The organism is Shewanella sp. S23-S33, assembly GCF_043359565.1.
Classification (GTDB): Bacteria; Pseudomonadota; Gammaproteobacteria; order Enterobacterales; family Shewanellaceae; genus Shewanella; species Shewanella oncorhynchi.
Map to the genome: position 1 here is coordinate 1 of NZ_JBHFFD010000024.1, position 115,343 is coordinate 115,343.

The window sequence follows — 115,343 nt, forward strand, 5'->3', positions numbered from 1 at the left end:
CCCGCTGATGCGAGGTTTTTAAATCGAGTTTAGACGTTACTCGGCATCTTCTGCCGATCTGTCCATGTTCTCTGTATTCTCAAGCCACAGGGCATTGATAATCCCAAAAGAACAGGCCAACAAAACCCCTAATATCCACGTAAAATACCACATAGCAGATGCTCCTTAATGCCTAATAGAGTGAGGCTTTGTTATCTTCAATATGCTTACGGCCGATACGGCCAAACATCTTGTAGTAAGTCCAGACAGTGTAGCTCAACACTATAGGTACGAAAATCGCTGCAGCAGCAGTCATAACACCTAAGGTCATTTTACTGGCTGTTGCATCCCACATAGTCAAACTGACGTTAGGGTTAAGTGATGATGGCATGACGAATGGGAACATTGCTGCACCGCAAGTCAAAATCACCATAGCCACTGTGAGTGAGCTGAATAGGAACGCAAAACCTGAACGGTTAAAGCGGCTAACCAAAATCACTAGCAGAGGCAATGCCACACCTAAGATAGGGAACAGCATAGTGATGGGGTATTTGTCATAGTTGGCAAGCCAAGCACCCGCTTCAATTGCGACGGTTTTCATGGCTGGGTTAGAAACTGCATTATGGTCCAGTACTGAAGTCACTACATAACCATCGATACCATTGGCTAACCACACACCCGCAGCAGCAAACAACACTGCCACTAACAGTGCGAAGAATTGCGTGGCTTTCGCAGCACGAACACGCAGCTCACTGTCAGTCTTCATTTGTAACCAAGAAGCGCCTTGCATCATAAACATGCTCACGCTCACAAGACCTGCCAGCAAACCGAAAGGATTCAACAGGCCGAACAGACCACCGTGATAAGTCGCACGTAGGAACTCGTCGAATTCAAAAGGCACACCTTGCAACAAGTTACCAAAGGCCACGCCTATGATTAGCGGAGGTACAAAACCACCGGCAAACAAGGCCCAGTCCCACGACTTACGCCATTTTGGATTTTCGATTTTAGAACGATAATCGAATCCGACTGGACGCATGTAGAGGGCAAACAGCACTAACATCATGGCGACATAGAAGCCAGAGAAAGACACTGCATACACCATAGGCCAAGCGGCAAATAACGCACCGCCTGCTGTGATTAACCACACTTGGTTGCCGTCCCAATGGGGAGCAATAGTGTTAACCATGATACGGCGCTCAGTATCGTCTTTGCCTATAATTGGCAGTAACGCACCGACACCCATGTCAAAACCATCAGTAACCGCAAATCCGATGAACAGTACGCCGATCAGAGCCCACCAGATAACTCTTAATATTTCATAATCAAACATAATGAAATCCTCTGCTTAGGCTTCTAGGTTCTCGAAATGATAACGACCAGTTTTCAAACTGCTCGGACCAATGCGGGCAAACTTAAACATCAAGAACATCTCAATCACCAGCAGTACAGTGTAGAACAAGGTGATAGAAAGGATACTGAACCATAAGTCGCCAGTCGTTAAGCTTGACGCAGACATAAAGGTCGGTAGTACCTCAGAAATCGTCCAAGGTTGACGACCATACTCAGCCACAAACCAACCACACTCAATCGCGATCCAAGGCAATGGCAAGCTATAAAGTGCAGCTTTAAGTACCCATTTTTTCTCGGCAATTTGATGACGTGTGCTTTGCCAGAATGCCGCAGCAAATACGAACAACATGATAAAGCCTAGACCTACCATCACACGGAAGCTCCAGAAAATCGGTGCTACGTTCGGGATAGAATCTTTAGCTGCTGCTTTAATTTGCTCTTCAGTCGCATCAACCACTTTGTCTGTGTAGCGTTTTAGTAAGAAACCGTAGCCTAAGTCGACTTTCGCTTCTTCAAAAGCAGCACGTAATTCAGGCGTTTCTTCACCCGCACGCAGTTTCACTAGCATGGCATAGGCTTTCATACCGTTACGGATACGCACTTCATGCTCAGCAATCAAGTCATGAATACCAGTCACTTCTTCATCCAACGAGCGTGTTGCCACTATACCCATCGCATAAGGAATTTTGACTGCAAAATCTGTTTTCATGGTTTCTTGATTCGGAAAACCGACAGCAGTAAAGGCCGCTGGAGCAGGCTCTGTATGCCACTCAGCTTCAATCGCTGCTAACTTAACGCGCTGTGCTTCACCCACTTTATAGCCAGATTCGTCACCTAACACGATAACCGACAGAATCGCCGCCATACCAAAGCTAGCTGCAATCGCGAATGAGCGACGAGCAAAAGGTAAGTCACGTTTCTTGAGGATGTAATAAGCACTGATCGCCAGTACAAACATGGCACCCGCCACATAACCCGAAGCGACGGTGTGAACAAACTTAACCTGCGCGACAGGGTTAAACACAACCTCAGCGAAGCTGGTCATTTCCATACGCATGGTTTCGTAGTTGAACACTGAACCCACAGGGTTTTGCATCCAACCGTTTGCCACTAGGATCCACAATGCCGACATGTTAGAACCAAAGGCCACTAACCAAGTCACGACTAAATGCTGACGCTTAGTGAAACGATCCCAACCGAAGAAGAACATACCCACGAAGGTAGATTCAAGGAAGAAGGCCATTAAACCTTCAATAGCCAGAGGCGCACCAAAGATGTCCCCTACGTAATGCGAATAGTAAGACCAGTTAGTACCAAACTGGAATTCCATTGCCAAACCTGTGGTAACCCCCAAGGCAAAGTTAATACCAAATAACTTACCCCAGAACTTAGTCATATCTTTATAAATTTGTTTATCTGTCATCACATACAGTGATTCCATGATAGCCAGCAAAAATGCCAACCCCAAAGTCAAGGGAACAAATAGGAAGTGATACATGGCTGTCAGCGCAAACTGCAACCGCGATAGCTCAACAACCTCTTCAACAATCATCGGTGACTCCTTACTTGGTGCGTCCAATTGCTATGACAAAACCCGCGTCAATCACAGCAAGTGCCTTTGTAGGATAGTGAGTTTTCATTTTGTGTTTATATCTGCGACAACAGTATAAACCGTTAAATTTAATCTTTTGCATTAGTTCGAAGCAGCAAGGGCTAAAAAGTACCAATATCTGTTGCATATTGAGACGCGAGTCACACTATCACAAGTAACTGAGACCGACACCCTACCACTCACTCAATCAAATGATTTCATCGATATAAATATCAGATAGTTAAGATATTTATTCATTTTCATTTGTGGCTATTTTATACCACCTCGCTTTGATGCAAATCAATCAAACTCAGGGGTTTAGGTGGGTTTTGCGGTGAGGCACACACTTCCCCACCAGAGAGGATTGACAATCGACAAAAACAAGAGTAGTGAGCAGCCATTAATTAATATAAAGTCATACTTTTACCAACTAGGCAGTAAAAAATAGCTCTAATCATCAAAAAACCAATAAATAAATAATGTTGCAACAAATTAACTAAAAAATATTGTCACAAATTTAAGTGAGCCATAATTTAAAACCTTTAAAATCAAATATAAATAAATATAAATATAAAAAATCACAATCGAACAGGCTAAAATGCATTAGTTTTAATAATGAATATTTGTATTTTTTCTCGTTTGAGAAGCTAACCTAAGTTGTTTAATATATGTCCTGTGTTAAGGAGACAATTTGGTAGAACTGGTGTCGTAGCCCAGCCAAGACCAACTTCGCGCACATAGGTACTAACTTTTGGTGTGGAGATATCGATATGACTAAATTATTTGAACGTCTGGTTAACAGCTACAAGCGTGTTTTTGTTGAACTTTATACAGCTAATGAGCTGAAATAATCCCCAGAATTACTCGTGAAATTGATTGCATTTATGTGAAGTTTTGTTAGCGCAAAACGGGCCCCCATCTCCCTGAGATTGGGGGCTTTTTCTATATTAAGACCCTAGCATCCCCCAACAACTCCAGAACCCCATAAAACACCACGCCCCGTATCAAATGCGCAACATACCTATTAATAGGTATTTACCGATTAAAGTGGCTATTTTGCCACTTTAGTCCATTAGATTATTTGCAATAAGCGTTAATAATTTGAAATACAATCACTTCCATAAAATGCATTTTATATATAAAAAAAGGAGCGAAATTATCGCTCCTTTTTTACGCTTTCATTAACCTGCTTTTACCACTCAACAAAGGCAAAAGCCGTTGACTTTAAACGCTTAACCTAAGGTCACTCGTGCATTACGGAACATACGCATCCAAGGGCTATCTTCACCCCAAGCATCTGGATGCCAAGAGTTCGCCACAGTTCTGAACACACGTTCGGGGTGCGGCATCATCAAGGTTACGCGGCCATCTGTGGTACAAATCCCAGTCAAGCCATTTGGCGAGCCGTTCGGGTTTTGTGGATACTGAGTCGCGATATCACCTTTACCATTGACAAAACGCAGCGCAATAGTGCCTGACGCTTCGGCAATCGCCAGCGCTTCAGGGCTAGCAAACTCAGCCAAACCTTCACCGTGTGATACGGCGATTGGCATACGTGAACCGGCCATACCTTGGAAGAATAACGACGGGCTCTGTTGCACTTCAACTAAGCTGAAACGTGCTTCGAAACGCTCTGAGCGGTTACGCACAAAACGTGGCCAGTGCTCGCTACCTGGGATAATTTCTTTCAGGTTAGACAGCATTTGACAACCGTTACACACGCCAAGGGAGAAACTTGAGTCACGTTCAAAGAAACGAGAAAACTCATCGCGCGCGCGCTCATTAAACAGAATCGACTTAGCCCAACCTTCACCGGCGCCTAATACGTCACCGTAGGAGAAGCCACCACAGGCCACTAGGCCTTGGAACTCCTCTAGGCTGATACGGCCAGATAAAATGTCCGACATGTGTACGTCGCGGCTTTCAAATCCAGCACGATCAAAAGCAGCGGCCATTTCTACGTGGGAGTTAACGCCCTGCTCACGCAAAATCGCCATCTTAGGCGCAGCGCCCTTAAGAATATAAGGCGCGGCAACATCAGTGCTTGGATCAAAACTTAAGTTAACGGTTAAGCCTAAATCGGTTTCGTCTTGCTTAAGTTTGAACTCTTCAAGCGCGCAGGCTGGGTTATCACGCAGAGCTTGCATACGATACGTGGTTTCTGACCACACAGTACGCAGCGCTACACGGGTATCACTGAAGATTTCACGCGCGCCATCTTTAATGGTGATGCGTTGATCGTCGGCTAGAGTTCCGATCACATGGCAAGGCACGCCAGCGATAGCGAACTGAGCGGCAATTTTCGCAGCATTGTCACGGCTCACTTGCAGCACAGCGCCGAGCTCCTCATTAAAGAGTCGTTCTAAATCAGTGCCCTGCAAGTCTTCTACATCTATGTCTAAACCTGTATTACCGGCAAAAGCCATTTCCACTAAGGTAGTGAATAAACCACCGTCGCTACGGTCGTGGTAAGCGATAACCGACCTCTTAGCCACCAGATTTTGCATGGTTTCGAAGAAACCGCGCAGCAGTGCAGCATCGTCAAGATCCGGCGCAATATCACCCAGCTCACCAAACACTTGGGCTAAACAAGAACCGCCTAAACGATTTTTGCCCGCACCTAAATCCACTAACAGTAAAGACGTTTCGCCTTTATCGGTGCGTAGCTCTGGCGTCACTGTATTGCGAATATCTTGCACCACACCAAAGGCGGTGATAACCAATGACATAGGCGACGTCACGGTTTTATCCGCGCCATCTTGCTGCCATGCGGTCTTCATCGACATAGAGTCTTTACCGACCGGAATGGTCAGGCTCAGCTCTGGACACAGTTCTTCACCTACGGCTTTCACCGCTTCATAAAGACCCGCATCTTCACCTGGGTGACCCGCGGCAGACATCCAGTTGGCAGAAAGCTTAATACGCTTAAATGAACCGATATCGGCACCAGCGATGTTCATGATTGACTCAGCCACAGCCATACGGGCAGAGGCGCCAAAGTCTAGTAGCGCTAGCGGTGTACGTTCACCCAGTGACATAGCTTCACCGGCGTAGGTATCAAAGCTTGCCGCAGTCACAGCGCAATCGGCCACAGGCACTTGCCATGGACCCACCATTTGGTCACGGTTCACTAAACCTGTAACTGTGCGGTCGCCAATAGTGATAAGGAAGGTTTTATCTGCGACTGTAGGCAAGCTCAGTACGCGTTTAACCGCTTCTTTAACTTCAATATTATCTTGCGCTAGCGCTGGCGATACGGCTTTGGCCGATATCACATCGCGACTCATCTTAGGTGCTTTGCCTAATAAGACTTCGAGCGGTAAATCGATAGGATTATTGTCGAAATGGCTATCGCTAAGCGTCAGGTGTTTCTCCGCTATCGCTTCACCCACCACCGCAAAAGGTGCGCGCTCACGCTCACAGATAGCAGTAAATAGCGCGAGGTTTTCAGGAGCAACTGACATCACATAACGCTCTTGTGATTCGTTACACCAGATTTCCAGCGGGCTCATGCCAGGCTCATCCGAAGGCACATTACGCAGATTAAATAAACCGCCGCGCTCGCCGTCATTCACGAGTTCAGGGAAAGCATTCGACAAACCGCCAGCGCCCACATCGTGGATAAATTGGATAGGGTTTTTATCGCCAAGCTGCCAACAGCGGTCAATCACTTCCTGACAACGACGTTCCATTTCTGGGTTTTCACGTTGCACAGAAGCAAAATCTAAGTCTTCACTCGATTGACCCGATGCCATAGACGAAGCAGCGCCGCCGCCCAGACCTATGTTCATCGCAGGGCCACCGAGCACAATCAGCTTAGCGCCAACGGTGATTTCGCCCTTTTGTACGTGTTCTTCACGAATGTTACCTAAACCACCGGCTAACATAATTGGCTTGTGGTAACCACGGACTTCAACACCGTTGTGGCTGCTGACTTCCTGCTCATAGGTACGGAAATAACCGACCAGTGCCGGACGACCAAACTCGTTGTTAAATGCCGCGCCGCCCAGTGGGCCTTCGGTCATGATGTCCAGCGCGCTCACGATACGTTCTGGCTTGCCGTAGTGACCTTCCCATGGTTGAACAAAACCCGGGATTTTTAAATTGGATACACTAAAGCCTGTTAAACCCGCTTTAGGTTTAGAACCACGACCCGTCGCGCCTTCATCACGAATTTCACCACCTGAACCGGTTGCAGCGCCAGGATAGGGGCTGATGGCGGTTGGATGGTTGTGGGTTTCCACTTTCATCAGGATGTGCATTGGTTCAGTGTGGTAGTTGTATACCCCATCAGGATCGGGGAAGAAACGACCCGCAACCGAACCTTCCATCACAGCAGCGTTATCTTTGTAGGCAGATAACACGTGATCAGGCGTGGTTTCAAAGGTGTTCTTGATCATCTTGAACAGTGACTTAGGCTGAACTTCACCGTCAATGGTCCAATCTGCATTAAAAATTTTATGACGACAATGCTCAGAGTTCGCCTGAGCAAACATCATCAATTCGATGTCATGGGGATTGCGGCCTAAACGGACGAAGTTCTCGACTAAATAGTCGATTTCATCTTCGGCTAAGGCTAGCCCCAATTCAGTGTTGGCCACTTCAAGTGCACGGCGACCTTCGGCAAGAATATTGACGCTCTTAAACGGCGCAGGCTCAGTGCGTTTGAACAGCACATCGGCTTTAGCAAAATCATCAAGGATAATTTCAACCATACGATCGTGCAGCAACGCATTTAAGGCTTGTTGCTGAGGCGCTGTCAGTGCATCTGACTCGACATAATACGCAACGCCTCGCTCCAAACGCTTCACTTTACCAAGGCCACAATTGTGCGCGATGTCAGTGGCTTTTGAAGACCAAGGAGAAATAGTACCGGGGCGAGGAGTGACAAACAGGAGTGAACCTTGGGGGATATGAGCTTCTATCGCAGGTCCATAGGTGAGAATTTTTTCAAGTTGCAGGCGTTCATTTGTGTCGAGCAACTCGCTCAAATCCGCTAAATGGACATACTCAGCATAGATTTGGCGTACCGGAAGCGCCGCGTTTTCGCAGGCCTCCATCAGCTTTTGCACCCTAAACGTCGAGAGTGCAGGGGCTCCGCGGATGATCTCCATCACGTCTATTCACCTTATTATTTATTATTGCAGGGGTCAGAGGTGGCGCTATTATAAGGAAATGTCTGTCACAAATCACCTGCGACCTTACGCAAAACAGTGTTTCCTGTGATATAAAAAGCCCAGTATTGTGTCTGCTGTACTTTCCCCCTGAATGATTTTTTTTCGAAATCGCAGACAAACGGATATAATCCCACCAATGTCAGCCAGTTCACCACTAATGCCCCACTGTTAACTCGCTATCTATAATATTGATTTTATTTACTATAAGTACATTTAATGACTCGATTTCTGTTCGCTCTTATCTTAGGTTTCCTACTGACTGCCTGTCAGCAGGTGACCGTGGACGAAACAGAATTCGTGCCAAAAAAATTAACTGAGCTAAGAGTCGGTACACTTTACGGCCCACAGATTTATATGACCTCGGGCCAAGGTGATAGCGGTTTCGATTACGATATGGCGGTATTGTTTGCCGAATACTTAAATGTGCCCTTAAAAATGGTGCCCTACACAAACCGTATCGAGTTGTACGAAGCCCTCAAAAAGAATGAAATCGATATTATTGCTGCAGGCATGACAGAAACGCCCACAAGGCGAGAACAGTTCCGCTTAGGTCCACCGCTATACCGGGTGAATCAAGTGTTGGTGTATCGCGAAGGCATGCCAACCCCAAAAGACATCAGCGACTTAAAAGGCAAGATCACCGTTATCGCCGACTCTTCCTTCGTCGAGACCTTGACCCAGTTGCAAAAGCATTATCCAACGCTGGTGTGGGATCAAATTACCGACAAAGACAGTGAAGAGTTGTTGGCTATGATTGCCAACAAAGAAATTGACTACACTATCGCCGACTCCAGCAGCGTACAGATCAACCGTCGCTACCTGCCCGACTTGCGCTCAGGCCCTGTGCTGGAAGAAAAACTCGACGTGATCTGGCTGTTACCTCCCACTCACAGTGATGAACTTATGAGTAAATTGCTGGCCTTTTGGCACCAAGAGAAGCTTGCCGGTACGCTGGATCATCTCAACGAGAAATACTTTGGTCATGTAAAACGCTTCGATTATATCGATACTCGCGCATTTATCCGTGCCATTGAGACAGTATTGCCGCGTTATCGACAATTATTTGAAACCCATGCAGGCAATTTAGATTGGCGTAAACTGGCAGCAACCAGCTATCAAGAATCACATTGGAATCCTAATGCCCGCTCGGCCACAGGAGTGCGTGGCATGATGATGTTGACTCAGCCAACCGCCAAAGAGATTGGGATCACCAACCGACTCGATGCCGAAGAAAGTATTCGCGGCGGCGCGGCGTATTTGAACGATATGATCAATCGCCTGCCAGAATCGATCCCCGAGAGTCAACGCATGTGGTTTGCGCTGGCCTCTTACAACATAGGATATGCCCATATTGAAGATGCACGTAAGCTTGCGGAATCGATGGAGTTAAATCCCAATGCTTGGCGAGATTTAAAAAAGGTACTACCGCTACTGCAAAAGCGTAAATATTATCAAAAAACACGTTATGGTTACGCCCGAGGCAGTGAAGCCGTTCATTACGTCGACAGCATCCGTCGCTACTATGACACGCTAGTCTGGGTGGATAATCAGTCGAAACAACCTGACCCTGATGAAGACTCGAGCGATCTTACTGCGGAAGAACCCGTAATTCCTGCGGGAACGTTAAGCCCTGATCAACCTAAATAGCTTAACTCGTTAGCGCTCAGGTGCATGGGCCAAACGACAATCCAACAACTCACTTCTTATATATCAAGTACAGAGTTTTACGTAACAAGAACACCAACATAAAAACTCAAGATGTACGTAGATGTCTTCAACAAGGTCAGATACTAAGCAACAGGCAAGCTGAATTAAGGTTTATCAACCTAACTCAAATTTGCGATGAAAAACATCGCTTAGTTCAGCTTATCTGACCAGTGCTATTGCTGCACTCCTGTGCAACTGCTACTGTCTTGGGTTATGACCTAAGATAAATCTCTGTAGGGCATCGATAATAACAATTAATGGGGTCAATATGAGAAGAAAAACCATCAACAATACCGTTGCGCGTCGTCGTACTTTGCTAAAAATTCGTCATCGCCGTATTTTAAATCGTCAAAAACTCTTCTTTACTTTTATTCAGTCTCAGGATTAATCCTGTCACGTTAATCGTCACTTATCCAATAGCTTGCTGCGCCTTTTGAGCCTGTTTCAGGGCTTTTTTCTCTTCCCTGCGACGTTTAAAAAAACGACTCAATTGCGCGCTACAAGCATCGGCCAGCACCCCAGATGTGACTTCAACTTGGTGATTAAACGCCGGATGCTGCAATAAATTAACCACAGTACCCGCTGCACCCGTTTTTTCATCCAGTGCGCCAAATACCACACGAGCAATTCTGCTATGCACCATAGCGCCCGCACACATAGCGCAAGGTTCAAGCGTGACATATAAAGTCGCATCCAAAAGACGATAGTTTTCGACCAAACGCCCCGCTTCCCGCAAACATAAAATTTCCGCATGGGCGCTAGGATCGTGTTGGCTAATGGATAAATTGTAACCCATCGCAATCTGCTGACCGTCTTTGACCAATACCGCACCCACAGGCACTTCGCCCTCGGCCTCGGCTTTCTCGGCCATCTCCATCGCGACTTGCATCCAATGTTCGTCTAACTTCATTTGGTCCACTAGGCTGTCACTCATCTGTAAAAATACGGCAATTATACCTATAACCAATAAAAAAGGCGCACTTGGCGCATTTAGCCTAGAAGACTTATCACTCTTAAACTATTTCCACTAAAGTATAAAACTAGTAGAAATACCTTTAAAAAAAATCAGTTACAAAAAATCTGGTGTGGTAAGTAACATCTAGAGGAATTACTATGTTGAGAAGAATGCGCACTATAGATATCCCTTTCAATTAAGCTATTCCCATTATCAGTAATTTAATTTTAAAAAGAATAGCATTGTTAATAGGGACAACGCTCCATCCAAATTAAACGAGAAAACACATGAGCGAATCTCTTTGTCGATACTCAAAAAGCCTTGAAATAATCAAAACTGGGATTTTATCACTAAAGGCAGCAGGCGCCGATGGATTTGAAGGTCTCCTTCGCATTGTGTTGACGAATTTGACAGGCATTCCATTTCGTCTTGCTGCAAGTGGGCTACAGGGTGGCGTGGACGGAGATGCTGCTCTCCCCCTCGACTCAATTTGTTTCGAAGCCAAGCGATACTCTGGTGATATTCATAGAAATGACGTCTTGACGAAAATAGCGGATTTAGCTCGCAAACAAAGTGCCGCAGATCGTTTGTGGATTCTTGGTGCGACAACAGAGGTAAGTTCACAGATTGCAAGGGATATCCAGGAAGATGGTGACCGATATGCTATTTCTACGTTTATATTGGATTGGACCTCCGTCCCACTCCCGCTTTTAGCTATAGCCGTGGTTGCAGGTGGCGATACTGCCATCGATTTCATCGTCAAAAATTACTCAGAGAAAACGAACCTAACAAAGGTAACTGATGGTGACCTTAAGGCGTCATTCCGAGATATCTTGCATCATCCAGAATTCGAAAATCTCCTTCAAAAGCTCAAGTTGAACCTCAATGTTTCGAAGCTGGCGTTAAAACGAGCGATTGAGTTGAACCGTGAATGGCGAGTTGAAACATTTTGCAACACGCGCTTAGCACAGCAGCGTTTAGGGCAAGGGCTAGCAGTATTAAAAGATAAATCCTTCCCGTCAATGCGCAATGAACTGCGAGATCAAATTGCAAGTGAAACTCAAGCGGGCAAAGAAGTCATACTATTGGGTGATGAAGGCCACGGAAAGTCATGGCTTTCAGCGCAATTGTGTTCTGAGGCTAAAGGCTTGGCGCTATTCGTCAGCGCAGAGCAACTTGAGGGAACATCGTTAGAAGAACTTGATGACTTCCTCATTGATATTTTGATTAAACAAACCAACGAAGTGGCTACTGAAGCACTTAAGAGTCGATGGAGACATCGCCTTCAGGCATGGAAACTTGCACCACCACAAGCTCAGATTTTGGTCGTTATTGATGGTTTAAACCAACGTCAAGACCTCCGCTGGGACAAGCTGATTAACGGTATACAATCCCGACTATCCCAAATTGGAGGTAGGCTAATTGTGACTGTCAGGCCTCACTTTTGGCGGAAAATAATAGCAAGGGGAATAGCATTTACCCCCACAGTCATTGAAGTTCCTGAATGGTCACCAATAGAGCGCGATACGCTGCTTACATACCATGGTATATCCCTTGATTGGCTCGACCAACAAACACTGAAAACACTCCAAAACCCAAGGTTACTCAGCATTGCCATTGCGACACTTCCTCATAAGGAGGCAATGGCTTGGAAAGGGTTGACAACCGATAGGCTGCTAATGGAGCACCTTCGCGCGTCACAGCTTGAAAACTACGAAGACGAAACCTTCACGGACTTGACCAACCGCCTCAGTACACACGCAACAGAGGTGTTAAAGCGAGTGCAGGCATCTATAAACGAACCGCCTCAGAACTTTAAGGCAGATTCCAGCGCTGTCATTGAGACACGTTTCTTCCGAACACTCCCGGGGCCTGGTGATCAGTACGAACTGCGTGAAGAGGGTTTGACTCTCGCACTCGGCTTCACGCTTGTCGACCAACTTTGGCGAACGCTTTTGGCAGAACAGGATTTAGCCACTCGGATATGCCAACTTGTCGAGCCGATACAGGCCATGGACCGAACAGCTGATGTGCTCTTTGCATCTTTATTGATCTGCGTGCTCGACGACATACGGTTCGATACTAAAATCTTTTCTGGTCTACTGAATGAGTTTGCCAATCTCCAAAATGTGGATGACCGTCGCTTTGAGGAGTTCGTTGGAATTGTAGTGCATCAGCCACAAGCGCTTTTTGATATATTAAAGATTCTGTGTCTCGAAAAAGGGCGGAGGATAAATCAAGACTGGTTCATCCACGCCGCGTTTGAAGTCACGCAATCTGAAAAAGGATGGCAAGCGGCTGAAGCCGCAATACATCAGTGGCTTCACTGCTATAACAAGGATCCCGTTGAACAGACTAATCGTTACCACAGGCGAAATGACTCAGAGTACGAAAAACAGCTTGAGAGAAAGAAATCTGAAATCGAAGATACCTTGTCTTCTCTATCTTCTTTTGAAAAGCAACTACTAACGCAGATGACCGAGGTATCAAGCGAGCCTGACGAATTGTTTACGATGGCACTTCGGCTACTGGCGGGCCGCTCCCTCGTTGACTTCGCTGATAGTTTTGTTGCAATGGGCTTAGCGTTTTCATTGAGTAAAGATATGTCTTTTGTACGAAAAGCATTTCAGCAACTTACTACATTTAATCGGGTGGAGCGCGCCGCAACCAGATATTCCTTCCTCAGAGCGATTGAGCCACTATGCACCAATACTACTTCGAAAGGGGCTCAGTGGACGATTGTACGAATGCTTAATTCGAGCGGTGAAGAAGTTGACGCGACAGAGGCCGATGCGATTGCTGAAGAGCTACGAAAGGGGTGGTATAACTTTGAACCGCCATCACCCGACAAATGGCGTCAGGTTAAAGTGGCAAATCCTGACGCTACTCGACCAACAGATATAGAGCAAGGGATCCAACAATTCACAGCTCTTGCTCCCGATATGATGTTGCAGACAATGATGGGGCAAAGCAGCGAAGACCACAGCTTCATACAATTTCTGCCAATTGCATGCCGATTTGAACCCGCAGTCGCTATTGAAAAAACTCAAAGTCTCCTTGCTGGGTTGTTGACAAGAACAGGACTTCCTCTGCGCCAACTCATTCTGAACAGTGAAGATTACATTCCATTGGTCCCCCCTGACTTAGCGAAGAACTTGCTCAATAGAATGGTGGAAAGCGATGCCTTTGAGACACTGCCAGAAAATGATCAAGCGATTTGTAAGATGTTTGCGTTTTACTATGCCGCCGCACAAATTTCAGCAGATGAACAGCTCAAATACATGACAGGCAAAATCTTCGGGTCAAACTATTTACTAAAAGTCATCCCAAGCCTTAAACGACAACCAACAGAAGCAATCGTCGCAGCACTTCAAAAATCACTAGAAAGTAACGATAAAGATGCTGCGTATGGAGCTCTTTCGGCTGCGCTATATGGAAACACGCAGATAAATAGTGAACTTGAAGAGCTTATATTAAAGTGTTTTCTTTATGATTCTTCTATGCTTCGCTCAGTTATCTATCAATTAGCGGTGCTCAATGATTTGGAGCGTGTTCGACAGATGCATACGGTAGATAGATGGAACGCAACTTCAGTTGACGAAAAAACTGATGAAGAGTGGTTCGGCTCTATGCTATTGGTCGAGGCGTGCTTTCAAAACGAATTATCAGTTGAAGAGCTTCTAAATCGGATCAGCCATAAGACTTGGTTCGCATCAGCCAATAGATTAGGAACAGCATTTGCTAAACCAATGGTAGATTGCTTTGTACAACGACTTCGTTGCGGGATTACAGCCACCTGTAAGATACAACTTCCACTTGCAGACTTTGAACTCTCGAGAACTGAACCTGATCCATATGCCTTCATATCTATCGAAGATACAGCTCGAGAAGATAGACGCTTCCCTAAGCAAAAGAGCTTAAGGGAAATTCTAGATAACGATGATTATTTCGACGAAAAGCAAAACAGACTCAATGCAGTAACGGAGGCTTTTTTCGCAAAACTGAAAGGCACTGATGCAGAACTCTTAGTTAAAGAAATTACTATAGACAATCTCCGACGCCTAGTTTTTCAAGTGCCTTCGCTGCTCGATGAACTGCTCAACATTTTAGAGCAGACAGGCACTGCTAAATTCGTTTGGCTCAAGAACTTGGCCTTTGCCGTGGCGAACCTGCTTTCCTCGAAATATCCAGAAAAAGCTGTGACATTGCTAAACCGAGCAGCAACGTCACAAGGTTTCGTAACACTAGCGTTGGGAGACAAACTAACCCTTGAGCATCAAGCTATTTGGGGAAGCGAAGCGTCTGAACCAATAGAAAAATTGTGGTATCAAAGACTTTTAGGTGCTGAAAATGATGCAGTTCTTGCGCGAGAAATACTCGCAGCAGAGCGTTTTGGTGCGGCTGACTTTATCACATCATTGATTCGACAATTTGCTTCCAGCGAAGATAGTTTGGATCAAGCATACGCCATAACGATTGCAGGATACTCGGCCCAGTCTGATAAACACGTTGGCATTATTGATAAACACATCAATGGTAAAGGTATATGTGCACAAGCAGCTAAACATGCATTTACAGAGTATGAAAATGCTCTATGGACACAAAAATGGGTTCAAAATATGTGGGACGCACCAACACAAGAAGAATTCTGGCTAAATCTAATTATTGCCAAAACCTGCATGGATGCACGCATTAGTAGGCAACCTCCGACAAATTGTAAGTGGTCACATTATGCCCCAATGTTTAACAATGCAAGGGAGGATGCAATCAAAGAAAGAGAGAAGGAACGAAAGAAGAGGCTTATTGGACAGGAAAAGCCTGATCCAATCTTTGTTACTTCTGTTGGATAAATACTCTAAGTGATTTTTCAGGCCTCAATAACTGCAGCGCACATAAACAAGAACCCCGCCTTTTGGCGGGGTTCCATCATCAAATCGGTGAGCCGTAATTAACTTATTCCCATTCGATAGTCGCTGGCGGCTTGCCAGAGATATCGTAAACCACACGGGAAATGCCATCGACTTCGTTAATGATACGGTTTGATACGCGACCTAAGAAATCATAGGGCAGATGTGCCCAATGGGCTGTCATAAAATCGATTGTTTCCACGGCGCGCAGTGATACAACCCAGTCATATTTACGGCCATCGCCCATAACACCGACTGAGCGTACAGGTAAGAACACAGTAAAGGCTTGGCTGACTTTATTGTATAAGTCGGCTTTATGCAGTTCTTCAATGAAGATAGCATCGGCGCGGCGCAGCAAGTCACAGTATTCTTTTTTCACTTCACCTAATACGCGTACACCAAGACCTGGTCCTGGGAACGGGTGACGATAAAGCATGTTGTATGGCAGGCCTAACTCAAGACCAATTTTACGCACTTCATCTTTGAACAGTTCACGCAGAGGCTCGACTAAACCAAGCGCCATATCGGCTGGCAAACCGCCAACGTTATGGTGAGATTTAATCACATGGGCTTTGCCTGTGGCACTACCGGCAGATTCAATCACGTCTGGATAAATCGTGCCTTGCGCTAACCATTTGGCATTGGCGCATTTTTTCGATTCTTCATCGAAAATTTCCACGAATACGCGGCCGATGATCTTACGCTTAGCTTCTGGATCGGCTTCGCCTTTCATCGCATCGAGGAAACGGTTTTCCGCATCAACATGGATGATATTCAGGCCGAAATGATCGCCAAACATTTCCATCACTTGCTCGGCTTCATTCAAACGCAATAAACCGTTATCAACGAATACGCAGGTCAGTTTTTTACCGATAGCACGGTGTAGCAGCATAGCCACAACCGAAGAATCAACACCGCCCGATAATCCTAAAATCACTTCATCATCACCGATTTGCTTCTTCAAGCGCTCAATCGCATCTTCGATGATAGAGGAAGGTTTCCAGTTCGCCGCACAGCCACAAATGTCTAAGGCAAAGTGCGATAACATGCGCATGCCTTGGCGAGTGTGGGTCACTTCTGGGTGGAACTGTACGCCGAAGAATTGCTTCTCTTCGTTTGCCATAGCGGCAAATGGACAAGTGTCCGTTTTAGCGACCGCCACAAACCCTTCAGGAATAGCCGACACTTTATCACCGTGGCTCATCCATACGTCGAGTAAGGGTTTGCCGTCACTGCTAACCGCATCTTCAATGCCTTTGAATAGCAATGAATCTGTCAGCATTTCAATTTGAGCGTAGCCGAATTCACCTTCGCCCACACCTTGGATCACTTTACCGCCCAACTGCTCAGACATAGTCTGCATGCCGTAACAAATGCCCAGTACCGGCACACCTGCGGTAAAGACGTATTCAGGCGCACGCGGCGAGTTTTCAGCCGTGACACTTTCTGGTCCGCCCGCAAGAATAATGCCGTTCGGGGCAAATTCGCGGATTTGGGCTTCGGTGACATCCCAAGCCCATAATTCACAGTAAACGCCGATTTCACGGATACGACGGGCAATCAGTTGAGTGTACTGGGATCCAAAATCGAGGATCAGTATCTTGTGCTCATGAATATCGCTCATGGGTAACCTTTATCTCATCTATTGTTTTAACATTGCTCAAAGCAGCGATTGCCAGCTTTAAGTATTGGATCATACGTTTTACAAAGAGGCGGCTTACGCCGCCCCTCTTATCAAACGATTAAGAACCTGAACGGTAGTTCGGCGCTTCTTTCGTGATAGTCACATCGTGAACGTGGGACTCGCCCATGCCCGCTGAAGTCACTTTCACAAATTGGGCTTTTTCATTCAGTTCTAGAATGGTGGCACAACCGGTTAAGCCCATGCATGAACGAAGGCCGCCCATATGTTGATGGATGATTTCCTTCAACTTGCCTTTGTAAGGCACGCGCGCCTCTACACCTTCGGGGACTAACTTGTCTGCAGCATTGTCCGATTGAAAATAGCGGTCAGAAGAACCTTGAGACATAGCGCCTAATGAACCCATACCACGGTAGGATTTATACGCACGGCCTTGATATAACTCAGTTTCGCCCGGTGCTTCCTCAGTTCCCGCAAACATTGAACCCGCCATGATGCAAGATGCACCCGCGGCTAATGCTTTGGCTAAATCGCCAGAGAAACGAATGCCGCCATCGGCAATCACAGGAATACCTAGGCTCTTCATGGCTGCGGCGGCATCGGATACCGCAGTAATTTGTGGTACGCCAACACCTGTCACGATACGAGTCGTACAGATAGAACCAGGGCCAATACCCACTTTAACTGCGTTAACACCCGCTTCGACTAAGGCTAATGCACCTTCAGCCGTGGCAACGTTACCACCGATAATTTGCAAATCAGGATGTTTAGCGCGAGTTTCACGAATGCGTTGTAAAACACCTTCGGAATGACCGTGGGAAGAATCGATAAGTAAGACGTCAACACCGGCTTTAACCAGAGCGTCAACACGCTCTTCATTACCAGCGCCCGCACCTACGGCGGCACCAACACGTAAACGGCCTAACTCATCTTTACAGGCATTCGGTTTACGTTCGGCTTTTTCGAAGTCTTTAACTGTGATGAGGCCTTTCAGCTTATAGTTATCATCAACCACAAGAACTTTTTCGATACGATGTGAGTGCATCAATTTTTGCACTTCATCTAATTTAGTGCCTTCGGCAACAGTGACTAAACGCGCTTTAGGCGTCATCACTTCTTCTACCGTTTTGCTCCAATCTGTCACGAAACGTACGTCACGACCAGTGATGATACCGACCAGCTCGTTGGCTTCGTTGACCACGGGATAACCCGCAAAACCATTCTTCAGTGTTAACACTTTCAGATCGGCTAAGGTCGTTGATGGGGTCACAGTCACAGGTTGTTGAACCACGCCCGCTTCGTAAATTTTTACTTTACGAACTTCTTCGGCTTGTTTTTCAATGCTCATGTTTTTATGAATAAAGCCTAAGCCGCCTTCCTGCGCCATCGCGATCGCAAGACGAGCTTCGGTAACTGTGTCCATAGCGGCAGACACAAGTGGGATATTCAATTCAATGGTATTGGTCAGGCGAGTTTTTAGAATGGCGGTATTTGGGAGTACAGTCGAATGCGCAGGAACAAGCAACACATCGTCAAAAGTAAGCGCTTCTTTAATTAAACGTAGCATATGCAACATCTCCCCAGTTGAGTAGGATTTAGAGGTGAAATATTGCGGCGGGATTATACCTTGCATATCGCCACTGGTAAATGGAAAATAGTAAATATCCCCATTTTATTGAGTTATTCGATGCAAGGCACCAAAAACAACATTTATACTGTCTCGCGGCTCAATGGTGAAGTCAGACAAATTCTCGAGGGACAACTGGGTAAAATTTGGCTTAATGGCGAAATATCCAACTTTTCCTCCCCCAGCTCAGGTCATTGGTATCTCACCTTAAAAGATCACTCTTCGCAGATCCGTTGCGCCATGTTTAAAGGCCGTAACCAAACGGTCAGCTTTAAGCCCATCAATGGTCAGCAAGTGCTGGTCAAAGGCGCGATCAGCGTGTATGAACCCAGAGGCGACTATCAATTATTAATTGAGTCCATGTTACCCGCAGGAGATGGATTACTCGCCCAGCAGTTCGATGCACTCAAGATGAAGCTCGCCGCCGAAGGCTTATTTGCCGCCGACACCAAAAGATTGCTACCCAAAAATATTCAACGCATTGGCGTTATTACGTCACCTACGGGTGCGGCGATCCGTGATGTATTACATGTATTGGCAAGGCGCGATCCTTCGATTGAAGTCATTATCTATCCGACTCAAGTTCAGGGCGAAACCGCAGCGCAGAGTATTTGTCAGGCAATCAATATCGCCAACCAACGTTTAGAAGTCGATGTATTACTGCTCACCCGTGGCGGCGGTTCGCTTGAGGATTTGTGGTGTTTCAACAGCGAAGCCCTCGCCCATACGATTTATAACAGCGCCCTGCCCATTGTCAGCGCCGTCGGCCACGAAGTTGATACGACTATCAGTGATTATGTTGCTGATATCCGCGCCCCAACACCCTCTGCAGGCGCGGAGCTATTATCACAAGACAGTGATAATAAGGCGCAAAAACTCGCCACAGCCTTATCGCGCCTGCAACAAAGCGCGAAACATTATCAGCTTAAACAAGAAAGACGACTTAGTTTGCTAGAGCACAGACTGCAACGCCAAGACCCTAAACGGACTTTGCAGCAGTTCGAACAAAGATTCGATGAGATGCAATTACGACTAGAGTCCGCGCTGTCGAATCGCTTGCATCTGCTCAGCCGCCGTCAGCAGTTGCTCGCAAGCCGCCTTGAACAGCAATCTCCCAAGCATAAACTCGCCATTGAGGGTAACCGCTTAAGTTATCTTGCGAGCCGCTTACAGGATGCATTGCAGGACAAACTCAGCCAAAGTGAGCAACGGATAAAGTACGCGGCCCATCAACTCGAAACCGTCAGCCCGCTTGCCACGTTAAGCCGTGGTTACAGCATTACCACTGACATCCACCATCAAGTGGTCGACTTTGCCGATAAACTGGCCATAGGTGATAGTTTGCAGACCCGCTTGCGCCATGGACAAGTGATATCAACCGTCACTCAAATAAAACCGCTCGAATAAATCTACATGACGCTGAAATAGTCTTAAAACACAAAAGGAACCCTAAGGTTCCTTTTGTTTCAAATGTGTCTGGTAAAAAACACTATTTGGTTTTTCTGTCTTTGATATGGCTTTGTGCGCGCTTGCGACGGCGCTCTTGGCTCATAGTTAACTTCTCAGTCTTGTTTTCAAATGGGTTATCACCCTCTTGGAAACGCAGCTGGATTGGCGTACCCACCACTTTCAACGAACGACGGAAGTAGTTCATCATGTAGCGTTTGTACGAGTCAGGCAGTCTACTCGCTTGGTTACCGTGAATAACCACGATTGGCGGATTGTAACCACCGGCGTGAGCGTATTTAAGCTTCACACGGCGACCATTCACTAATGGCGGCTGGTGATCGTCCTGCGACATTTGCATAATACGAGTCAACATAGAAGTGCTGACGCGGCGTGTAGCACTGTCGTAAGCTTCTTCAATCGATTCAAATAAATGGCCAACACCAGTACCGTGCAGCGCCGAAATAAAGTGAATGCGGGCAAAGTCGATAAAACCAAGACGACGGTCAAGCTCGCTCTTCACGCGATCTTTAATGCCTTGGTCGATACCATCCCACTTGTTGACGGCAATAACCAAAGCGCGACCCGCATTGAGTGCGAAACCTAACAGACCTAAATCTTGCTCGGCAATACCTTCACGGGCATCGATGATAAGCAAAACCACGTTAGCATCTTCAACCGCTTTCAAGGTCTTGATCACTGAAAATTTCTCAATGACTTGATGTACTTTACTGCGGCGACGAACACCCGCAGTATCGATAATCACGTACTCGCGACCTTCGCGTTCCATTGGAATGTAAATACTGTCACGGGTCGTACCTGGTTCATCAAATACCACGACACGCTCTTCACCTAGAATACGGTTAGTCAGGGTTGACTTACCGACGTTAGGTTTACCTATGATCGCCAGCTTGATAGGCAAATCTTGCAGACGCTTTTGCTCAGCTTCGGCTTCTTCTTCGGTATATTCACGCTCTTCAGTAACTTCGTCTTCACCTTGACGCACAATGCCCATCGCTTCGGCATAAGGAGTCAGCGCGTATTCGATCATATTGGTCACGCCGCGTCCTTGGGACGCCGCCATTTGGTAAACTTCACCAAGACCTAAAGACCAAAACTCGGCACAAGCTGAATCGGCATCAATACCGTCAACTTTGTTAGCAACCACAAAGGTGGTTTTTTCACGGCTACGTAAGTGCTGTGCAATCGACAGATCCGCAGCGGTTAAACCCGCACGCGCATCGGTCATAAATAAAACGACATCGGCCTCTTCAATGGCAGCAAGGGATTGCTCAGCCATTTTCGTCTCGATCCCTTCTTCAGTGCCATCGATACCGCCGGTATCGACCACAATGAACTCATAGCCGGATAAGAATGCTCGACCATATTTACGGTCACGTGTTAGGCCAGGAAAGTCAGCAACCAGCGCATCACGCGTGCGCGTAAGACGATTAAATAGGGTGGATTTACCGACGTTCGGCCGACCAACAAGGGCCACTACAGGGATCATGATTTTGCCTCTAAAAAACTTTTCAATAAAAAGCCCCCGGAACACACTTCCAGGGGCTCAGCAAGGATAACACTTTTAACTATGGAAGTGTTACAACAGCCAACTTTCCGCTGCGACCTTGAACATAGATTTTATCATCCACCACTAACGGCTGGCTGTATAATCCTGAGCTGTCCACTTGGACACGACCCACAATCGTCCCTGTACTGCGATCGATGAAGTGCAAATAACCTTCGAAATCACCCACAACTAAATAGTCTTTATACACAGCCGGAGATGTCAGAGTGCGGTTAGCTAACTCAGAATTACTCCACAGTTCCAAACCGTTACGTTTATCAACTGAGTAGATACGGCTGTGATCGTCAACTAAGTACAAGCTTAGGCCCGCTGATGCTAACTCGTTAAAGCTAGAATACTTACGTGTCCACACAACTCGACCCGTGCGCAGTTCCATCGACACTAAGTTACCGTTGTAGCTCACCGCATATAAATTGTCGCCAAGGATCAAGGGGGTCATATCCACGTCGGCCATACGCGTAAACTCGTTACCGCCAGTTGGATTGTAAATCGCCTGTTCCCACGCAGCTTGACCATTGTTTTTAATCACAACAGCCACTTTGCCATCGGCGGTACCTATGAAGAAACCACCCGCTTCGTAAGCTGCAGAACCTGTACCGCGCAGGGTCAGATTCGGCAATTGCATTTCATACACCCACAGCTTGGCGCCAGTATCAACGTTAAACGCTTCGAGTGAACCAGAGCTGGTACTGACCACCACGACGTCATCGGCCACAGTGGGAGCAGACAGTAATTCACCGCCAGCAACGACATGCCATAACACTTGACCATCTTCAGCGTTCAATGCAGCAAGCAGCCCACTTTCGCCACCTAAAAAGACTTTATTACGCGCAGCAGTCACACCAGCAGCAATACGCGCACCTTTATTTTTCGCTAAAGCGTTATCACGAAACTCTTCGCTGAAATCTTTAGTCCAAACGCGCTCGCCAGTGGCCTCATCGAAGGCAACCACTTCACCATAACGGTCGGCGGCAAAAATTTTTCCATAACTAACGGCGGGGGCGAGGCGAGAATAATAATCTCCAACACCATTGCCGACAGAGGTGCTCCAACTCACTTCAGGAAACACTGTCGCCTGAATGGCAGTTAACTCACTTACCGGTTCTTCTTCGACATCGCTCGACGAACAGGCGGATAACATGGCCAGACTTAATCCAGCGGCTAGCAGGTTTTTGCACCAAGACTTCATCAAGGGATCCCTTATGCCTGATTTAGGCTATCAAGTTTGATTTTAAGCGCAGGGCTTGTCACCACACCACCATTGTCCATGGCAGCTTGATAAGCTGTTTTTGCCTTCTCAACTTCACCTTGACGTACTAAGAAATCACCTTTCAACTCATCGCGCTGAGCGAAGAAAGCTTTATCTGTTACTTGATCTAAGGTCGCTAGAGCTGCATCAATTTGACCTTGCTCTGCTTGTACTCGTGCTAAACGCAAAGTCGCAATCACATCTAAACCAGCACCAGGTTTAGCCGCAATCACCTTGTTCAAGGCATCAATCGCTTTTGGATAATCCTTCGCTTCTACCGCAGTTTTGGCCACGATCAGTTCTAACAAGGCTTGATAGCCCTTTTGATCGTGATTTTTAGAAAACTCGGCGACACCCGCAAGCATTGCGGCTTCATCGGCAGATTTAGTGGTCAAATTTTGGAACGCTTTTGAAGCTTCTTCCGCTTGCGCCACTTTAACGTCAGAATAATAATTCCACGCATATAGGCCGCCTAAACCCACTACGGCACCGATTAAAATTGAATTTCCGTAATCTTTCCAGAACTGCTTGATAGCATCAACTTGTTGTTCTTCTGTGCTATAAATTTCCACGCGCACGTCCCCTTTATTTGATCAGTTCAGCCAAAAATGCGCCTAAGGCACTTCGAGCTACCCGTTGTTGTTCGATGTCATTGCGTAAATGTTTAACCGTAACCATACCTTCGGCAAGTTCATCTTCACCTATCAGTAGTGCCACACTCGCACCGCTTTTGTCGGCACGCTTCATTTGTTTCTTCACGTTACCGCCGCCACAGTGACTCATCACTTTAAGGTTTGGCAGTGCGTTACGTAATTCCTGCGCGACCTTGATGGCTTCAACCAGACAGCTATCACCCATGGTCGTGACATACACATCCACTTCTGGCGGAATATCTTTGGTCAGCTCTAAGGTTTCAAGCAGCAAGACAATGCGCTCTAAGCCCATAGCAAAACCGACCGCTGGAGTATCTTTACCACCTAACTGGGCGACTAAACCATCGTAGCGACCACCCGCAAGTACAGTACCTTGTGAGCCTAAACTAGATGTAACCCATTCAAATACAGTGCGATTATAGTAATCTAAACCACGTACTAGACGCGGATTAATGGTGTATTTGATACCCACAGCATCAAGTAGTTCACGCAATTGTGAAAAATGTGTCTTCGATTCTTCACCGAGAAAATCCATTAACTCAGGTGCATCAACCAATATGGCTTGGACATTTTGATCTTTTGAATCCAATACTCGCAGTGGATTGCTGTACATGCGACGCTTACTGTCTTCATCGAGCTCATCTTTATGCTGCTCTAAAAACGCTATCAAGGCATCACGATAAACAGCGCGCTCAGCAGGATCACCTAAGGTATTTAGCTGCAGCGAGACGTGCTCGCTAATCCCGAGTTTTTCCCACAGGCGTGCCGATAGCATCAAGACTTCAGCATCAATATCAGCCGAGCCAATGCCATACACTTCAACGCCAAATTGGTTAAATTGGCGATAGCGGCCTTTTTGTGGACGTTCGTGGCGGAACATAGGCCCCATATACCAAAGACGTTGCTCTTGGTTATATAGCAGACCGTTTTCGTTACCTGCACGCACTGTCGACGCGGTACCTTCAGGGCGTAGCGTTAAGCTGTCACCGTTATTATCTGCGAAGGTATACATTTCTTTTTCAACAATATCAGTCACTTCACCGATAGAGCGTTTAAAAAGATCGGTATTTTCCACTATTGGAGTGCGGATTTCGCTGTAACCGTAAGCACTGACGCTCGAACGTAGTACCGCTTCCACTTTTTGCCATAGAGGACTTTGAGTTGGCAGAATGTCATTCATTCCGCGAATCGCTTGGATCTGTTTTGCCACTGTATCGACTCGTCCGATTTCGCTAAATTAATAAAAATGTCACGCATTATAGGCTTTTGAGCGTAAAACGTAAAACGACCCCGTCGGTTTCGGGGCCTAGCTCAACATCATTAGGCGTAATCTATGCACAAATGCGGGTACATATTACTCAGTTGTGTCTTTGATTTGAATACGGTTCGCCATTTGACTGGCTTTTGCACGAATTTTCGCTTCGAGGGAATCGACAATGTTATCGTTGTCAAAACGTTCTTTTTGACGTTCACCCTCGTCGTAATATCCGCTCTTATTATGCCCACCGGTTAAGCCGATATGCGACACTAAGGCTTCACCAGGGCCGTTAACTACGCAGCCGATAATAGACACATCCATGGCGGTAGTCACGTCTTCGAGGCGACGCTCTAACTCATTGACTGTACTGATCACATCGAACTCTTGACGAGAACAAGATGGACAGGCAATGAAATTAATGCCACGGCTACGAATACGCAGTGACTTTAAAATGTCAAAACCGACTTTGATTTCTTCGACCGGATCAGCGGCCAAGGAAATACGTAGGGTATCACCTATGCCTTCGGCCAATAACATACCTAAGCCTACGGCCGATTTCACTGAACCCGCGCGCGCGCCACCGGCTTCGGTAATGCCTAAATGCAGGGGTTGACGAATTTGTTTTGCTAATAAACGGTAAGATTCGACCGCTAAAAATACATCGGAGGCTTTAACGCTGACCTTAAACTGGTCAAAATTCAATCTATCCAGAATATCCACATGACGCATAGCTGATTCAAGCAAGGCTTCAGGTGTGGGTTCTTTATACTTGTCCATTAGATCTTTTTCTAATGAACCACCATTCACACCAATACGGATAGGAATATTATGGTCACGGGCACATTCCACCACGCTACGAATACGCTCTTCATTGCCTATATTACCCGGATTGATTCGAAGGCAATCGACACCGTACTCGGCAACTTTTAAAGCAATGCGATAATCAAAATGAATGTCGGCCACTAAAGGAACATTGACCGCTTGCTTAATGAGTTTAAAGGCTTCAGCCGCATCCATAGTGGGTACAGAGATACGCACTATATCGGCACCGACTTTCTCTAAGGCACGAATTTGAGCGATTGTCGCTTCAACATCTGTAGTCTTAGTATTGGTCATTGACTGAACAGCAATCGGCGCCCCATCACCAATCGGTACATTACCCACATAAATGCGGGTGGAAGGACGTCTTTTTATGGGAGTTTCATTATACATGCTTAATACGCTCTATTTCGGTACGTGCTGCAGATCATTACGCGGTCGTTAGACTTTAGGCAAGGTTAAACGCGCGACTCGTCCCTTGGGGAAATCCGCTAGGCTAACAATTTGACCATCTAAGCTTAAGGTCGCTACATGGGGTGCACCTAAAATGACTTTAAACGGTGGCACACCGCTCACTTGCACTGTTGCGCCAGCGCCTTTAACACCATCGACTAACGCTTTACCTTTAGCATCAACAATGTTTATCCAGCAATCACCCGTCAACTGGACATCTATAATCGATTGTCCTGCAACAGCAACCAAAGTACTTGCTGTAGTGGCAGTGGTCGGTGATGTTGTGGTCGGTGAAGGCGTTGCACTAACAGGCTGTTGGACTACAGGAGCTGTCGTTTGCGGAACCGATGGCATTGTCGTAGTGGCTGCGATTGCTGAACCGCCATCTTCATTACTCGTATCAACGGTCTGAGGATAATTATTGTCCGTTGGTCCTGTGCTGACATCAATAGTGCTTGCATCAGTATCTTTAATTGGACCATCGATAGACATTGAGCCGTTTGCGGCAATCTCAGTCAAACGAGGACTGGCATCCGTTTCGGTCAATAACACATCACCTGGCAGCGTCTGATTCGCTGCTGCGACCTCTTCAGCCGTGGGTTGCGACACATCAATAGTGCTTAGCAAGGTGGTTTTTTGCATCCACCAGACGACTAACGAACCGAGTAACACTATGACGATAAAAATACTCAGCCAAGTTAAACGTGTATCGCGAGCTTGATATGTGGTTTTGCGTGAAAAACTTTGCATTGCAGGCTCAGTCACAACTGGCACTTGCTGCACAAGACAAGCTTCAATCAAAGCCGCATCGGCACTGACCATACGCGCGTAGTTTTTCACATAGCCACGTACATAAGTCGATGAGGCAATATTGGTAAAATTGTCAGCTTCAATATCTTCAATAATACGAGGACGTAGATGCAGCTTTACAGCGGCATCTTGAATACTAAGGCCCATTTTTTCGCGGGCGGCTTTTAATAAAGTACCAAGCGTGACATCTAGCGCGACTGATTGCGGTGCTACCGACTCAACTGGCGCATTGGTTTCATGATCTTTCATTGATGCAAATTAACTCTGTATTGCTTGGCCTGAGGTGATGCTGGGAATTTGGCAAGCAATAAAATACCAAATCTCTTCACAGCGGCATCATCATTCACTGCCTGCTCTATTTTGATCCCGAGCGCTAAACTTTCTGGAGTTTGCTCAGCCACTTGGTGATAGCGCGCTAATTGGTTTCGCGCCTGAATAAAATCACCTTGATCGACTTCTAACTCTGCCAACTCCAGTAATGACACCGAGCGTCTCGGGTCATACTTTAACGCTATCTGAAAATACTGTCGTGCCTTTTCTGCTTGTCCTGCTTCGCGACTACAAAGACCTAAGTTCTCATAGCTTGAGGCAGTGCGCGTATATTTGGGCATTTCAATTGCGGCCAAAAACATTTTTTCAGCTTTGTTGTATTGCTTTTGTTGGCACAAAAACACCCCGAAATTATTCATGGAATCGCCAGAGGCGTCCTTAGTACTAATGGCATTCATGTACGACTCTTCGGTACGCACTAAATCGCCCACGGTTTGATAGTAATAAGCCAGAGCGGTATGCACATCTTCGAGCTCTGGAGCATATTCTAATGCTTTATCAAGATTGTATTTGGCTTGTTCCGTGCTACCTCGATTTAAATAGGTTAAACCGAGCTGCATCCGCTCTCTTGCGGCGGCGACTTTGTCTAACTTTCGTTCCGAAACAGGAATATCTGTCCCAGTATAAGTACGCTCAGTGACGCATCCTGTCATCAATAATGACAGGCTTAAAATCAACGAAAACCTTGGCAATCCATGCTTCATGGGCAAGCCTATAAATCTGTGCAAACAAAGAGTTAATTCATTGTGACTGAAATCTGGTTTTCTTGCATGCGTTTTTTCGCTAAACGTTTCGTTCTGTCGCGAATATCGCCAGCTAACTGACCGCAAGCGGCATCAATGTCATCACCACGGGTTTTACGTACGATGACAGTAAAACCGTATTCCATAAGAACCTTAGAAAAACGGTCGATACGTGAATTAGATGAGCGGCCATAAGGCGAGCCTGGATACGGATTAAATGGGATCAGATTCACCTTACAAGGCGTATCTTTCATTAACTTAGCTAACTCATGGGCTTGGTCTGTGCTGTCGTTGATATGATCTAGCATCACATATTCAACCGTCACGCGGCCGCGGTTAGCATTTGATTTAGCAATATAGCGACGAATACCCGCTAAAAACTCATCCAGCGGATACTTTTTATTGATCGGGACCAGAATGTCACGCAACTCATCATTGGGTGCATGAATACTGACAGCAAGTGCCACATCGATGGCATCGCCCAGTTTATCTAACGCTGGCACTACGCCTGATGTTGATAAAGTCACGCGGCGCTTTGATAAACTAAAACCAAAATCATCGAGCATGATGTCCATCGCAGGGATCACATTGGCTAAATTGAGTAATGGCTCACCCATGCCCATCATCACGACGTTAGTGATCGGACGCTCGCCCGTGTCTTTTGCAAATCCTAAAAAGTGCGACACGCGCCAGATTTGGCCGACGATTTCAGAAACCGTTAAGTTACGGTTAAAACCTTGCTGACCCGTCGAGCAGAAAGTACATTCCAGCGCACAGCCAACCTGTGAAGATACACACAAGGTCGCACGATCATCCTCAGGAATATAAACCGTTTCCACTTCTTGGCCTTGGCCAACATTAATTGCAAATTTTATCGTACCATCGGTCGATTTTTGGAAACTCGAAATTTCTGGTGCAACGATCTCGCAGCGGGCCGCCAACTTTTGACGTAACACTTTGTTGATGTTGGTCATCTCTTCGAAGTCACTGACACCGAAATGATATAGCCATTTCATGAGCTGATCGGCACGAAAGGGTTTTTCACCCATTTCCGCAAATAATGCGCGCATCGCCTTACGATCAAGGTCTAATAAATTGATCTTCTTTTCACTCATATAGCTAACCTCAACACCAAAAACCGGATCCTGCAACAGGGCGGCGAATTATACAGACGCAAATAAATTTTAGCCAGTAACTCAATTCACCTATGATAGAATCTCCAAGGGCTAATATTGGCCTAAAATACGGAGTTGTAATTCCACCTATATGTTAACCCTCATCATTATAGTGCTTGTCGCTGTTGCTGTTTCTTTTCTGTGCAGTGTGTTCGAAGCTGTTCTGTTATCGGTTACCCCAAGTTATATCGCATCACTCGAACAAACTGACAGTGCCGCAGCCGCGCGCTTGCGTAGATTGAAAGAGAATGTCGAAGCCCCTTTGGTGTCAATCCTTACCCTAAATACTATCGCTCATACCGTCGGTGCCGCCGTTGCAGGTGCGCAAGCGGCTAAAGTATTTGGTGACGATATGTTAGGTGTTTTCTCGGGCGTATTAACATTTATTATCCTGTTTTTCTCAGAAATCATTCCTAAATCATTGGGTGCAAACCATTGGCGTCGCCTCGCACCAAGTGTTTCTGTTGCCGTGCTGTGGATGAAGCGTACCACTAAACCGCTGATCTGGATGTCACAGCAAGTCACTCGCCTAATGGGCAAAGGTGATGAAGGCCACTACATACGCCAAGAAATGAGTGCTATGGCCAAAATTGGCCATGAATCCGGTGAGCTTGATGAGCAAGAGTCAAAAATTTTGACACAAATGCTGAAGGTGCGAGATATGCCCGTCACGGCGATCATGACTCCACGTACTGTGATGTTTTCTTTGCCCATAGATCTCACCCAAAATGAGTTTGTGCGCCAATACCGCGACAAGCCTTTTACTCGAATTCCAGTTTACGACCAAGATCATGATGATGTGATTGGTTACATTACCCGCACCGATGTATTGCTAGCAGAGCGTTACACGCCAGAAGCACCGATTGGTGAACTTAAACGGAGTTTATTTGTGGTGCCTGAAACCGCAAAAATTCTGCCACTTTTTGAGCGTATGATTAAACGTAACACCCAAATTGCGATGGTGGTCGACGAGTACGGCAGTAGCCAAGGTATCGTAACTCAAGAAGATATCATCGAATCTATGTTAGGATTAGAGATTGTCGATCTAAACGACCCCGCGACCGATATGCAGCAATTGGCACGTAAACTTTGGACTAAGCGCATGAAGCAAAAAGGTATTCGCCTATCCGATGACGGTGATTTTGAAGCCGCATCCGATGATGATGAAGCCAAATCCGGCTGAAGGCTAACCAAGTTTAGTGCTTGTTAATATAAAGGGAGCCTAGCTCCCTTTATTCTTTTAGAATGCGGATGACTCAGAACCCTCTGAAACTCGCATTTTCAGGTTGCTTGGGTATATACTCACCCGCCGTAATAGAGGTAAGTTATGACACAGAGCTACACACTCTCACTCGCGCACATTAATGACACCCATTCGAATTTTGAACCCTGCCGCGTCCAATTTAGCCTTAACATAGGCCAACATAAGCTAGATGTGACCAGCCATAGCGGTGGTTATGCCCGCATCGGCCATCACATCACAAAAGCGCGTCACACCGCTGCACAAACCAATACTCCTTTTATTTTCCTGCATGGTGGTGACAGCTTCCAGGGCACGCTGTATTTCAGCCATTTTAAAGGTAAGGCCAACGCCCACTTACTCAATCTGTTGGCACCTGATGCTATGGTCATTGGCAACCACGATATCGATGAAGGTAACGCCAGACTTGCCGAGTTTGCCAAGCAAATTGATTTCCCATTGCTTGCGGGCAATATGGATTTAAGCCAAGAGGATCTAAACAAACCCGGTTGTCTGCGGGGTTTGCCTAATATCTTGGATTATGATCATGAGCAAAAACACGCGAAATACCTGCTTAAGCCCTTCCACGATAAGACATTAGCCATTGTCGGTATTACCTTAGATCAGATGAAAGAGATCGCTCGTCCCGATCCCGACACACATTTTGTCGATGCTATCGCCACTACCGCGCGCACGGTTGAGCACCTTAAAAATCAAGGTATTAAGCATATTATCGTGCTCAGCCACTTAGGCTTAGATCAGGATAAACGCCTCGCGGCCGAAGTCGATGGTATTAGCCTTATCGTCGGCGGTCACACGCATACACTACAGGGGGATTTTCGCGCCTTAGGTTTGAGCAACCTGCCCTACGGTGAAGTTATTAATAACACGCCCATAGTGCATGCGGGTAAATATGCCGAAGTCGTCGGCTTGGCCGAGGTAGTATTTGACGCTGAAGGTAAAATGCTGAGCTTAACAGGCGGCAACTACTTCATGCTAGATCAACACTTTATCTTAAGTGCTAACACAGCTGTGGATAATCAAGATTACCAAGCTGTGCGCCAGCAGCTTAATCAGCATCCGAATATCTTTTGGGATGATGCCGATGCCGATATCGATGGCGTGATCCGAGATATCTACAAACCCGCTATCGCAGAGATGGAAAACAAAGTGTTAGCACTGGTGCCGAAGAACTTAGTCCATACCCGCTTACCCTCTAAAGCCCTGCCCCACGGCAGTGAAATAGCACCTTGGGTGAGTCGCAGCATGTTCCAAGAAGCCAAACTGGTCGACCCTAGAGTGAACTTTGCTCTGCATAATGCCGGCGGTGTGCGCCAATCGGTGGCCCAAGGACAATTGACACTAGCCGATGTGATGGGGCAATTACTCCCCTTCGAATTACCATTAGTTAAGTATGAAATTCAAGGTCAATTCCTCTATCAAGCGCTCGAATCGGCGATTAACGCGGCGACCAACAACAGCGTCCGTGGCACAGGCGCGGGCAGCTTCCCTTACACCTACGGCCTACGGTATTACTACGATGGGCGACGCCCACTGGGTGAGCGTTTATTTAGATTGGAGATGATGCAGCAGGACAGCCAATCACTATGGTATCCCGTTGAACCTGAGTCACTTTACGTAGGAGTTTCAACATCTTATACCGCCGCTGGTAAAGAAGGTTATTCTCCATTGCTGCAAGCCCGCTGGCAGGAATCGATGGAGTCACTGACTTTGCCACAGGCCTTTATTCGATTCTTAAATCGCTCACCGAATCTGTCTGATTTATTGTCACAGCATGTGCATTACACCAGCCACAGCCAACGTATAGGTTAGGCGCTATGCCCCTCATGGCGAAAATATTAATGCTGTGAGGAACAAAGTGAGTGGCTACTTACAAAGCGCTAAACAAACCTGAGCTTAAAATTGCCAATCACATTGCGGTAAACGCGCAGTAAACCAATCCTGCGCCTTGCCTTCAGCATATTTACGCCATGCCATAAACACAGCTTGCGTTGGGCGCGGCATTTCCACATGACAAGCCACTAGGCTTCCCGCCGCCAACGCATCTAAGATCAAGTGCTTTGGAATGTAACCCACACCTAATCCCAATTGCTGCGCCTTAATTTTGGTCTGCATGTTCGGCACACGGATCACTTGGCGACTATCAAATAAACCACTTGATCGCTGTGCTAGGGCGGTCGAACTGTCTGCCACCACAATAGAAGGAAATTGCAACAATGCCTCGGTCGGAATTGGGCCAGCATGTTGCGCCAATGGATGCGAAGGATTTAAAGCAAATACAAACTCCAACTCCCCAATTTCAACCACGTGATATTGGCCTTTGGGCAACTCCCCTGTTACGCCGATAGCGATATCGGCACGGCCAGAATAGAGCGCATCCCAGCCGCCACCTAAGGACTCTTCGCTGATATTCACAGTCACTTGCTTACCCAGCTCAGTAAACTCACCAATCAACTGCAGCAGGGGTAAATCCGGCACCACTGTATCTATAGCTAGGGTCAATGAAGACTCCCAGCCTGTCTCGAGTTGACGCACCGCCTCTTCGAGCCTTGATGTTGCCGCAAGGATTTCTCGGCCTTGGCGCAGCACAAGTTGACCGACTAAGGTCAGCTCGGCGCGCTGGCCCTTACGTTCAAATAATTTTGTGCCTAAATCGCTTTCCAGTTTCTGCACTGTGTAGGTCAGTGCCGACGGCACCCGAAACAAAGACTCGGCAGCAGCGGAAAAACTGCCTTTCTTATCAATAGCATCGAGCACGATTAATCCATCGAGACTAATAGATGGCAACATAAAAACCTCATATTCAAATTATTTGAAGTAGACATTGAAAATGTTCCGATTTTCTTTGCCAAAGGTCAAGTCTACACTGCTTAGCAATGGAGAGGTTCTGCGGAACTCACTGCCGAAATCGGATGTAGATACTGAGTAAAGTTAAGTTAGAACAGATTAAAAAACTGAGTTAAGACTGATTGAACAACACACTTAAACACTTGTTAAATAATTTGAAATAAGGAATACCCCATGAAAGCACTCATAGCAAAAACACTCAAATCAGCCCCGAGTCTTGCCCCACTGGCACTGCGTATTCCTATCGGGATCATCTTAATCGCCCATGGTTCACAAAAACTGTTTGGCTGGTTCGGTGGTTACGGCTTAGAAGGCACTGGACAATGGATGGCATCGATTGGTTTGACGCCAGGTTACTTAATGGCATTGATGGCAGGTTCAAGTGAATTCTTCGGCGGCCTGTTCCTGTTGCTCGGCCTGCTGACTCGCCCAACGGCCCTCGTCTTGTCATTCACTATGGTTGTGGCGATTTTCTCGGTACATATAGGCAACGGTCTGTTCCTTGCCAATAACGGTTACGAATTTGGTCTCGCCCTATTAGCAGCCACAGTCTCATTGACGGTATCTGGTGCTGGCAAATTCGCTGTAGATAACCTATTCGCTAACCGCATCAAATAAAGGGGAAAGCAAGATGATCACATTAAGAAAAGCACAAGATCGCGGTCAAGCAGACTTAGGCTGGCTAAAGAGTCAACATACCTTCTCTTTCTCTAGCTATTATGACCCAGAGCACATGGGGATATCATCCCTAAGAGTCATCAACGATGACAGAGTGGCACCCGGCGCAGGTTTTGATACCCATGGTCATAAAGACATGGAGATCATCAGTTACGTGATATCCGGCACTATCGCTCACAAGGATAGCTTCGGCAATATCAAAACCTTACCCGCAGGAGAGTTTCAATTGATGTCCGCAGGTAAAGGCATTTACCACAGCGAGTTTAATGCCTCTAAAACTGAGCCGCTGCACTTTTTACAGATTTGGATCCGCCCAGATACTTTAGGCATAGATGCGGGTTATCAGCAAAAGGCATTCGAGCAAAGCTCACCACTGACGCCTGTAGTGACACCAAACGGTGAAAATGGCACGCTCAAAGTGCAACAAGATGCGACCCTATATCGTTTAGTGTTGAGTGAGGGCGAAAAAGTAACGATGAGTAGGAACGCCGCTCAAGCAAATCGTCATCTGTATGTTCAATTGATTGAAGGTACGTTGGATATCAATGGCACAACACTCACGGCTGGGGACGGCGCACATCTGACACAACTCGCAAGTGTCGACTTTACTGCAACAGGCGGCCCAGTTACCGCATTAGTGTTCGATTTATCGCCTAATGCGTAATACAAGCGATTAAATAATTCAGCTTCACTAGTTATTGGTTATTGGTTATTAGTTATTAGTTATTAGTTATTAGTTATTAGTTATTAGCAAACTACCAAGCAAACAATTGAGTAAGTGATTAGATGCCAGCTTGATAAGCACTCACCGAGAAGCACTGCCACAAGTCATCTTTGGCAGTGTTTTTTATTGGCGCTTCTATGGCGATGTGATAAAGCCGTGCTAACGGCCTCGTTTAGCTACCAGAACAGCCCTTGATAAGCTGAGTTAGAGGGCGAGCGTCATGCTGAAGTTAACCAACACTTGAGCTTGGCCCTGTGCTTTATCCGTCGCATTCAAAAAACGCTTATGTTCATTACGACGAATACTGCGAAATCCCTGTTTCTCAAAAAAAGGCCGCGCGAGATAGGATGCTTCAACCGTTAATCGTTTCAGCGCTAAGATTTTAACTTCTTCAAACAACGCAAAATACAAAGAGGTAGCCACCCCAGAACGGGCATATTCTGGATGAACAAACAAACATTCCACTTCAGCAGCGGCTTCAACATCGCTGTCGGTGCCTATCTTAAGATTGATAAAACCCACCAGCATATTATCGGTTTCGGCAACCCAAATAGTGGTTCCCTGTAAGCGTTCAAGCCAATAACTCTCGCTGCGGGTCTCACCTTCGATATAAGCCCATGCTGAGCGCTCGGCGAAGGAGTAAAACTCACCAGAACCTTGCATTACACTCGCCTCAAAGATTGCCGCCAGCTGCGAGACATCCGATGGCGTAAATAGTCGAATCTTCATTCTCAGCCCTCCATCTTGAATCATTAATTGACTTAGATTAACCGAATCCTAATTTAAGCTAAACAGTGCTGATTTAGTTAAATAGTGTCACTAAACGGCGTTAAGCTAATGTTTTACTGTGGAATACCTTACATCACTTTCTAGCTGAAACCATAGTAAACGCACGTTAAATATTCTTTCCTATATTCTTTTCCATATAGAAACCTGGGATCACTTGCCCAAGTTTTTGCTGATAACTGCGCTGTATTTGAATAAATCCCATCCGAGTAAACAACCCTTTAGAGAGATAAGATGCGTCCAAGCTCAAGCGCACATAGCCTTGTGCCTTAGCCCAAGCTTCTAAAACAAGATAAGCGCGCTCACCTAATCCCTTACCTTGATAATCTGGATGTATATATAAGCTATCTAAGTAACCTTGACGGGGGAAATGGGTTTCGACATTGATAAAACCGCAACAAACTGAAGAAGCAGTCGCTTCATCTATGGCTAAAACCACCCACGCCTTCGAGCGACGTAACCGTAAATCCCAATGTTTAGCCGATCTTGGCGCCGCAGACCAAGCCATAAGCTGCGCCTGCGCATAACGAACATGGGTAATGCTGTGCACGCAAAGGTGAAATAACTCACTCACTTCACGTGCATAACATGACTGATAAGGCTGGATCTCGAACTGTTCAAACGCTATCACTTGAGTGATCCCCTGCTGAGTAATAACGGCTAGAAAAATAGCCGCTATTTTGCCGCCTTTGTCCCCATCGAGATAGTCACAAACTCAGATTTAGCGGCATTGAACGCTAAAAACAAAAACGGCCTCGAAAGTATCGAAGCCGTTGAATTACAGAGGCGCTCAGGTTAGCGCACTCGATACTGCTAACTATTTCTTATCGATTTGGCCAACAAATAACAGTTTATCAAAGGTGCGGTTCAAGGTTTTGCTGGTGAATTCGTTCATCCACATTTGCTCAACCACAGCCACTTTATCACCTTTGCTCACTTCAGTTTGAGGACCCGCGGCCCAAAAAGTGGTATCAGCTTCTTTAATCTGTACGTAGGTGTAACCACCACCGTTCATAGTATCAACAACAGTACCTTCGTGGGTGACACCCTGAGCCCAAGCACTTGACATGCCTAACGCTAAAGTCGCTACTGCCGCTAATTTTACCCATTTTGCCATCATGCCTGCGTTCCTTTTGTTTTGCTAATATGCTGCATTAAAGCACGCTAAAAACAATAAATCGCTAATCTCTATCACGAAATACAACACTTATCGCAAAAGCAGTATTTTTCTTACAAAGAAGGGAACTCATTTCAACAGAGGTTTTAGCATGCCTTCTAAGCCATTAAGTTTGATTTCGTACATTAGGGCTAATTGCTCACCAAGTTTCCCTTGAGGAAAACCTTGCTTATGGAACCACACCAGATAAGGTTCGGGTAATTCGAGCAACTTACGTCCAGCGTACTTACCAAAGGGCATTTTTTGATTAACAGCATCAATAAGGAGTTGCTGATCCATAGGTTGTTATCTCATACAGAACGTCACGATAATCCTACGGATGCTACAACATAAGCGAACGAATGTCGCCGTTAACTACGCAAAAGTAACTATATACCCAAGGGCAAAAATACGCGCTAGCTAACACCTAAAAGGCATTCTCACACGAATATTAAGCGATAATTTTTAACAGATTAGGCCCTAAGTTAGCGCTGGGAGTATACTGAAAACCATATTCACTACATAAGCGCTCATGCTCACCATGGGCGGTCATACTGACACAAGTTCCCGCACTCGCATGGTCATCAACAAAGGCCATCACCCGCTCAAGTATTATCTTTGCTAGCCCGTAGGATTGGTATTCGGGTAAGACAATAAAATCTTCAATCATCAAATGCCCGGGCTTGTTGCCATAAACACACGCCGTTGCCAATAGATTAGACTTAGCGGCCCCAGCGCCTGCATGTTCCAATTCAGTCTTGTCACTTAATCGAATAGAGACCCAGAACAATGCCTGTACATCCGCAAGTTCAACGCCAATAGAAGGGAGGCCAACTGTGGCCCGCAGATTAAGTAGTTCATGAAATAACGGTGCAGTTTCAACGAGTTCAAACTTAATAGGCATAATAGTTTTGATATCCATTTGGCATCCCTTCTCCATGGTTGAAATTTCAAGCGATTTAGACGTCAGTCTATAGAGATGATAAAGCCAGCATTTGGCAGTTTGATGACAAGTGCCTCACCAAACAAGACCACTTTCGACTGAGAAGCTGATAATTTACTCAGATCAGCCAATAACATTTAGAAATATAAAATTAACATTTGTACCAAGAAAGAAATAAAAAACTACACCCTAAGTCCTATGCACAGTTACCGATCACCACAAACAACCCTTTTAACTGACGGATAACAGATAAAACAATGTAAAACCAATAAGATAAAAAACATTTTTATAAATCCCTCTTCTCATCTTTTTTGTCAAATTAACGGCATATGACCAGATACTGACAGAAAAACGCCTACGACAATTTAATTTAAAAGCGTCAAAAATCAGCCAATTGACCGAGATTAACATTAGGTTTACATTCGATTTCGGACATCAATGCGGATAGCTCCAAACTCATCAACTCGCTGCACAAGGGTCATCAAAAGAATTAAGGAATGCGTCATGATAGTCTTAATCGGTGGAGAAAAAGGCGGCAGCGGTAAAAGTTGCTTGGCCCAAAATATAGCTGTATTTCTAACCACAGAATGTAGCGCCTCGGTCATTATGGTGGACTGCGATCCCCAGCGCACTACCTCTGATTGGATCCATGCAAGAAACAACAATCCGCAACTTGCCAGCATCAATTGCGTGCAGCTTTACGGTAAGATCCGTAATGACTTACTCAGTCTTGAGCAACACTATGATGTAGTCATAGTCGACTGCGGTGGGCAAGATAACCTAGCGCTACGAGCAACCATGTCTGTCGCCTCTTACATTTTAATGCCCTTAAGACCTAAGCGCCGCGATTTAAAAACCGTATGTCATATGGACGATATCGTCGCGACGTGTAAGATGATTAATCCCAAGTTACGGGCTTCTTTTGTGATCACCCAATGTCCAAGTCTACCCAATCAAGCTAACCGAATTTTGGAGGCCAAAGAAGTCTGTAAAACCTATGATATCCATGTCCTTGACGCGATAACTTACTGTCGCAATGTTTATGATGACAGTGAAGAATCAGGATTATCGGTAATTGAAATCGAGCCCACAGGAAAAGCAGCCGAAGAAATTCGCACTATCGCCTGCGAACTATTCCAAGTCGATTGTGCTGCCAGCTTAGCCAATCTCCTACATCCCGCGATACACGCTCAGGGGGTGAGTCAAATGCATCATCATTTGACCAATCAAACTCAATCCACTCACACGACCACTCAACGAAGGGGGCAAAATGGGACTCAGCGATCTCAAGAAAAACGCTATGTCATCTAGCAGCTTACAGCACTCGCTTTCGTTAGATGAGTTTATTGAGGCGGCAAACTTGTACGCAATGGGACAAAGTCTGAATAAGATAAAAAGCAATCTAGATCATAAAGCAGATGCAACTGTCACAAAAAACACAGGCTCACAGGCAAATCACATCACAACTGACATGGCCCAGAGCCATTCCAATATGTTGAGCTTACACAAACAAAGCCTAGAAACAGACGTATTATTCCCGGCAAAAGTAGAAACTAAAACACACTATCGCAAAGCAACATTTTCCCTCAGTGAAGCGGCTATAACCCATCTTGCTACACTGGCAGAAGAAAGCACTATATCCAAATCAAAGCTGCTCCGACTCTTGATTGAACAACACTTCGACCTACCTATTGCCTTGAGGCAATTACGAGAACAACAACGCCAAAACCGTTAACGATTCACACTACTCCCACCCTTTTCCGGTAACTTAGCTAAGATCGAGTTACCGGCTTTTTGCTCAAAAAGTAAAAAAACACAATAAAAACCATCATAAAATCGCGGCATAAGTTCTGATCCCACCTATCCTTAAATATACATAATGCTGAATTAATGATATTAACTCAGAGTCAATACGTAACATTAAGGTATTATTTTTGTTAAACCGGATCAGATTTATTTTTCTTTGTTTAACCGCAGCGATAATGATGCCTTGTTACGCAGAATTTTCATTGGCACAAATCCCGCCGCTAACAAACAAAACCCCCATCACTTTGGTCGCTGAAAAAGGATTTTGGACTGACTATTTAACCCAAGAAATGTTACCTAAATTCACCGCAAAAACCGGCGTAAAAGTGCAAGTGGTCAGTACTGAATTAGAGGATATGTTTAACTTACAGACCCAGAATTTACTTCAAGGTTCAGGCAAATACGATTTACTCACAATGGAAGCGGGCTGGGCTAAAGAATGGGCTGCCAATGGTTATACAGTGCCCTTAATTGAACTCGCTAAACTTTACGATCCCGATGGCGAAAAGGCCATGGAGAAATACCTAGAACCCTATTACCCATCGCTACTTAACATCTTGTCCTATCAAGGTGAAATCCATGCTATTCCCTATAACAATTATGTTATGGGGAATCATTATCGAGCAGATCTCTTTGATAATAAAACTGAAAAAGCTCACTTTCTGCGTCAGTTTGGCTATCCACTCGCACCAGCAAAAACCTTAACAGAGTTACGAGATCAAGCTCAGTTCTTCACTCGTAAAGCAGGCACTACATTGGCGGATAAAATACTGACTCATGACTTTTACGGTCTAGCGCTAATGTCGGGTGATAAGCCACATATTAACGATGAATTCTCTAGCATGATTTGGAGCTTAGGTGGCACTTGGATGCAGCCCGTCTATAACAGCCAGAAACAGATCTCCCATTTTGAAGTGCCTACCATCAACCATGAAGCCATTGAAGCGGCCAAGCAATATCGCGAATTAATGCCCTATGCCGTTCCCGCTAACGAGCAGTTTGCTTTCAATGAAGCAGCTAATGCTATTGCGACAGGTCAAGCGGCAATGTGGCCTTTTGCCTACAATAATCTGTGGTATAAATCCTTTAAAGTTGAACAGAACATTCTCGGCGCGCGTCTAGCCGTAAGCCAAGTGCCTGGCGGTTATCCCTACAATGGCGCTTATGCCTTTGCCGTTAGCTACGACAGCAAAAACCCTCAAGCAGCCTATTGGCTGCTCAAATATATGGGCACCTATGAGGCACAACATGCCTATGCTATGGGTGGTGGTAATCCTTGTCGTATGGATGTAGTAACAGCCCCAGAATTTAAAGATGAATCTTTAAGAGGCATAGCTGGCGCATTTGAGGCAAGCCACATAGCCAATATGTTTTGGTCTACTAAGGTCTTATCCTTTGGGCATTTCACCAGTACTGCCATGGGACAAATTTACCCTGAACTCAGCCACGCCTGTTTTAGCGCAAGCCGCAGACCCGCTAACAGTGAAGATATTTTCATTAAATTAAGTGCAGAGATAAAACACCTCCAAAATACCTATGGAGAGGTACCTGCTATTGACAAAGAAAATAATGCCAAGCACTAAACCACTGAAAAGTTTGAAACAAAAAATAACCTCAGCCTTCTATATCATAGTGGGCATGGCGCTATTAAATGGTGTTGTCGCCATATTACTGTCACAGCAACTCAAATCAGAAATTGAACACTTAGTCGGGGTAGATGTGGTAAAAGTCACCACTGCGCTGCAACTGGCAAAAAACAGTGAAAAACTACAAATCATTACTGCACGCTTGAATAACTATTATGATGAAAAACAAAGAACTAGCCTGTTAGGTGAACTTTCTACACAATGGGAATTACTTATCAATGACTCACGACTACTGGCCTCAATAGAAACTTCTACTGTCAATAAGCAAGAATTAAATCACGCCTTAGATACTCAACTGTATTACTTACAACAACTGCCATTACTCAACACGTTAACCGATACTGCCTTACAAGCCAATTCACAGGCAGCCAATATTCAAGCCAACTTAACGTCAATGGCGTCGGGATTTAGCGATGAAATGCAAACCCAATTTCAGCATATTAATACGGACTCTGAACGTCAGCTTAAGCTGAGAAACGTTGACCAGATTGCTTTAAATATCAATACCAATCAGCAGCTATCTTTATTTAGTCATCTAGGAGAACACTTATTTACCCAGTTAACTCAAGTGAATATCATCGACAATCTAGTTGAACTAAACCAAACCCAAAGAGATGCTATGCGACTGCTGTTAAGCATGGAGGCTATGCTTGATAGTATCGGTGGCGATAAAAACTTATATTTTAATTTGTTATCACAAATAAAACAGACCATGGTCGGTGAAGACAACCTCTTTGAACTTTCTCGCAAAGCGATTAGAAGCACTCATATCGCCAATGCGCATTTAGAATACCAAGCAGATGCCGCACAAATCGTTGCGACCTATACGCAGGATCTCGTTAACCAAGTTGAAAATGAAATTCAGCAAACAGGCCGCGAACTTAAAAACGATAGCACCGCATTTATCGTATTAATTTTCTGCAGTGGCATCTTATATTGCTTCTTCATCTGGCTCACCAGTTGGCACTTTATCACTAAGGGAATCATCAAGCCTGTCATGGCGACTCGAGATGCAATGAATGCCATTGCCAATGAAAAACTCGACGCCAGAATGCCTGTCACTGATAACTTAGAGCTCCAGCAAATGGTGAGCTCCTTAGAGACATTAAAAAGCTACGCAGCTCAGGTTAAAGGCATGGCCGAAACCGACGGATTAACTGGCTGCTATAATCGCCGCTATTTAGATTTACAACTCCAAAAAGAATTAGAGTATGCAAGGGACCACAACATGCCCCTAGGTATAATTCTGTTTGATATTGATAATTTTAAACAATTTAACGACAGGTATGGTCATGTCGCAGGCGATCAATGTCTTAAGAAAATCGTTAATGCCACCAAATCGATCTTGAAACAACCCACTTACATGCTTGCCCGCTATGGCGGAGAGGAGTTCATGATAGTACTACCATCGAGCAATCTCGAGGAGGCATATCATTTTGCTGAAGTATTACGCAATAAAATCATCAGTTTAAAAATACCACATGAAGACTCCCCCCATGACGGCATACTGACCATCAGCGCTGGTATTACTTGCTGGGAGCGATCACAACCTATGGATACGAATAGCTTAATTAATCAAGCTGATGAAGCTCTCTATCACGCCAAACTAACAGGTCGCAATCGTACAGAGACACGACTAAACCAACCAGTTCGCTATTCCTAACCATAAAATGCGGCGACTGTTCAGTTTCTTTTTTCACCAGAGGATTGAGTTACACTGACTTCACCCCCATTAGTTAATACTAAGTTAATCAGGATAAAATCAGGGAAGTATGCTCGCTATTGTTATCACGCTTATCCTAGGAATTGGCGCAATTACCTGGCTACTGTCGAGTCGTTGGCGCAAGACCTTACATCGTCGACGAGTCACGATGAAACCTTTTCCAAAAGAATGGCGCAGCATTCTCAAAAAAAGACTGCCTTACTTCCATGCTCTACCCGCAGATCTACAACTGCAACTCAAACGGCATATCCAAATTTTCATCGATGAAAAAGTCTTTATCGGCTGCGATAATTTTGAGATCACGGATGAAGTAAGAGTCACAATCGCGGCCCAAGCCTGTCTACTGCTACTCAATCGTAAAACCGACTTTTACCCCAAACTGAAACAGATTTTGGTCTATCCCGATGCCTTTATCGTCAATAATCAACATAAAGACACTAGCGGTATCGTGTGGGAACAACGCAATGTGCTGGCAGGGGAATCATGGGAATACGGTAAAGTTGTGCTCTCATGGAGAAATACTCTAGACGGCGCTGCCGATCCCCATGATGGTAATAATGTCGTAATTCATGAGTTTGCCCATCAGCTCGATCAAGAAGATGGCCAAGCCAATGGCGCACCCATTCTGCAGCATTTTGCCGACTACAGCACTTGGTCTGAAGTGCTAAGTAGAGAATTTACCCAATTACAACACAGTGCAAATTTTGGCACGCCCTCATTATTTAATTATTATGGTGCGACTAATCCCGCTGAGTTTTTTGCCGTCATCACCGAAGTCTTTTTTGAGAAACCAGAGGATTTTTACCAACAACACCCAGACTTGTATAGAGAACTGAGCCGCTTTTATCAACTCGATCCGATAAACTGGCATTAACCCATAAAAGTAGAGGCACGCAAAATGCTCAAAGACACTCATGCATTCTCAGTTAAAGGTTCCAATATTCATCGCGCTACCTTGGGGTTACTGCTCAGCGCGTTAATGCTTGGCGGCCTTAATGTAAGCGTACAGGCACAGGACTCGCTAACACAAAGCACTCAAACGACTTCGAATCCTGATCAACAAGCGGCGGCTCACGTATTAGATTTACTCAACCAATATTCAAGCGATGCCAATTGGGATAAATACTTTGCCCTGTACCGAAAAGACGGCATTTTTATTGGCACGGATGCGAGTGAGCGCTGGGGAATGGCGGAATTTGAACGTTACTCCCGCCCCACAAAAGGTTGGCGCTATGATTTAACTGAGCGTCATTTAATCCAACACGGCAATGTCATATTGTTTGACGAGTTATTAAATAGTCCAGCCTATGGCGTCAGTCGAGGAACAGGCACTTTAATCAAAACCAATGGCAACTGGGAAATAGCGCAATACCATTTAAGCTTTCCCATTCCTAATGAGGTAGCCAATCAAATAACTGCCGAGATTAAAGCCGTAAACAAACAATAGCGCAGCACTCCCCAAAATACGGTTTGAAAGAGTGCAATTTCGAAAGAATACAGCTTGAAATTAAATTATTAAAAAAAACAATTTATTAAGTTATACCACTATCTCAGAGACACAGTAAAACACACATTAGCTAATTGGGAGAAGTGGATGAAACTTTGAAAATCCACGTCTTCAAATGCCCTTTCCGAAGGGCCCCTATCCGCGTAATAAAACCCGATCACTTTACTATCGACTAATAATGGCGCCAATAAAAAGCCTTGACGTGACACATGTCGCGCTTGTAATTCTTTACACTGCTCTTGCCATTTCTTAGAGCTAGGATCATCTACCCAAAGCGGTAACTTATGCTCCATCGCTTGGTAAAATAATCCCCGCCTATCGCTCAAATCGATAATAAACTCTTGCTTAATTGCATCTGCATCACGACCTAATATCACTCTAGGTTGAAGTTGTTTACGGCTTGGCGACAATAACAGCACGCCGCACCGATCAACGCCAACGCCCTCAAGCATACCTTCGAGAACCGTTTGCATGATTTGGTTAAAATCGGCTTTATTAATGGCGAAGCCTGTTAATTCTCGTAGCTTAGCTAACTGAATATTCAAGTTAACTTGATAGACAGGCATATCTAACGGAATGGGAAGTGGAACAGGTTTAACTGTGACCATACGCTTAGGATCTGGTAGATAGTCTAGCAACACCTTAGCACCATATACTTCAGCTAACTTATGGGTCGCATTTGCACAGCGTTGCATCCGCACCATAAACTCATTTTCTTCTAGTCCAGTAAAACTCGCCGCTTGCGTGATACGTTTCCCTAATTCCTGCTTATCAAGATTAGGTTGAGATAAAATATCGCAGAGCTTATCCGCAATAAAAATAGACCGAATTTCAGGTCTTTGGTCTTCAGGATTATTAACTGCATGGACCAACAGTTCTCCCAATCCCCAATTGCGGGCAATACTTTGAGTTAATAGTGAAAAAGAAGTGCCGAGGGCTTCGCGGGTTATACTTCGTTCCTCTGCTGGCGTTGCACATTCACGTAGTTTTAGATCTAACTCTTCGGTGAACTCACCACCAATACTCCAAAAAGCGCTCTCACCTATGTGATACAGTAAAGAGGCTATAAAAGCTTCTTCCTGCATTTCTTCGTCATAATGGCTCAACATCATCCGTGCAATCATGGCGGCTTGAAATGCTTTAGCCATCAACTTTATTAATCTTTGATATACGTTAGGTGCCAAATTTTTACTCTCTAACAAGCTTGAGAGTAACTTGGCTGTGATACAGATATTTCGCACCGCATCGAAACCAAGCACTATAGCCGCTCGGCTGACAGTGGAGATTTGGCTACTACCTTTATGGTAAATAGCGCTATTAGCAACTCGAAGAATACGAGAGGTTAAGGCGTTATCGTGCATCACGCTACGCCCGAGTAATGCGAGAGAGGAAACGTCATCCTTGGCGAGCTTTTCTAGCGATTTAACAGTCGAACACAGTGCTGGCATTTCCAATTCACTGATCCGATTTGTCCAATAATCGACCCCTTTATTAGTATTGTTATTAGGTTTCAACCTAAAGTTACCTTAGCGATATAATCTTGTTGTTTTTAGTATAGATAAACACAAACATTTCGCCTGTTGTCTAAAGCTTGTTTTAGAAAATCATTCATTAATTGCTTAATAATTCAACATTAAGCAATATCTGCCTATAAAAATGCCCAAGACAAAGCTCGGGCATTTCAGTAAAACCGGAAATCAATCCACACTTAGGCTTTGAGGTACTGCTTAACAACACGCAACACTTTATCTATGTCCTGACGGCTGACATCTTTATGAGTCACAAGCCGAAGCGTACGCCCTGGGCTTATCAGGATGCCTTCCGCTCGACAGTGTTTAGCCAATAAGTTCGCATCAATATGGGGTGCTAATGTAGCAAATAACATATTAGTTTGTACTGCGGCTAAATTGACCTCGAACTCACTGAATTCTGCCAACTGCCGAGCTAAGTACGCTGCATTGTCATGATCTTCACTCAGCCGTTGTACTTGATCAGTTAAAGCAAGCTTACCCGCAGCGGCAAGTATCCCAGCTTGACGCATGCCACCACCAAGCATTTTACGCCAACGAATGGCTTTCTTAATCAAGCGTTCATCACCTAAGAGTAATGAGCCGACTGGCGCACATAATCCTTTGGATAAACAAATCGACACTGAATCAAAGTGCGCCGTGATATCACTTATTGCAATATTCTGCGCAACCGCAGCATTGGCAACTCGCGCACCATCTAAATGAATTTTTAATCCGCGATTAAAGGCTAATGCCTGCGCGTCCGCCAAATAGCTTTGCGGGAGAACCTTACCGCCAATCGTATTCTCTAAACTAAGCAAACGAGTACGAGCAAAATGGATATCATCAGGCTTAATTGCGGCTTCAATGTCAGCTAATGCAATTGTGCCATCTAATTGATTCATTAAAGGTTGAGGTTGAATGCTGCCTAGGACAGCGGCGCCGCCGCCCTCGAACTTATAATTGTGAGCCTGCTGACCGCACAGGTACTCATCTCCACGATCACAATGGGCCATCAAAGCCAATAAATTTGCTTGAGTACCCGAACAGGTAAATAATGCACTTTCAAAGCCAAACATCTCCGCAGCCATATCCTGCAAACTATTTATCGTAGGGTCATCACCGTAAACATCATCACCCACTTCGGCTCTGGACATGGCTAACCGCATGGCTGCTGTTGGCTGGGTAACAGTATCACTGCGTAAATCTATCATCTTGTCCTCAACTTAAAGTTTGGTTGGCGCATAATGGGCTCAAGACTCTAGCGCTAAAGGCTTATTTTGTATAGTTTATCGTCATACTTGTCGACAAATTTACCGATGTAGAACCTCGCATATACTTGAAGCAAGTATCGACATACTGACATCTACTAATAAAAACATAAATATACTCAAGATCTTGCCGATATCTATCTGTCGATGTATGGACGCTTGTACGCGTTTAGCTTGGCGAAAAGAGTCTTACTCGTTAGAATGCCACACTAAGATGGTCATGCTACAACAATGCGATCGCTTTAGTAATTTTGACTAATACTTATCGTTCAATAGGTGATTTGTAGTGAAAAACTCCCAATCTCGATGGATTCAGCTAGCGCTTTTGCTATTAAGTTTAAGCCTAACATCACAGGTATTTGCTTGGTCTGACACTGACCGAGATGGAGTGCCAGATATCAAAGATGCCTGTCCTAACACAGAGCCAAATACACCTGTTATGGCTAATGGTTGTGTGGAAGAAGCCGCTGTGGAAATGACTGCATCACCAGTTTGCGATATGAGTCATTCAAATGCTGAGTTAAACACAGATTGTCATAATATTTCTGCAGCTATGGTGTATTTTGAATTTGCCATTGCCGAGGTTGACTTTTCTCAATGGAAAACTTTAGCCTTAGTAAAAGCATTCTTAGAAACAAATGATGCTGAATTAACCTTAGTAGGCCACACAGATATCGTTGGTACACCAGAGTTTAATTATCAACTATCACTTCAACGGGCTCAAAATGTAAAACGTATTTTGGTTGAAGATTATGGCTTTAATCCAAATCGCTTTACCGTAATAGGTAAAGGTATATCTGAACCTGTAGCGGACAACCGTTCTAGCGAAGGGCGCAGTTTAAATCGGCGAGTAGAATTTATCGTCAATAATAAATAGTTTTTGTTAGCGTATATTTAGGGAGTTATTCAATGGAAAACCTCGAAGGTTTATTAAAGCAAGCACCAGATCTGATTGTGACTTATGGCTTAAAAACATTATTCGCCATTATCATCTTCTTTGTTGGTAAATACTTTGCAGGCGTAGCGCAGAAGCTTGTTCGTAAATTACTTAACAGCCGTAAAGTTGATCCGACAGTCGTTTCATTTGTCGCAAACCTCGCTTGGGCAGTGGTATTTGTTTTCGCGGTTATTGCTACGTTAGGCCAAATTGGCGTACAAACCGCATCACTGGTAGCCGTTATCGGTGCTGCAGGTTTAGCAATAGGCTTAGCGCTACAAGGTTCTCTGTCTAATTTTGCATCGGGTGTATTAATGGTGTTATTCCGCCCTTGCCGCGTAGGTGACTATATTGAAGCTGCAGGTATCGCCGGCACTGTTGATGAAATAACCATATTCTCAACCAAGCTTCGCACTCCTGATAATAAAGTTATCGTAGCGCCAAACTCATCTATCATGAATGGCACTATCACTAACTACTCAGCGATGGATAGTCGCCGTATCGATTTAGTGATTGGTGTATCTTATTCCGCTGATATCGCACTCACTAAAAAAGTATTGACCGATATTTTAGATAACAACCAGTATGTGTTAAAAGATCCAGCATATACAGTTGGACTTTCTGAATTGGCTAGCTCTTCAATCAATTTCGTGGTTCGTCCTTGGGTAAAAACATCTGATTATTGGACTGCACGTTTCCAACTGCTTGAGCAAATAAAAAATGCATTAGACGCTGCAGATATCGGTATTCCATTCCCACAAATGGATATCCATGTCAAAGAATTACCGCTAAGCAAATAACAATTAATGGATAAAAAAGGTCGGTAATTACCGACCTTTTTTTATGGTTCTACGCATCATTTTAGCGTACCTTAATGGACAGATATTAGCGAAGGCACAGATATTCATGTGTGAGGAAATCCAATGCAAAAATATGTTTCATTTTTAGCCGCAAGCTGTATTTATAGCCTAGTACTGATGAGTCCCAATACACTCGCCAGTGAGAAAACACAGGTTTTAATGGGTGAAAAAACAGTCACCTTAGAAGGGAAAAGACCAAAATTGTCGCAAATGGCGCCGGGGTTTAAAGTCGTTGATGAGCATTTCACGCCAGTGATGCTAAGTGATTTTAAGGGTAAAACTGTACTGATAAGTGCCGTGCCAAGCCTAGATACAGGTGTTTGCGCACTGCAGACGAAGCGCTTCAACAGCGAAGTTGGCCATTTTTCCGATGACGTCATCATGCTAACGATCAGTACCGATTTACCCTTCGCACAAAAGCGTTTCTGTAAAGTGGAAAACGTAGATAAAATCAAAGTGCTATCAGATAGCGTGTGGCGTGATTTTGGTGAAAAGTATGGTTTGTTAATTCAAGATTATGGCTTGCTGGCTAGAGCCATTTTCATCATAGATGCAGAAGGTAAGCTCCAATACCAAGAGTTAGTACCAAACATCACAGAGCATCCTAACTATGATGCTGCCCTTGAAGCCTTGAAAACCCTTCAAGCCCAGCAGTAATTCACCGCTAAAAAACAGGGCAGCCTTAGCTGCCCTTTTGTTTAACGGTTCTATTTCTACGATTTGGTTTTACGATTTAATGTGTATGCTGATCGCCACTGGATTGGTAGTCAAAGGTTGGCATAGACCAATGATATCGCAGCGCCAACATCCGTAAGCTAAAACCAACGCTTAAACAAATAACCAGATTAATCCATTCCGTTAACTGATAGGCTTTTAAGACGATATACAAGCCTGCCGTCAGTAGTGAAATCACCGCATAGAGTTCTTTCTTAAAAATCAAAGGCACTTGGTTACACAGAATATCGCGGATAACGCCACCAAAGACACCTGTGACCAATCCCATGACTACGGCAATTGTTGGGCTAAATCCCAGCATTAACGTCTTTTGTGCGCCCACAATGGAGAATACGGCTAAGCCTAAAGCATCAATAGCCAAAAATAACTTAGACAGATAACGCATCACAGGGGCGATAGCGACAGTGAGCAAAGAAGCGAATGCAATCGCAATAAGGTAATGCACATGCTCAACCCAAATTAAGGGGTAATTTCCGAGCATCATATCCCTTAGTGTGCCGCCACCAATTGCCGTTGCGCAGCCAATGATCACCACACCAAACAAATCCATCTGCTTGCGGCCAGCCGCCAGAGCGCCCGTCATCGCCTCGGCAATAATCCCAATCAGCCAAAGTAATCCAATAATCTGCGTCTCATGCATCTTTGCTACTACCAACAACTCAAAGAATTGATTCTGCCTGATAACCTCTCAGTTCTATAATGATTTTATTTTGAATTCATCATTAGAAAAATTAATTCATCATCCTATTAATAATCTGATGCAGATTCCTATAATTTTATTAAGTTATAGGATAAATATTATACAAAATAGTCAGTTATAAAAATGTTACCTTCACATTGTCATCTATGAAAATAGAATTTTTAATAAGTATTAATAACGTAAATCCAATCAGATGATAAATAACTGCAGATCATCTAATCGAATGGGCAAAACGCATAAAAATCAGCCACAAAAAAGCGGCCCTCAGGCCGCTTAATTTTTATTCAAACTGAGTCAGGACTACTTAGTGTCAGGCTTAGGGGGATAATTTGCCATCACACTGCCCACAGCTTGATTGATGATCTGTACTCTTTCTTCTGGGGTATTTTTGTCGCGAATGGTATCGGCAACAGAACCACGCCAGATCAGTTTAGTGGTTTTATTATCAACCAAATCAATAATCAGGGTGCCGACTTCATATTCTCTTACTGTGGTTTGGGTCTGCATATTGCCGCCCCAACCCCATCCTGGACCATAGTATGGGTTGTAGCCAAAATTACTATTGAAGGTATCAACATTAATCTTCTTATCAACTTTGGTCAGATAATTAACAAGTACATCAGCATCTTTTGCATCAACTAATGTCATCCCCTTACTCGCTAACTGGCTATTCACCGCTTCTCTGACCCGTTGATCCATCAAGCCATCTAGATGATATCCGGCAGAATCCGTTTTCTGAGCAACCCAAGCATAGGTTTTATATTGGGTAAAATTTGCGCTAGGGTCAAAATCCCAACCAGACTTCATCGAACTACAGGCACTGAGTGCCAACACAGCTAATGCTACAAAAATATTTTTCATCTTAATTTCCTCAGATGTTCGACCCGAACAAAGACAAGTATCAGAGATATGAATTTAGCTTACAGAGCAATAGCCTAATCTACAACTCAATTGATTAAAAAGCAGCATCTCATTCAGCTTGACTTCAGCAAAGTCAAAGATGATAATGATTATCAATTGAGATTTAGGGGAGGTATTGAAATGTACTGGTTTATTAGCGCATTTATGGTTGCATCTGCCATTTTTTTCCTTGCACCAGAAAAAATTTCTCTCGAAGCGAATAACGCCAAAATAAAACGTCACTTGCCTACCAGTTTACTGATATTACCCCTCCTAGTCCTTGGCTGGTTGGTTATTGATACCATTGCTAATGGCACTAACTATGCCACAGTCGCCGCATTTGGTTTTGTAACTACCGCCTGCTTAATTGCGTTACCTAAGCTGCATAAATTTATTATGCCCAGCGCCTTACTGACTGCAGTAGCGCTGATCGTCATGGTCTTTATGCGCATAAATTAAAACGGCTGATAACGCTCCCTTTTTCAAAAATATGCTTACTTCCCTGCAAAGAGTTAGCATTTTGTTCAGACCACTTAAGGATAATCCTCAAGTGGTCTTTTTTTACCTCCCAGAACCCCTGCAAATTTGATAAACTGAACGGGTATAAGTCATCTTTTAACACCAATGAATGAAATCTATGAAAGCAGATCCTAATGTATCCTTAGTGTACAGCACCGACAAAGGCCGTATAAATGCAGAGCCCGTCACTAAAGTGATTCCTGAATCCGACGGTATAGTCAGGATCCATAGAGACAGTAAGGGCCGCAAAGGCAAAGGCGTTTCGATTATCTCAGGCCTAGGTCTCGATGAAGCAGCGTTAAAAGCAATGGCACAAGCCCTTAAGAAACAATGTGGTTGTGGTGGTACGGTTAAAGATTTCACTATTGAGGTCCAAACGGACAACCGTGAGCAATTAAAGCTATTACTTGAGAAACAAAACTACAAAGTTAAATTAGCTGGCGGTTAATCTCGCCCGACTTAGCAATAATATAGCAGCAAGCTAGATCAACTTAGCCACATCAAACGGAGTAGTTTAATGGAGAGTTTGCAGAACCATTTCTTAATTGCCATGCCCTCACTACACGGCACGTTTTTTGAACGCTCAGTCATTTATATCTGTGAACATGATACCAAAGGCGCCATGGGACTGGTGATCAATAAACCGCTCGGTATCGAAGTTAATTCGCTATTAGAACAAATGGATTTGCCAGCAGAGCAAGTCTCCGCGGATTTAGTGCTCAATACCAATGTCATGATGGGCGGCCCCGTCTCCCAAGATCGCGGCTTTGTGCTGCATACCTCTCAGCCTTATTGGGCCAATAGCACAGATCTGGGTTGTGGTTTAATGCTAACCACTTCCCGTGATGTGTTAACCGCGATTGGAAGCAATAGATCGCCCGAGAAGTTCCTCGTCGCATTAGGTTATGCAGGGTGGAGTAAAGATCAGCTCGAACAAGAGCTTGCCGATAATTCTTGGCTCACTATTCCAGCAACGAATGCGCTCTTGTTTGACATTAAACACGAAAACCGTTGGCCACAGGCCAGCCGTGCTCTCGGATTTGATGCTTGGCAAGTTTCAGCTCAAGCGGGTCACGCTTAAGCCTATTTATTAATATAAGTCCGCACACTATGAATTCGAAAACCGTATTAGGCTTTGATTTTGGCACTAAAAGCATTGGTGTAGCTATAGGCCAAGAAATCACCGCCAGCGCCACACCATTATTGTCACTCAAAGCCGTCGATGGTATCCCAAATTGGGATCAGATAGGCGATTTAATCAAAGAGTGGCAACCCGACTTAGTCGTCGTTGGTCTGCCCTTAAACATGGATGGTACAGAGCAAGATATGACCCACAGGGCGCGTAAATTTGCTAATCGCATCAATGCTAAGTTCAAAGTCAAAATTGCCACTCAAGATGAGCGATTAACTACCACTGATGCTAAGGCAAGATTATTCGAATTGGGCGGGTTTAAGGCACTGACCAAAGGTCAAGTCGATGCGGTGTCTGCAGTCCTTATCATCGAAAGCTACTTCGAAAATAACTTCAGCAAGTAATGCCACAATAAATAAAACTACAAAAAAAAGAAAAGGATAAGTTGCCTTATCCTTTTAGTTTGATGTTTAACCCGATAAATTACCAGATCAAAAATGTGGCTTCACTAAGTTGGCCATCATAGTAATGTGTGCATCATCATCGTTTAGTGCAGCGATGTAACGGAACTTCTCACCACCCGCCTCGGCAAAGAGATGACCATTCTCACCAACAATTTCTTCCAGCGTTTCTAAACAATCGGCGCTAAAAGCTGGGCAGACGATAGCAATATCACGCACGCCTTGTTGCGGCAACGCTTTCAAAGTCGCATCGGTATAAGGTTGTAGCCATTTGGCTTTACCGAAACGCGATTGGAAAGTCATGACAAACTCATCTTTACCTAACCCAAGCTTTTCGGTGACAAGTCGAGTCGTTTTCATACAGAAGCAGTAATAAGGATCGCCTAAATGCAAATTACGCTCAGGCATACCATGGTAAGACAACACCAATTTTTGCGGTTTACCATGGGCTTCAAAATCAGCCGTGATCGAATTAGCTAACGCGTTAATAAAGTCAGCATTGTCATGATAAGTATTAATAAAATGCAGTGCTGGAATATAGCGCCACTTGGACAACTCAGCCGCAATCGCATCAAATGCAGAACCTGTGGTTGGCGCCGCATATTGGGGATACAGAGGTAACACCACGATTTTATCTATGCCATTTTGATGCATAGTCTGCAAGGTGCTAGCAACCGACGGATTACCGTAACGCATGGCTAAATGCACAGAAACATCATAGTTATCAGCTTTAAGTTTATCCGCTAACTTCGCCGTTTGACGCAAACTAATGTCCATCAACGGAGAACCTGCCGCTGTCCATACCTTCTGGTATAACGCCGCCGATTTTGCTGGGCGTACCCGCAAAATAATCCCGTGTAAAATAATCATCCATACTAATTTAGGAATTTCGACGACTCGGGGATCCGCTAAAAACTCTGCAAGATAACGTCTAACAGCAGATGCAGTGGGTTCATCTGGAGTACCTAAATTCAACAACAACACGCCTACTTTGCCGCGCTGCCCGTGTCCAACTTCTTTGGATAAGCCTGAAAATTTAGCCAAAACAGCCTCTTAATTAATAAATATTCGTAAGATTAAAGTACAGATTCTATCGCTTGCTTAAGCTCTTCACTATCTGGCTTCACTTTAGAATTGAACTGTTGCACAACCGCACCATCACCGCTGACAACATACTTATAAAAATTCCACTTAGGCGCACCAGTTTTTTCAGCTAAGTATTTGAAGACACTATTAGCGTCACTACCACGTACTGGCGATGTTGACAGCATAGTAAAGGTGACACCGTAATTGATGTAACACACCTTAGCCGTATCTTTCTCATCATTTTCTTCTTGGAAAAAATCATCCGATGGGAAACCAATGACCACTAAGCCTTTATCTTTGTAGTTTTCATGCAATGTTTCGAGCGCTTTAAACTGCGGGGTGTAACCACAGTTACTGGCCGTGTTAACAATCAACACTGGTTTTCCCTGAGTCAATTCACACAGATTAACCGTCTCTTCAGAATGTAATTTTCGTACTTCAAGGTTCAGATACTCGGGACAAGTGGCCGCCATAGCGCCAACACTCGTCAAGCTCGCTGTCATAGCGAATATCATAGGTAATTTTTTCATTGCTTTCTCCTTTACCAGTACATTACGTAAACGCACTAGGTAAAGATCATATTGAATTAAAAAATAAAAGCTATGGATAATGGCAACATAGCGATGAAGTAGAACCGATTGAGCTGAACGAAAATCTAATACACAAACAAAAAGCAGCCCATAAAGAGCTGCCTAACCCAGAACCGGACTATCACGCTAGTCCATGTCTAAGGTGACACCTTCCATAAAACCTGAGCCCGTGGATTCTTTATTCTGCAATTTAATCATCAAACGTAAATCGTTTGGTGAATCAGCATGGTGCAGCGCATCGGCGTAACTAATCTCGCCATCGACATAAAGTTTCAGCAAGGCCTGATCGAACGTCTGCATGCCCTGCTCGTTGGATTTTGCCATGGTTTCTTTGAGCAAATGCAGCTCGTTCTTCGCAATTAAACTCGCCACCCTTGGGGTGTTAATCAATACTTCAATCGCGGCGCGACGCCCTGTGCCATCGACTTTCGGTATCAATTGCTGCGCCACAATACCGCGTAAATTCAATGATAAATCGAACAATAACTGTTGATGCTTACTCTCAGGCACGAGATGCATAATCCGGTCTAACGCTTGGTTGGCGTTGTTGGCATGCAAGGTTGCCATACAAAGGTGACCCGTTTCTGCAAATGACAGCGCAAACTCCATCGTCTCTTGGGTACGAATTTCACCAATCAAGATCACATCGGGAGCTTGGCGAAGGGAGCTTTTTAGCGCCGCATCAAAAGACTCAGTATCTATACCCACTTCTCGCTGAGTGATTATGCTTTTTCTGTGGTCATGAACGAATTCAACCGGATCTTCAATAGTCAAAATATGCCCACGAGCATGACCATTGCGATAACCCACCAAGGCCGCCAAAGACGTTGACTTACCCGTTCCCGTTCCGCCTACCATAATGATGAGGCCACGTTTGCTCATCACCAGATCTTTTAGAATAGGCGGCAATTTTAAATCATCGACATCAGGGATTTTAGTCTCAATACGGCGCATCACGCAGCCAGGCGATTCACGCTGCCAAAAAGCGCTCACCCGAAAACGACCTAAATCCTTTGCCGCAAAAGCGAAGTTACACTCACGAGTGGAATGAAACTCTTGCTTCTGAGCCTCAGTCATTAACGACTCAACAAAATCCAGGGATTGTGCTGGTGTAAACGCACTTTCTGCCAAGGGACGCAATTCACCGTCAATCTTGGCACTCGGCGGAAAACCCGCAGTGATGAACAAGTCGGAGGCTTTGCGTTCCACTATCACTTTTAAAAACGGACGAACATCCATCATAAATCCTTAAAATGTCGCTTGTTTATTCGAACTTTTCGCCATTGCATCTTCACGAGTGATAAGACCGCGATTGACTAAGTTCTGTAAACATTGCTCTAAGGTCTGCATTCCATGGGCCATACCTGTTTGAATTGCCGAATACATCTGCGCCACTTTGTCTTCACGAATTAAGTTGCGAATAGCGGGCGTGCCCATCATGATTTCATGGGCGGCGACACGGCCTCCTCCCACCTTTTTAATCAGGGTTTGCGAAATAACCGCTTGCAGCGATTCAGACAACATAGTGCGCACCATGTCTTTTTCACCAGCAGGGAATACGTCGACCACACGGTCAATCGTTTTCGCGGCAGAAGTAGTATGCAAGGTACCAAACACTAAGTGGCCTGTTTCAGCGGCGGTCATAGCCAAACGGATGGTCTCAAGGTCACGCATCTCACCGACTAAAATCACGTCTGGGTCTTCACGCAGTGCGCTTCTAAGCGCCGCATTAAAGCTGTGGGTATGGCGGTGAACTTCACGTTGGTTAATCAAACATTGCTTATTTTGGTGAACGAATTCGATAGGATCTTCAATGGTTAAGATATGATCATGTCGATTTTCATTCACGTAATCCACCATAGCGGCAAGTGTGGTACTCTTACCCGACCCCGTAGGTCCAGTCACTAGCACCAACCCGCGAGGGAAACTGGCAATTTTTTTAAAAATTTCCGGCGCACCTAATTGCTCAAGTGACAAAATGTCACTTGGAATGGTACGAAACACAGCCGCTGCACCACGGGATTGATTGAATGCGTTAACACGAAAGCGTGCAAGATTAGGGACTTCGAACGAGAAATCGATTTCTAAATGTTCTTCGTAGTCCTTGCGCTGCTTATCATTCATTATGTCGTACACTAAACTGTGTACACCTTGATGATCGAGCGCGGGCAGGTTAATTTTTCTCACTTCACCGTCAACACGGATCATGGGAGATATCCCTGCAGAAAGGTGTAGATCCGAGGCTTTGTGTTTTACACTAAATGCCAATAACTCAGTGATTTCCATCGTTTGGGATATCCTTGCAACTAGATAATTACATCATGACAACAATAGCAGACAGACTCGCAATCGCCCAGCGCAGGATCACACAAGCAGCGCAAAAATGTGTCCGCCACCCCAGCAGTATTCGCTTACTTGCCGTCAGCAAGACTAAACCTATTGAAGACATTATAGCAGCCTACCAAGCGGGTCAGCGTTGCTTTGGCGAAAACTATGTCCAAGAAGGCGCTGAAAAAATTACTGCGCTCAAGGGGGATTACCCGGACATAGAGTGGCATTTTATCGGCCCACTCCAATCCAATAAAACCAGCATAGTAGCCCAGCATTTCGATTGGATGCATACCCTCTCACGCGACAAAATTGCCCTACGTCTCAATGAGCAACGTCCGGCCGAATTGGCGCCATTAAACGTCTGTATTCAAATTAATATCAGTGCTGAAGACACAAAATCTGGCATAGATGCGGCTCAAATGCTGCCACTGGCCGAACTGATAACTCAGCTACCTAACTTAGCACTGAGGGGCCTAATGGCAATTCCAACGGCAACCGCGGATACAGAGTTACAGCTTAAAGAGTTTTCCATGTTAAACAATCTATTTCAAGAACTTAAATCGCATTATCCCGCAGTAGATACGCTTTCAATGGGGATGAGTAATGACCTAGATACAGCGATTAGCTGCGGTTCAACTATGGTGCGTATTGGCAGTGCCATTTTTGGTGAGCGCAATTACGCTGCGTAAAATCCACTTTAGGCATTTAGTTAGAAGTCAGTTTAACCTTGTTTTTAGCTCTTTATACCCAAATACTGTATTTAAGAACACCGAACATTAACGATTTAAGAGCAATTAGCGAGAGTCGATAATCAGGCTCAGTCATTCAAATGACTAACCGTTTTATCATCTTAATTTAAGGTGAAGATGTTACAAGTCAACGGTTAACACACTGAAGAGAATCAAATGGATCAACAGAAAATCTGCTTTATCGGTGCCGGCAATATGACGCGCAGCATCATCAGTGGCTTAGTCAATAGCGGCTATCCAGCTCAACTCATCCAAGCGACTAATCCCAGCCAAGGTAAACTCGATGCACTAAAAGACGATTTTGGGATTTTGGTTTCTCAGGATAATTTGGCAGCGGCGCAAGCTGCCGATGTCATAGTACTTTCAGTAAAACCACAATTGATGCAACAAGTTTGTGAAGCATTACAGACAGTCGAGCTGTCGAATAAGTTAGTCATCACTATCGCTGCGGGCATTAAATCAAAGCGATATACCGACTATCTGGCACAAGACATCAAGCTTATCCGCGCCATGCCAAATACGCCGATGCAAATTAGTGTGGGTATGACTGGCCTCTATGCGCCTCAAAGCATTACTACCGAGCAGAAAGCCATTTGCGATCGTTTGATGTCAAGCGGCGGCGAAATAGTGTGGGTAAATGAAGAGTCAGATTTAGATCAAGTGATTGCATTATCGGGCAGTTCACCGGCTTATTTCTTTTTGCTAATGGAGTCTATGATAGATGCAGGCAAAGAAATGGGAATGGATGAAACAAAAGCCAGAAGTTTAGTGCAGCAAGCCGCGCTTGGCGCTGCTATGATGGCAAAGCAAAACCCACAACTGACCTTAGGTAATTTAAGGGAGAATGTTACTTCAAAGGGCGGCACCACCGCACAGGCGCTGGCGACATTTGAAGCTGCGGATATGCGCGGCTTAGTAAAAAAAGCCATGGAAAACTGTATTAATCGTGCAGAAGAAATGGCTAAAACATTTTGATCCACTAACACGTTTTTATATCGAACTTTAATAGGTAGAAATCTCGATGAATGCATTTACCTTTTTAATCACCACTCTATTCGATCTCTATTTGATGGTGGTGATTTTGCGGATTTGGTTACAACTGGCAAGGGCTGATTTTTACAATCCTTTTAGCCAATTTATTGTTAAAGCAACCCACCCGCTCATCGCACCAATGCGCCGTATTTTGCCTTCCTTAGGGCGATTTGATACCGCATCTTTCGTCCTCGCATTATTGGTTGTGATAGCCAAGCTGCTACTAATTAGCCTCATTGCGGGCGGTGGTATAGACATACTGTTATTTTTGCTGTTTGCCGTTGTATCTGTGGTCAAAAAAGCAGGGGTACTGCTGTTTTGGATGCTATTAATACGCGCAATCTTAAGCTGGTTTAACCAAGGCTATAATCCAATTGTAATGATCATGGTTCAGTTAACTGAACCCGTATTAGCACCAATACGTCGTATCATACCGCCAATTGGTGGTTTAGATTTATCCGTAATGCTGGTCATTATTGGTATGAATTTCCTCAATATGTTACTTGCTCAATATATCCCTTATTGGGCAGTGATCTAATGAGTGCAGTGACTTTGCAGCAAGGTGACTTGCTGCTCAATCTCTACATTCAGCCTAAGGCTAGCCGAGATCAAATTGTAGGATTGCACGGTGATGAGCTAAAAGTAGCCATCACCGCGCCGCCTATTGATGGCAAAGCGAATGCCCATTTAAGCAAGTACTTAGCAAAAGCTTTTAAAGTGCCAAAGAGCGATATTCACATAGTAAAAGGTGAACTTGGCCGACATAAACAAATCCGCATTATTGACCCTAAGATCATCCCAAGTGTCATTACTGAACTGATGGGGCAAGATAGTGAAAGGTAATTCATCTGAAAGATCAATCAGTTAAAGAATCGTACAACTGAAAACGAATTAATCCTTTGAAAGCGATTAATTTATTGAAAAAAATAGTCACAGCGGCCCTATAATCCAACATTCCCTAATATGAGGTATCCCATCATGTTCCGTAATCTTCTCGCTGTATTAGCCCTCACGGCTAGCCTTTGCGGTGTTGCAAATGCCGAGCAAAAAGAAACTGTCGGCAATTTTGATATTCATTACATGGCACTTGGCAGTACATTTTTAACGCCTAGCATAGCCAAATCCTATGGCATTAAGCGCAGTAGCTACACTGGCATCATCAATATTGCCGTATTAGATATTAGCGAAGCGAATAAGCCCGCAGTACCCGTTGAAATTACTGGAGTTGCTAATAATTTGTTAGATGCGCGAATCAATCTAACGTTTAAAGAGATCCGAGAAGGTGATGCGATTTATTACATTGCCGAAGTGCCCTACCGCGATGATCAGGAAATCAACTTCAATATCGCAATTAAATATGGCAATCAACTGAACACGAACTTACAGTTCAAGCAAAAATTCTACGTTGAATAAACCTATTTTATACCTTTGTTGGTGTTGCTTTCCTGTAGCGCCAACCCCTTTCCCTGTCCTTTACTATTGAGCTTGGGTATCATAGTGCCAACGCACGTCGCCCCATTTATGATAGGTATTCCATGCAACAAATCGTCCTCGCCAGCGGTAATAAAGGCAAACTCGCCGAATTCGATCAAATGCTCGCAAGCTACGGTGTCACTGTACTGCCGCAGAGCCAGTTTAATGTCAGCGAAGTAGCAGAAACAGGTACCACTTTTGTAGAGAATGCCATTATCAAAGCAAGGCATGCCGCCGAAATCACCGGACTTGCGGCCATTGCCGATGATTCGGGTTTAGAAGTGGATTTACTCCAAGGCGCTCCAGGCATTTATTCAGCACGTTACGCGGGCGAAAATGCCAAAGATCAAGACAACGTATTGAAACTACTTGAGACATTAAAAGACCAGCCAGCACCTCGCGGGGCAAGATTCCAATGCGTACTGGTATATATGCGCCATGCAAAAGACCCGACCCCGATTATTTGCCAAGCCTCATGGGAAGGCCAAATCGACTTTAGCCAACGCGGTGCCAATGGCCATGGTTACGATCCGATTTTTATCCCTGAAAATTATCAATGTAGCGCGGCAGAGCTGAGCAGCAACGAGAAAAATGCCTTAAGTCATCGTGGTAAAGCCCTAGTGCAACTTATCGCCGCCATGCAAGCCCAAGGCGTGTTAACTGGCGGGAATGCACAATAATGTCGTCAACTGCCGTGACTACTGCGATGAAGCTCGAACTGCCACCACTCAGTCTGTATATCCATATTCCCTGGTGCGTACAAAAGTGTCCTTACTGCGACTTTAACTCCCATGGTCAAAATGGTGAGCTGCCACAAGAAGCTTATGTTGCTGCGCTATTGGAAGACTTACGCCAAGACTTACATCTCGTCCAAGGGCGGCAGATCCATACCATCTTTATCGGTGGCGGCACGCCATCATTATTCGATGCTAAACAAATCAAACGCATCCTCGATGGTGCCAATGCGCTAATTCCCTTTAGTGACAATATCGAAATCACTATGGAAGCCAATCCTGGCACTTTAGAACACGATGACTTTAGTGCTTATCGTGCAGCGGGCGTCACTCGTTTATCTATTGGTGTGCAGAGCTTTTCTAAGGATAAACTCAACTTACTCGGACGTATTCACGATCAAAACGAAGCACAAGTCGCCGCCCAAAAAGCCAGTCAAGCGGGATACTTAAGTTTCAACCTCGATTTAATGCATGGATTACCGAACCAAAGTTTTACTGAAGCCATGGCTGATATCGACACGGCAGCGGCGCTTAACCCCCCACACCTATCTTGGTACCAGTTAACGATTGAGCCCAATACCCTATTCCACTCAAAACCGCCACAGCTGCCCGATGACGAAGCGCTCTGGCATATCTATGAGCAAGGTCAACAAAAGCTGGCCGCATTAGGGTATGAGCAATACGAAATATCCGCCTATGCAAAACCAGGTTACCAATGTAGGCACAATCTCAACTACTGGCAGTTTGGTGATTATCTAGGCATAGGCTGTGGCGCCCACGGCAAAGTGACGCTGCCAGAAGAAAACCGCATCATACGCACAGTAAAAATTAAACATCCCAAGGGATATCTGAGTGCCCACAACTACACCTTCGAATCGATTGAAGTTGCAGAGGAAGACCGCGCGCTCGAATATTTAATGAATCGCCTGCGTCTGATGACACCTATTCCTAAGCAAGAATTTGAACTGCGTACCGGACAACACAGAGACACATTGACCGAAGGAATGGAAAAGGCCAAACAACGCGGTTTACTCACAGAATCCGCTGAACATTGGCAATTAACCAGTAAAGGTCATATGTTTGTTAATGATTTACTGACACAATTTTGCTGAGTTAGCCGTTAAAACATCTATATAAATAATGTGTTAGTAACAAATAGTGCCGTTTAACACTATTACTGCTAACACATTTTCTAACACTAATATCCATACATTCTTGTTCCGCTTCTTTAGTATTGATGCAAATCAATCTAGGAAGCCTGATCATGCCAATAAAAACTAAAATCAGCTTAGTCGCACTGACCCTTTCAGCTCTACTGACCATTCCCGCGTATGCAGCATCAACTGCGCCAGCCTTACACAGTGCAAGCGAACCTGTGAATGCAGTAGCGCAAACCGAATCAGAAAAAGCCAATGCTCTGTTCGAAACCATCTTCATGGAAAACATCATGGCGAGCCCCATTTCGCAGACCTATATGGGGATCAAGCAAGACTATGATAAATGGGATGAACTGGGTGATGCCGCCGATGATAAAACCCTAGCGCGCACAAAAAAACAACTGGAGCGGGTCAATCAGATTGATGCGGCCAAGCTCGATCCACAAACAAACCTCAGCCTTACCTTACTAAAACAAAATCTGCAAAATGACATCGAAGATGACCAATGGCGCTATCATAATTATCCTGTAAATCAAATGTATGGCGGCCACTCTATGATCGCCTCCTTCTTGATTAACCAACATCAAATCACAGATGTCAGCGATGCTATGGCCTATATCAGCCGCTTGAATGGCGTTCCCAAACGCTTAAATCAACTACAGACAGTATTAGCCGTTCGCGCAGATAAAGGCATTATCGCGCCTAAGTTCGTATTCGCTTATGTGATTTCAGACAGCCAAAACATCATCAAAGGCGCGCCTTTTGATAAGGGCGACGACAGCGCGTTACTCGCAGATTTTCGCCGTAAAGTTAACGCATTAGCGATTAAAGAAACGGAAAAGCAAGCACTGCTTCAACAGGCTGAGCAAGCACTCGTTACTCAAGTCGAGCCCGCCTATAACAAACTCATCAGTTACGTAAAAACCTTAGCTGCCAAAGCTGATGACCGCGATGGTGCGTGGAAACTCCCTAACGGAGCCGCCTATTACAATAATGCCTTGGCCCGTACTACCACGACAAACATGAGCGCCGATCAAATCCATGACTTAGGACTTTCTGAGGTGGAGCGTATCCACAATGAAATGCGCGCCATTATGAAGAAGGTCAACTTTAAAGGCAATTTGCAGCAATTTTTTAGCTTTATGCGTGATGATCCCCAGTTCTACTACCCCAATACCGCCGAAGGCAAAGCCGCCTATTTAGCTGAGGCGACTAAGTTCATCGACAATATGAAGTCGCGCTTGGATGAAGTGTTCAAAGTAAAACCTAAGGCCTCCATGGTAGTGAAGCAGGTTGAAGCCTTTAGAGAAAAATCTGCTGGTAAAGCCTTCTATGAACAACCGGCACCGGATGGTTCGCGTCCAGGTAGCTACTATGCAAACCTATATGACATGAAAGCCATGCCAAAATACCAAATGGAGGCGCTGGCCTACCACGAAGGTATTCCGGGTCACCATATGCAGATAGCCATTTCCCAAGAGCTGCAAAATATTCCTAAGTTCCGTAAGTTTGGGGGCTATACCGCGTATATTGAGGGCTGGGGTTTATATAGCGAATCTTTCCCAAAAGAAATGGGACTCTACGCCGATCCCTATTCTGACTTTGGTCGCCTAGCAATGGAGTTGTGGCGTGCCTGTCGCTTAGTCGTTGATACTGGTATCCACGCTAAAAAGTGGACCCGCGAGCAAGGCATTGCCTATTACGTGGACAATACGCCAAATGCTAAATCAGATGCGGTGAAAATGGTTGAACGCCATATCGTTATGCCATCGCAAGCGACAGCTTATAAAGTAGGTATGATTAAACTACTAGAGCTAAGACATAAAGCAGAGCAACAGCTTGGCAGTCAATTTGATATCCGCGACTTCCATACGCTAGTACTTGCTAACGGCGCATTACCACTGGATGTACTAGAACAACAAGTCGATCTCTGGATAGCCAGTAAGAAGCAGGCCTAATGCCTTAATGCTGAGCCGTGAAGCATTGTTAACTTGCTTCACGACTAAAGCGACATAAGTGAAAGTCTTAAGCTGCGCCCAATAAAAAAGCCACTAGAAAGTGGCTTTTTTATTGGTACCATTATCCCGTTAGATAACAGAACCCTTCTCACTGTGGGTCACTATATTTGTTGCATTAATATATGCTTTAGCACTCGCCTTCACATCATTTAACACACAGTTGCGACTTTAGGGTACAGGGAGACAAAACTTGTGCTCAAGGCTACAAACCATCAATAAAAAAATTACCTCAGCGATAAGGCTGAGGTAAACCAAAAACTAGGATGATGGTTTAAAGAGCCAACATTGTTTTAGTTCTCAAACTTCTGTTGGCTGTGATCCAAAACTGCATTAACGCCGACCTGTATACAAAAATTGAAAGGGGTCATTTCCAATAAACGTATAGGACTCAGATCATTCCGAATCAACTGTTACCATTGTATTCAATTAAGAACAGAGTTCAAGGATGTTATAAAAAAGTGCTTTAGTAACCCCTAAAAAACCATCAACAAATGTACTCATCAACTCAATCTAAAGTATTGATTTTAAATGACCAGAAAAGTATCTGCCCAATTTAAAACCACATAAGACTGCTTTTGAGAACAATGTTTCCTATTTTACTGACGTTTACTGAATAATTCGACATAGGGAGCATCCCAATACGGTGGCGTTCCTATGTGATCTTTGATGAATTCGATAAAAGAACTGACCTTAGGTGCTAAGTGCTTACGACGGGGATAAACCGCCTGCAATGGCAGATGGTGGGTCAATTGCCAATCCTTCAGTAAAGGCACTAATGTCCCTTTAGCAATTTCATCTTCCATCAGATAACTCGCAAGATACACAACGCCAAGACCACTGATTGCAGCAGATTTTAATGCAGGCGCATTATCCACCCTGAAATTACCCGATACGCCAATTTCACAGTAGTCATCACCCTTCTTAAATTGCCACATGCTGTGCTCGTGCCACTCGCCTTGATAGACCAAACAGTTGTGGTCAACTAGCTGCTCAGGTCGAGTTGGCTCGCCATGTTGAGCAATATAGCCAGGCGAAGCAACTAACAGGAATTGGCACTTCATCAGAGGTCTAGCAACCATGCCAAGCGGTAATTGCTCAGACATAGTTAATAGTAAGTCTAAGCCTTCGCTCACGACATCCACTTTATGGTCCAGTAAGCTCACTTGTAGCTCAAGCTCAGGATGTTTTGCCATAAAAGATGGCAACGCAGGAATGATATGCATCACCCCAAAGGATTGGGAAATTCCAACCTTAAGCACGCCGCGGGTCGCATCATTTAAGTTATGCACGCTGGCTATCGCTTGTTCAGCGTCACGCAGCAGTTCTTCACCTTGCAGATACAGCAAATGCCCTGCTTCAGTCAGGCTTAAGCTGCGGGTGGTACGTTGAATTAATTGAACACCAAGTCTATGTTCAAGATCGGCGACTTGTGTACTGACCTTAGACTTAGAGATCCCAAGCCTTCTTGCGGCGGCACTAAAACTACCTGCTCTGGCCACATGAGTAAAAATCGCAATAGGTTCTAACAGTTCTAACATGGAAGTCGCCTTAAGCTGTTTACGACAATGATATTAACTTTCGGTGAATAGCAGTGGTTAGCGTAATCATCGCTTAAAAATAACCATAGCATTGATATCTCGCATCAAAATGACATAACGCAGAGATTTAGACCGAAAAAGTCCACTAAAGTAGGGGGTTATATCTGACTGATATGCCAGCTTTTAATTATATTTTAAGAGTATACCAAATATTCGTCTCTAGACTGTAACATTCCGAACTAAATCGCTGCAAGCCTAGCCTATTAAGCCACATCAACTTAGCCATAAGGGTTGTAGCCACGATTAAACCGTAGCCAATAAAAAAGCCCCTAGTCGATAAATTGACTAGGGGCGTAGCATTCAAGTTTGACTCATGCACAAGGAGATAGAAGTTATTGCAGTTAAAACTAAGGGCGATTCGCAAGAACTATTTACAAGAACTATTCACGCAGTTCCTTGGTTGAGTTTTGTGTCAACACATAAGGTGCTAGTTCTGGCACTTCTTGGCGCAATTGATTTTCAAGCACTAACAAATTTTCAAATCGGTCGCACAAACGGTCAGCCTTAGCTTCTAATCCCTTAGATTGGCTCTCAACTTGTTGCTCAATATCTTGGCCTAAATTGTCCATTTTTTTGGAGAAGGTATCCATCTTGGCTTCAAAATTCTCACCGCCACCAGACATGATTTGGCCACCTAGGTTCATCATAATTGCGCCAATTGAATTCTGGACAATTTGTTCCATTTCCAGCTCAAATTCATCGTTAAATGTACTTTGCATCGAGTCTTCAGTCGCCCCTAAATAGAAGCTATCACCATTCTTGTAAGCCACTGAGTCAACCCGTTTTTGAACGCCAGCCATCATTTCATCAAATTTTGCACCAGCGGCATCACCCATTAAAGGTGTTAAGGCCATACCAACAGCTTTGGAAGCAAGAGATACTGCCTCATTCACCAGTTCAATCACTTCTGGCACTTGAGTCGAAACTTCATCGGCATATTGAGTAACCAATTTTTTCTGCTTGTCGGTTAAGTTAACTTGCTTACCTTCCACGAATAACTTGTCAACTTCGATACGATACTTTTCTGTGCCCTTCTCGCTCATGACTAATTTTTTAGGCTCAACCATAACGTCATAATTTAAGGAAACTTCACAGCGTTCATCTATTTCTGGCTCTGTTTGTGCTTGCGCCAGCTGTACGCTAGATGCTCCTAAAATCACGCCAGATAATGCAAATCCAGTTAATAACTTATTTAATTTCATTTTTGTTCGTCCTTTAATCTGAATAATTCGATAAACCTAAACTACTGAATAGCTTTTAGCAGGAGACGTGCCAACTTTATAACAATATGATTATGTTGGATTTTGAAAGTTAGCACTAAAAGGTCATTAGCGAAATTCGCTAACATTTAGTCTGATAGTGCTAATAAAAAACGAGAGATAAGACTAGAAAATAGAACGACCGAGACGCTGACTTAGATGCTCAAGCATCGCAGTGCCCGCAAGTGAGTTGCCATTATTATCGAGTTCTGGCGACCATACACAAATCGACAGTTCTCCAGGGATCACGGCAATAATACCGCCGCCGACGCCACTTTTACCTGGCATACCAACACGATAAGCAAACTCACCCGCACCATCGTATAAGCCCGAGGTTGCCAACAGAGCGTTAAGTTGTCGAGTTTGCACTTGAGAGATAAGCTCAGACCCTGTGATACTTTTGCCGCGATTAGCCAAATACAACATGGCCTTAGACAAGTCAGCACAATTCATCTTCAAGGCGCAATAATGAAAATAGGTGCGCAGCACAGTATCAACATCGCCTTGAAAATTACCAAAGGACTTCATCAAATAAGCGATAGCCGCATTGCGCGCACTGTGCTGATATTCTGAATCTGCTACTTGTTTATCGAAACACACTTTATCGTTTTGGCTTAGTTGCCTGACTAACTCAAGCATTCTGTGTTTAGGAGCACCTAAACGACTCTGCAATAAGTCAGCAATCACTAACGCGCCAGCATTAATAAATGGGTTGCGCGGCTTGCCACGTTCTAACTCGACTTGAACTAAAGAGTTGAATGAATGGCCCGAAGGTTCTTTGCCAACTCGGCTCCAAATTTCGGCTTCTTCATATAAAGTTAACGCTAAGGTTAAGCTGAAAACTTTGGAGATACTTTGAATCGAAAACGGCTCAAGGTAATCACCCGCACCTAAAGTTTCACCGTCAACAGTCGTGACGGCAATGCCTAATTTGCCAGCATCAACGCTGGCCAGTGCGGGGATATAATTTGCAACCTTTCCTTGGCCGAGCAAGGGTCGAACTTTCTCGACCACTTCCTCAAGTAATGCCAACTCGGGCATTAACCCCACCAAATGTCGTACAGTTCGCTAACTTCAACCTGAGACACTTTTTGGGTCGCCCAGAATGCCTTAACTGCAGCAATATCTTCTTCGGTACATTTACCAATCGTTTGGGTGGCGATAATGCCTTCCCATTCGATGTGGCCGCCGCCATGGAAACCTAATTTACGGGTTTCGATCACTTCATCGATGAATTTATCTACAGTTGCATCGATATCGGCTTCAGATACTGATGCATCAAAAGTCCAAGCCATATCGAAACCTAACTCTTGGAATTCATCAACGCGCATTTTCTTACGTAAACGACGGCTACGATTAGTTGCCATAGTGATTTTCCCTTTTGTGTTTAAAATTAGCTAAAATTGAGTTCGTGATTAAGCGATACGCTCAAACATCAGATCCCATACACCGTGACCCAATCTATGGCCGCGGGCTTCAAACTTTGTCAATGGACGATGATCAGGACGCGGCACCACACTGCCGTCGGCCGACTGATTTTGATAACCCGGAGCAGCTTGCATCACCTCTAACATATGCTCGCTGTACTCTTCCCAGTCAGTGGCCATATGGAACACACCGCCAATTTTTAGCTTGCGACGAATCAGTTCGGCAAATTCAGCTTGCACGATGCGGCGTTTATGGTGACGTTTTTTATGCCAAGGATCTGGGAAGAACAATTGCACTCGGGCTAATGAACCGTCAGCAATCGCATGTTCTAATACTTCCATGGCATCGTGATGATACACACGTAAATTAGTCACACCAGCAATGGCGGCATCACTGAGGCAAGAGCCTACACCCGGTTTATGTACTTCAATACCAATGAAATTTTGCTCTGGTGCATCTTTAGCCATTTGTACTAAAGAGGCGCCCATGCCAAAGCCAATTTCCAGCACAGTATCAGCTTCACGACCAAAAACGTCGCTTAGTACCAATGGCACTGGGCTGTAATCTAAACCCATTGTTGGCCACTGGCTTTCAATAGCGTGTGCTTGGCCTTTGGTTAGGCGACCTTCTCTCAGGACAAAGCTTCTGATCTTGCGCAGATACTTGCCTTCTTCATTAAATTCAGCGGTAGTGACTTCGCTCATTTTTGCCTCGTCTAGTGGACAACACCATCATAAAAGAAGGGCATTATCCAAAGTTCAACATACAGTGCAAGCACTAATGGGGCGAAAGTATACCAAGATTATTTAAGAGTGCGAATTTAGCAGCGATTTTTAGCTTTAGATCCCTTGCCAACTTATCTTTGACGCTTGTCTAAGAAGATAACTGCCGCTACACTGCGCCGATGAAATCTACAGCCTCCTTCGCTACACGTATCGTCTCTTGGTACGACAATCACGGTCGTAAAACCCTCCCTTGGCAGCAAGATAAAACCCCATATCGCGTATGGGTTTCTGAAATTATGCTGCAACAAACTCAGGTTGCGACTGTTATTCCCTATTATCTTAAATTTATGGTGCGTTTCCCCGATGTGTTAGCACTTGCTAACGCGCCAGACGATGAGGTATTACATCATTGGACCGGTCTTGGCTATTACGCTAGGGCGCGTAATCTGCATAAAGCAGCCAAAATAATCCGCGATGATTATCAGGGATTATTTCCAACACATTTTGAACAAGTGCTCGCCCTACCCGGCATCGGCCGCTCGACGGCAGGCGCAGTATTGTCATTGTCACTTGGGCAACATCACCCCATTCTCGATGGCAACGTAAAACGTGTATTAGCAAGACATGGGGCAATCGCAGGTTGGCCAGGGCAAAAGACGGTTGAAGAGCAACTTTGGCAACTGACGGATGCCTTCACACCGCAGCAAGATATTCAGAAATATAATCAAGCCATGATGGATATCGGCGCCAGTATTTGCACTCGTAGCAAACCTAACTGTGCCGCTTGCCCTGTAGCGATTGATTGCAAAGCTCAGCTGATTGGCAGACAAACCGATTTCCCTGGCAAAAAGCCTAAAAAAACCATACCAACCAAAGCGGCGTGGATGTTAGTGATGATGCAAGACAACCAAGTCTTTCTAGCTAAACGTCCGCCAGCGGGAATTTGGGGCGGGCTCTGGTGTTTCCCTGAATTCGCTACCCAAGCCGCCCTTGAAACTCATCTTGAAGAGCAAGGGTTTGATGCGCAGCAACTCGAATGGTTAACTAGCTTTAGGCACACATTTAGCCACTTTCATTTAGATATTCAGCCCATGATGCTTAATCTAGATAAAGCCCTCGGCAATAAAGAGAGCGTGGGCGCTGTCATGGAACAAAACCAGTCTCTCTGGTATAACATAAGTCATCCTTCCAAAGTGGGACTCGCCGCCGCCACCGAGCGCGTGCTAGCCAATTTGGGATCACTCGTTCAATCCGCAGTCAGTAAGGAATAATCATGGCGCGTACAGTCAATTGCGTATATTTAAATAAAGAAGCCGACGGCCTAGACTTTCAACTGTATCCAGGTGATTTAGGTAAGCGCATTTTTGATAACATCAGCAAAGAAGCTTGGGGCCTATGGCAAAAAAAGCAAACCATGCTGATCAACGAGAAAAAACTCAACATGATGAATGTTGATGATCGTAAATTTCTTGAAGAACAAATGACCTCTTTCCTATTTGAAGGTAAAGAAGTAGAAATTGAAGGTTTTGTACCAGAAAAAGACCAAGATTAATTCTGGTCGTTAGTCGGCTCTAAGTATAAAGCTTACAAAAAAGCGCCTTTCGGCGCTTTTTGTTCATCTAAATGACAGAATAAAGAGTTACTTACGCACGCCTTCAACCACTAGATCTAATTCAACATGGCTAGATGCTGGACCTAAATCCATCTTGATACCGAAGTCTTTCATCGCAAAGGTAGTTGTGCCCGTAAAACCGGCACGGTAGCCACCCCAAGGATCCTGACCTTCACCCACAGCATGGGCCTTGATCGCTAATGGTTTAGTCACACCATTTAAAGTTAAGTTACCGTTAATCACTAAATCGCCATTTCCTTTATCTTCCACCGAAGTAGATGCAAAGGTCGCTTTAGCGAATTTGCCAGTATTAAGGAAATCTTCACCGCGAATATGTTTGTCACGCTCAGCATGGTTTGAATCGACACTTAATGTATTCACTGTGACATTCACTTTCATCGCAGTAGGTTTAGCCGCATCGTAGCTAAAATCGCCGCTAAAATCATTAAAACGCCCCACCACATAGCTATAACCTAAGTGATTCACTTTAAATGTAATAGAAGCGTGAGCGCCTTCATGATCAATCACATAGTCAGCAGCTGAAGCCGCCACAGGAGCCAATAGAGATACACCGATCAGTGCGCTTAACAGTTGCTTTTTCATTGTATTATCCTCGTTTAAATTTAATCATTCTAAGTAGGGTGGCGTCTTTATCGATAAAGTGATGTTTTAATGCGCCCACGGCGTGAATAACGACCAGCGCGATCAAGCTGTAAGCCGCATATTGGTGAATATCACCCGCGATATCAGCTTGGTTTTCAAACAAAAGTCCCAATCCTGGTAGTTCAAACCAATCAAACACCCAGATACCACGGCCATCTGCGGTTGAGATCAAAATGCCAGCAGTCATGATGACAAAGAGCAAGATATAAATAATAAAATGCGCCAAATGTGCGGCCGTCTTTTCCCACGGTTTATGACTCGCCTCAGGTGCTGGCTTGGGATTAACTAAGCGCCATACCAAACGAAATATTGTCGCAGCCAATAACAGAATCCCAATACTTTTATGTAGATGCGGCGCAGTCTTGTACCAAGTACTGTAGTAGGTTAACTCCACCATCCACACACCGACTGCAAATAACCCAATCACGACGAACGCACTCAACCAATGGGTCACAATGGCGGTAATTCCATAAGCAAACTGACTATTTCGAAACATACTGCGACTCCGTACTCGCGTTTTCTTCATGCCATCCATGAAATAATATTCATTATCATAAATCTAAATTTAAAAACTAAAATCAGTAAAAATCGCTTATATCTTTCTAAATTTTAGAAAGTAAGCCAAAAATCATGATCTGTGAGCACAAAGCTATAGTAAACATCAGTATCCCTCTGACTTGAAAAATACAGCCAACGAATGAAATTGAGCTGAATTCGCAAAATAAGAGATAAAAAACACCCAAGATGTGCATTAAACAGCCGAACGAGTGATTTATCCGGAAAAAGCACTTGCAGAGGTCAAACACCCTAGCTAATATAGCCGCACTTCGAACGATACGGCTTAGCCAACGAGTTCAAAGTAGTTAACTAACGCTTAGTTTAGTTGCCCGAATAGCTCAGTCGGTAGAGCAGAGGATTGAAAATCCTCGTGTCCCTGGTTCGATTCCGGGTTCGGGCACCATTATTCTGTAGTAAAAATTAGCAGTAAAGATTTAAGCCGGCATAGCTCAGTTGGTAGAGCAACTGACTTGTAATCAGTAGGTCCCGAGTTCGACTCTTGGTGCCGGCACCATATAAAACAATGAAACCACTCAATGAGTGGTTTTTTTGTATCTGAAATTTGAATAATAACTAATAAAGTCTGTGGTCAATCGCAACTGACTTACTCTTGATAATATCAGTAGGTCCCGAGTTCGACTCTTGGTGCCGCCGGCACTATATAAAACAATGAAGCCACTCGCTTACTCTTAGTTGCTCCGCTTCCATCAATCAAAGCTCAACAATACCCACTGCGCTCCACAGCTCCTTGCTTGCAACAAATGAGCTTAAACCTTAATTGTTCTCTCCAAAATAGAAGATAAATAAATGAGGAAGTTAGGATAAACAGCCAAAAGGAACACCTACTGGCGTTAAAGTGCTGAAACTTTCAGCGGTAAAATAAGGGTAAAACGAAAGAATCAAATAAATAAGCGCATTTTGTTTAATAGTTAATCAGTCACTTAAAAAGGGCTTGCACAGCTAAAGCGAGCACTATATTATACGCGCACTTCGAACGAACAAGGTCTTCACGACTTAGTTCAAAGTAGTTAACTAACGCTTAGTTTAGTTGCCCGAATAGCTCAGTCGGTAGAGCAGAGGATTGAAAATCCTCGTGTCCCTGGTTCGATTCCGGGTTCGGGCACCACTTTTAAGGTAATGAATTCGATTGGGTTTATTACTGTGCTTTACGCCGGCATAGCTCAGTTGGTAGAGCAACTGACTTGTAATCAGTAGGTCCCGAGTTCGACTCTTGGTGCCGGCACCATATAAACAATGAAGCCACTCAATGAGTGGCTTTTTTGTATCTGTTTTTTGTATCTGAAATTTGAAGTGTTCAGTACAAAGCGCAACTGACTTACTCTCGATAATTTCAGTAGGTCCCGAGTTCGACTCTTGGTGCCGGCACCATATAAACAACGAAGCCACTCAATGAGTGGCTTTTTTGTATCTGAAATTTGAATTGTTTCAAAGCAAAACATAACGGACTTCCCTCAATAATAACGATAGCGCCCTCAATACTGGCACAATAAACGTTCAAATCGAGCGTTAAGATAATTTATTGACTTCATGCAACAGACAATCACTTAATCCTTTACCCCTATAAATGATAGTTTTATATTCGCCACATAAAAAAGCCACTCATTATTGAGTGGCTTTGCGTTCTTATACAAACTATCTAGTTCCAAATGACTCAATCGTGCTTATTTGATGAGCTCGAGTGGCATAGGCCTATCACCTGCTTGAACTTGATGTTGAACATGGCGCCACCCTTGAGTGAGCTCACTTAGATGTGCTTTTCTCTCGGGGAAATGTGTAGCAAGTTTTTCGATAACATCAATTTGCTTCTTACACAATAATGACCAACGATCTGCATTTGATAAGTACATGGCGTTTTCCTTAACTGAGGGGTTACTTTTCCTTAGCCAGTTAAGTCTAGGCTGGAATCATTTTATTGCCAATTCAAAATTGCGCGTTAGCGCACTGTTAAAACAACTAACTCGGGAGTATCTTGGTTCTATAAACATAAGATAGGAGGCGTTATGACAGCCGATATTTTTAAACTCATTTTTGTCGCTATTGGTATATTTCTCGTTTACAAGCTGATATTTGGTGGCAAGAAAGGTCTGACTATTTTTGAAATGCATTTTAAAGATGGCCGTATGACTCAGCATAAGGGCAAGATCCCCGAACGATTCGAACGGGAATGCCGCCAAATCGCTAAAACCGAAAAACTGACTTGTACTGTTAGGGCTGAAAAATCAGGAGATGTACGCTTACACATTTCTGCCAACGTGAGTGACAATGTAAAGCAAAGGATTCGTAATCTGTTTCCGTTTGAATATTATGACAAAAAATCGATAGATAACAGTCGTCAAGCGGGTTAGTTCTTCGCCTCTCCCCTAGCAACCTTAATACTTGCTATTGATAGTTAAGTATTGAGGTTGAAGTGAGTTCCTAAGGCATTTTCTTATTTAAACTTAACTGGATACCTAGGTTTTAGAAAATCGGATTCTAACTGACCGTCTTTTCTCGCATCTCGAATACGACGTTCATTATCTTGCACCATAGGATCGCTTGCGGGTTGATGAGGATCGACTTGTTTCTCAGAATGATCCTCAAACTTAAAGTCAAAAGATGAACAAGCAGTTAACGACAGACTAAAAAATACTCCCCATAAAACAACGTGTTTATTCATCGACTACCCCCTATCTATTTAGACTTAGACTTAGACTTAAGCTCAGATTAATTAAATTTAAACAATGGGTTGCAATAACCTTACCCCCATATATCACTTATGCCACTAGCAAAAATGCCTAGCTGCAACTTTGGTTTGACTTCAACACTTTAATGCAGAAAAAAGGGGATTATTAGCCAAGCTATACTGTTTAAGCCAACTTAATTAAAAATTGCTGAGACTATTTTTGAATAACTAAAGTGACTTTAGCAACTGTGATGCCAAACTTAATAATATCACTCTGATTTATAATGGTATTATCATTCACTAAGAACATCCAATCGTCGAAATGAACTTGATATTCCTCACCATCCACAGGCAATAACATATCGTATTTCCAACGTAGCGCACTGCCGCTAGATTGGCCATCGGCAGTCCCGATAATGTCACCTGCAGTTCCTGAGTATCGCCCTTCCCCTAGTGCCTTGATGCGCCACACACGAGTTTGAGTTTCACCATCATCATACACAAACCATTCATTAATGACTCCCTCACTTCCCTGCCAACTGGCTTCCATAATGACATTGAATTTGCGGATTACTTTGCCACTAAAATCTTGTACGACCCCAGAGGCTTTTAATGGTCCATTAAAAAATGACTCCAAAACCAATGTCGGATGAGTATCTTTATAATCAGTCACTTCCACCGATGAACAACTCGACAACAGCCCTATCATTATTAAACCTAAAAATAACTTTCGGCCGACAAGCCGTTTCAACAATCGCATGGTTTTTCTCCGAGTAATTGCGCCCGCAAATCAGGACGACTAGTGGCTTTCGATAACCAAATCGCTAAAAATGCCTCAGCAAAATTAGCATCATGGATAATGTCGAGTGGTTGATGATTAAAGAAAAACTGACTCGTTTGTCCATCTATCACCTTAAAACTTAAATGATCGCCCTGCTTCACATCGGGCCAAGTCGCATTTAATAAACCCAACCAACGTTGGATATCATTTTCGGCAAACGCTAGATGCTTCCATTGATCTTTTGTCGCTTCGAGCAAATCCTCTGACTCAATATCTCGATAATATTCAATATCTAACAGCAGAGGATATTGCCCCTGTTGATAACGGCCATTTACCGTCATCAGTCTCGCCTTATACAAACTAAACCACAGCCAATCCATTTCTCCGCGGCCCACTTCCTGAAAAGTCTGCGTCACATCGGTGGCATCATTCAGTTCGATAGTAATGTTTTCAAAATCAGGCGTTTTCGCCTCTAACGCTTTTAAAGGTGCGGCCAATAAACTGAGGGCCAATAGACTTAAGCAGCTTGAATTCAAAAATGAAAAACCAAGATTTGGGCTACGATTACGAACTGACGACATGGGATCCCCCTTTTACTGCATGATGTCTTACAACAGGTACTTAACTAAAAACGGCATAATGACTTAACCGCGATCAATTCCTACAACTCAATAATTAACGCCCAAACACAGTAAAAGAACGCGCTTTAGTACTTCGATTAAATCCATAGGGATTAGCAAGTTGGATTAAAAATGGCAGCAAGACTAGCCAAACCAAAAATAACACCACAGCAGAAATGACATTACCATAGGGCAAACTCACGGCATTAAATTGTGCGCCAGCCAAATAGCTTAACCCGCCCAAAATGCCCCCGAGTAACGCCTGAAATATCAGCGGTAAAGGTCGCATAAAGGCCAAACTATGATTCAGGGTCAAAGCAAAATGCAGCCACAGGCAACCAAGCCACCAAGGGAAAAGAGCAAACTCAAACACCGCTAAAACAGAGAGTACGGTATCTACGCCTATTCCTAAGGCTGCAACCTTTAGCATCAATAGCAAATCCACTTTGCGATACTCGTGCTTACCTAATGAAGCTAGCAGGATAAAGTGAAATAATAACAAAGGGATAGTTAACAACAGTGAGGTGTTAAGCCAAAGTACGCTAGACCACCACACAGCCTGAAAACTCAAGGCGTTATAGAGAATAAAGCCCTGATGTTTAAAAGGAACCCGAGAGTTAGCTAACATGGACTTCATTTTTGCCTCACTTTTATCTTGCTGCAAACAAAGCGGCTCATTCCAACGAAAATGGTTATTTCCACTAAAGTGACTGCTTAATCAAAACAGATTACATCGCATTAGGGCTATGGCTTGGGAGATTATGGCTAGCAATGCGATAGTCCGGACGCACAGCCACTAAATGCACTGTGCTTGTGGTACGTTCTAAAAATCCACCTTCACAATAACTTAGGTAAAATTTCCACATCCGAATAAAATCATCGCCATAACCTAAAGCTTGGATTTCGCCTATCGCATGATCAAAATTCTCATGCCAATGTTTTAAGGTTTTAGCGTAATCGAGCCCCATATCATTGAGCGACCAGACCACCATGTCCGTCTGTTTGGCAATGTGACCGACCATTTGGCTCACAGAGGGTAAGCAGCCACCGGGGAAAATATAACGCTGAATAAAATCCACACTTTTGCGATAACTGTCGTAACGTTGATCGGCAATCGTTATCGCCTGTAGCAGCATGCGCCCATTGGGTTTTAACAATGTTTCCAGCTTTTTAAAGAAGCCTGGTAAATACTCATGCCCCACAGCTTCAATCATCTCGATAGAAACAACCCTGTCGTATTCCCCAGTGAGATTGCGATAGTCCTCAGTCAGCAGCGTCACTTTATCGCTTAGCCCTTCGCGTTCGACACGGGCTTTGGTATAGGCGTATTGCGCATCTGAAATCGTTGTTGTTGTCACGTGCACGCCATAATGCTTAGCCGCATAAATAGCCAGCGCGCCCCAGCCAGTACCAATCTCAAGCAAGGTTTGACCCGGCTGTAAATCCAGCCGCTCACAAATAGTCATCAGCTTAAACAACTGCGCTTCCTGCAAACTGGCTTCCTCATGGGGATAAAGCGCGCTCGAATACAACATTTCACGGTCGAGGAATTGCTCATACATAGCATTACCCAAATCATAGTGGGCGAGAATATTCCGCTTTGAGCCCTCTTGAGAATTGCGATTCAGCACATGCTTCACACGGTTTATCGTGCCAGTTAACCAAGAGAATTTGGCTTCAATCTTATCGAGTAAGGCTAAATTACGGGCAAACAGTTGTACGACTTTGGTGAGATCAGGGCTCGTCCAATGGCCTTGAATATAACCTTCACCCGCACCAATGGAGCCTGAAAGCATGATTTGACGATAAAAACTCGGGTGTTTAACCACAAGCGTAGCGTGCAAGTCGGTATGACTCTCACCAAAACGATAACTCTTGTCGCCCTCAACCAAGGTCAAGCAGCCATGTGGGAGACTTTCCAGCGCCTTAAGCAAGACTTTACGCGCAATACTGTCGGGCAGTTTCCCTGTGGTGACTGAGGTTTGCGAAGCCGTATTTTCCATGTTATTTCTCCATCTGAGCTGGATGCGGCACAAAGGGCACACGTTTAAAAAAGAGTTTTAGCGCTTGCCAATAAATCCCGAAGAAGATCTTGAGAGTCATAAAAGGGAAGCGAAACAAAAGCGTCCGTAAATTAGCCGCCGTGATCGGTTGACGTTTCATCACTAAATTGGCATTAAACAGTTTTTTGCCATTCTCTTGCATCGACTTGTTTTCAATACCAATGTTTAAGTCTTCACTCGGCGCAGACACATGCCAGAGATAACGCATATCGAGAGTCATAAAGGGAGACACGTGAAACACTTTGTCAGAAGGTTTGGGCGCGGCTAAATCGACTAAATAGCAATGGCGCTGATCCCAAGGCGTGTTACTCACCTCGGCCAACATGTATAAAGGCGTTTGATCTTGATAACAAAAGTAGAAATTTACTGGGCTAAAATACACGCCAAAATGGCGGATCTGACCCACAAACAAAACTCGATCGCACAGCTTATCTGCGCCTAACGCTGCCACTTGAGTCAATACGCGACTCTTAAGTGCAGCTGCGCTCGGATCAACAACAGCCACTTCACCGCTGTCATTGGATTTAGTCGTAAAAGAAGTTAAATAGTCTTTAGGATTGAATCTCAGTAAAGCGCGGCGCTGACTGGCAAAAACTCGCCCCATGGCACTGATCTTATCGACTTCATCTAAATCAATCGCCAACAGCGCCATGGCATAACTAAAGCTATGTTTAATCGGTGTAAAACGGCTGTGGGATACAGTGCCGTAATAAATACCGCTATTGAGCTCTGTCATAGGCTGACACCAAAATGGGCACACACATCAAGTGCACTGCGAACGCCATCTTCATGGAAACCATTGTGCCAATAGGCGCCAGCAAAATGGGTATGATTTTGCCCGGATATTTCCTCACGGCGGCCCTGAGCCCTAAGACTGGCTTCGTTAAACACTGGGTGGGCATAATTGAAGCGGCGTATCACTTTCGACCCATCAATCAACTCAGACTGATTCAAGGTGACACAAAATGTCGGCGCATTGGCTGGCAACTGTTGCAGTATGTTCATGTTGTAAGTCACTGACGCAGGACGTTTTAGGTTACCATCTAATCGATAGTTCCAACTCGCCCAAGCGGCTTTTCGCTTAGGTAAAATACGCGTATCCATGTGCAGCACCACATCGTTATTCTGGTAGCTGAGGTCGCCTAAAATGGCGCGTTCTGTTGGCGTAGGATCGTTTAACATACGCAGTGCTTGGTCGCTATGACAGGCTAAAATCACCTCATCGAATTCCAACCATTCACCGTGAACTTGTAACTTCACCCCATTGCCATGGCGTTCAATACCTGTCACAGGTGAGTTAAGGCGGATATTGTCTTTAAAGGGCGCAATAAGATCAGGAATATAGCTACGCGAGCCCCCCTTTAGCACATACCACTGGGGTCTATCACTGACATTCAATAAACCATGGTGCTGGAAGAAACGAATAAAAAACTTCAACGAAAACGCGCGCATATCTTCTATGCTCGAAGACCAAATCGCCGCACCCATAGGCAAAATGTAATGCTCAGCAAAAAATGGTGAGAAGTGTTCACTGTCTAAATAATCACCTAAGTTACCTTCGGGATAAATATCCTGTTGATAGAGTGCCTTACAGCCTTTATTGAAGCGCAAAATTTCTTTTAAAAAGGCCCAAAAGCGTGGATTCAGGAGGTTACGCTTTTGGGCAAACAAACTGCCTAAATTGTGGCCGTTGTATTCAAGCCCAGTCAGAGCATTGTGCACGCTAAAACTCATCTCAGTCGGTAATATGGTGACATTAAGGCGAGCCAATAAACGTTCAAATCGTGGATACGTTCTGTCATTAAACACGATGAAACCTGTGTCTATAGCGTAGGTTTGCCCTTGATGCTCCACATCGACTGTCGCCGTGTGGCCGCCGATATAGTCATTGGCCTCAAACACTGTAACCCTGTGCGACTCGCTTAATAGATGGCCACAGGTTAATCCAGAAATGCCGGTGCCAACGATGGCGATATTTTTCATAAACTATTGTCCTTTAGCGGCTTGGCTTGAGTATCGTTTGCAATCATTTTTTGCCACACAAAGGCAGGTAAAAACGACATCAACTTCAATAGATAAGTAAAGCGTCGCGGAAAATGGATCTCGCGCTTGCCACCTTTCAGCCCATTACGTATCGCCTTAGAAGCGGTTTGTACACCCACTTGCATTGGCATAGAAAAATCATTTTTTGCGGTCAGTGGTGTCGCCACAAAACCCGGGCAAATCAAGCTCACGCCTATGTCATTCTTGGCAAGATCGAGCGCGAGACTCGAGGCTAAATACTGCACGCCAGCTTTAGAGGCGCCGTAAGCTTCAGCGCGAGGGAAAGGTAAATAAATAGCACTAGAACTCATTAAGCCAATACGTGAACCCCTTGGCATTAAAGGTAAAAATGCCCCGAGGCAATATCCCATTGCAATTAGATTGGTATGGATAACGCGCTCGAACAACACATCATCGAAAGCCTTAGCATCATCAATATATTCACAACTGCCCGCATTCAAAATGACCAAATCGAGCTGAGAATCTGTTTTCGCCAATAGCTCAGCTACATTTTGGCCAGCTTGTTGAACTTGGTCGCGCTGGGATATATCGAAGATAAACAACGTAGCACCTACTAGTTCATTCAAGGCTAACGCCTCTAACCTTTCTTGGGAGCGGCCACAGGCAATGACATGCCAACCTAGGGACAAATAATCCTGCGCCAGTTGCAACCCAATGCCAGAGCTTGCACCTGTAATCAGCACTGTATTTACTTTCATCGGCTTAACAGCGTCCATTACTTTGCCGCCCTGTCTTTGAGCAAGCGGATAAGGCCGCCCATGCAAGGCAAATGCTCATACAACATTTGCCCTAAGTCGAAGTAATCCCTGTGAAAATAAATCTTGTCGTTGAATTTAAGTTGGCTCATGCCATCAACACGGATAAGTCCGCCTTTATTCAACTTAGGGTGGCTATATTCCATCTGCCAAAACAGCGCGGCTTGGTTCGCATCCTGCTGCACTTCTTTGATCTCAAACTGAATATGCTTAACATTCTTATATAACTTCGCGAAGTACTGAGTTAACGACGCTAGCCCTGTGATTTGATGCATAGGATCGGTAAAACTAATACTGTCGTCGTAAACCCGACCTAACAAATGCAAGTTATCTTTATTCAAAGCTTGATAAAGCTGAATAAAATCATCAACAAGCGTATTAGTCTCAGTCGTCGCTTGGTTTGTCATCTTGTTATTGCTCCTGATCCTATTTATTGGGCCGCGGCCTTTTTCAATACGCCTAATACGGTTAATGCCCTTGCTCTTGCTGCACTGTGCTCGACAATCGCACTTGGATAAGCCGTTTTAGTGTTGAATAACGGCTGTTCAAACAAGGACGGTGTCTGCGCTGTACTGGGTTGATGTAATTGCTTAATTCCCCAAGATGCGAGCTCTGGTAAATACTTACGGATAAAGCTGCCATCTGGATCAAACTTTTCACTCTGGCTTATAGGATTAAAAATACGGAAATAAGGCTGAGCATCGCAGCCACAACCCGCAGACCACTGCCAGCCGCCATTATTCGCGGCTAAGTCACCATCAATCAGTTTTTGGCGGAAATAGCGCTCGCCCCAGCGCCAGTCAATCAGCAGATGTTTAGTCAGGAAACTCGCCACCACCATACGCAGCCGATTGTGCATCCAACCCGTTTGACTGAGCTGGCGCATTGCCGCATCGACAATCGGATAGCCAGTACGACCTTCACACCAAGCAGCAAACTCCTGCGGGTTATTGCGCCACTGCACATGGTCGGCTTGACGATTGAAATTGTGATTCTTAGATAAATCGGGAAATGCCACCAGCAAATGACGGTAAAACTCACGCCAAGTAAGCTCATTTAACCAAGTACGAGCAGGGCTAGTGTCGTCGACAATCACCTCAGGGAATTGATGCAGCAGCGCGGCAACGCATTGTCTTGGGCTCACCACACCAATGGCCAGATAGGGTGAAATTGAACTAGTGCCATCAATGGCGGGGAAATCCCTATCTTGCTTATAATCCTGCACTTTCTGCTGAATAAATGCCGAGAGCAAACGCTTTGCCTGCCCTTCTCCCGCAGCCCAAAGTTCACTCGACACTTTAGTGACATTGTTAAACAAAAGCGGCTTTGGCTCGGCCAACACAGGTCCAAGTGGCGCCGGAACAGGAAGCGGCAAAATGGCATGGCGGGCGGCAATTTCTCGCCACTTACGGCTAAAAGGAGTGAAAACCTTGTACATGTCGCCGGACAAATTCAGCACAGTGCCCGGCTTAAGCAAACAATGCTCATCGGTTAACACCAGAGGAATCCCCGATTGAATACAGGCTTGGTCGCGCTGTTGCTCGTTAATCTCAGGCTCGCGACCAGCAAACACTCGACCAATCCCCAGTTGCTGGCAATAGTGACCGATAAACTCAGGTACATCAGCAAAGGTATCTAACTGAATTAACTCGAATCCAATACCAAGACTCGCCAGTCCTTGGGCAAGTAAATTGATATGACGTTCGATAAAATCCAACTGAATGGGCGCAACGTCATGGCGCTGCCACTGAGCTGGCGTAGCAATGTAAATGGCCTTAAGTGCCACGCCATTCTCCCGCGCCCAATCGCAAGCAGCGGTTAATGCCTGATTATCGGCAAGGCGTAAATCTTGGCGAAACCACATCAGTGCATTATTGCCCTGCACTTTTATTGGAATTGAATCTATTTGCATTGAATCGTTAGCTAATGTCATTGTTTTTCTCGCTATTTATCTGCTCGCTTTGATTCACGGTATTCATCTTTCCACTGTGCTTACGACTTCTATTCACCTTCCCCGCTAAACGAGATGGCATTTTCCCAATCAAGTCCGTCGTCGAAGACGCCAAAAAAGCAGATAAAAAGCTTAACGTTGGCGCAAAAGGCCCCATAAACCAGCATGGGAAAGTCATTTGTTCCAATACAGTCAGCATTTCAGTCTGTTCAGAACCCGAATGATTTGAGTCGGGAATAAGCAAAAGTGCATCGACGTTAAGCCTGCCTCGCAGCAAAGGTAAACTGCCCATGGCTTGCTCGCCAAGATCAATAACCGATACCCGCAGCGACGCTAACTCGAGCGATAGAAGTAGAGAAAACAAAATGTTAGTGCGGGTGGAATTAAGCGAGGTATGTACCCCACGGGATAGACTCACCAGAGCGATTCTCGCCGTCACAGCCTGTCCATTAAAGGCATGACGTCCACCCACTCGGTTAAGTAACTCGCTCTTTAACCAAGCAATAATCAACTCGGCATCGAGCCGCTCATTCACTAAGTCCTCGAGTTGATCAAGCCAAGGTTGTAGCAACTTTTCTTTCACCAATTGGAAAGGATATAAGCCAAATGCATCATCTAATATCTGCTGTAATTTGTGCTGATTGAAGTCGAATAATGCCGTATTGAGCGCAGTGACTTGCTCGCACCATAAATCAATGGCTTGAGTTTGAACTATTTCTGTAAATGAAGATTTAGCAGCACTCATCAGCAAAGGTTTAACCTTACTGATCGCAACACCTTTAGCCAGCCATGCATTAATCTCATGGATTTCTTGGATATTTTCGCTCGTATATAATCTGTGTCCCTTGGGTGTACGTGCAGGGATCACTAAGCCAAAACGGCGCTGCCATGCCCTTAAGGTCACGGCATTCACGCCCGTTAAGGCCGACACTTCACCGATGGGGAGTAATATCTCACCATTGGGTTCTGTGTGGGCCGTGTTCTCTATAGTTTGTTTCATATTTCAGTAATAACTCACTAAATCAAAAGCTAAAATCAACTGAATGCGATTAGATAAACGTTAATAAACGTTAATAGGCATAGCGCAGCTTTAACGCCTCAGGATGAGGGTTTAAGTACACTTGCTCTTCAATATAAGGTGTTGGAAATTCGCGTAAATAATGGTTAATGAGCGTGATAGGTACTAATAACGGCAATAGACCTTGGCGATATTTCATAATCGCTTCAGACAGTTCTGTCTTTTGCTCTTTGCTCAAATGCTTTTTAAAGTACCCCTGAATATGCTGCAGCGTACTGGTATGATTTTTACGGGTCGCATTAATTTTCAGCGCCGTCATAAAACCTTCAAAGTAGCGGGTCGCGCTTTGCTCAAGATCCTCAATATTGGCCACTATCGGACCAAGCTCGCGATACCATGTCGGGCTGTGTGCCATTAATAGGTATTTATAGCGGGAATGAAACTTCACTAACTTATGCTTAGTCAGCCCTTCATGTTTCATCAGGTGCCAATCGTGATAGGCATAAACGCGGGTGAAAAAGTTCTCCCGCAGCACCATGTCATGCAAGCGGCCTTCTTCTTCCACGGGCAATAGTGGATATCGTTCCATCAACTTGCGAGCAAATACACCAATGCCAGACTTAGAACCATTGTTAGTGCCAATTTTATACTCTGTTACCCGCTCCATGCCGCAGGTTGGCGACTTAGCGCAAAGTAAGTATCCTCCGAGGAAATCGAGCTCTTCAACCTTGTTTTCGCTGTATTCATTGAGCTTATCGGTCACATCTAAGCTACCGTCACCACTCTGAACTAAGATGGTTTCCCCATCACGGACTAGTCGGATACTTTTCCGGGGTGCACCTAAGCCAATCGCCATTTCAGGACAGATGGGCACATAATCGAAAAATTGCTTAATCTCTTGATTACAATAGGTCGAATTTTTATGTCCGCCATCAAAACGAACTTTCTCCCCCAATAGACAAGCGCTGATCCCAATCTGAATTCGCTGCGGGTTAAACTTGTACATAAGTCGACTCCTTGTATCACTATGTCTTTAATTACGGACCATAGTTGTACAAGGATCAAGTTTTTGTATAAATATTTTTTAAAAGTATCGTTTAACAGTGACTCCTGATAAATCAACCACAAATAAACCTAACTTGGCCTATAACTTGCTAATTCAAATTGCAAAGTTGTCATCAGATAATATTGAAACGTCCAGCAACACCCATTAGTTAACCGCTCAACATTTTAAACCGCTGGTGGCCAAGGGACAGATTCATATATAAAGGAGTCGGATATGAGCACAATTAACCCTAATAGTTATACCAATACCTTTGCGAAAAGTTATGCCAATGTGCCACTCAAGCAAGTCGAGCCGAGCACAAATGGCCTAGGAACTCGTGCAAATTCAATGACGGCGGCGAATCTAACTTCATCAATAAGCCAAGATACTGTAACGCTCTCCTCTGCAGCATCGGTAACGACTGCCGATACCTATAGCCATCTGGCCCCTAACGCTAAACAAGGCTACACGGGTAATGTGCAAGCCATTGCAGGCACGCCTGAACCAGACAAAAGCATCAACCGGTTGGACAAAGCCATGCAGGCTATTTTAGATAACCGTACAGGAGTCGATAGGGATAAAATTAATAAGATAGATGAAGAAATGGCGAAGGTTGCGGCCGATGAAAATCTATCTGAAGAACAAAAAGCCAAGCAACTAGAATTACTGCAGGCGCAAAAATTGGATCTGATTAAAGAATCATCGGAGAAAAATGAAGAGCGGCAACGTCGTATCGAGTCCGAGGTGTATTACAGCTAACGAAGAAATGACCCGCAAAGGAAAAAATTGGCAGTGAAGGAAGTAATAAGTGGGATACAGAGTGTATTTTCTCGGTGAAATATCAGTCTAATCATTTGAAGCTAGACTGATATTTTATAATGTCACTCAATCCGTTACTAAAGACACCAACGCTTAGGATTGTTTTTCTACCTTATTAATACTGCCCTTATACCCAGTTTCGTCGACGGCCTTAAGCAAACTATCTAGATTAAAATCCTCTGGCACTGTCACTAAGGCTTGCTCCGTTTTTAACGAAGCCTTGGCCTTAATCACCCCATCGGTTTTACGCAGCGCTTTATTCACGACAGTGACACACAGCGGACAAGTCATGCCCTTAACATCTAAGGTGACCAGCACGTTTGCCGCCCAGCTCGACACTGAACACAGACTTAAGGCGAGAAATAACACTAACTTCATTCAAGCACCTCTAATAACCAAGGTAATACAAAAGGATATGACTGAAATGCCAGCACAACAGGTACAGTTAACCAGTACAGCCACAGCATCTGAGTACGACTCAACGTCGCTGTACACAGTGGCTTTTTAGCAAAATAGAGCCGCCAAAATCCCATCAGAATCAGCCCAGTCGACAGTATCAACATGGGCACTTGCAGCCAGCTCAGTTGCTCAATCCCCGACAGACTTGCGGCCGACACCCCGAACACCAGATAAATAAGCGGTGCAATACAGCATAGGCTTGAAGCAACCGCAGCAACCACTGCGGCGGCCATAGTCGCGAAGAGGCCCTTAGCGTTGTTCGGTTGACTGGTAGTCATAGGCAAACACTTTAGGCTCATAATAGTTCACGGGATCGCCATCAACTTCGGCATACGGGTAGCCAAAGTTATTCAGGGGTGTCTGTTCGGCTGTAGGGAATAAATCAAAGTCGCGGCCATAGTTAAAGCCAACCCAGTTCATTTCCCAATTGCCAAAGAGGTAATCATTCACGGCCTGAACTGCGGGATCGTTGTGTTCTTTTTTCTCCGTCAAACGCATTTTTGTCACATCGGCAGGATCGGCTGGCAACCAACCATAACCCGCTAAATAGAACATAGCGCGACAATGTTGACCACCACTGACATCGGCAACCCCTTTGTCATCGGCACTACCAAAGGCCTTTTTAGAGTATTCGCCCATCTTGATCGCCTGACCTAAGCGAATCCCAAACATCTCACGGGCAGGGATCCCCACTGCGCGCATTAGCGCCACAAATACTGAGTTAATATCGGTACACTTACCGCCTAACTTGCCACTTTCGAGGATACTTGCTACATCACCCGTACCACAACCAATCACGCTATTATCGCGGAACATATTAGCGCTAACCCAAAGATAAATCAGTCGTGCTTGCTTCAGTGGTTCAGTCTCGCTGCCAACGATCTTATCTGCTGTTTGCTTCACAATACCATTAATCGGCATGTGTTTAGTCGGCAGCAAATAACGTTCAACATCTGCAGGATAATGTATCTGCTCTGGGGTGCGGTAATGGGTTAAGGCGCCGCTTTTAACGGGTTCCCAATCTATCGTTTCAATATCAAACTCAACCGTTATTGTCATGTTCGCTTTGGCATCGGGCCAAGTCGCAAACAGGGTTTTGGCGCCATAACTGTTGTTTGAGCTGATATAGGCGTCTTTAAAACTGCCCGTAAAATTCAGCTGACTCACCAATTGGAATTGCGTTTCTTCGGGCAAAGGGATCCACAACTTAACCACCCCCTCAGACCCTTCTGGGGCAATAAGATGGTAAGTATTGATTAAGGTAAAACGGCGGCGTCCATCGCTTGAGCTATGTTCAACGACACTCGATTTAGAGGAAGATGCCAGTACTGGCGTGATAAAACCCGCAGTCGACAAAATAGCCGCACTTTTTAAAAAATTGCGTCTTTGCATTATGACATTCCTTTTATTGGATCATGTTTAGAAAGAAGAGAAACTCAACATAAGAGAGCAAGATTATAGGTGCTATAGCACTGTGCAGCAATCAAGCCGCTAACCATACAGTATAAAACCACTACATCGGAGAAAAAGACTCAGGAAAATATGCTACAGCGCAGGCATACTCACGAAATAGAATAAATATCGACGTTAACTTAACAAGCATAATCAATGATAGATTTAGAGCATTTTTATGTAAAAATCCCAATTTTAGTTTAATAAAAAAGTATCAATTACGTTATTTTTATAATCTAAAGGCTAAATAACAGCCATATTTAGCTTTGGCTAATGTTGTTAATAAAGATAATTATCTCACCACTTTTCACTCAAGCTTTGAGTCTCTCATTTAGCAAAATCAATAATATTCTTTGGCGAATTTTCGAAACAGTTTTCAGGGAGAACACAGTCTCACCTGAACAGTTTAATGGGTATGGCTGAGTAATCATTCCAAATTTAGAATATTGAACTTACAGTTTTGACTTAAGTTAGCTCGAATTACCTAACGCTTTTTACTCATAAAATATCAAACTTATCTTTCAAAATGGGAGCCAGACCACCATGCTGCAAAAATGTTTAATAAAAGTTTGCGTATGTTTGTGCCTGTTCTAGGCTTAAAAACGAATATACTCACTTAAAGGGCTTTTTTATGAAACATAAGCTTTCATTAGGTCTTTGCTCACTTTTGCTCAGCTCCACCGCTTATGCAGAAGTCAACATTTCAGGTTTTGCCTCAGTTGTTGCTGGTCAAGTTCTCGAAGGTTCGGGCGTTGCAGAGTTTGATTTAGGCCCCACCTTTCTCGCCGACTATCCACTCGTTGGCGCCTATGATGAAGATATTAGTTTCAAACCCGATACCTTATTTGGTATTCAATTCTCAGCGGATTTACTCGAAGGTTTATCTGCCACTGCACAGGTTGTTTCCCGCGGGGCTGATGACTTTTCGGCAAGTTTTGAATGGGCTTATCTGTCCTATGAGATCAATGATCATTGGACAGTACAAGGAGGTAAAAAACGCTTACCGCTCTACTATTACAGTGACTTTTTTGATGTTGGATATGCTTATCCTTGGATACGTCCACCCGCAGATAATTACACATGGCAAATATTTAACTACACAGGTGTCAGCGCCTTATATAACTATTTAATTGGCGACTGGACTATGTCTGGACAAGTCTATTACGGTAGCGAAGATAGCGAACCTAATAAGCTTTTATCTGATTTTTTCTTCCTCGAAAATACCCGAGAAGTATGGAAGGATATAGGCGGTATTGTTGTTCAATTCAACAAAGATTGGTTAGATATTCGCCTCACGCATATGCAATACACTAACGAACGTTATATTGGTGGTATTCAGCAGGAATGGAATGGTAGCAACCAACGTACGGGTAAGTTTTATGGCCTATCCGTTAATATAGATTATGAGAATTTCCTTTTTTTATCTGAGCTTAACCGCTTAGATCTCGATGGGAGTAATCTAGATACTTATCTTCTCTCGTTCGGCTATCGTATCGATTCAGTGATGCCTTACATTTCCTATTCGGACTTCAATGATGGTGAAGGCGGTGAAGTTCACCATACAAGTTCTGCAGGTATACGTTGGGATTTCCATCCTTCGGCGGCCTTTAAAATTCAGTATGATGACGTTAAAGATGACGGTGGCCCAGGCATGAAAGTCGCAGGGGATTCGAAATCCATCAGTCTTGGCATTGACTTAGTATTTTAGGAGAGAGAAATGAATAAGTTACTTTGCTTAATCCTACTCAGCTTAGTCTCAATGCCACTATTTGCTGGTGTGGTTGTCATCGTTCATCCCAGTAATGCAGACACTGTCGACCAAAAGGTTATTGAAAATATTTTTCTAGGGAAAACAAAGACCTTTCCTGGTGGAGCGCAGGCCGTGCCAGTCAATCTTGACAGTGCTATGCCCTTAAGGGAAACCTTTGATACTAAAGTGCTGGGCAAGTCATCCAGCCAACTTAAGTCATATTGGTCACAAAAAGTATTTACAGGCAAAGGAACGCCACCCAAGGAAGTCACTAGTGGGGCGGAGATGATAAAATTAGTTGCATCGAACCCTAATATTATTGGCTATATTGATAGTAGTGAGGCCAATGATTCGGTAAAAGTTATTGCCGAGTTTTAGATTGGAGTGCCGAGCTCAAGCTCGGCACAACTTGGGGGCAAGGGATGAATTTCTTTAATGATATTTCTATTTTTAAAAAAGTTATCGCGATATTTATTTTAGCTGTCATCATTTTCGCTTTAAACTTAAGCATTAGTGTCATCTCCATAAATAAAAATCGCACCACACTTAATTATATGGAGCAGCAAGTTTACCAAAGAGTTGAACTCGCCAATCAAAACGTGTTTTTTATCCAACGACTCGATGAACTTTACACTCAATCGGTTTCTTTTGCCGACGAAGACCTGTTAACAAATGCAGGTACTATGTATGAATCTTTACGTAAAAACCTACAACAATTAGATAGTGTCGATCCCTCACAAGCCAATAAACTCAGCAATCTATCCGCTAAATTAACCCGCTATAACGACATGACGATTAAGCTGGCTAAAGGCATGTTGGCGGGTACGATTGATATGGCAAACATTGGCCAGATCAGCCAAGAAAAATCCCAAGCCTATGAAGCTGTACTTAATGAAATACAAGATTACAAACAAAGCAAAGTACTCGAATTTAAACAATCAATAAAAGAAGCTGGCGACAGATCTGCGCAAAGTTTGTGGCTCACCCTCTCCATCGGCATCGCTTTGCTGATCGTGATGTTGATTGTCACTATTGCCATTGCACGTGCTATCAGCTCATCTGCGCGTAATGTCGCCCAGTCACTGAGTGAGCTGGCCGATGGCAAAGGCGATCTTAGTCATCAGCTCAAAGTGTCTGGTAGCGATGAACTCGGCCAAGTATCAAGTAACTTCAATCGATTTCTTCGCTTGCTCGGAGATTCTATTCGAAGGGTGGTGAATGTTACCGATCCCTTACTTGATAGCTCGCGCTCACTCAAACAGCGCATGGAAGATGCGACGCATGCCACCCAGCGGCAAAGCCATGATGCCAGCGCAGTACAAGTCTCAATGGAAGACATGCGTCACTCTGTCATCGAAATCTCGCAAAATGCCCGCCAAGCCGCCAGTGCAGCACAGGTCGCGGAGAAAGAAGCGATGCAAGGTATGACAGTCGTTCAGCGTACCATCGATATTTCACAGCAATTAAATACAGGAATTCAGGCGGCTTCTAACTCGATCAACGAGCTCGCTAGAGATACTGAAAATGTCACTTCTATCTTAAATGTGATTACCTCTATTGCCGAGCAAACCAACCTGTTGGCACTTAATGCCGCCATCGAAGCCGCCCGCGCGGGTGAGCAAGGACGAGGCTTTGCCGTAGTCGCTGATGAGGTCCGCGCCCTCGCCTCTAAAACAGCCGATGCAACCACTGAAATTCGCCATGTGTTACAAAACCTTAAAACGGCGGCCATTTCCTCGGTCAATACCATGAATGTGGCGATGTCGAAGTCATCGGAAAATGAAACCAATGCTCAAAATACAGGGAGTGCACTGAAATCAATTCAACAGCAGATTGTCAGTATCAATAGTATGAATACTCACATCGCCTCGGCAACGGAGGAGCAAGCCTCGGTCGCTTCTCAAGTGGTCGATAACGTCGTCAATATGAACGCTTCATTTGAACAGACATTGCAAATTCTGTCGCAGGTTCGCAATGTTTCTGAGGGATTAGTCGATTTTGCCGATGAACTAAAAAACGCCACATCTCAATTCAAACTTTGACCATAGAGCATTATCGAGATAATTGCTCAAGATAGAGAACCGGTATTGAGTTTACACTTAATACCGGTTTTTTAATTCCTTAAAGCTTATCTTTTTGTACCACTTAATCCGTGTTAACTAAACGCTAAGAAGGGGGATACGCACAGCAATAAGCCTGTGATAATAATGATATACAGCGACACGCCCTTGTACTTATGTAATGCAGGTACTTGGTACACTAAATAAGCGGGTATCAAACAACCGACTAAACCAAAAATTGGACTACAAATCGACGTAAAGCTCAGCACTGGCGCATTCAACACAATCGCGCCCCAAGATAATAGAATGGTAAAAATCATAATACCGTAACCAACAAGCTTTTTGTTGATACGATCTTCAGGCATATAACGGCGCAGCATGTTCATGGTCAAACCTTGGCAAGCTTCCCTAAAACCAAGATATACGCCAAAGTAAGCCGTCATCACCGCAAAAATATTCAAGGTTAAACTCAGCAATTTTAGTGTTTGTCCCTGCATACCTTGGGCAACCATAGCAAGAGCCGAGATATTTTCTTCCGATGCACGCACGGCCTGATCATGTCCCATTGCCAGCGTGAATGACACTGCATAGAAAAACACCACGACAAACAAGACTCCAAAGGCAATATTCATTGCGCGCATCGCTTTAAAGCGCGCTACCGCAAGGGATTTTTCCCGCGAACGATATGAAATCACCATAGGGCTTAAACTTTGAATAAACAGAATCGATGTTAGCGTAAAAGGCAGCATAACGACCGCATCTTTTAACCAATCTCCCGTGGCTGGGATAGCACCGATATTATTGATATCCCATTTATCCACCATCAATAACCCTAACACGGCGACAACACCCAACTTAGTCAGTACCATAAAAGTAGAGATCTTAAACAAAAGATTCTCACCGCGGGAGGCTAAAGCAACAAGACCGCAGATCAAGGCTAAACCATAAAAAGGATTTTCTGACAATAACGCTTTAGTGACCCCAAAACTCTGCAAAAATGAAGCACTGTCGTTTGTAATGGCCGTTGAATAAACGAACACCCAAATGACCAACATGATGAAATACAAACCACCCAACAACATACCCCAGTTTTTACCTAAATAACCCGAAATCACACTCGGGTAATCCTTACATTCTGGAGATTCTGCTAAGGTATTGATAAACAACCGTTGAAACATATACATGGCAGGATAGCCAATAATGCCAGACAGTAAGAAAACCCATAACCCCATCAAACCGACCTGCACAGGCAAGAATACGATCCCCGCGCCAATCGCCATTCCGATACTCATGATAATCCAGCCCCAATCCGTACTATCGAAGCGGGTATCTGCTTTCCACTGTGCAGCAGTAATTGTTGCATCCATCATTTCACCTTTACCTAGTTGGTATTATTTTGTGCAAATATATTTGAACAAAACAAACTCAGCAATCAAAATACTCAACTTTTGTTGAACAAAGAGTTAAAGCTCACAACTTGACTGAAAACGAGATAAATAGCGCACAAACCGCAGTAACAAATGAAATTCATTAAAAAATAATTGCAATAAAACATAAAAATACAAATAATGTTGCACATACGCCGAACTAGGCATTCAATTTTATTTGCAAGTTGGAGAGACAATGAAAACCATTATTCACGCAGAACGTGCTCCCGCGGCCATTGGCCCTTATTCCCATGGCACAGCCTATGGCAACCTCATTTTTACCTCTGGCCAACTCCCTGTTTGTAAAAAGAAAGGCAGCGTAGTTGACGGTGGGATTACTGAGCAATCGATTCAATCATTAGAGAATCTCAAATACGTGCTCGAAGCGGGTGGTGGCAGCTTAGAAACGATTCTTAAAACCACTTGTTATCTTGCAGAGATCAATGACTTTGCCGCCTTTAACGAAGTGTATAAAACCTATTTTAAAACCGACTGCCCAGCTCGTAGCTGTTTTGCAGTGAAGGACCTTCCGCTGGGCGTTAAAGTAGAAGTTGAAGCGATAGCACACGTTAAAATCTAAGCATTAACATAAGGTTGTAAGCTCATGAAACCCCAATGGCAGCAGTATATTCAAATCATTAAACAAGTGGTTAAGCCCGCATTAGGCTGCACAGAGCCCATCGCCGCCGCTTACGCCGCCGCCGTCGCCCGCGCCTTGCTGGGTGTTGAACCCGATTCAATTGCAGTACAAGTGTCTGACAATCTTTATAAAAACTCTATGGGCGTGTTTGTACCTGGCACTGGCAAAATCGGTCTGGCAATTGCCGCTGCAGCAGGCGCCATTGCGGGTAATCCGGATGCGGGCTTAGAAGTATTGGCCGTGATCACGCCAGAACAAGTCGCCAGAGCACAGGCCCTTATCGATGCGGGCAAAGTGACGGTTGAGCGCACCGAAACAGCAGAATTTATCTATTGTTGTGTCATCGCGAAAAAAGGCGACCGCGAAGCCCTAGTAAAAATCTGCGGCGGCCATACACTGATCGCCGAGAAGCGCCTCAACGGCGAATCCGTCTTCAGTGTCGATAGCACGCAAGCCAAAGCCACTGGTTCCATCTGTGAAGGCGTGGATATTTCTATCGAGTCCATTTATCGCTTCGCCCAAGAAGTCCCCTTCGAAGAGATCAAATTCATCCTCGAAGCCTCTGAGCTAAACGGCAAATTATCCGATGAAGGCATGGCGAATCCCTATGGGCTTGAAGTCGGCCGCACCATGAAAAGCGGCATAGCCGCCGGCATTATCGGTGAAGACTTACTGAATAAAATTGTCATGTTAACTGCTGCTGCATCCGATGCTCGCATGGGCGGGGCGAACTTGCCCGCCATGAGTAATCTTGGCAGTGGTAATCAAGGCATAGCGGCAACTATTCCTGTGGTATTGACGGCACAATGTTATAAGGTTTCGGAAGAAAAACTCGCCCGCGCCTTGATTATGAGCCATCTAGGGGCGATTTATATCAAGTCCCATTATCCACCACTGTCGGCATTTTGTAGCAATACAGTCACCAGCGCAGCCGCTTCTATGGCCATGGTGTATTTAGCCGGTGGCTCGTTCGAACAATCCTGTTTCGCGATTCAAAACGTGATCAGCGACAGCTCTGGCATGGTGTGTGACGGCGCTAAAGCGTCCTGCGCCATGAAGGTTAGCACTTCATCCAGTGCGGCCGTGCGCTCATTTTTGATGGCGCTCAGTAGTCACAATGTCTCAGGCCAAGGTATTATTGCTACCGATGTAGAGAAAACCATTAAAAACATTGGCAAAATGATCCTCAATGGCATGTCATCCACAGATGTCACTATTATCGATATTATGTCGGCATGATGATTTTAACCCGCTGAATATTTGCGGGTTAATAACTAAAGGTTGAAATTGTGAAACTGCAAGATTTAACGCAAAGTGATCTGGATATTCTGAAATCCATCGAAAATATCGTCGATGGCATCGCTGCCATGTATGGTCAACACACAGAAGTGGTATTGCACAGCCTAGATGCGAAACATCCGTCTGTGGTCAAAATTGCCAATGGCCATGTCACAGGCCGTGAAGTGGGTGCTCCAATAACCAACCTTGCCTTGCTCAAGCTCAAAACCGGTCAGGATATTTCCAACTCTTACCTGACTAAATGTGCCAATGGTAAGACGCTAAGATCAATTACGACGGTGATCCGTAACAGTAAAAATCAACCCATAGGGTTACTGTGTATTAACAGCGACATGGATGCACCACTGCAATCAGTTCTGCGCACTATGATGCCAGAGCAACTCCTTGGCAGCGAACTGACCAGCTCGCCCGAGGTGTTTGCCCGCAATATCGATGAAGCGCTCCATAGCACTATCGACAGTGTGAACCATGAGGTTCGCGCGAATCCCGCGATTTCACCTTCACAAAAGAGTCGCGAAATCGTCAATCAACTCCACGAGTTAGGGATTTTCGAACTCAAGGACAGTGCCCAAGTCGCGGCCACTCGATTGGGGATTTCAGTGCATTCGATTTATCGCTATCTGCGGGAAATCAAAGCCAATCAAGCTTAAAGCGAGAAAAAACTCGCCTAAATAGAAAGGGCTAAGGTGTAAATAACCTTAGCCCTTTCGTTTTATTATTTTTGCACTTGTGATTGCGCTTGTTATTGCGCAGCTTGTCCGCTAAAGCCCATCATATTCCATGCCTGCACTGTGCCATCGGCCATTAAGGCAATGGCATCGAGCAAATTGCTGCGAATGTCGCGCATTTGGCTCAAATCAACGGCTTGTTTATCTAATGTTAACGCAGCCTCACCTCCCATCCACACCGCAATCGAACCATCTTGGCGTTTAACCGTAAACCCTAAGCCTGTCGGGAAAATATCCGTTGCTTGGGTAATTTCAGTTTTGGGTCCAGAGTGGCCATCAACCACAGTGCCATCCTGTTTTAAAAAGGCAAACTCCCGCTCATAGGTCACCACTTTACTCACCTGAGTGACTTCTTGATAACGTGGTTGCTTGTCTACCAAGTCCCAACCTTCCCAAGCAATGGCCGTATTATCCCTGCGTAACGCGACAAAACCCTCCTCAAAGGGATAAACCTTGTGCACTTTTTGCAACTTATCCTGTAGGACTGATGTATCGGCACCATTGAATTTACTTCCCCATACGTGCAGTTGACGACTGATGGTTAGGGCGGCAAATGCGCCACGATTTGCATAAATATCAATCACTTTATTGGCGCGTTTTGTAGTAGATAAACGCGCTGGAAACGCGACGTGATACTCAGTCAATTCGCCCTCACCCCAGGTATATACGCTGCCATCCGCCAGCAGCGCCGCAAACCCATGATCCGTGTTGACAACTTTCACGGCAGGCGCTAATTGGCTGAGTTTTGCCAGTTGTTCGCGGCCTTTTTGATCATCGTTGACCCCGCCCCAAGACACTAATTTTCCCGTCGCCGTCCTCGCGGTAAAAGCATTATTGTTGGCATAGAGCAGATCGACATGGTTAAGCTCAGAGGCCACGTGGCGACTATCACCACCATAAGCGGCATCGCCCCAAGTCACTACTGCTCCCCCCAGCTTTAAGGCAGCAAAGGCACCTTTATTAATCAACACAAAATCAATATTGGTCATCGCAGGCGCAGCATATTGACCCGAGAGCAGTTCGGCTGGTGTTGAATCCAGATTAGACCAACTGACTACACTACCATCTTGTTTGATGGCCGCATAAAGCCCTTCTGCCAACACAAAAGAACGAACGCCTGTCAGCACTTGCTTCATCCCCATCCCCCAAGGGATAAGTTTGTCATCACGGGTTAAGGCCGCAAAACCACAGGTATTCTCCGCCGCGTATAACTCTTTTACATTGACCAGAGGCTCTGCGGCATTATTGATATCGCCACCACATTCAGCATCGCCCCATGCCACCACAGTACCGTCTTGCTTGAGTGCCGCAAATGCACTGAGATTACTGTAGATTTGACTCACTTGGGCTAACTGGGCGGGCATAGGGATTTTGGTAGAATCGTCGGCCACCTCAAGATTGCTCGGGATGGACGTTAATGAATTATTCGCGGTGGATGGTGATCTGTGAGCCAAGATCGTGTCAGAAATTTGCTGTTTTAATTCGGGCGATATATCAGAATCCTGTTTATCTATGAGTAAGTTAACCACATGACCCAAAGCAAAAATCGCCAGCGCTACACCGCCCCACGAGACCTGTTTTTTATCCACAAGTATATCCTTATCGTAACTGCAAACTCTCACTGAGTTTAAACTGGAACATAACGTCGACTGAGTACGCTAAATGTGAACTGTGATTGTAACCAAAACAGGGCTAAAATGACATTGCCCTAAAGTCGAAAGCTGACCTGATTCAAGTAAGATGAGCATATGAGCAGAAAAATAAAAGCAGCGTATCTCGCTGCTTTTATTGAATATGATGTTGAGGTAACAAAGGGCTAATCTCTTTTGCCCACTTTCTCTAACCCCCAAACCAGTGCAATCGCCGCTAACATACACACAATGGCTAACATCAGTTGTGAAGGCTGACCCGTTACTTGCTCAAAATTAAGCGGGGAAATATTTTGCTCCAGCAAAGGTACTTGTTCGCCGTGGGAGTTGGTCCGCCAAGTTAAGATTTCTTTCCATGGCCAAATTTTACCTAAGGTACCTAACATTAATCCGGTTAGAAACACGATAGTGGCATCATGGTATTTACGCAGCAGCGCCGACAATAAATGGCTGAACGTCAGTAATCCCATCACGGCACCAGCAGCAAAACAGGCCAAAATATCCAGCTGAATATTTTTAGCGGCAGCGAGGACCACAGGATATAACCCTAACAATAATAAGATGAAACTGCCTGAAATTCCTGGCAATACCATAGCGCAAATCGCAATCGCGCCGCCGAAAAAGATATTCATGTAACTGGCTTCTACCGCGACCGGATTCAGCACAGTAATCGCCCATGCAGCCAGCACACCAAGCGCAAATAAACCTAAACGTGCCACAGTGAAACCACTCACTTGCTTAAGCATATGCACGACAGAGATAAGAATAAGCCCAAAAAAGAACGACCATATCGGGATGGGATGTACCGCCAACAACCAAGAAATCAGCTTAGCAAAGGTAAAAATACTGGTCAGGATCCCCGCCAGCAGACTCACTAAAAAGCCACCATTAATATGGGCAAATGCCCCTTTTATGCCCTGCGACTTGATTACGCCCCAAAGGGAAGGATTAATGCGTTTTACACTATCGAGCAAAGTATCGAGAATACCGGTAATAAACGCTATGGTGCCGCCCGAAACGCCAGGCACAACATCAGCAGCGCCCATGGCCATTCCCTTAAAATACGTCAGCAAATATTTCACTGTGAGTCCTTGTAGTTAAATCAAAATGCCATTGCCGCTACACGACAAATTGGCCGCAATTATACGGTGTTACACTTAAAACCGCGAAATGAAGTTTACTTAATTAAGCCGACTGGTATTTGTTGTTATCCTAATGTTACACTCATCCGACCAGAGCAACCCAAGCTCAACTTGGAACAGGCTCAAGATAACAACACCCCTTTGCACCATTATTAAGGATAACCATGAGCCAGACAGACTCTTCTAGCACTGCAGAACAAAAACCTAATAAAGTGCTCGCGCTCTACCACAAAACTCGCCGTTATCCCTTCGGCCAAAAACTGTTTTCAATCATGGTTTCACGCATGGCGCCCTATTTCGGCACCATCAAACCACTGATCACTGAATTACGCCTTAATCATTGCGCCTGTTTAATTAAAAAACGCCATGCCGTTCATAATCATATAAAAACTGTGCATGTGATTGCGATTTGTAACGGCCTAGAAATGGCCATGGGCGTGATGGCCGAAGCTTCAATTCCAAAACATTTACGTTGGATACCTAAGGGCATGAGTTTGGATTATACGGCTAAAGCAGGCAGCGATATTTTATGTGTCGCCGAAGTGACACCAGAGCAATGGACTCCCGGCGATATGCTGGTCCCCGTTACCGCCTACGACACCCAAGGAGTGGTTGTGGTGAAAGGACATATCAAATTGTGGATTTCAGAAAAACCGCAAAAATAAACGCTTTGAATCAAGACTTACACTTAATATCAGCATTTAAAAAGGGAGCTTTGCTCCCTTTACTTTTTAACCTTCAGCCGTATTTCGCAAAAACATTCGGAGAACTGAATTGTGCGGCGCCTTGCTCGCTCACGTTTAAGTACGAACTGTTAGATACGAGCTTTTAAAATCGCAGCCCTATTGCAATATAGCAGCACAGTTATGCAAAATATTAAGCAAAATGGCTTGCAGTAAAACGCTCAATTAAACAGATAAAGTCGGCTTCAGCAAGCTTGGCACATTTTAAGGTTTGTTCATGGGACAACTGCACGTCCCCCAATCCTTCGGCCATATTGGTAATGGCACACACAGCCAGTACTGGCAAACCACAATGCGCCGCCGAAATCACCTCTGGCACCACAGACATTCCCACCACATCGCCACCGATAATTTGCATCATGCGGATTTCAGCCGCGGTTTCAAAACACGGGCCAGAGTAAGACACAAAGACCCCTTGATTCACTTCAATGCCTGCGGCTTTTGCGACACTTAAGGCTTCTGATCTCAGGTCTTTATCATAAGCATTGGCTAGGCTAAAAAAGCGTGGGCCGTAGCTATCATCATTCGCGCCCGTCATGGGCGTACCCGGCATAGTGTTGATGTGATCGCTGAAAATAACTAATGATCCCACGCCGATCCGCTCTGGCCGTAATGACCCCGCAGCGTTAGTCACGAGTAACAATTCACACCCTAAACGTTTGAAAGTACGCACAGGCGTCGTCATCACCTTCATACTTTGGTGCTCGTAAAAATGCCCGCGGCCTTTCATGCACACTATATCGATGCCATGTAAGCTGCCGAGCACAAGCTCTCCAGAGTGGCCGACGACGGTACTTACAGGAAAACCGTCTAACTCTTCATAGGGGATCACTACTTTGTTATCTAAATTATCGGCAAACGCGCCAAGCCCTGAGCCCAAAATCATAGCGGCACGGGGAGAGAAATTCGGTTTACGGGCTCGAATCGTCGCAAGGGCATTAATAACGGGATCATGGCTCATACAAGGTACCTCATAGCAAAGGAATGAAAGAGTAAACGACCCTCAGTATAAGCGGGCTTAGGGTTGCAAATAATCGCGATTAATCGCACTATTGTGCTGATAAAAAGGACAATATCTGAAAATAGTGAGCCTAAAATGAGCACGATAAACGCATCAGAACTCGTCACCTTGAAGATGCTGCGGTATTTCCATCGAGTGGCTGAAGTGAAAAACTTTACCGCTGCCGCCGAGCAACTGCATTTATCGAAATCTCCGCTGAGCGCACAAATCAAAGAGTTAGAATCGCTCCTTGGCGTTGAGCTGTTCACTCGCAGCACTCGGCAAGTGGAGCTCACACCCTATGGCCAATTGTTAAGGGAAAAGTGCGAGCAAATATTCGAACTGGTGAATACCTCATTGGAACAAGTGGCTCAGCTTGGGCGACTCGATAGAAACCATATTCGGATTGGCATCATGAGCTCGCTTTTTTGGATGGGATTTGGTGACATACTGAAAAGCTTTCGTAAGCAATGCCCTGATAATGAGCTGATATTTCAAGAGTTATCACCTGAAACTCAAAAAGTCGCCTTAGCACATCAAGAAATCGATTTTGGCCTAGTGCGCTACGCCGACACCTTAAATTTGCCGCACCTTCTCGCCGAAACCATCACCAGCGAACCTATGGTGTTAGCACTGGCAAGTAAGCATCCTTTAGCCAGACGCAAAAGCATCGACTTGAGTGAACTCAAAGATGAGCCTTTTACCTTACTCAGCCGTGCCAATTCCGCCTCTAGCGATTTGATTATCGCCAGCTGTCAGGCCGCAGGATTTATGCCGCAATTAGTACAGGAAATGGTCGAGCCCAATAGCTTGATGGCCATCATCGCTGGCGATAACAGGGTATCCATAGTGCCACAAAGTTATGCATCACAGCCTTGGCCTAGGGTAAAGTTTATTAAATTAAAACAAACCATCCCCGCCGATATCTGCCTGATTTATCGGCCAGAAATGGCTTCGCTGCCAATTCTCGATAGCCTGAGGGACTTATTGAAGCAACAAATCAAAACCATTTAGATTGTCTCCCAAACGAGTGCTATGCTGAGTTCAATACTCAGGGTTCATATTTTAAGGATATCAAGATGGATGAATTTTTAGCGGCAGCCATTGAAGAAGCCAAACAAGGACTCGCCGAGGGCGGCATCCCCATTGGTTCGGTATTAGTGATCGATGGCAAAATCGTCGGGCGCGGCCACAATAAACGGGTACAAAAAGGCAGTTCAGTACTGCATGCCGAAATGGATTGTCTCGAAAATGCCGGCCGATTTAGCGCCGCCGAGTACCAAAGGGCGACCTTGTATTCCACCCTATCGCCCTGCGATATGTGCAGCGGCGCAGTATTACTTTATGGCATACCAAAAGTCATCGTCGGTGAAAACGCTACCTTCCAAGGGCCAGAAGCCTATGTAAAATCCCGCGGCGTGGATGTCACTGTGGTCGATAATGCCGAGTGCAAACAATTGATGCAGGACTTTATCGCCAGTAATCCAACACTCTGGAACGAAGATATCGGCGAGTAATGGTTCGACAGTCTTCTCAATCCGTTTCTGCATTTTTGTATTTCACTTTTTACGTTGGCGCTAGTTCACTTTCTACCTTTCCTGTATTTTACTTTTTGTGTTGACTGTATTTCATTGGAGGCTAGCGCCTGCTAGGCTAGCCCTCCCAAATCCCAGTGAAAAGTGGAACATGTCTACTAGCGAAAGGAACTCAGCTAACGTGCCAGCCAACTTACCTAAAGACCCTTGGTCAAGATCAGACTCCACGCAGCCTGTTGTAATGACGATACCCGCACAGCGTAATGCCAACCTCGATGCTATTCGCGGTTTAGCTGTGTTGGGGATATTTTTTATGAATATCTATTTTATGGGCATTACTTTTTTTGGCTATGCGCCCCATGAAACACAGCCGCTGTCGGATCACATTATCAAAGTGTTCAGTAACTTTTTCATCGAGGCACGCTTTATCAGTCTATTTTCCATCCTGTTTGGTGTCGGGCTTTTTATTCAATATCAGCGATTTAGCGCCAAAGGCCTAGAAGCTTATCCCCTACTGCGATCACGTTTAAAATGGTTAATTGTATTTGGCCTACTCCACGGCATTTTTATTTGGTCAGGTGATATTTTATTCACCTATGGCATTAGTGGATTTTTAGCTTTGTGTTACAAAGATTTAAGTGTTGAAGCCCTTAAGCGCAAAGCGAATATTTTTATTTTAAGCGCCTTAGTTATCATTACGCTGGTTAGCCTTACGGGCAGCGATGAACCTTTCACTCGAGAATCGAGTCTATTTGCAGAGCAATACAGTGCATGGACCTCTGGCTATGCCGACCAACTATTACTGCAATTGATGCAAGTTGGCTATATGGCACTGGTGATCCCTTTTACCATAATGTGGTTTACGGCTGGCTTGATGTTGCTCGGAATGGCTTTGTATCAACAAGGGACTTTTGAGCAAGGTTTTAGCAAATCGGTACTGGTAAAGTTAGTGCTAGCAAGCGTAGCGCTATCACTGCTTGATACCATCTTAGGTTTAACGAAAAATACTATTCTCGTTGCGTTTTCAGATGTGTTAATCATGCTAAGTGCTATTCCTATGGCGCTGATTTACATCCACATTATAGTTAAGGTTTGCCAGAATAATCCTAATATACTGACTCCGCTGCAAAATATTGGCAAACTCGCATTTAGTCTCTATATTCTGCAATCCATCGTTGGCGTGTTAGTGTTTAGACACTTAGCTCCCGAATTGCTATTGAGCTTAGATAGATGGGGATACATGGCCATGGCGCTGGTTTATTCAGTAGTGCAATTACTGTTAGCCAGCCTGTACTTACACTATTTCAAACAAGGGCCGCTAGAGAAACTGTGGCGCCACCTCGCGTTTAAAAAATACACGGAATCACAAGAACACAAGCAAGCTTAAAAACACTGACACGAGATTGATACCAGATAATGACGAACAAAAAACCTGCCAAAACGGGCAACAGCGCTTCACCTCAAACCAATCGCCCGCAAAAGAGTCGAGCACAAAGCGGTCGCGCTCAGAACAGTCGCACACAAAACAATCGCGCCCAAAGTAGTCGTACTCAAAAGTCCAATGCAGCCGCTTCAGGCTCAAGCCTTATGCCGCTGTTATTGGTGGTAATTTTTCTTGCTGGCTTAATCGGCGCAGCGCAGCAACATATGCTGCCAGTCGGGATTGCGGGCATGTACCTCACACTGAGCCTGCTCACCTTTATCGCCTATGCCATCGATAAATCCGCCGCTAAACGTAACAAATGGCGAACTAAAGAAAGCACATTACATCTGCTCGCCCTCATGGGCGGTTGGCCCGGCGCTCTATTTGCCCAAAACCTGTTAAGACACAAGTCCGTTAAAGCCTCATTTAGAAACGTCTTTTGGCTCACCGTTGTCGCCAACTTAGCCGTGCTGGGTTATGGCATAAAAACTGGCGCCGTAAATATGTTTATCTAATGCTCTTATTTAAGGGCTTTTATGTAAGAGCTTTTATACAAAGGCTTTTATATAAGGCGCCTTATCTAAGAATCGCCATCTGAGTGTGGCAGTCTAAGCAGCATGAGTCGCGGCATCGATCAACTGCTCAACCACAGACAACGCCAACAGTGCTGACTGAGTGTCACCTTTTAATTGTGCCGACACTATCGCCCCCTCTTTGAGTAAACCTATTGCCGCAATGAGAAATTGGGTCTTGGCTTCTGGCAAACCCAATGCCGATACTTGCTGTTCAATTAAACTCGCCACTCGCTGTTTATGCAGGGCGCAGAGTTGGTGCACAGGATGACTCGGCTCAGTAAATTCGGCGCTGACATTGATAAAAAAACAGCCGCGAAACTCACACAGTTGCGGCACTCTTTGATTAAACCAATCATCGAGCGCGATAAATAACCCACCAATGCCCTCCCGTCCCGCTGGCAATGCGTTCACTCGCTCGCTAAGCCATTGATAAAATACCTCATCACGATAGCGAACCACGGCTTCAACTAACTCATCTTTACTGGCAAAGTGGTGGTACAGGGTCTTTTTGGCGATCGCCGATTCCTGCAGAATCTGGTTAATCCCCACCCCATGCACACTTTGAAAATAAAACAGTTTAAATGCGGTAGTGACCAATTGCTGCCGTTTATCCGATGGCGTACCTGCCTGAATCTCAGTGCCCTGCATCAACTCATTCCTCTTCTTTGGTAAACATTCGTTAGCAAATCTTAGCTAACAAATATGAGTCCTATGTTTATGAGTCCTATGTTCTCACGAGTAGACAAGTCAGTCTACTCGTGAGATATTCACATAGGTAGACAAATCTGTCTACTTCGGTAACTAAATTAAGTTAATAGTGAAATCAAGAGTGAACACGGAACACCACAGCATGTTAGCTGCGATGGTTTGCTGAACATTCACGTCCACAATTCATTATCAAAATACGGGCTTAACACAAGCCATTAATGGGAGAAAAGATGCAAAGAATCATTCCACAGAATCTAAAGATGGCCTTGCTCGCAGGATGTGGATCCACTTTGTGTATCAGTAGTTTAGCGACGCTGGAACAGCTAACACCGCAAACCATTTGGTTGATGGCCCCCTTTGGTGCCACTATGGTGTTGTTGTTTGCCTTGCCAGAAAGTCCGCTCGCTCAACCGAGAAACATTCTCTGCGGCCACTTACTCACGAGTTTGGTTGGACTGATAATTCTAAATACTTTAGGAGTCTCCCCGCTAGCCTTAGGGCTTGCAGTCGGATTAGGCATAGCGGTGATGATGCTAACCCATACTGTGCATCCACCCGCGGGAGCGAATCCTCTGGTCGTTATGCTCACGGCGCAGCACTGGGATTTTCTGTATATGCCCGTCGCCAGTGGTGTTGCGCTCATTCTGGCTTTTGGTTGGCTGTATCACAACTTACTTTGCCGCCGGCAATACCCACAAAAGTGGTTTTAATCATTCATCGCCAATAAAAAAGGGCAATTTTAAATTGCCCTACACTTTCTCTAAAATACAAAATTGGCTGTCACTTTGCCTTTAGAACCAACTCAACGCGATACTGATAATCACGCCAGTGATCATCAATTGCATTAAACAAAAGCCCATAATATCCCGCGCTTTTAAGCCTGCAATCGCCAGCACGGGCAGTGCCCAGAAAGGTTGAATCAAATTAGTCCACGCATCTCCCCAAGCAACGGCCATTGCGACCCGAGCGACATCTGCACCTAAAGCTTGTGCGGCGGGTAACATAATCGGCGCCTGCACGGCCCATTGGCCACCTCCCGATGGTACAAAAATATTCACAATTCCTGCACTGATAAAGCTCCAAAATGGCAGGCTCTCGGCGCTAGCGATGGCCACAAAACCTTCCGAAATACTTTGAGCTAAACCCGATTGCACCATCACAGCCATAATGCCCGCATAAAAGGGAAATTGGATAACAATACCTGCGCCGCCCTTAATGGCCTCATTCAAGCTGGTTAATAAACTGCGTGGTGTTTGATGTAACAGTATGGCGAGGAACAGAAATAAGAAATTCACTAAATTGAGATTTAAGCTGCCGCCCTGCACCCAAAAGTAATAACCTAAATATACAAGCCCAGCGCCACCTACACTCCAGCCGAGTAAACGGCTATTTTCTAACTTATCCGCAGGACGGCTTTCAGGCTGACGATCACTCACATTTGCAGAGTTAAGCTCTAACGCCGAAGCATCAAGTTCAGCGCCTTTGTCATCAAGGGCGCTTGGGTCGACATAAACACTGTCTTTTTCTTCTGGCAACATAAAGCGATTTACTAAGGGCATGACCACAAACAGAATTGCCACTAACAATAAATTATAACTCGCGAAAATGGTGTCACTGGTGGGGATGATACCGATTTGCGATTCAGAGAAATGCCCCACCGTCGCAATGGTTAATGGGATCGAACCCGCAAGCCCACCATGCCAAACCACAAAGCCGGAATAGGCGCTGGCGACCAGCAGTCGATAATCCACTTTCACTTTGCGAGCTAAGGCTTTGGCAAATAACGCGCCCACCACTAGCCCAAAACCCCAGTTAATCCAACTGGCGGCCAGTGACACCAAAGTCACTAAAATAATGGCTTGTGGTGCCGACTTAGCCAATCCAGCAATGGCATCGAGCAGCTTTTTAATCGGCGGCGAGCTTGCCAACATAAATCCTGCCACCAGCACTAACAGCATCTGCATCGAAAAACTTAACAGCGTCCAAAAGCCATCGCCCCAATAATTGATGACTTCCAGCGGGGTTTTATGTTCGGCAACCACAGCAGCAATTAATACGACTAAGGTAAGTAAAAGCACGAAAATATAAGGATCGGGTAGATATCGGTCGACGAGTTTGACCAGAGGTTTTGCCGCTTTGTTTAACATAGACTTTCCTTGTTTATTATCTGAACTAAAACGTCAACACGCCCTAGTTCTTATTTGTTTTTATTGAATTTTTATTGAGTCTTAAGCCCACAGATTAAGCGATCTCTAAAGCAGGATAAAGTCTTGAGGGAGTTTTTAACGGTTTGAACTGGTAGCACCAGATATCCAGCTCAACGCACACGCGAGTGCCGATAGCATCTGATGCTAAAAAACTGATAATATGGCAAAAATTAACTAAGGTGCTCTTTATATGAAAATGTTACTTGCCGTTGTGGTGATTGCTGTGGTGATTTTTTACTTCTTTACCTCAATGAACGGCCAAAAAGCCGCCCAAGAAAATATCCGTTTAGGCAATGAGTTTTTAACACAAAACAAAACCAAAGAAGGTGTGATCACCACAGCTTCAGGTTTGCAATATCAAGTATTAACTCAGGGCGATGGCACAGTTCATCCTAAAGCCAGCGATACAGTGACAGTCCATTACCATGGCACTTTGATTGACGGTACTGTGTTTGACAGTTCGGTTGATCGCGGCGAACCCATCGCATTTCCGCTTAATCGGGTGATTAAAGGTTGGACCGAGGGCGTACAGCTGATGGTTGTTGGCGATAAAATGCGGTTTTTTATTCCCAGTGAACTCGCCTACGGTAACCGTAGCACAGGCAAGATTGGTGGTGGTTCTGTGTTAATTTTTGATGTGGAACTGCTTAAGATTGATTAAATCAGTCTTCAATGAGTCTGTCTTAACACATTCGGCTGTATTCATAAAAAAACCTAACACTTAATAAAGAAAAAAGCCCTGAATCTTCGCAGGGCTTTATTTTTTAACCAATAATATCAAAATTTTGGATAATTACTGGCAGGTTGCCGCGCCAATATCAACCCATACCGCCGCAACGCCCGGTACATCACCTTTAGTCCAGTAACTCGCCTTCCATACACGACCGTTATAGCGAGTAGTTTGACCGCCGTTATACACCACACCTGCATCCCAACCGAGATCAACTTGGCTGAGTAGCAGCCATTGGTCTGCGGTGCGAGATGGCGTATTGCCCTGAGTCCAATACTTTGCTTTCCATACCAACTGACTATGACTCACAGTATTACCCGTGTTGTATACCACACTGGTTTGCCAAGCAGGATAGTTACCGGCATTGGGATCAGTTGCATCGCAACCACCACCGACCACTTTTGGCGTCACGGTCAGATTAGTCGATGCGCTCGCATCTAAGGCACCATCGGAAACCAGCACGCTCAAACCATAGCGGGTCGCTTCGGTAACATTGGGGCCAGTAACTACTAACGTGGCACTATTTTGCCCGGTTGCCGACACGCCTGCGGGCACAGTCCAAGCGTAGGTTAAGGCATCACCATCTGCATCGGAAGCATTCGCCACTATACTGACGGTTTTACCCGCTTCAACTGTCGTAGTCGGAGCCAGAGTCACTACAGGTGCTTGATTAGGCGTATCAGCCTTGTTCGTCACCAGCACAGTATCGCTGGCAAATAGCCCTTCAGGATCGGTGACTTTAAGGCTAAAACCATAGGCGACATCGGTTTGGGTTGCTCCCAGTTGAATAGTCGCATTCGCCATATCTGCATTCGCGATGGCAACACTTGGCCCAGAGACTTGAGTCCAGAGATAGCTTAAGGCAGCGTTTTCAGGATCGCGCGAACCGCTACCATTGAGCGTCACATCGGCGGGACCGGTGACATTCACATCCGCGCCAGCATTGGCAATGGGCGCTTTATTCACTGGCGGAGTGGTGCCTTCACCATGGCCTAAACCTTCGTGTATGGCATTCAGAATGTCACCATTATCGGCATCAAGTTCCCACGCAAAGAGCCCACCAAGTTGATTAGAAAGCACATATTGCCCCTTGGCTTTAACTGAACGAGCATCATCGAAAGTGATTAAATCGCCAGTAGATGCCTTGAACAAAGATGGCGCCTCGGCTGTTTCGTCGTAACTGTAAGTCCAACCGCTTCCCATGTAGTCATTCGCTATCTGACGATAATCCACCACACCAGCTTCCCAAGTACCTTTCACTTTGCCCGTTGCCGTCCCTGTGAAAGGATTATTACCACTGTAGCCATTCACACCTGTCCAGCCGCGGCCATACATAGCGGCACCGACCACAATTTTCCCTGGGGTCACACCTTGGCCTAACAGCGCATTAACGCCATTAGCTGTGGTGTAACGGGTATTGGGATCCCAACTCGCTTCATACAGATTGGTTTGATGGCCGAGTTCAGTATTAGTCCAACCACCATTAAAGTCGTAACTCATCAAGAAGATGTAATCCATGTACTGCTGAGCAGCCTGATAATCGACTTTTTGAATTTTATCGTCACCAGCACTAATAGCAGAGGTCAGCTCATAGGTACGACCCGTTTCGGCGCTTAGTTCATCAAGCATCGCCCGCAGTTCACGCATCAGAGTCACATAGGTTTCACCGTCATTGGCATTACCTAAATTTGGGTTAGCGCCATTCCCCCCTGGAAATTCCCAGTCGATATCCACGCCATCGAAGAATTTCCATGTCTGTAGAAACTCTTTCACCGAAGCGACAAAGATATCGCGCTTGGTTTTATCACCGAAGAAAAAGAAGGGATCCGAGAGGGTCCAACCACCGACCGAAGGTAAAATCTTCAAATCTGGATGTGCTTGCTTAAGTGCCATCAATTGACCAAAGTTACCTTTGTAAGGATCTGAATGCTCACTCACTCCCGCCTGCGGTATTTGAATCGCCGCCCAAGGATCGTGAATCGCAACTTTAAAATCACCACGACCACTACAGGCACGTTGCAACGCTTCGAAACTGCCTTCGATTTCTTTCAAGCTATCATTGATTCCATCACCACCACAAATTGGGGTAAAGCCATATAAAATATGGGTTAAGTTTTGCGCAGGTATCTTATCGACCGGGAATTTACGACCGTATACGCCCCATTCGACAAAGTAACCTCCCACCACTTTGCCTGATTTATTCGCATAGGGACGGTTGTTTTCTTTTAGGGGAGCATTGAGTGGCACTAAATGGCTGCCGTCGGTATCAGCCACGAGGATTTGTTTAGCATCACTCGCCGTACAGCCATCGCTGTTACACAGTTGTACTTGCATCTGATAACGGCCGCCCTTGTTCACCTTAAAGTTAGCGGTTCCCGACGCGCCAGATGGGCCTTCCCAAACTACATTACCGTTGAGCAACACTTGGGCTCTATTGCCCACATCGCCACTCCAAAGGTTCCAACTGACGGAGACATCGGCGGCATCTTTCACAGTAACTAATTGATTGTAAGCGGTAGCCGCTTGATTCACTTCAATAATAGCGAACTTAGTTTCGCCCCAACCTAAAGTCGGTTTACCGGGCGCCGCTGCAAAAACGCTGGCACTGATAGTAGATGCCAGCGCTGATGCCACTAGCAAGGCTGATGTTGAAATTTGAGTCTTGAACATGAGATATCCCTATTGAATTTTTATATGAATCAATAAGGCAAACAAAGCGTAGACAGGAAACAGCACTCTCTTAAAACCATGCAAAACGACTGACAACTGCACGAAGAAAAACCTGTGGTATCCCCGCTATCATAGGTACAGACGAACCCTTAGACCGGAGGCTTTGCGTCCCAGTTTTTCAACTGGTTTGCCTTTTACACACAATGACAACGTTGTCATTGCGAATATCAGCATAAGCGTAAGCGCAATAAAATTGCAACAAAATATTATCAACTGCGTTATTGGTAAGAATCGTAAATAGAACTAGACATCTGATAAGAAAGGAATTATGCAAATTCAACTATCACTAATGTTTACTTTGGGTAATGAGGATTATCTGAATACTTTAAGAATAAAAAAACAGGACTCGATATGCCAAAGGCATCATAAGTCCTGCTTTATATTTCACAATTTATGTCGCTTATGCAGCTAAAACTCAATCACTAAACATTCATGGCGCAAACCATTGTCGAGCAACATGATGATCCTTATGCGCGGGGCATTTATGATCCTTATGCACGGGGTTATTTATGATCCTTATGCACGAGGATAGTCCCTTGCGAGCATCACAGATAAACCGCGGCAAACCAAGGTTTCCATATCATCGACACGATTGATTTTCATCTCAGCTAAGGGCGCGCTCAATGCCATTTGCTTTAAGCTTTCGAGACAGCCTTTGTAGTAAGGAGCGCTATTCATCATACCGCCAGCAAGCCAAATTCGATTGGGATTAAATAAATTAACCGCCCATGCTAATCCCATGCCGAGATAACTGCCCGCGCGATATAAATCATCCTGAGTGGAGATTTTGCGGCTGCGCACTGAATCGCCACTGGCCAGTTGCTCTAAACTAAACTCACCAGATTCTGTCATCACGCGACAAGGCCCCAACTCCCCCGCCACGCCCGTCGCTCCCGTAAAGACTTGTCCATTAAAGGCAATAGACATACCGATCCCAGTGCCGCACATGACCAATAACTCACAGGCATATTTCGCATCACAAGTCGCTTGCATACCCGCATCGATATCGTTGCAGATAAACTTAAGCTCACCCTGGGTTTTGACTGTATCGAAGCTCAATCCATTGAGTCCAGGTAAAGATTTACAAGAAACCAAACGATTATTTTGCACCAGTCCAGGTACGGCAATCGCTAGTTGGTAATGCTGTAAATCATAATCACGTTCAAACGCCGCGATTTGATTATTTAACTCTTCAATTTTAAAACCTTCACCTGTGGGGATTTTATATTGTTCTGTATGTCCCGCGAGCTGAAGTTCGAACAGGGCTTTGGTACCGCCCACATCTATTGTTAGTATTTGCATCGCTTACTCCACTGATACATGTGCCCCACTCTGACCCCGAGTAGAGATGGCAAATGTTAGCATAGGGTCCAAATGTTAGCGATTGAATAAAACTTAAGTTGCTAATTTTTAAGGAACAAGTTCTAATTAAAACATGACCAACCTTTTATTTAATTCACTTTTCATGCTCAAAATCACATAAATAAATCAACAAAAAACCCCATAACCTCAAGCGTCTTACCTGCACAAATTCACGATTGTATACAAAATCCTTTATTCGCTACCCTTGCATCTAGCGCGCTAGACTTGCGATAATCCGAGCCGGTTAAAACTCAAATCAACATAAACCTACTCATCCTTAGGCGATCTTCGCCTACCGACTCGCATAGCATGCCAGTCTTAATTGGAGCCCTTATGTCACAATCAATCGCTAACCGTCTCGGTGCTATTCGTAACGAATTAACATCTGCTAATCTCGATGCTTTTATTATTCCCCGTGCCGACGAATATCTGGGCGAATATGTGCCAGCACATAACGAACGTTTGTACTGGGCAACCAACTTTACCGGTTCGGCGGGTATGGCTATCGTATTGAAAGATAAAGCCGCAATATTTACCGATGGCCGTTATACGGTTCAAGTTCGTTTACAAGTCGATGCCACATTTTTCAGTTATGAAAGCCTAACCGATACACCACAAATTGAGTGGTTATGTGACACGCTACCAGCAGGGTCTCGCGTTGGTTTCGATGCGCGCTTACACACCTTAGCTTGGTATGAAAATGCCAAAGCAACCTTAAATAAATCCCAAATCGAATTAGTTGCAGTTGAACAAAACCCTATCGATTTGCATTGGCAGAATCGGCCAGCACAGTCGAACGCTCCTATCACTTTGTTTAGCAACGAGAGTGCTGGTAAAACCAGCCTGCAAAAACGCATTGAAATTGGTGCATTAGTAAAAAAAGCCGGTGGTGATGTCGCCTTAATCGCCGCCTTAGATTCTTTCTGCTGGCTACTCAACATTCGCGGCAATGATGTACCGCGCCTACCCGTTGTACTCGGCAGTGCTCTGCTCCACGCCAATGGCGATATGCAGCTCTTCACCGATTTAAGCAAACTCCCAGAGGGCATTGAGGAGCATGTTGGCGAAGGCGTCAGCTTTAAAAGCGAGGCATCTCTTGCCGATACACTCGCCAGCATGCAGGACGTAAAACTGCTGGCCGATCCGAATTCTGCAAACGCTTGGGCACAAAACATTGCCCGTGAGGCAGGAGCAAAATTAATTGCCGGAATCGATCCAGTCGCTTTACCTAAAGCGCAGAAAAACGCCGCAGAACTGGCCGGCATGCGTGCCTGCCATATCCGCGATGGCGTCGCCGTGAGTCGATTCCTTGCATGGCTCGATGCCGAAGTGGCAGCCAATCGCATGCACGATGAAGGCACCCTTGCGGATAAATTGGAAAGCTTTCGCCTAGAAGATGAGCGTTACCGCGAGCCAAGTTTCGACACGATTTCAGCTACCGGTCCTAATGCCGCTATGTGCCATTACAATCACAACAATGGCACACCAGCCATGATGACGATGAACAGCATCTACTTAGTGGATTCTGGCGCTCAGTATATTGACGGCACGACAGATGTGACCCGTACTATTGCGATTGGCGAAGTGACCGATGAGCATAAAAAAATGGTTACACTGGTGCTAAAAGGTCATATTGCCCTCGACCAAGCACGATTCCCGAAAGGCACCTCAGGCCAGCAGGTCGATGCATTCGCCCGCCAATATTTATGGCAACATGGTTTTGATTACGATCACGGTACAGGCCATGGTGTGGGTCATTTTTTAAGTGTGCACGAAGGTCCGCAGCGCATAGGCAAGAATGTTAACGCTATTGCCCTGATGCCCGGCATGGTGCTTTCCAACGAGCCGGGTTACTACCGCGCTGAGAGTTTTGGCATTCGCTTAGAAAACCTCGTCGTCGTTCAGCACTGTGAAGCACTTAAAGGGGCTGAGCGTGAAATGTATGAATTCGATGCGTTGACTATGATCCCCATGGATGCGCGCCTTATTGATAAGAGCCTGTTAACGCAAGGGGAAATAGACTGGTTTAATGCTTATCATCAGCAAGTCTTCAATACACTTTCTCCGTTAATGTCGGGTGATGAATTGGCTTGGTTAACTCAAGTGACTAAAGCAATTTAGCACTCCGCTGATAAGTAGCGATTTAAGTCGTTATATTAGTCACTTACACACTATAAAATAGAACGCCCAAGGCAATTAGCATTGGGCGTTTTTTTTAGCGCTATCTGTGTGTTTTAAACCCACGCCTTATTTCAAAACCATGATTTCAAAACACGATTTAAAAACATGAGTCGCTAAACTATAGTAGGTTGTGCCATCGGCTGATAAGCATCATCCAGCGATGCTTTAGACAACACTTCAAAGTCCTGATGAATTGCCATAAAACAATCGACTAATTCAGGGTCGAAATGCTGACCTTTGCCTTCAATAATTAAGTCGATAGCCTCTTGATGGCTAAAGGGCCGCTTATAACATCGGGGAGAAGTCAGCGCGTCATAAACATCAACTAGGGCCACTATCCTTGCCGAAAGCGGAATATCTTCACCTTTCAAACCAAGGGGATAACCACTACCATCCCACTTTTCATGGTGACCCGAGGCAATATCGCGGCCCATCTGAATAAAAGTACATTGGGGCGCATATTCCAACAAACTGCGTAGCACTTGTCCCCCGATCACAGGATGAGCTTTAATTTGTTCAAACTCCTGCGGCGTTAGTTTACCCGGTTTAAGCAAAATCGCATCGGCAATACCGACCTTACCTATATCGTGCAAAATGGCCGACAAACTAATGTCTTGAATATAATCTTCGTTCAATTCTGCAGGAGGATTGGCGGCCAGTAGTCGCTGCGACGCGAGCATTTTCGAATACTGCCGCATACGTAGCAAATGCGCGCCCGTTTCGTTATCTCTGTATTCGGCGAGTTTAGCTAAGCCTAATACGGTAGCTTGGCGTGATGCTAAGGTTGAATCGAGTGCGTCAGCCAACTTACCTAATAAATAAGTGATGGTTAACGTCAACATAGCATTGGTCACGATAAAATTGACCACGACAACGGCCCAAATACCGACACTATAACCTTGGGTTTCAGGCCAATTGAGCCAATTAAAATGATAGGCAAAACCAATCAATACCAAACTTAGCCCATTCAAACACTGGGCATATAAGCTGGCTCGATTTCCTAAAAAAATACCGACTAACGGCGGGAAAATAAATAACCAGAAAAAACCTGCTCCCGAAGGGCCAATCGCAATTAAAAAACCGATGCCAATTGCATAACCCAGCAAGCAGCCACAACCAAAACGCGTACTATCAGCAAGCTTAGGAAAATACAGTAAAAGCAGTAAAAA

The 115,343-nt window shown here is 44.9% G+C and carries 107 protein-coding genes, 4 tRNA genes and 1 riboswitch (1 of these 112 running past the window's edge); of the genes, 50 read left to right on the forward strand and 61 right to left on the reverse strand.

The window, feature by feature from the left end:
- Positions 1-36: 36 nt before the first annotated feature.
- The 4 genes from cydX to purL all read right to left on the reverse strand — a co-directional run bounded on the left by cydX (position 37) and on the right by purL (position 8,037).
- On the reverse strand, positions 37-153 hold the full coding sequence (gene cydX, locus ACHA99_RS07470; RefSeq protein ID WP_011788717.1) for a cytochrome bd-I oxidase subunit CydX: 117 nt from the start codon (positions 151-153) through the stop codon (positions 37-39).
- Positions 154-172: 19 nt separating this feature from the next.
- The gene (gene cydB, locus ACHA99_RS07475; protein ID WP_028761243.1) at positions 173-1,312 is read right to left on the reverse strand and encodes a cytochrome d ubiquinol oxidase subunit II; all 1,140 of its coding nucleotides are present in this window, start codon (positions 1,310-1,312) and stop codon (positions 173-175) included.
- 15 nt (positions 1,313-1,327) lie between these two features.
- Complete coding sequence (locus ACHA99_RS07480; protein ID WP_028761244.1) at positions 1,328-2,884, reverse strand: cytochrome ubiquinol oxidase subunit I; 1,557 nt, start codon at positions 2,882-2,884, stop codon at positions 1,328-1,330.
- A gap of 1,271 nt (positions 2,885-4,155) precedes the next feature.
- Entirely contained in the window at positions 4,156-8,037 is a 3,882-nt protein-coding gene (purL, locus tag ACHA99_RS07485; RefSeq protein WP_393942114.1) for a phosphoribosylformylglycinamidine synthase, read from the reverse strand.
- A gap of 279 nt (positions 8,038-8,316) precedes the next feature.
- On the opposite strand from purL, the gene mltF reads away from it, so the two are divergent.
- On the forward strand, positions 8,317-9,747 hold the full coding sequence (gene mltF / locus ACHA99_RS07490; protein WP_393941968.1) for a membrane-bound lytic murein transglycosylase MltF: 1,431 nt from the start codon (positions 8,317-8,319) through the stop codon (positions 9,745-9,747).
- Positions 9,748-10,216: 469 nt separating this feature from the next.
- On the opposite strand, the gene tadA is transcribed toward mltF, so the two are convergent.
- Entirely contained in the window at positions 10,217-10,741 is a 525-nt protein-coding gene (gene tadA, locus ACHA99_RS07495) for a tRNA adenosine(34) deaminase TadA (RefSeq protein WP_393942115.1), read from the reverse strand.
- Positions 10,742-11,049: 308 nt separating this feature from the next.
- On the opposite strand from tadA, the gene ACHA99_RS07500 reads away from it, so the two are divergent.
- Entirely contained in the window at positions 11,050-15,612 is a 4,563-nt protein-coding gene (locus ACHA99_RS07500) for a hypothetical protein (protein WP_393941970.1), read from the forward strand.
- A 103-nt stretch (positions 15,613-15,715) separates the two neighbouring features.
- Here ACHA99_RS07500 and guaA read toward each other — a convergent pair whose 3' ends face one another.
- A complete protein-coding gene (gene guaA, locus ACHA99_RS07505; RefSeq protein WP_028761248.1) occupies positions 15,716-17,293 on the reverse strand; it encodes a glutamine-hydrolyzing GMP synthase in 1,578 nt (525 codons plus the stop codon).
- A gap of 118 nt (positions 17,294-17,411) precedes the next feature.
- Positions 17,412-18,878 (reverse strand): IMP dehydrogenase, encoded by a 1,467-nt coding sequence (gene guaB, locus ACHA99_RS07510; protein WP_006085677.1) that lies wholly within the window; start codon positions 18,876-18,878, stop codon positions 17,412-17,414.
- A gap of 120 nt (positions 18,879-18,998) precedes the next feature.
- Between guaB and xseA the strand changes: the two genes are divergently transcribed.
- Positions 18,999-20,345 carry an exodeoxyribonuclease VII large subunit gene (xseA, locus tag ACHA99_RS07515; RefSeq protein ID WP_393941972.1) on the forward strand — a complete coding sequence of 449 codons (1,347 nt, stop codon included), beginning with the start codon at positions 18,999-19,001 and terminating at the stop codon, positions 20,343-20,345.
- Positions 20,346-20,427: 82 nt separating this feature from the next.
- On the opposite strand, the gene der is transcribed toward xseA, so the two are convergent.
- The 8 genes from der to ACHA99_RS07555 form a co-directional block, all read right to left on the reverse strand.
- Positions 20,428-21,894 (reverse strand): ribosome biogenesis GTPase Der, encoded by a 1,467-nt coding sequence (gene der, locus ACHA99_RS07520; protein WP_393941974.1) that lies wholly within the window; start codon positions 21,892-21,894, stop codon positions 20,428-20,430.
- A gap of 79 nt (positions 21,895-21,973) precedes the next feature.
- Positions 21,974-23,161: an outer membrane protein assembly factor BamB gene (gene bamB / locus ACHA99_RS07525; protein WP_028761250.1), complete on the reverse strand. Its 1,188-nt coding sequence runs from the start codon at positions 23,159-23,161 to the stop codon at positions 21,974-21,976.
- An 11-nt stretch (positions 23,162-23,172) separates the two neighbouring features.
- Positions 23,173-23,793, reverse strand: a complete 621-nt coding sequence (locus tag ACHA99_RS07530; protein ID WP_168824527.1) for a tetratricopeptide repeat protein — start codon at positions 23,791-23,793, stop codon at positions 23,173-23,175.
- Between the two features lie 13 nt (positions 23,794-23,806).
- Positions 23,807-25,084, reverse strand: coding sequence for a histidine--tRNA ligase (gene hisS / locus ACHA99_RS07535; protein ID WP_173243697.1), 1,278 nt, complete (start codon positions 25,082-25,084; stop codon positions 23,807-23,809).
- 144 nt (positions 25,085-25,228) lie between these two features.
- The gene (gene ispG / locus ACHA99_RS07540; RefSeq protein WP_105251894.1) at positions 25,229-26,344 is read right to left on the reverse strand and encodes a flavodoxin-dependent (E)-4-hydroxy-3-methylbut-2-enyl-diphosphate synthase; all 1,116 of its coding nucleotides are present in this window, start codon (positions 26,342-26,344) and stop codon (positions 25,229-25,231) included.
- A gap of 48 nt (positions 26,345-26,392) precedes the next feature.
- On the reverse strand, positions 26,393-27,463 hold the full coding sequence (locus ACHA99_RS07545) for a RodZ domain-containing protein (RefSeq protein ID WP_173497628.1): 1,071 nt from the start codon (positions 27,461-27,463) through the stop codon (positions 26,393-26,395).
- Positions 27,460-28,248 carry a type IV pilus biogenesis/stability protein PilW gene (pilW, locus tag ACHA99_RS07550; protein ID WP_393941978.1) on the reverse strand — a complete coding sequence of 263 codons (789 nt, stop codon included), beginning with the start codon at positions 28,246-28,248 and terminating at the stop codon, positions 27,460-27,462. Before pilW ends, ACHA99_RS07545 begins: the two co-directional genes overlap by 4 nt.
- Positions 28,249-28,280: 32 nt before the next feature.
- On the reverse strand, positions 28,281-29,402 hold the full coding sequence (locus ACHA99_RS07555; protein WP_028761256.1) for a bifunctional tRNA (adenosine(37)-C2)-methyltransferase TrmG/ribosomal RNA large subunit methyltransferase RlmN: 1,122 nt from the start codon (positions 29,400-29,402) through the stop codon (positions 28,281-28,283).
- 151 nt (positions 29,403-29,553) lie between these two features.
- Between ACHA99_RS07555 and ACHA99_RS07560 the strand changes: the two genes are divergently transcribed.
- On the forward strand, positions 29,554-30,645 hold the full coding sequence (locus tag ACHA99_RS07560) for a CNNM domain-containing protein (RefSeq protein ID WP_028761257.1): 1,092 nt from the start codon (positions 29,554-29,556) through the stop codon (positions 30,643-30,645).
- A gap of 144 nt (positions 30,646-30,789) precedes the next feature.
- Positions 30,790-32,535 carry a bifunctional metallophosphatase/5'-nucleotidase gene (locus ACHA99_RS07565; protein WP_393941981.1) on the forward strand — a complete coding sequence of 582 codons (1,746 nt, stop codon included), beginning with the start codon at positions 30,790-30,792 and terminating at the stop codon, positions 32,533-32,535.
- 84 nt (positions 32,536-32,619) lie between these two features.
- Here the strand turns inward: ACHA99_RS07565 and ACHA99_RS07570 are convergent, their stop codons facing one another.
- The gene (locus ACHA99_RS07570) at positions 32,620-33,513 is read right to left on the reverse strand and encodes a LysR substrate-binding domain-containing protein (RefSeq protein WP_113939435.1); all 894 of its coding nucleotides are present in this window, start codon (positions 33,511-33,513) and stop codon (positions 32,620-32,622) included.
- A gap of 231 nt (positions 33,514-33,744) precedes the next feature.
- Between ACHA99_RS07570 and ACHA99_RS07575 the strand changes: the two genes are divergently transcribed.
- Together ACHA99_RS07575 and ACHA99_RS07580 are read left to right on the forward strand one after the other, a co-directional pair.
- Entirely contained in the window at positions 33,745-34,188 is a 444-nt protein-coding gene (locus ACHA99_RS07575; RefSeq protein ID WP_173243685.1) for a DoxX family protein, read from the forward strand.
- 13 nt (positions 34,189-34,201) lie between these two features.
- A complete protein-coding gene (locus ACHA99_RS07580; RefSeq protein WP_393941984.1) occupies positions 34,202-34,912 on the forward strand; it encodes a pirin family protein in 711 nt (236 codons plus the stop codon).
- Between the two features lie 264 nt (positions 34,913-35,176).
- Here ACHA99_RS07580 and ACHA99_RS07585 read toward each other — a convergent pair whose 3' ends face one another.
- The 5 genes from ACHA99_RS07585 to ACHA99_RS07605 all read right to left on the reverse strand — a co-directional run bounded on the left by ACHA99_RS07585 (position 35,177) and on the right by ACHA99_RS07605 (position 37,836).
- The gene (locus tag ACHA99_RS07585; RefSeq protein ID WP_212601113.1) at positions 35,177-35,701 is read right to left on the reverse strand and encodes a GNAT family N-acetyltransferase; all 525 of its coding nucleotides are present in this window, start codon (positions 35,699-35,701) and stop codon (positions 35,177-35,179) included.
- Between the two features lie 166 nt (positions 35,702-35,867).
- Positions 35,868-36,389, reverse strand: a complete 522-nt coding sequence (locus ACHA99_RS07590) for a GNAT family N-acetyltransferase (protein WP_212601114.1) — start codon at positions 36,387-36,389, stop codon at positions 35,868-35,870.
- A gap of 186 nt (positions 36,390-36,575) precedes the next feature.
- Positions 36,576-36,878 carry a hypothetical protein gene (locus ACHA99_RS07595; protein ID WP_006082493.1) on the reverse strand — a complete coding sequence of 101 codons (303 nt, stop codon included), beginning with the start codon at positions 36,876-36,878 and terminating at the stop codon, positions 36,576-36,578.
- Between the two features lie 126 nt (positions 36,879-37,004).
- Positions 37,005-37,214 (reverse strand): DUF3820 family protein, encoded by a 210-nt coding sequence (locus tag ACHA99_RS07600; protein WP_006082494.1) that lies wholly within the window; start codon positions 37,212-37,214, stop codon positions 37,005-37,007.
- Between the two features lie 151 nt (positions 37,215-37,365).
- Positions 37,366-37,836, reverse strand: a complete 471-nt coding sequence (locus tag ACHA99_RS07605; RefSeq protein ID WP_393941988.1) for a GNAT family N-acetyltransferase — start codon at positions 37,834-37,836, stop codon at positions 37,366-37,368.
- Positions 37,837-38,361: 525 nt separating this feature from the next.
- On the opposite strand from ACHA99_RS07605, the gene ACHA99_RS07610 reads away from it, so the two are divergent.
- The 6 genes from ACHA99_RS07610 to ACHA99_RS07635 all read left to right on the forward strand — a co-directional run bounded on the left by ACHA99_RS07610 (position 38,362) and on the right by ACHA99_RS07635 (position 44,479).
- A complete protein-coding gene (locus ACHA99_RS07610) occupies positions 38,362-39,168 on the forward strand; it encodes a division plane positioning ATPase MipZ (RefSeq protein WP_168824543.1) in 807 nt (268 codons plus the stop codon).
- Positions 39,128-39,592, forward strand: a complete 465-nt coding sequence (locus tag ACHA99_RS07615) for a CopG family transcriptional regulator (RefSeq protein ID WP_263173094.1) — start codon at positions 39,128-39,130, stop codon at positions 39,590-39,592. Before ACHA99_RS07610 ends, ACHA99_RS07615 begins: the two co-directional genes overlap by 41 nt.
- A 250-nt stretch (positions 39,593-39,842) precedes the next feature.
- Positions 39,843-41,246 carry an ABC transporter substrate-binding protein gene (locus tag ACHA99_RS07620; RefSeq protein WP_263162281.1) on the forward strand — a complete coding sequence of 468 codons (1,404 nt, stop codon included), beginning with the start codon at positions 39,843-39,845 and terminating at the stop codon, positions 41,244-41,246.
- Positions 41,233-42,972, forward strand: coding sequence for a diguanylate cyclase domain-containing protein (locus ACHA99_RS07625; RefSeq protein ID WP_393941990.1), 1,740 nt, complete (start codon positions 41,233-41,235; stop codon positions 42,970-42,972). Before ACHA99_RS07620 ends, ACHA99_RS07625 begins: the two co-directional genes overlap by 14 nt.
- Before the next feature lie 109 nt (positions 42,973-43,081).
- A complete protein-coding gene (locus ACHA99_RS07630) occupies positions 43,082-43,906 on the forward strand; it encodes a zinc-dependent peptidase (RefSeq protein WP_028761268.1) in 825 nt (274 codons plus the stop codon).
- A 24-nt stretch (positions 43,907-43,930) separates the two neighbouring features.
- The gene (locus ACHA99_RS07635) at positions 43,931-44,479 is read left to right on the forward strand and encodes a nuclear transport factor 2 family protein (protein ID WP_393941993.1); all 549 of its coding nucleotides are present in this window, start codon (positions 43,931-43,933) and stop codon (positions 44,477-44,479) included.
- 98 nt (positions 44,480-44,577) lie between these two features.
- Here ACHA99_RS07635 and ACHA99_RS07640 read toward each other — a convergent pair whose 3' ends face one another.
- Positions 44,578-46,053 carry an HDOD domain-containing protein gene (locus ACHA99_RS07640; RefSeq protein WP_393941995.1) on the reverse strand — a complete coding sequence of 492 codons (1,476 nt, stop codon included), beginning with the start codon at positions 46,051-46,053 and terminating at the stop codon, positions 44,578-44,580.
- A 194-nt stretch (positions 46,054-46,247) separates the two neighbouring features.
- Positions 46,248-47,261 (reverse strand): low-specificity L-threonine aldolase, encoded by a 1,014-nt coding sequence (ltaE, locus tag ACHA99_RS07645; protein WP_393941997.1) that lies wholly within the window; start codon positions 47,259-47,261, stop codon positions 46,248-46,250.
- A 343-nt stretch (positions 47,262-47,604) separates the two neighbouring features.
- On the opposite strand from ltaE, the gene ACHA99_RS07650 reads away from it, so the two are divergent.
- The 3 genes from ACHA99_RS07650 to tpx all read left to right on the forward strand — a co-directional run bounded on the left by ACHA99_RS07650 (position 47,605) and on the right by tpx (position 49,772).
- Positions 47,605-48,195: an OmpA family protein gene (locus ACHA99_RS07650; protein WP_113939425.1), complete on the forward strand. Its 591-nt coding sequence runs from the start codon at positions 47,605-47,607 to the stop codon at positions 48,193-48,195.
- 32 nt (positions 48,196-48,227) lie between these two features.
- A complete protein-coding gene (locus ACHA99_RS07655) occupies positions 48,228-49,055 on the forward strand; it encodes a mechanosensitive ion channel family protein (protein ID WP_028761273.1) in 828 nt (275 codons plus the stop codon).
- A 123-nt stretch (positions 49,056-49,178) separates the two neighbouring features.
- Positions 49,179-49,772, forward strand: a complete 594-nt coding sequence (tpx, locus tag ACHA99_RS07660; RefSeq protein WP_105251878.1) for a thiol peroxidase — start codon at positions 49,179-49,181, stop codon at positions 49,770-49,772.
- A gap of 76 nt (positions 49,773-49,848) precedes the next feature.
- Here tpx and ACHA99_RS07665 read toward each other — a convergent pair whose 3' ends face one another.
- Together ACHA99_RS07665 and ACHA99_RS07670 are read right to left on the reverse strand one after the other, a co-directional pair.
- Positions 49,849-50,490, reverse strand: coding sequence for a trimeric intracellular cation channel family protein (locus ACHA99_RS07665; RefSeq protein WP_028761275.1), 642 nt, complete (start codon positions 50,488-50,490; stop codon positions 49,849-49,851).
- Positions 50,491-50,850: 360 nt separating this feature from the next.
- A complete protein-coding gene (locus ACHA99_RS07670) occupies positions 50,851-51,411 on the reverse strand; it encodes a DUF4136 domain-containing protein (RefSeq protein ID WP_028761276.1) in 561 nt (186 codons plus the stop codon).
- A gap of 180 nt (positions 51,412-51,591) precedes the next feature.
- Between ACHA99_RS07670 and ACHA99_RS07675 the strand changes: the two genes are divergently transcribed.
- The 4 genes from ACHA99_RS07675 to ruvX all read left to right on the forward strand — a co-directional run bounded on the left by ACHA99_RS07675 (position 51,592) and on the right by ruvX (position 53,505).
- Complete coding sequence (locus ACHA99_RS07675) at positions 51,592-51,909, forward strand: hypothetical protein (RefSeq protein WP_263162154.1); 318 nt, start codon at positions 51,592-51,594, stop codon at positions 51,907-51,909.
- Positions 51,910-52,087: 178 nt separating this feature from the next.
- Positions 52,088-52,417 (forward strand): stress response translation initiation inhibitor YciH, encoded by a 330-nt coding sequence (gene yciH / locus ACHA99_RS07680; protein WP_219251298.1) that lies wholly within the window; start codon positions 52,088-52,090, stop codon positions 52,415-52,417.
- A 69-nt stretch (positions 52,418-52,486) separates the two neighbouring features.
- Entirely contained in the window at positions 52,487-53,050 is a 564-nt protein-coding gene (locus ACHA99_RS07685; protein ID WP_393942002.1) for a YqgE/AlgH family protein, read from the forward strand.
- A 29-nt stretch (positions 53,051-53,079) separates the two neighbouring features.
- Positions 53,080-53,505 (forward strand): Holliday junction resolvase RuvX, encoded by a 426-nt coding sequence (ruvX, locus tag ACHA99_RS07690; protein WP_028761279.1) that lies wholly within the window; start codon positions 53,080-53,082, stop codon positions 53,503-53,505.
- A gap of 87 nt (positions 53,506-53,592) precedes the next feature.
- Here ruvX and hemH read toward each other — a convergent pair whose 3' ends face one another.
- The 4 genes from hemH to ACHA99_RS07710 form a co-directional block, all read right to left on the reverse strand.
- Positions 53,593-54,606, reverse strand: coding sequence for a ferrochelatase (gene hemH / locus ACHA99_RS07695; RefSeq protein WP_393942004.1), 1,014 nt, complete (start codon positions 54,604-54,606; stop codon positions 53,593-53,595).
- A gap of 32 nt (positions 54,607-54,638) precedes the next feature.
- Positions 54,639-55,178 carry a glutathione peroxidase gene (locus ACHA99_RS07700; protein ID WP_393942006.1) on the reverse strand — a complete coding sequence of 180 codons (540 nt, stop codon included), beginning with the start codon at positions 55,176-55,178 and terminating at the stop codon, positions 54,639-54,641.
- A gap of 186 nt (positions 55,179-55,364) precedes the next feature.
- Positions 55,365-56,477: a PilT/PilU family type 4a pilus ATPase gene (locus ACHA99_RS07705; protein WP_028761282.1), complete on the reverse strand. Its 1,113-nt coding sequence runs from the start codon at positions 56,475-56,477 to the stop codon at positions 55,365-55,367.
- 9 nt (positions 56,478-56,486) lie between these two features.
- Complete coding sequence (locus ACHA99_RS07710; RefSeq protein ID WP_006082517.1) at positions 56,487-57,524, reverse strand: type IV pilus twitching motility protein PilT; 1,038 nt, start codon at positions 57,522-57,524, stop codon at positions 56,487-56,489.
- A gap of 35 nt (positions 57,525-57,559) precedes the next feature.
- Here ACHA99_RS07710 and ACHA99_RS07715 point away from each other — a divergent pair, with 35 nt between their 5' ends.
- From ACHA99_RS07715 to ACHA99_RS07750, 8 genes are all read left to right on the forward strand, one after another.
- On the forward strand, positions 57,560-58,258 hold the full coding sequence (locus tag ACHA99_RS07715; protein WP_393942009.1) for a YggS family pyridoxal phosphate-dependent enzyme: 699 nt from the start codon (positions 57,560-57,562) through the stop codon (positions 58,256-58,258).
- Positions 58,259-58,474: 216 nt separating this feature from the next.
- On the forward strand, positions 58,475-59,293 hold the full coding sequence (proC, locus tag ACHA99_RS07720) for a pyrroline-5-carboxylate reductase (protein ID WP_393942011.1): 819 nt from the start codon (positions 58,475-58,477) through the stop codon (positions 59,291-59,293).
- A 46-nt stretch (positions 59,294-59,339) separates the two neighbouring features.
- A complete protein-coding gene (locus ACHA99_RS07725; protein ID WP_393942013.1) occupies positions 59,340-59,888 on the forward strand; it encodes a YggT family protein in 549 nt (182 codons plus the stop codon).
- A complete protein-coding gene (yggU, locus tag ACHA99_RS07730) occupies positions 59,888-60,193 on the forward strand; it encodes a DUF167 family protein YggU (RefSeq protein ID WP_219253476.1) in 306 nt (101 codons plus the stop codon). The genes ACHA99_RS07725 and yggU overlap by 1 nt, the downstream gene beginning before the upstream one ends.
- A 135-nt stretch (positions 60,194-60,328) precedes the next feature.
- A complete protein-coding gene (locus ACHA99_RS07735) occupies positions 60,329-60,763 on the forward strand; it encodes a DUF4426 domain-containing protein (RefSeq protein ID WP_113939419.1) in 435 nt (144 codons plus the stop codon).
- Between the two features lie 122 nt (positions 60,764-60,885).
- Positions 60,886-61,503, forward strand: coding sequence for an RdgB/HAM1 family non-canonical purine NTP pyrophosphatase (rdgB, locus tag ACHA99_RS07740; protein WP_131523655.1), 618 nt, complete (start codon positions 60,886-60,888; stop codon positions 61,501-61,503).
- Positions 61,503-62,669: a radical SAM family heme chaperone HemW gene (hemW, locus tag ACHA99_RS07745; protein WP_393942016.1), complete on the forward strand. Its 1,167-nt coding sequence runs from the start codon at positions 61,503-61,505 to the stop codon at positions 62,667-62,669. The genes rdgB and hemW overlap by 1 nt, the downstream gene beginning before the upstream one ends.
- Positions 62,670-62,821: 152 nt before the next feature.
- Positions 62,822-64,672: a DUF885 family protein gene (locus ACHA99_RS07750; protein WP_263265854.1), complete on the forward strand. Its 1,851-nt coding sequence runs from the start codon at positions 62,822-62,824 to the stop codon at positions 64,670-64,672.
- 656 nt (positions 64,673-65,328) lie between these two features.
- Here the strand turns inward: ACHA99_RS07750 and ACHA99_RS07755 are convergent.
- From ACHA99_RS07755 to trmB, 5 genes are all read right to left on the reverse strand, one after another.
- Complete coding sequence (locus tag ACHA99_RS07755) at positions 65,329-66,270, reverse strand: LysR family transcriptional regulator (RefSeq protein ID WP_006082526.1); 942 nt, start codon at positions 66,268-66,270, stop codon at positions 65,329-65,331.
- A gap of 440 nt (positions 66,271-66,710) precedes the next feature.
- Positions 66,711-67,532 (reverse strand): YggN family protein, encoded by an 822-nt coding sequence (locus ACHA99_RS07760; RefSeq protein WP_393942019.1) that lies wholly within the window; start codon positions 67,530-67,532, stop codon positions 66,711-66,713.
- A 183-nt stretch (positions 67,533-67,715) separates the two neighbouring features.
- On the reverse strand, positions 67,716-68,630 hold the full coding sequence (gene glsB, locus ACHA99_RS07765; protein WP_028761292.1) for a glutaminase B: 915 nt from the start codon (positions 68,628-68,630) through the stop codon (positions 67,716-67,718).
- Positions 68,630-68,956, reverse strand: a complete 327-nt coding sequence (locus ACHA99_RS07770; protein ID WP_028761293.1) for a YggL family protein — start codon at positions 68,954-68,956, stop codon at positions 68,630-68,632. Before ACHA99_RS07770 ends, glsB begins: the two co-directional genes overlap by 1 nt.
- 48 nt (positions 68,957-69,004) lie before the next feature.
- Complete coding sequence (gene trmB / locus ACHA99_RS07775) at positions 69,005-69,721, reverse strand: tRNA (guanosine(46)-N7)-methyltransferase TrmB (RefSeq protein ID WP_105251866.1); 717 nt, start codon at positions 69,719-69,721, stop codon at positions 69,005-69,007.
- Positions 69,722-69,921: 200 nt separating this feature from the next.
- Between trmB and mutY the strand changes: the two genes are divergently transcribed.
- Complete coding sequence (gene mutY / locus ACHA99_RS07780) at positions 69,922-71,013, forward strand: A/G-specific adenine glycosylase (RefSeq protein ID WP_393942022.1); 1,092 nt, start codon at positions 69,922-69,924, stop codon at positions 71,011-71,013.
- Between the two features lie 2 nt (positions 71,014-71,015).
- Positions 71,016-71,294, forward strand: coding sequence for an oxidative damage protection protein (locus ACHA99_RS07785; protein WP_006082532.1), 279 nt, complete (start codon positions 71,016-71,018; stop codon positions 71,292-71,294).
- 87 nt (positions 71,295-71,381) lie between these two features.
- Here ACHA99_RS07785 and ACHA99_RS07790 read toward each other — a convergent pair whose 3' ends face one another.
- Together ACHA99_RS07790 and ACHA99_RS07795 are read right to left on the reverse strand one after the other, a co-directional pair.
- On the reverse strand, positions 71,382-71,957 hold the full coding sequence (locus tag ACHA99_RS07790) for a YceI family protein (RefSeq protein WP_028761297.1): 576 nt from the start codon (positions 71,955-71,957) through the stop codon (positions 71,382-71,384).
- 4 nt (positions 71,958-71,961) lie between these two features.
- On the reverse strand, positions 71,962-72,513 hold the full coding sequence (locus tag ACHA99_RS07795; protein ID WP_263185739.1) for a cytochrome b: 552 nt from the start codon (positions 72,511-72,513) through the stop codon (positions 71,962-71,964).
- Between the two features lie 389 nt (positions 72,514-72,902).
- Between ACHA99_RS07795 and ACHA99_RS07800 the strand changes: the two genes are divergently transcribed.
- The 4 genes from ACHA99_RS07800 (at position 72,903) to ACHA99_RS07815 (ending at position 73,821) form a co-directional block, all read left to right on the forward strand.
- Positions 72,903-72,978: transfer RNA gene (locus ACHA99_RS07800), tRNA-Phe, on the forward strand.
- A gap of 35 nt (positions 72,979-73,013) precedes the next feature.
- A tRNA-Thr gene (locus tag ACHA99_RS07805) sits at positions 73,014-73,089 on the forward strand.
- A 536-nt stretch (positions 73,090-73,625) separates the two neighbouring features.
- Positions 73,626-73,701: transfer RNA gene (locus ACHA99_RS07810), tRNA-Phe, on the forward strand.
- A 44-nt stretch (positions 73,702-73,745) separates the two neighbouring features.
- A tRNA-Thr gene (locus tag ACHA99_RS07815) sits at positions 73,746-73,821 on the forward strand.
- A gap of 436 nt (positions 73,822-74,257) precedes the next feature.
- On the opposite strand, the gene ACHA99_RS07820 is transcribed toward ACHA99_RS07815, so the two are convergent.
- Entirely contained in the window at positions 74,258-74,443 is a 186-nt protein-coding gene (locus tag ACHA99_RS07820) for a hypothetical protein (protein ID WP_105251863.1), read from the reverse strand.
- A 153-nt stretch (positions 74,444-74,596) separates the two neighbouring features.
- Between ACHA99_RS07820 and ACHA99_RS07825 the strand changes: the two genes are divergently transcribed.
- Positions 74,597-74,941: a DUF3634 family protein gene (locus ACHA99_RS07825; RefSeq protein WP_105251862.1), complete on the forward strand. Its 345-nt coding sequence runs from the start codon at positions 74,597-74,599 to the stop codon at positions 74,939-74,941.
- A gap of 83 nt (positions 74,942-75,024) precedes the next feature.
- Here ACHA99_RS07825 and ACHA99_RS07830 read toward each other — a convergent pair whose 3' ends face one another.
- From ACHA99_RS07830 to ACHA99_RS07885, 12 genes are all read right to left on the reverse strand, one after another.
- Complete coding sequence (locus ACHA99_RS07830; RefSeq protein WP_131523646.1) at positions 75,025-75,252, reverse strand: hypothetical protein; 228 nt, start codon at positions 75,250-75,252, stop codon at positions 75,025-75,027.
- A gap of 220 nt (positions 75,253-75,472) precedes the next feature.
- Positions 75,473-76,018, reverse strand: coding sequence for a DUF3833 domain-containing protein (locus ACHA99_RS07835; RefSeq protein ID WP_105251860.1), 546 nt, complete (start codon positions 76,016-76,018; stop codon positions 75,473-75,475).
- Positions 76,006-76,620: a chalcone isomerase family protein gene (locus ACHA99_RS07840; RefSeq protein ID WP_286992893.1), complete on the reverse strand. Its 615-nt coding sequence runs from the start codon at positions 76,618-76,620 to the stop codon at positions 76,006-76,008. The genes ACHA99_RS07835 and ACHA99_RS07840 overlap by 13 nt, the downstream gene beginning before the upstream one ends.
- Positions 76,621-76,714: 94 nt before the next feature.
- On the reverse strand, positions 76,715-77,296 hold the full coding sequence (locus ACHA99_RS07845; protein WP_263209910.1) for a DUF2878 domain-containing protein: 582 nt from the start codon (positions 77,294-77,296) through the stop codon (positions 76,715-76,717).
- A 91-nt stretch (positions 77,297-77,387) separates the two neighbouring features.
- A complete protein-coding gene (locus ACHA99_RS07850; RefSeq protein ID WP_105251858.1) occupies positions 77,388-78,662 on the reverse strand; it encodes a cyclopropane-fatty-acyl-phospholipid synthase family protein in 1,275 nt (424 codons plus the stop codon).
- 1 nt (position 78,663) lies between these two features.
- Complete coding sequence (locus ACHA99_RS07855) at positions 78,664-79,458, reverse strand: DUF1365 domain-containing protein (RefSeq protein ID WP_393942027.1); 795 nt, start codon at positions 79,456-79,458, stop codon at positions 78,664-78,666.
- A complete protein-coding gene (locus tag ACHA99_RS07860) occupies positions 79,455-80,705 on the reverse strand; it encodes an NAD(P)/FAD-dependent oxidoreductase (protein WP_393942029.1) in 1,251 nt (416 codons plus the stop codon). The genes ACHA99_RS07855 and ACHA99_RS07860 overlap by 4 nt, the downstream gene beginning before the upstream one ends.
- A complete protein-coding gene (locus tag ACHA99_RS07865; RefSeq protein ID WP_393942031.1) occupies positions 80,702-81,502 on the reverse strand; it encodes an SDR family NAD(P)-dependent oxidoreductase in 801 nt (266 codons plus the stop codon). Before ACHA99_RS07865 ends, ACHA99_RS07860 begins: the two co-directional genes overlap by 4 nt.
- Complete coding sequence (locus ACHA99_RS07870) at positions 81,502-81,948, reverse strand: nuclear transport factor 2 family protein (protein ID WP_393942033.1); 447 nt, start codon at positions 81,946-81,948, stop codon at positions 81,502-81,504. The genes ACHA99_RS07865 and ACHA99_RS07870 overlap by 1 nt, the downstream gene beginning before the upstream one ends.
- Before the next feature lie 23 nt (positions 81,949-81,971).
- Positions 81,972-83,474, reverse strand: a complete 1,503-nt coding sequence (gene phrB, locus ACHA99_RS07875; protein WP_393942035.1) for a deoxyribodipyrimidine photo-lyase — start codon at positions 83,472-83,474, stop codon at positions 81,972-81,974.
- Positions 83,461-84,492 (reverse strand): MerR family transcriptional regulator, encoded by a 1,032-nt coding sequence (locus ACHA99_RS07880; protein WP_393942037.1) that lies wholly within the window; start codon positions 84,490-84,492, stop codon positions 83,461-83,463. The genes phrB and ACHA99_RS07880 overlap by 14 nt, the downstream gene beginning before the upstream one ends.
- A 70-nt stretch (positions 84,493-84,562) precedes the next feature.
- Positions 84,563-85,516 carry a DUF523 and DUF1722 domain-containing protein gene (locus tag ACHA99_RS07885; protein WP_107946875.1) on the reverse strand — a complete coding sequence of 318 codons (954 nt, stop codon included), beginning with the start codon at positions 85,514-85,516 and terminating at the stop codon, positions 84,563-84,565.
- A gap of 273 nt (positions 85,517-85,789) precedes the next feature.
- On the opposite strand from ACHA99_RS07885, the gene ACHA99_RS07890 reads away from it, so the two are divergent.
- On the forward strand, positions 85,790-86,314 hold the full coding sequence (locus ACHA99_RS07890) for a hypothetical protein (protein WP_393942039.1): 525 nt from the start codon (positions 85,790-85,792) through the stop codon (positions 86,312-86,314).
- 153 nt (positions 86,315-86,467) lie between these two features.
- On the opposite strand, the gene ACHA99_RS07895 is transcribed toward ACHA99_RS07890, so the two are convergent.
- From ACHA99_RS07895 to ACHA99_RS07905, 3 genes are read right to left on the reverse strand one after another with little or no spacing between them, the layout of a single operon-like run.
- On the reverse strand, positions 86,468-86,752 hold the full coding sequence (locus ACHA99_RS07895) for a heavy-metal-associated domain-containing protein (RefSeq protein ID WP_212600771.1): 285 nt from the start codon (positions 86,750-86,752) through the stop codon (positions 86,468-86,470).
- The gene (locus ACHA99_RS07900; RefSeq protein WP_049821785.1) at positions 86,749-87,066 is read right to left on the reverse strand and encodes a hypothetical protein; all 318 of its coding nucleotides are present in this window, start codon (positions 87,064-87,066) and stop codon (positions 86,749-86,751) included. The genes ACHA99_RS07895 and ACHA99_RS07900 overlap by 4 nt, the downstream gene beginning before the upstream one ends.
- A gap of 16 nt (positions 87,067-87,082) precedes the next feature.
- Entirely contained in the window at positions 87,083-88,225 is a 1,143-nt protein-coding gene (locus tag ACHA99_RS07905; protein WP_393942041.1) for a transglutaminase-like domain-containing protein, read from the reverse strand.
- Between the two features lie 691 nt (positions 88,226-88,916).
- Between ACHA99_RS07905 and ACHA99_RS07910 the strand changes: the two genes are divergently transcribed.
- Genes ACHA99_RS07910 through ACHA99_RS07920 form a run of 3 tightly spaced genes read left to right on the forward strand, consistent with a single transcriptional unit; the run spans position 88,917 to position 92,077 of the window.
- Positions 88,917-89,993 (forward strand): porin, encoded by a 1,077-nt coding sequence (locus ACHA99_RS07910; RefSeq protein ID WP_168823015.1) that lies wholly within the window; start codon positions 88,917-88,919, stop codon positions 89,991-89,993.
- A gap of 9 nt (positions 89,994-90,002) precedes the next feature.
- On the forward strand, positions 90,003-90,413 hold the full coding sequence (locus ACHA99_RS07915; RefSeq protein WP_105251847.1) for a phosphate ABC transporter substrate-binding protein: 411 nt from the start codon (positions 90,003-90,005) through the stop codon (positions 90,411-90,413).
- A gap of 44 nt (positions 90,414-90,457) precedes the next feature.
- Entirely contained in the window at positions 90,458-92,077 is a 1,620-nt protein-coding gene (locus tag ACHA99_RS07920; protein WP_168823013.1) for a methyl-accepting chemotaxis protein, read from the forward strand.
- A gap of 113 nt (positions 92,078-92,190) precedes the next feature.
- Here ACHA99_RS07920 and ACHA99_RS07925 read toward each other — a convergent pair whose 3' ends face one another.
- Positions 92,191-93,462 (reverse strand): amino acid permease, encoded by a 1,272-nt coding sequence (locus ACHA99_RS07925; protein ID WP_028761316.1) that lies wholly within the window; start codon positions 93,460-93,462, stop codon positions 92,191-92,193.
- A gap of 256 nt (positions 93,463-93,718) precedes the next feature.
- Here ACHA99_RS07925 and ACHA99_RS07930 point away from each other — a divergent pair, with 256 nt between their 5' ends.
- Genes ACHA99_RS07930 through ACHA99_RS07940 form a run of 3 tightly spaced genes read left to right on the forward strand, consistent with a single transcriptional unit; the run spans position 93,719 to position 96,111 of the window.
- Positions 93,719-94,102 (forward strand): RidA family protein, encoded by a 384-nt coding sequence (locus tag ACHA99_RS07930; RefSeq protein WP_028761317.1) that lies wholly within the window; start codon positions 93,719-93,721, stop codon positions 94,100-94,102.
- A gap of 24 nt (positions 94,103-94,126) precedes the next feature.
- Positions 94,127-95,401 (forward strand): serine dehydratase subunit alpha family protein, encoded by a 1,275-nt coding sequence (locus ACHA99_RS07935; protein ID WP_393942045.1) that lies wholly within the window; start codon positions 94,127-94,129, stop codon positions 95,399-95,401.
- Between the two features lie 50 nt (positions 95,402-95,451).
- Positions 95,452-96,111 carry a transcriptional regulator gene (locus ACHA99_RS07940; RefSeq protein WP_113939392.1) on the forward strand — a complete coding sequence of 220 codons (660 nt, stop codon included), beginning with the start codon at positions 95,452-95,454 and terminating at the stop codon, positions 96,109-96,111.
- 92 nt (positions 96,112-96,203) lie between these two features.
- On the opposite strand, the gene ACHA99_RS07945 is transcribed toward ACHA99_RS07940, so the two are convergent.
- Together ACHA99_RS07945 and ACHA99_RS07950 are read right to left on the reverse strand one after the other, a co-directional pair.
- A complete protein-coding gene (locus ACHA99_RS07945) occupies positions 96,204-97,778 on the reverse strand; it encodes a hypothetical protein (protein WP_393942047.1) in 1,575 nt (524 codons plus the stop codon).
- Between the two features lie 227 nt (positions 97,779-98,005).
- Positions 98,006-98,920, reverse strand: coding sequence for a DUF368 domain-containing protein (locus ACHA99_RS07950; RefSeq protein ID WP_028761321.1), 915 nt, complete (start codon positions 98,918-98,920; stop codon positions 98,006-98,008).
- Positions 98,921-99,144: 224 nt separating this feature from the next.
- On the opposite strand from ACHA99_RS07950, the gene ACHA99_RS07955 reads away from it, so the two are divergent.
- Complete coding sequence (locus ACHA99_RS07955) at positions 99,145-99,645, forward strand: hotdog fold domain-containing protein (RefSeq protein ID WP_198573750.1); 501 nt, start codon at positions 99,145-99,147, stop codon at positions 99,643-99,645.
- A gap of 211 nt (positions 99,646-99,856) precedes the next feature.
- Here ACHA99_RS07955 and xapA read toward each other — a convergent pair whose 3' ends face one another.
- On the reverse strand, positions 99,857-100,684 hold the full coding sequence (xapA, locus tag ACHA99_RS07960; RefSeq protein ID WP_393942050.1) for a xanthosine phosphorylase: 828 nt from the start codon (positions 100,682-100,684) through the stop codon (positions 99,857-99,859).
- A 135-nt stretch (positions 100,685-100,819) separates the two neighbouring features.
- Here xapA and ACHA99_RS07965 point away from each other — a divergent pair, with 135 nt between their 5' ends.
- From ACHA99_RS07965 to ACHA99_RS07980, 4 genes are all read left to right on the forward strand, one after another.
- The gene (locus tag ACHA99_RS07965) at positions 100,820-101,737 is read left to right on the forward strand and encodes a LysR family transcriptional regulator (protein ID WP_393942052.1); all 918 of its coding nucleotides are present in this window, start codon (positions 100,820-100,822) and stop codon (positions 101,735-101,737) included.
- Positions 101,738-101,802: 65 nt separating this feature from the next.
- A complete protein-coding gene (locus ACHA99_RS07970; RefSeq protein ID WP_028761325.1) occupies positions 101,803-102,240 on the forward strand; it encodes a nucleoside deaminase in 438 nt (145 codons plus the stop codon).
- A 199-nt stretch (positions 102,241-102,439) separates the two neighbouring features.
- Complete coding sequence (locus ACHA99_RS07975) at positions 102,440-103,645, forward strand: DUF418 domain-containing protein (protein WP_393942118.1); 1,206 nt, start codon at positions 102,440-102,442, stop codon at positions 103,643-103,645.
- Positions 103,646-103,674: 29 nt separating this feature from the next.
- Entirely contained in the window at positions 103,675-104,196 is a 522-nt protein-coding gene (locus tag ACHA99_RS07980; RefSeq protein WP_393942054.1) for a DUF1294 domain-containing protein, read from the forward strand.
- 93 nt (positions 104,197-104,289) lie between these two features.
- Here the strand turns inward: ACHA99_RS07980 and ACHA99_RS07985 are convergent, their stop codons facing one another.
- Positions 104,290-104,904, reverse strand: a complete 615-nt coding sequence (locus ACHA99_RS07985; RefSeq protein WP_393942056.1) for a TetR/AcrR family transcriptional regulator — start codon at positions 104,902-104,904, stop codon at positions 104,290-104,292.
- 290 nt (positions 104,905-105,194) lie between these two features.
- On the opposite strand from ACHA99_RS07985, the gene ACHA99_RS07990 reads away from it, so the two are divergent.
- Positions 105,195-105,674, forward strand: coding sequence for an HPP family protein (locus ACHA99_RS07990; protein ID WP_393942058.1), 480 nt, complete (start codon positions 105,195-105,197; stop codon positions 105,672-105,674).
- Between the two features lie 81 nt (positions 105,675-105,755).
- Here ACHA99_RS07990 and ACHA99_RS07995 read toward each other — a convergent pair whose 3' ends face one another.
- A complete protein-coding gene (locus ACHA99_RS07995) occupies positions 105,756-107,111 on the reverse strand; it encodes a short-chain fatty acid transporter (protein WP_198573754.1) in 1,356 nt (451 codons plus the stop codon).
- A gap of 250 nt (positions 107,112-107,361) precedes the next feature.
- Here ACHA99_RS07995 and ACHA99_RS08000 point away from each other — a divergent pair, with 250 nt between their 5' ends.
- Complete coding sequence (locus ACHA99_RS08000; RefSeq protein ID WP_393942061.1) at positions 107,362-107,832, forward strand: FKBP-type peptidyl-prolyl cis-trans isomerase; 471 nt, start codon at positions 107,362-107,364, stop codon at positions 107,830-107,832.
- 132 nt (positions 107,833-107,964) lie between these two features.
- On the opposite strand, the gene ACHA99_RS08005 is transcribed toward ACHA99_RS08000, so the two are convergent.
- Together ACHA99_RS08005 and ACHA99_RS08010 are read right to left on the reverse strand one after the other, a co-directional pair.
- Positions 107,965-110,571 (reverse strand): glycosyl hydrolase family 18 protein, encoded by a 2,607-nt coding sequence (locus tag ACHA99_RS08005; RefSeq protein WP_393942063.1) that lies wholly within the window; start codon positions 110,569-110,571, stop codon positions 107,965-107,967.
- Between the two features lie 113 nt (positions 110,572-110,684).
- Positions 110,685-110,773: riboswitch (cyclic di-GMP riboswitch) on the reverse strand.
- A gap of 374 nt (positions 110,774-111,147) precedes the next feature.
- The gene (locus ACHA99_RS08010; RefSeq protein ID WP_028761333.1) at positions 111,148-111,933 is read right to left on the reverse strand and encodes an ROK family protein; all 786 of its coding nucleotides are present in this window, start codon (positions 111,931-111,933) and stop codon (positions 111,148-111,150) included.
- A gap of 393 nt (positions 111,934-112,326) precedes the next feature.
- On the opposite strand from ACHA99_RS08010, the gene ACHA99_RS08015 reads away from it, so the two are divergent.
- On the forward strand, positions 112,327-114,114 hold the full coding sequence (locus tag ACHA99_RS08015; protein WP_393942065.1) for an aminopeptidase P family protein: 1,788 nt from the start codon (positions 112,327-112,329) through the stop codon (positions 114,112-114,114).
- Positions 114,115-114,287: 173 nt separating this feature from the next.
- On the opposite strand, the gene ACHA99_RS08020 is transcribed toward ACHA99_RS08015, so the two are convergent.
- On the reverse strand, positions 114,288-115,343 hold the 3' portion of the coding sequence (locus ACHA99_RS08020; RefSeq protein WP_393942067.1) for an HD-GYP domain-containing protein. It continues 210 nt past the right edge of the window; 1,056 of the gene's 1,266 nt are visible here — the last part of the coding sequence; its start codon lies beyond the right edge, outside the window — the gene reads right to left on this strand; the stop codon is at positions 114,288-114,290.

Excerpts from the sequence above, each read along its gene's own strand:
- cydX (WP_011788717.1), bottom strand. The coding sequence starts at position 153 with ATGTGGTATTTTACGTGGATATTAGGGGTTTTGTTGGCCTGTTCTTTT.
- cydB (WP_028761243.1), bottom strand. The coding sequence starts at position 1,312 with ATGTTTGATTATGAAATATTAAGAGTTATCTGGTGGGCTCTGATCGGC.
- ACHA99_RS07480 (WP_028761244.1), bottom strand. The coding sequence starts at position 2,884 with ATGATTGTTGAAGAGGTTGTTGAGCTATCGCGGTTGCAGTTTGCGCTG.
- purL (WP_393942114.1), bottom strand. The coding sequence starts at position 8,037 with ATGGAGATCATCCGCGGAGCCCCTGCACTCTCGACGTTTAGGGTGCAA.
- mltF (WP_393941968.1), top strand. The coding sequence starts at position 8,317 with ATGACTCGATTTCTGTTCGCTCTTATCTTAGGTTTCCTACTGACTGCC.
- tadA (WP_393942115.1), bottom strand. The coding sequence starts at position 10,741 with ATGAGTGACAGCCTAGTGGACCAAATGAAGTTAGACGAACATTGGATG.
- ACHA99_RS07500 (WP_393941970.1), top strand. The coding sequence starts at position 11,050 with ATGAGCGAATCTCTTTGTCGATACTCAAAAAGCCTTGAAATAATCAAA.
- guaA (WP_028761248.1), bottom strand. The coding sequence starts at position 17,293 with ATGAGCGATATTCATGAGCACAAGATACTGATCCTCGATTTTGGATCC.
- guaB (WP_006085677.1), bottom strand. The coding sequence starts at position 18,878 with ATGCTACGTTTAATTAAAGAAGCGCTTACTTTTGACGATGTGTTGCTT.
- xseA (WP_393941972.1), top strand. The coding sequence starts at position 18,999 with ATGCAAGGCACCAAAAACAACATTTATACTGTCTCGCGGCTCAATGGT.
- der (WP_393941974.1), bottom strand. The coding sequence starts at position 21,894 with ATGATCCCTGTAGTGGCCCTTGTTGGTCGGCCGAACGTCGGTAAATCC.
- bamB (WP_028761250.1), bottom strand. The coding sequence starts at position 23,161 with ATGAAGTCTTGGTGCAAAAACCTGCTAGCCGCTGGATTAAGTCTGGCC.
- ispG (WP_105251894.1), bottom strand. The coding sequence starts at position 26,344 with ATGTATAATGAAACTCCCATAAAAAGACGTCCTTCCACCCGCATTTAT.
- ACHA99_RS07545 (WP_173497628.1), bottom strand. The coding sequence starts at position 27,463 with ATGAAAGATCATGAAACCAATGCGCCAGTTGAGTCGGTAGCACCGCAA.
- pilW (WP_393941978.1), bottom strand. The coding sequence starts at position 28,248 with ATGAAGCATGGATTGCCAAGGTTTTCGTTGATTTTAAGCCTGTCATTA.
- ACHA99_RS07555 (WP_028761256.1), bottom strand. The coding sequence starts at position 29,402 with ATGAGTGAAAAGAAGATCAATTTATTAGACCTTGATCGTAAGGCGATG.
- ACHA99_RS07560 (WP_028761257.1), top strand. The coding sequence starts at position 29,554 with ATGTTAACCCTCATCATTATAGTGCTTGTCGCTGTTGCTGTTTCTTTT.
- ACHA99_RS07565 (WP_393941981.1), top strand. The coding sequence starts at position 30,790 with ATGACACAGAGCTACACACTCTCACTCGCGCACATTAATGACACCCAT.
- ACHA99_RS07570 (WP_113939435.1), bottom strand. The coding sequence starts at position 33,513 with ATGTTGCCATCTATTAGTCTCGATGGATTAATCGTGCTCGATGCTATT.
- ACHA99_RS07575 (WP_173243685.1), top strand. The coding sequence starts at position 33,745 with ATGAAAGCACTCATAGCAAAAACACTCAAATCAGCCCCGAGTCTTGCC.
- ACHA99_RS07580 (WP_393941984.1), top strand. The coding sequence starts at position 34,202 with ATGATCACATTAAGAAAAGCACAAGATCGCGGTCAAGCAGACTTAGGC.
- ACHA99_RS07585 (WP_212601113.1), bottom strand. The coding sequence starts at position 35,701 with ATGAAGATTCGACTATTTACGCCATCGGATGTCTCGCAGCTGGCGGCA.
- ACHA99_RS07595 (WP_006082493.1), bottom strand. The coding sequence starts at position 36,878 with ATGATGGCAAAATGGGTAAAATTAGCGGCAGTAGCGACTTTAGCGTTA.
- ACHA99_RS07600 (WP_006082494.1), bottom strand. The coding sequence starts at position 37,214 with ATGGATCAGCAACTCCTTATTGATGCTGTTAATCAAAAAATGCCCTTT.
- ACHA99_RS07605 (WP_393941988.1), bottom strand. The coding sequence starts at position 37,836 with ATGGATATCAAAACTATTATGCCTATTAAGTTTGAACTCGTTGAAACT.
- ACHA99_RS07610 (WP_168824543.1), top strand. The coding sequence starts at position 38,362 with ATGATAGTCTTAATCGGTGGAGAAAAAGGCGGCAGCGGTAAAAGTTGC.
- ACHA99_RS07615 (WP_263173094.1), top strand. The coding sequence starts at position 39,128 with ATGGGACTCAGCGATCTCAAGAAAAACGCTATGTCATCTAGCAGCTTA.
- ACHA99_RS07620 (WP_263162281.1), top strand. The coding sequence starts at position 39,843 with ATGCCTTGTTACGCAGAATTTTCATTGGCACAAATCCCGCCGCTAACA.
- ACHA99_RS07625 (WP_393941990.1), top strand. The coding sequence starts at position 41,233 with ATGCCAAGCACTAAACCACTGAAAAGTTTGAAACAAAAAATAACCTCA.
- ACHA99_RS07630 (WP_028761268.1), top strand. The coding sequence starts at position 43,082 with ATGCTCGCTATTGTTATCACGCTTATCCTAGGAATTGGCGCAATTACC.
- ACHA99_RS07635 (WP_393941993.1), top strand. The coding sequence starts at position 43,931 with ATGCTCAAAGACACTCATGCATTCTCAGTTAAAGGTTCCAATATTCAT.
- ltaE (WP_393941997.1), bottom strand. The coding sequence starts at position 47,261 with ATGATAGATTTACGCAGTGATACTGTTACCCAGCCAACAGCAGCCATG.
- ACHA99_RS07655 (WP_028761273.1), top strand. The coding sequence starts at position 48,228 with ATGGAAAACCTCGAAGGTTTATTAAAGCAAGCACCAGATCTGATTGTG.
- tpx (WP_105251878.1), top strand. The coding sequence starts at position 49,179 with ATGCAAAAATATGTTTCATTTTTAGCCGCAAGCTGTATTTATAGCCTA.
- ACHA99_RS07665 (WP_028761275.1), bottom strand. The coding sequence starts at position 50,490 with ATGCATGAGACGCAGATTATTGGATTACTTTGGCTGATTGGGATTATT.
- ACHA99_RS07670 (WP_028761276.1), bottom strand. The coding sequence starts at position 51,411 with ATGAAAAATATTTTTGTAGCATTAGCTGTGTTGGCACTCAGTGCCTGT.
- ACHA99_RS07675 (WP_263162154.1), top strand. The coding sequence starts at position 51,592 with ATGTACTGGTTTATTAGCGCATTTATGGTTGCATCTGCCATTTTTTTC.
- yciH (WP_219251298.1), top strand. The coding sequence starts at position 52,088 with ATGAAAGCAGATCCTAATGTATCCTTAGTGTACAGCACCGACAAAGGC.
- ACHA99_RS07685 (WP_393942002.1), top strand. The coding sequence starts at position 52,487 with ATGGAGAGTTTGCAGAACCATTTCTTAATTGCCATGCCCTCACTACAC.
- ruvX (WP_028761279.1), top strand. The coding sequence starts at position 53,080 with ATGAATTCGAAAACCGTATTAGGCTTTGATTTTGGCACTAAAAGCATT.
- ACHA99_RS07700 (WP_393942006.1), bottom strand. The coding sequence starts at position 55,178 with ATGAAAAAATTACCTATGATATTCGCTATGACAGCGAGCTTGACGAGT.
- ACHA99_RS07705 (WP_028761282.1), bottom strand. The coding sequence starts at position 56,477 with ATGGATGTTCGTCCGTTTTTAAAAGTGATAGTGGAACGCAAAGCCTCC.
- ACHA99_RS07710 (WP_006082517.1), bottom strand. The coding sequence starts at position 57,524 with ATGGAAATCACTGAGTTATTGGCATTTAGTGTAAAACACAAAGCCTCG.
- ACHA99_RS07715 (WP_393942009.1), top strand. The coding sequence starts at position 57,560 with ATGACAACAATAGCAGACAGACTCGCAATCGCCCAGCGCAGGATCACA.
- proC (WP_393942011.1), top strand. The coding sequence starts at position 58,475 with ATGGATCAACAGAAAATCTGCTTTATCGGTGCCGGCAATATGACGCGC.
- ACHA99_RS07725 (WP_393942013.1), top strand. The coding sequence starts at position 59,340 with ATGAATGCATTTACCTTTTTAATCACCACTCTATTCGATCTCTATTTG.
- yggU (WP_219253476.1), top strand. The coding sequence starts at position 59,888 with ATGAGTGCAGTGACTTTGCAGCAAGGTGACTTGCTGCTCAATCTCTAC.
- ACHA99_RS07735 (WP_113939419.1), top strand. The coding sequence starts at position 60,329 with ATGTTCCGTAATCTTCTCGCTGTATTAGCCCTCACGGCTAGCCTTTGC.
- rdgB (WP_131523655.1), top strand. The coding sequence starts at position 60,886 with ATGCAACAAATCGTCCTCGCCAGCGGTAATAAAGGCAAACTCGCCGAA.
- hemW (WP_393942016.1), top strand. The coding sequence starts at position 61,503 with ATGTCGTCAACTGCCGTGACTACTGCGATGAAGCTCGAACTGCCACCA.
- ACHA99_RS07750 (WP_263265854.1), top strand. The coding sequence starts at position 62,822 with ATGCCAATAAAAACTAAAATCAGCTTAGTCGCACTGACCCTTTCAGCT.
- ACHA99_RS07755 (WP_006082526.1), bottom strand. The coding sequence starts at position 66,270 with ATGTTAGAACTGTTAGAACCTATTGCGATTTTTACTCATGTGGCCAGA.
- ACHA99_RS07760 (WP_393942019.1), bottom strand. The coding sequence starts at position 67,532 with ATGAAATTAAATAAGTTATTAACTGGATTTGCATTATCTGGCGTGATT.
- glsB (WP_028761292.1), bottom strand. The coding sequence starts at position 68,630 with ATGCCCGAGTTGGCATTACTTGAGGAAGTGGTCGAGAAAGTTCGACCC.
- ACHA99_RS07770 (WP_028761293.1), bottom strand. The coding sequence starts at position 68,956 with ATGGCAACTAATCGTAGCCGTCGTTTACGTAAGAAAATGCGCGTTGAT.
- trmB (WP_105251866.1), bottom strand. The coding sequence starts at position 69,721 with ATGAGCGAAGTCACTACCGCTGAATTTAATGAAGAAGGCAAGTATCTG.
- mutY (WP_393942022.1), top strand. The coding sequence starts at position 69,922 with ATGAAATCTACAGCCTCCTTCGCTACACGTATCGTCTCTTGGTACGAC.
- ACHA99_RS07785 (WP_006082532.1), top strand. The coding sequence starts at position 71,016 with ATGGCGCGTACAGTCAATTGCGTATATTTAAATAAAGAAGCCGACGGC.
- ACHA99_RS07790 (WP_028761297.1), bottom strand. The coding sequence starts at position 71,957 with ATGAAAAAGCAACTGTTAAGCGCACTGATCGGTGTATCTCTATTGGCT.
- ACHA99_RS07795 (WP_263185739.1), bottom strand. The coding sequence starts at position 72,513 with ATGTTTCGAAATAGTCAGTTTGCTTATGGAATTACCGCCATTGTGACC.
- ACHA99_RS07820 (WP_105251863.1), bottom strand. The coding sequence starts at position 74,443 with ATGTACTTATCAAATGCAGATCGTTGGTCATTATTGTGTAAGAAGCAA.
- ACHA99_RS07825 (WP_105251862.1), top strand. The coding sequence starts at position 74,597 with ATGACAGCCGATATTTTTAAACTCATTTTTGTCGCTATTGGTATATTT.
- ACHA99_RS07830 (WP_131523646.1), bottom strand. The coding sequence starts at position 75,252 with ATGAATAAACACGTTGTTTTATGGGGAGTATTTTTTAGTCTGTCGTTA.
- ACHA99_RS07835 (WP_105251860.1), bottom strand. The coding sequence starts at position 76,018 with ATGCGATTGTTGAAACGGCTTGTCGGCCGAAAGTTATTTTTAGGTTTA.
- ACHA99_RS07840 (WP_286992893.1), bottom strand. The coding sequence starts at position 76,620 with ATGTCGTCAGTTCGTAATCGTAGCCCAAATCTTGGTTTTTCATTTTTG.
- ACHA99_RS07845 (WP_263209910.1), bottom strand. The coding sequence starts at position 77,296 with ATGAAGTCCATGTTAGCTAACTCTCGGGTTCCTTTTAAACATCAGGGC.
- ACHA99_RS07850 (WP_105251858.1), bottom strand. The coding sequence starts at position 78,662 with ATGGAAAATACGGCTTCGCAAACCTCAGTCACCACAGGGAAACTGCCC.
- ACHA99_RS07855 (WP_393942027.1), bottom strand. The coding sequence starts at position 79,458 with ATGACAGAGCTCAATAGCGGTATTTATTACGGCACTGTATCCCACAGC.
- ACHA99_RS07860 (WP_393942029.1), bottom strand. The coding sequence starts at position 80,705 with ATGAAAAATATCGCCATCGTTGGCACCGGCATTTCTGGATTAACCTGT.
- ACHA99_RS07865 (WP_393942031.1), bottom strand. The coding sequence starts at position 81,502 with ATGGACGCTGTTAAGCCGATGAAAGTAAATACAGTGCTGATTACAGGT.
- ACHA99_RS07870 (WP_393942033.1), bottom strand. The coding sequence starts at position 81,948 with ATGACAAACCAAGCGACGACTGAGACTAATACGCTTGTTGATGATTTT.
- phrB (WP_393942035.1), bottom strand. The coding sequence starts at position 83,474 with ATGACATTAGCTAACGATTCAATGCAAATAGATTCAATTCCAATAAAA.
- ACHA99_RS07880 (WP_393942037.1), bottom strand. The coding sequence starts at position 84,492 with ATGAAACAAACTATAGAGAACACGGCCCACACAGAACCCAATGGTGAG.
- ACHA99_RS07885 (WP_107946875.1), bottom strand. The coding sequence starts at position 85,516 with ATGTACAAGTTTAACCCGCAGCGAATTCAGATTGGGATCAGCGCTTGT.
- ACHA99_RS07890 (WP_393942039.1), top strand. The coding sequence starts at position 85,790 with ATGAGCACAATTAACCCTAATAGTTATACCAATACCTTTGCGAAAAGT.
- ACHA99_RS07895 (WP_212600771.1), bottom strand. The coding sequence starts at position 86,752 with ATGAAGTTAGTGTTATTTCTCGCCTTAAGTCTGTGTTCAGTGTCGAGC.
- ACHA99_RS07900 (WP_049821785.1), bottom strand. The coding sequence starts at position 87,066 with ATGGCCGCCGCAGTGGTTGCTGCGGTTGCTTCAAGCCTATGCTGTATT.
- ACHA99_RS07905 (WP_393942041.1), bottom strand. The coding sequence starts at position 88,225 with ATGCAAAGACGCAATTTTTTAAAAAGTGCGGCTATTTTGTCGACTGCG.
- ACHA99_RS07910 (WP_168823015.1), top strand. The coding sequence starts at position 88,917 with ATGAAACATAAGCTTTCATTAGGTCTTTGCTCACTTTTGCTCAGCTCC.
- ACHA99_RS07915 (WP_105251847.1), top strand. The coding sequence starts at position 90,003 with ATGAATAAGTTACTTTGCTTAATCCTACTCAGCTTAGTCTCAATGCCA.
- ACHA99_RS07920 (WP_168823013.1), top strand. The coding sequence starts at position 90,458 with ATGAATTTCTTTAATGATATTTCTATTTTTAAAAAAGTTATCGCGATA.
- ACHA99_RS07925 (WP_028761316.1), bottom strand. The coding sequence starts at position 93,462 with ATGGATGCAACAATTACTGCTGCACAGTGGAAAGCAGATACCCGCTTC.
- ACHA99_RS07930 (WP_028761317.1), top strand. The coding sequence starts at position 93,719 with ATGAAAACCATTATTCACGCAGAACGTGCTCCCGCGGCCATTGGCCCT.
- ACHA99_RS07935 (WP_393942045.1), top strand. The coding sequence starts at position 94,127 with ATGAAACCCCAATGGCAGCAGTATATTCAAATCATTAAACAAGTGGTT.
- ACHA99_RS07955 (WP_198573750.1), top strand. The coding sequence starts at position 99,145 with ATGAGCCAGACAGACTCTTCTAGCACTGCAGAACAAAAACCTAATAAA.
- xapA (WP_393942050.1), bottom strand. The coding sequence starts at position 100,684 with ATGAGCCATGATCCCGTTATTAATGCCCTTGCGACGATTCGAGCCCGT.
- ACHA99_RS07965 (WP_393942052.1), top strand. The coding sequence starts at position 100,820 with ATGAGCACGATAAACGCATCAGAACTCGTCACCTTGAAGATGCTGCGG.
- ACHA99_RS07970 (WP_028761325.1), top strand. The coding sequence starts at position 101,803 with ATGGATGAATTTTTAGCGGCAGCCATTGAAGAAGCCAAACAAGGACTC.
- ACHA99_RS07980 (WP_393942054.1), top strand. The coding sequence starts at position 103,675 with ATGACGAACAAAAAACCTGCCAAAACGGGCAACAGCGCTTCACCTCAA.
- ACHA99_RS07985 (WP_393942056.1), bottom strand. The coding sequence starts at position 104,904 with ATGCAGGGCACTGAGATTCAGGCAGGTACGCCATCGGATAAACGGCAG.
- ACHA99_RS07990 (WP_393942058.1), top strand. The coding sequence starts at position 105,195 with ATGCAAAGAATCATTCCACAGAATCTAAAGATGGCCTTGCTCGCAGGA.
- ACHA99_RS07995 (WP_198573754.1), bottom strand. The coding sequence starts at position 107,111 with ATGTTAAACAAAGCGGCAAAACCTCTGGTCAAACTCGTCGACCGATAT.
- ACHA99_RS08000 (WP_393942061.1), top strand. The coding sequence starts at position 107,362 with ATGAAAATGTTACTTGCCGTTGTGGTGATTGCTGTGGTGATTTTTTAC.
- ACHA99_RS08005 (WP_393942063.1), bottom strand. The coding sequence starts at position 110,571 with ATGTTCAAGACTCAAATTTCAACATCAGCCTTGCTAGTGGCATCAGCG.
- ACHA99_RS08010 (WP_028761333.1), bottom strand. The coding sequence starts at position 111,933 with ATGCAAATACTAACAATAGATGTGGGCGGTACCAAAGCCCTGTTCGAA.
- ACHA99_RS08015 (WP_393942065.1), top strand. The coding sequence starts at position 112,327 with ATGTCACAATCAATCGCTAACCGTCTCGGTGCTATTCGTAACGAATTA.